At 71.6% G+C, this 93,513-nt stretch carries 79 protein-coding genes and 1 pseudogene; 53 read left to right on the forward strand and 27 right to left on the reverse strand.

Going from position 1 to position 93,513, the window contains the following annotated elements; translation table 11 throughout:
• Window positions 1-56 precede the first annotated feature (56 nt).
• The 3 genes from mtnB to ACFWJX_RS37185 are packed head-to-tail and all read right to left on the reverse strand — an operon-like array spanning window position 57 to window position 1,995.
• Window positions 57-665 (reverse strand): methylthioribulose 1-phosphate dehydratase, encoded by a 609-nt coding sequence (gene mtnB, locus ACFWJX_RS37175; RefSeq protein ID WP_383250984.1) that lies wholly within the window; start codon window positions 663-665, stop codon window positions 57-59.
• Window positions 662-1,393, reverse strand: coding sequence for an acireductone synthase (mtnC, locus tag ACFWJX_RS37180; RefSeq protein ID WP_383251111.1), 732 nt, complete (start codon window positions 1,391-1,393; stop codon window positions 662-664). The genes mtnB and mtnC overlap by 4 nt, the downstream gene beginning before the upstream one ends.
• A gap of 2 nt (window positions 1,394-1,395) precedes the next feature.
• Window positions 1,396-1,995: an acireductone dioxygenase gene (locus tag ACFWJX_RS37185; RefSeq protein ID WP_383250986.1), complete on the reverse strand. Its 600-nt coding sequence runs from the start codon at window positions 1,993-1,995 to the stop codon at window positions 1,396-1,398.
• A 424-nt stretch (window positions 1,996-2,419) separates the two neighbouring features.
• Between ACFWJX_RS37185 and ACFWJX_RS37190 the strand changes: the two genes are divergently transcribed.
• Genes ACFWJX_RS37190 through mtnK form a run of 4 tightly spaced genes read left to right on the forward strand, consistent with a single transcriptional unit; the run spans window position 2,420 to window position 7,302 of the window.
• Entirely contained in the window at window positions 2,420-3,517 is a 1,098-nt protein-coding gene (locus ACFWJX_RS37190; RefSeq protein ID WP_383250988.1) for a substrate-binding domain-containing protein, read from the forward strand.
• Window positions 3,504-5,033, forward strand: coding sequence for a sugar ABC transporter ATP-binding protein (locus ACFWJX_RS37195; RefSeq protein WP_383250990.1), 1,530 nt, complete (start codon window positions 3,504-3,506; stop codon window positions 5,031-5,033). Before ACFWJX_RS37190 ends, ACFWJX_RS37195 begins: the two co-directional genes overlap by 14 nt.
• Window positions 5,034-5,071: 38 nt before the next feature.
• On the forward strand, window positions 5,072-6,118 hold the full coding sequence (locus ACFWJX_RS37200; RefSeq protein WP_383250992.1) for an ABC transporter permease: 1,047 nt from the start codon (window positions 5,072-5,074) through the stop codon (window positions 6,116-6,118).
• An 11-nt stretch (window positions 6,119-6,129) separates the two neighbouring features.
• Window positions 6,130-7,302 carry an S-methyl-5-thioribose kinase gene (mtnK, locus tag ACFWJX_RS37205; protein WP_383250994.1) on the forward strand — a complete coding sequence of 391 codons (1,173 nt, stop codon included), beginning with the start codon at window positions 6,130-6,132 and terminating at the stop codon, window positions 7,300-7,302.
• A 287-nt stretch (window positions 7,303-7,589) separates the two neighbouring features.
• Here the strand turns inward: mtnK and ACFWJX_RS37210 are convergent, their stop codons facing one another.
• From ACFWJX_RS37210 to ACFWJX_RS37230, 5 genes are all read right to left on the reverse strand, one after another.
• The gene (locus ACFWJX_RS37210; RefSeq protein WP_383250996.1) at window positions 7,590-7,766 is read right to left on the reverse strand and encodes a hypothetical protein; all 177 of its coding nucleotides are present in this window, start codon (window positions 7,764-7,766) and stop codon (window positions 7,590-7,592) included.
• 112 nt (window positions 7,767-7,878) lie between these two features.
• Window positions 7,879-9,495 (reverse strand): FAD-dependent oxidoreductase, encoded by a 1,617-nt coding sequence (locus ACFWJX_RS37215; protein ID WP_383250998.1) that lies wholly within the window; start codon window positions 9,493-9,495, stop codon window positions 7,879-7,881.
• A gap of 18 nt (window positions 9,496-9,513) precedes the next feature.
• A complete protein-coding gene (gene glpK / locus ACFWJX_RS37220) occupies window positions 9,514-11,052 on the reverse strand; it encodes a glycerol kinase GlpK (protein WP_383251000.1) in 1,539 nt (512 codons plus the stop codon).
• Between the two features lie 92 nt (window positions 11,053-11,144).
• The gene (locus ACFWJX_RS37225; protein WP_383251002.1) at window positions 11,145-11,939 is read right to left on the reverse strand and encodes an MIP/aquaporin family protein; all 795 of its coding nucleotides are present in this window, start codon (window positions 11,937-11,939) and stop codon (window positions 11,145-11,147) included.
• A gap of 438 nt (window positions 11,940-12,377) precedes the next feature.
• Window positions 12,378-13,142: an IclR family transcriptional regulator gene (locus ACFWJX_RS37230; protein WP_094103296.1), complete on the reverse strand. Its 765-nt coding sequence runs from the start codon at window positions 13,140-13,142 to the stop codon at window positions 12,378-12,380.
• Between the two features lie 318 nt (window positions 13,143-13,460).
• Here ACFWJX_RS37230 and metH point away from each other — a divergent pair, with 318 nt between their 5' ends.
• From metH to ACFWJX_RS37250, 4 genes are all read left to right on the forward strand, one after another.
• Entirely contained in the window at window positions 13,461-16,982 is a 3,522-nt protein-coding gene (gene metH, locus ACFWJX_RS37235; RefSeq protein ID WP_383251004.1) for a methionine synthase, read from the forward strand.
• 126 nt (window positions 16,983-17,108) lie between these two features.
• Window positions 17,109-17,807, forward strand: coding sequence for an HAD family hydrolase (locus tag ACFWJX_RS37240; RefSeq protein ID WP_383251006.1), 699 nt, complete (start codon window positions 17,109-17,111; stop codon window positions 17,805-17,807).
• 477 nt (window positions 17,808-18,284) lie between these two features.
• A complete protein-coding gene (locus ACFWJX_RS37245) occupies window positions 18,285-19,892 on the forward strand; it encodes an ABC transporter substrate-binding protein (RefSeq protein WP_383251007.1) in 1,608 nt (535 codons plus the stop codon).
• Between the two features lie 69 nt (window positions 19,893-19,961).
• Window positions 19,962-21,542, forward strand: a complete 1,581-nt coding sequence (locus ACFWJX_RS37250; protein ID WP_383251009.1) for an ABC transporter substrate-binding protein — start codon at window positions 19,962-19,964, stop codon at window positions 21,540-21,542.
• A 78-nt stretch (window positions 21,543-21,620) separates the two neighbouring features.
• On the opposite strand, the gene ACFWJX_RS37255 is transcribed toward ACFWJX_RS37250, so the two are convergent.
• Together ACFWJX_RS37255 and ACFWJX_RS37260 are read right to left on the reverse strand one after the other, a co-directional pair.
• Complete coding sequence (locus ACFWJX_RS37255) at window positions 21,621-22,292, reverse strand: response regulator transcription factor (protein WP_030606450.1); 672 nt, start codon at window positions 22,290-22,292, stop codon at window positions 21,621-21,623.
• A pseudogene (locus ACFWJX_RS37260) lies at window positions 22,232-23,312 on the reverse strand (RecB family exonuclease). The gene ACFWJX_RS37255 and the pseudogene ACFWJX_RS37260 overlap by 61 nt, the downstream one beginning before the upstream one ends.
• Window positions 23,313-23,487: 175 nt before the next feature.
• On the opposite strand from ACFWJX_RS37260, the gene ACFWJX_RS37265 reads away from it, so the two are divergent.
• The 3 genes from ACFWJX_RS37265 to ACFWJX_RS37275 all read left to right on the forward strand — a co-directional run bounded on the left by ACFWJX_RS37265 (window position 23,488) and on the right by ACFWJX_RS37275 (window position 26,777).
• On the forward strand, window positions 23,488-25,005 hold the full coding sequence (locus ACFWJX_RS37265) for a site-2 protease family protein (protein ID WP_383251011.1): 1,518 nt from the start codon (window positions 23,488-23,490) through the stop codon (window positions 25,003-25,005).
• A 50-nt stretch (window positions 25,006-25,055) separates the two neighbouring features.
• Complete coding sequence (locus ACFWJX_RS37270) at window positions 25,056-25,955, forward strand: tRNA (adenine-N1)-methyltransferase (protein ID WP_086772234.1); 900 nt, start codon at window positions 25,056-25,058, stop codon at window positions 25,953-25,955.
• A 243-nt stretch (window positions 25,956-26,198) separates the two neighbouring features.
• Window positions 26,199-26,777: a hypothetical protein gene (locus ACFWJX_RS37275; protein WP_383251013.1), complete on the forward strand. Its 579-nt coding sequence runs from the start codon at window positions 26,199-26,201 to the stop codon at window positions 26,775-26,777.
• Window positions 26,778-26,848: 71 nt separating this feature from the next.
• On the opposite strand, the gene ACFWJX_RS37280 is transcribed toward ACFWJX_RS37275, so the two are convergent.
• Window positions 26,849-27,154 (reverse strand): ferredoxin, encoded by a 306-nt coding sequence (locus ACFWJX_RS37280; protein ID WP_383251016.1) that lies wholly within the window; start codon window positions 27,152-27,154, stop codon window positions 26,849-26,851.
• 244 nt (window positions 27,155-27,398) lie between these two features.
• On the opposite strand from ACFWJX_RS37280, the gene arc reads away from it, so the two are divergent.
• The 5 genes from arc (at window position 27,399) to prcA (ending at window position 33,186) form a co-directional block, all read left to right on the forward strand.
• The gene (gene arc, locus ACFWJX_RS37285; RefSeq protein ID WP_383251018.1) at window positions 27,399-29,165 is read left to right on the forward strand and encodes a proteasome ATPase; all 1,767 of its coding nucleotides are present in this window, start codon (window positions 27,399-27,401) and stop codon (window positions 29,163-29,165) included.
• Window positions 29,166-29,394: 229 nt separating this feature from the next.
• The gene (gene dop / locus ACFWJX_RS37290) at window positions 29,395-30,906 is read left to right on the forward strand and encodes a depupylase/deamidase Dop (protein ID WP_383251020.1); all 1,512 of its coding nucleotides are present in this window, start codon (window positions 29,395-29,397) and stop codon (window positions 30,904-30,906) included.
• A 188-nt stretch (window positions 30,907-31,094) separates the two neighbouring features.
• Window positions 31,095-31,313, forward strand: a complete 219-nt coding sequence (locus tag ACFWJX_RS37295; RefSeq protein ID WP_019757212.1) for a ubiquitin-like protein Pup — start codon at window positions 31,095-31,097, stop codon at window positions 31,311-31,313.
• A gap of 222 nt (window positions 31,314-31,535) precedes the next feature.
• The gene (prcB, locus tag ACFWJX_RS37300; RefSeq protein WP_383251022.1) at window positions 31,536-32,381 is read left to right on the forward strand and encodes a proteasome subunit beta; all 846 of its coding nucleotides are present in this window, start codon (window positions 31,536-31,538) and stop codon (window positions 32,379-32,381) included.
• Window positions 32,382-32,439: 58 nt separating this feature from the next.
• Window positions 32,440-33,186 carry a proteasome subunit alpha gene (gene prcA, locus ACFWJX_RS37305; protein ID WP_383251024.1) on the forward strand — a complete coding sequence of 249 codons (747 nt, stop codon included), beginning with the start codon at window positions 32,440-32,442 and terminating at the stop codon, window positions 33,184-33,186.
• Window positions 33,187-33,243: 57 nt separating this feature from the next.
• On the opposite strand, the gene ACFWJX_RS37310 is transcribed toward prcA, so the two are convergent.
• Window positions 33,244-34,257, reverse strand: coding sequence for a LacI family DNA-binding transcriptional regulator (locus ACFWJX_RS37310; RefSeq protein WP_383251026.1), 1,014 nt, complete (start codon window positions 34,255-34,257; stop codon window positions 33,244-33,246).
• A 120-nt stretch (window positions 34,258-34,377) separates the two neighbouring features.
• On the opposite strand from ACFWJX_RS37310, the gene ACFWJX_RS37315 reads away from it, so the two are divergent.
• From ACFWJX_RS37315 to ACFWJX_RS37365, 11 genes are all read left to right on the forward strand, one after another.
• Window positions 34,378-35,637, forward strand: coding sequence for an MFS transporter (locus tag ACFWJX_RS37315; protein WP_383251028.1), 1,260 nt, complete (start codon window positions 34,378-34,380; stop codon window positions 35,635-35,637).
• Window positions 35,638-35,646: 9 nt separating this feature from the next.
• Window positions 35,647-37,008 carry a Pup--protein ligase gene (gene pafA / locus ACFWJX_RS37320; RefSeq protein WP_252553349.1) on the forward strand — a complete coding sequence of 454 codons (1,362 nt, stop codon included), beginning with the start codon at window positions 35,647-35,649 and terminating at the stop codon, window positions 37,006-37,008.
• A 132-nt stretch (window positions 37,009-37,140) separates the two neighbouring features.
• The gene (locus ACFWJX_RS37325) at window positions 37,141-38,151 is read left to right on the forward strand and encodes an FKBP-type peptidyl-prolyl cis-trans isomerase (RefSeq protein WP_383251030.1); all 1,011 of its coding nucleotides are present in this window, start codon (window positions 37,141-37,143) and stop codon (window positions 38,149-38,151) included.
• Between the two features lie 59 nt (window positions 38,152-38,210).
• Complete coding sequence (locus ACFWJX_RS37330; RefSeq protein WP_073495330.1) at window positions 38,211-38,582, forward strand: FKBP-type peptidyl-prolyl cis-trans isomerase; 372 nt, start codon at window positions 38,211-38,213, stop codon at window positions 38,580-38,582.
• 129 nt (window positions 38,583-38,711) lie between these two features.
• Window positions 38,712-39,689, forward strand: a complete 978-nt coding sequence (locus tag ACFWJX_RS37335) for a helix-turn-helix transcriptional regulator (protein WP_383251032.1) — start codon at window positions 38,712-38,714, stop codon at window positions 39,687-39,689.
• Window positions 39,690-39,707: 18 nt separating this feature from the next.
• Window positions 39,708-40,793 carry a helix-turn-helix transcriptional regulator gene (locus tag ACFWJX_RS37340; protein ID WP_383251033.1) on the forward strand — a complete coding sequence of 362 codons (1,086 nt, stop codon included), beginning with the start codon at window positions 39,708-39,710 and terminating at the stop codon, window positions 40,791-40,793.
• Window positions 40,790-41,083: a hypothetical protein gene (locus ACFWJX_RS37345; RefSeq protein ID WP_383251035.1), complete on the forward strand. Its 294-nt coding sequence runs from the start codon at window positions 40,790-40,792 to the stop codon at window positions 41,081-41,083. The genes ACFWJX_RS37340 and ACFWJX_RS37345 overlap by 4 nt, the downstream gene beginning before the upstream one ends.
• Window positions 41,084-41,103: 20 nt before the next feature.
• Window positions 41,104-41,298, forward strand: coding sequence for a hypothetical protein (locus ACFWJX_RS37350; RefSeq protein ID WP_383251037.1), 195 nt, complete (start codon window positions 41,104-41,106; stop codon window positions 41,296-41,298).
• A 260-nt stretch (window positions 41,299-41,558) separates the two neighbouring features.
• Window positions 41,559-41,846 carry a Sec-independent protein translocase subunit TatA gene (gene tatA / locus ACFWJX_RS37355; RefSeq protein ID WP_356563334.1) on the forward strand — a complete coding sequence of 96 codons (288 nt, stop codon included), beginning with the start codon at window positions 41,559-41,561 and terminating at the stop codon, window positions 41,844-41,846.
• A gap of 47 nt (window positions 41,847-41,893) precedes the next feature.
• Window positions 41,894-42,838, forward strand: a complete 945-nt coding sequence (gene tatC / locus ACFWJX_RS37360; RefSeq protein WP_383251040.1) for a twin-arginine translocase subunit TatC — start codon at window positions 41,894-41,896, stop codon at window positions 42,836-42,838.
• A gap of 134 nt (window positions 42,839-42,972) precedes the next feature.
• Window positions 42,973-45,825: a DEAD/DEAH box helicase gene (locus ACFWJX_RS37365; RefSeq protein ID WP_383251042.1), complete on the forward strand. Its 2,853-nt coding sequence runs from the start codon at window positions 42,973-42,975 to the stop codon at window positions 45,823-45,825.
• A gap of 198 nt (window positions 45,826-46,023) precedes the next feature.
• Here ACFWJX_RS37365 and atzF read toward each other — a convergent pair whose 3' ends face one another.
• The 4 genes from atzF to ACFWJX_RS37385 are packed head-to-tail and all read right to left on the reverse strand — an operon-like array spanning window position 46,024 to window position 52,722.
• Window positions 46,024-47,667, reverse strand: coding sequence for an allophanate hydrolase (gene atzF / locus ACFWJX_RS37370; protein ID WP_383251044.1), 1,644 nt, complete (start codon window positions 47,665-47,667; stop codon window positions 46,024-46,026).
• A 14-nt stretch (window positions 47,668-47,681) separates the two neighbouring features.
• Window positions 47,682-51,224 carry a 5-oxoprolinase/urea amidolyase family protein gene (locus ACFWJX_RS37375; protein ID WP_383251045.1) on the reverse strand — a complete coding sequence of 1,181 codons (3,543 nt, stop codon included), beginning with the start codon at window positions 51,222-51,224 and terminating at the stop codon, window positions 47,682-47,684.
• Window positions 51,221-51,901: an urea amidolyase associated protein UAAP2 gene (locus tag ACFWJX_RS37380; RefSeq protein WP_383251047.1), complete on the reverse strand. Its 681-nt coding sequence runs from the start codon at window positions 51,899-51,901 to the stop codon at window positions 51,221-51,223. The genes ACFWJX_RS37375 and ACFWJX_RS37380 overlap by 4 nt, the downstream gene beginning before the upstream one ends.
• Window positions 51,898-52,722, reverse strand: a complete 825-nt coding sequence (locus ACFWJX_RS37385; protein WP_383251049.1) for an urea amidolyase associated protein UAAP1 — start codon at window positions 52,720-52,722, stop codon at window positions 51,898-51,900. Before ACFWJX_RS37385 ends, ACFWJX_RS37380 begins: the two co-directional genes overlap by 4 nt.
• A 709-nt stretch (window positions 52,723-53,431) precedes the next feature.
• On the opposite strand from ACFWJX_RS37385, the gene ACFWJX_RS37390 reads away from it, so the two are divergent.
• The 6 genes from ACFWJX_RS37390 (at window position 53,432) to ACFWJX_RS37415 (ending at window position 59,005) form a co-directional block, all read left to right on the forward strand.
• Window positions 53,432-54,058: a TetR/AcrR family transcriptional regulator gene (locus ACFWJX_RS37390; RefSeq protein ID WP_383251051.1), complete on the forward strand. Its 627-nt coding sequence runs from the start codon at window positions 53,432-53,434 to the stop codon at window positions 54,056-54,058.
• Between the two features lie 271 nt (window positions 54,059-54,329).
• The gene (locus tag ACFWJX_RS37395) at window positions 54,330-55,958 is read left to right on the forward strand and encodes a sensor histidine kinase (RefSeq protein ID WP_383251053.1); all 1,629 of its coding nucleotides are present in this window, start codon (window positions 54,330-54,332) and stop codon (window positions 55,956-55,958) included.
• Complete coding sequence (locus tag ACFWJX_RS37400; RefSeq protein WP_356563317.1) at window positions 55,955-56,362, forward strand: roadblock/LC7 domain-containing protein; 408 nt, start codon at window positions 55,955-55,957, stop codon at window positions 56,360-56,362. Before ACFWJX_RS37395 ends, ACFWJX_RS37400 begins: the two co-directional genes overlap by 4 nt.
• Window positions 56,359-56,754: a DUF742 domain-containing protein gene (locus tag ACFWJX_RS37405; protein ID WP_383251055.1), complete on the forward strand. Its 396-nt coding sequence runs from the start codon at window positions 56,359-56,361 to the stop codon at window positions 56,752-56,754. The genes ACFWJX_RS37400 and ACFWJX_RS37405 overlap by 4 nt, the downstream gene beginning before the upstream one ends.
• Window positions 56,735-57,355: an ATP/GTP-binding protein gene (locus tag ACFWJX_RS37410; protein ID WP_383251057.1), complete on the forward strand. Its 621-nt coding sequence runs from the start codon at window positions 56,735-56,737 to the stop codon at window positions 57,353-57,355. Before ACFWJX_RS37405 ends, ACFWJX_RS37410 begins: the two co-directional genes overlap by 20 nt.
• 111 nt (window positions 57,356-57,466) lie before the next feature.
• Window positions 57,467-59,005, forward strand: coding sequence for a cytochrome P450 (locus tag ACFWJX_RS37415; protein WP_383251059.1), 1,539 nt, complete (start codon window positions 57,467-57,469; stop codon window positions 59,003-59,005).
• On the opposite strand, the gene ACFWJX_RS37420 is transcribed toward ACFWJX_RS37415, so the two are convergent.
• A complete protein-coding gene (locus ACFWJX_RS37420) occupies window positions 58,999-59,964 on the reverse strand; it encodes an RluA family pseudouridine synthase (RefSeq protein WP_383251061.1) in 966 nt (321 codons plus the stop codon). The two genes, ACFWJX_RS37415 and ACFWJX_RS37420, sit on opposite strands and share 7 nt — an antisense overlap.
• Before the next feature lie 69 nt (window positions 59,965-60,033).
• On the opposite strand from ACFWJX_RS37420, the gene ACFWJX_RS37425 reads away from it, so the two are divergent.
• Window positions 60,034-60,615: a GNAT family N-acetyltransferase gene (locus tag ACFWJX_RS37425; protein ID WP_383251063.1), complete on the forward strand. Its 582-nt coding sequence runs from the start codon at window positions 60,034-60,036 to the stop codon at window positions 60,613-60,615.
• 246 nt (window positions 60,616-60,861) lie between these two features.
• On the opposite strand, the gene ACFWJX_RS37430 is transcribed toward ACFWJX_RS37425, so the two are convergent.
• From ACFWJX_RS37430 to ACFWJX_RS37445, 4 genes are all read right to left on the reverse strand, one after another.
• A complete protein-coding gene (locus ACFWJX_RS37430) occupies window positions 60,862-62,430 on the reverse strand; it encodes an amino acid permease (protein WP_383251064.1) in 1,569 nt (522 codons plus the stop codon).
• 439 nt (window positions 62,431-62,869) lie between these two features.
• Window positions 62,870-63,097, reverse strand: a complete 228-nt coding sequence (locus tag ACFWJX_RS37435; protein ID WP_383251066.1) for a hypothetical protein — start codon at window positions 63,095-63,097, stop codon at window positions 62,870-62,872.
• Window positions 63,098-63,139: 42 nt separating this feature from the next.
• Window positions 63,140-63,985, reverse strand: a complete 846-nt coding sequence (locus ACFWJX_RS37440) for a siderophore-interacting protein (RefSeq protein ID WP_383251068.1) — start codon at window positions 63,983-63,985, stop codon at window positions 63,140-63,142.
• 97 nt (window positions 63,986-64,082) lie between these two features.
• Entirely contained in the window at window positions 64,083-65,012 is a 930-nt protein-coding gene (locus ACFWJX_RS37445) for a 5'-3' exonuclease H3TH domain-containing protein (protein ID WP_383251112.1), read from the reverse strand.
• Between the two features lie 218 nt (window positions 65,013-65,230).
• Here ACFWJX_RS37445 and ACFWJX_RS37450 point away from each other — a divergent pair, with 218 nt between their 5' ends.
• The 4 genes from ACFWJX_RS37450 to ACFWJX_RS37465 all read left to right on the forward strand — a co-directional run bounded on the left by ACFWJX_RS37450 (window position 65,231) and on the right by ACFWJX_RS37465 (window position 69,843).
• A complete protein-coding gene (locus tag ACFWJX_RS37450; RefSeq protein WP_383251070.1) occupies window positions 65,231-66,313 on the forward strand; it encodes a glycine betaine/L-proline ABC transporter ATP-binding protein in 1,083 nt (360 codons plus the stop codon).
• Complete coding sequence (locus ACFWJX_RS37455) at window positions 66,306-68,117, forward strand: ABC transporter permease/substrate binding protein (protein ID WP_383251072.1); 1,812 nt, start codon at window positions 66,306-66,308, stop codon at window positions 68,115-68,117. The genes ACFWJX_RS37450 and ACFWJX_RS37455 overlap by 8 nt, the downstream gene beginning before the upstream one ends.
• A gap of 440 nt (window positions 68,118-68,557) precedes the next feature.
• Window positions 68,558-69,124: a helix-turn-helix domain-containing protein gene (locus ACFWJX_RS37460; RefSeq protein ID WP_383251074.1), complete on the forward strand. Its 567-nt coding sequence runs from the start codon at window positions 68,558-68,560 to the stop codon at window positions 69,122-69,124.
• Complete coding sequence (locus ACFWJX_RS37465; RefSeq protein WP_383251075.1) at window positions 69,124-69,843, forward strand: helical backbone metal receptor; 720 nt, start codon at window positions 69,124-69,126, stop codon at window positions 69,841-69,843. Before ACFWJX_RS37460 ends, ACFWJX_RS37465 begins: the two co-directional genes overlap by 1 nt.
• Here the strand turns inward: ACFWJX_RS37465 and ACFWJX_RS37470 are convergent.
• Window positions 69,755-70,933: a TDT family transporter gene (locus ACFWJX_RS37470; RefSeq protein ID WP_383251077.1), complete on the reverse strand. Its 1,179-nt coding sequence runs from the start codon at window positions 70,931-70,933 to the stop codon at window positions 69,755-69,757. The genes ACFWJX_RS37465 and ACFWJX_RS37470 overlap by 89 nt on opposite strands.
• Window positions 70,934-71,003: 70 nt before the next feature.
• Between ACFWJX_RS37470 and ACFWJX_RS37475 the strand changes: the two genes are divergently transcribed.
• The gene (locus tag ACFWJX_RS37475; protein ID WP_383251079.1) at window positions 71,004-71,942 is read left to right on the forward strand and encodes a LysR family transcriptional regulator; all 939 of its coding nucleotides are present in this window, start codon (window positions 71,004-71,006) and stop codon (window positions 71,940-71,942) included.
• Between the two features lie 111 nt (window positions 71,943-72,053).
• Here the strand turns inward: ACFWJX_RS37475 and ACFWJX_RS37480 are convergent, their stop codons facing one another.
• Window positions 72,054-72,758, reverse strand: coding sequence for a gamma-glutamyl-gamma-aminobutyrate hydrolase family protein (locus ACFWJX_RS37480; RefSeq protein WP_383251081.1), 705 nt, complete (start codon window positions 72,756-72,758; stop codon window positions 72,054-72,056).
• A gap of 130 nt (window positions 72,759-72,888) precedes the next feature.
• On the reverse strand, window positions 72,889-73,623 hold the full coding sequence (locus tag ACFWJX_RS37485) for a FadR/GntR family transcriptional regulator (protein WP_383251083.1): 735 nt from the start codon (window positions 73,621-73,623) through the stop codon (window positions 72,889-72,891).
• Window positions 73,624-73,726: 103 nt separating this feature from the next.
• Here ACFWJX_RS37485 and ACFWJX_RS37490 point away from each other — a divergent pair, with 103 nt between their 5' ends.
• The 4 genes from ACFWJX_RS37490 to ACFWJX_RS37505 are packed head-to-tail and all read left to right on the forward strand — an operon-like array spanning window position 73,727 to window position 78,320.
• Complete coding sequence (locus ACFWJX_RS37490) at window positions 73,727-75,085, forward strand: glutamine synthetase family protein (RefSeq protein ID WP_383251085.1); 1,359 nt, start codon at window positions 73,727-73,729, stop codon at window positions 75,083-75,085.
• 8 nt (window positions 75,086-75,093) lie between these two features.
• Entirely contained in the window at window positions 75,094-76,497 is a 1,404-nt protein-coding gene (locus ACFWJX_RS37495) for an aldehyde dehydrogenase family protein (RefSeq protein WP_383251086.1), read from the forward strand.
• A complete protein-coding gene (locus ACFWJX_RS37500) occupies window positions 76,494-77,276 on the forward strand; it encodes a 3-oxoacyl-ACP reductase (RefSeq protein ID WP_383251088.1) in 783 nt (260 codons plus the stop codon). The genes ACFWJX_RS37495 and ACFWJX_RS37500 overlap by 4 nt, the downstream gene beginning before the upstream one ends.
• 27 nt (window positions 77,277-77,303) lie before the next feature.
• Window positions 77,304-78,320, forward strand: a complete 1,017-nt coding sequence (locus ACFWJX_RS37505) for a DUF2510 domain-containing protein (RefSeq protein ID WP_383251114.1) — start codon at window positions 77,304-77,306, stop codon at window positions 78,318-78,320.
• Window positions 78,321-78,367: 47 nt separating this feature from the next.
• Here the strand turns inward: ACFWJX_RS37505 and ACFWJX_RS37510 are convergent, their stop codons facing one another.
• Complete coding sequence (locus ACFWJX_RS37510) at window positions 78,368-79,570, reverse strand: amino acid deaminase/aldolase (RefSeq protein WP_383251090.1); 1,203 nt, start codon at window positions 79,568-79,570, stop codon at window positions 78,368-78,370.
• A 582-nt stretch (window positions 79,571-80,152) separates the two neighbouring features.
• On the opposite strand from ACFWJX_RS37510, the gene ACFWJX_RS37515 reads away from it, so the two are divergent.
• Both ACFWJX_RS37515 and mycP read left to right on the forward strand, forming a co-directional pair.
• A complete protein-coding gene (locus ACFWJX_RS37515; RefSeq protein ID WP_383251092.1) occupies window positions 80,153-82,156 on the forward strand; it encodes a hypothetical protein in 2,004 nt (667 codons plus the stop codon).
• Window positions 82,153-83,355: a type VII secretion-associated serine protease mycosin gene (gene mycP, locus ACFWJX_RS37520; RefSeq protein ID WP_383251094.1), complete on the forward strand. Its 1,203-nt coding sequence runs from the start codon at window positions 82,153-82,155 to the stop codon at window positions 83,353-83,355. Before ACFWJX_RS37515 ends, mycP begins: the two co-directional genes overlap by 4 nt.
• 23 nt (window positions 83,356-83,378) lie before the next feature.
• Here the strand turns inward: mycP and ACFWJX_RS37525 are convergent, their stop codons facing one another.
• On the reverse strand, window positions 83,379-84,371 hold the full coding sequence (locus ACFWJX_RS37525) for a serine hydrolase (protein WP_383251096.1): 993 nt from the start codon (window positions 84,369-84,371) through the stop codon (window positions 83,379-83,381).
• Window positions 84,372-84,521: 150 nt separating this feature from the next.
• Between ACFWJX_RS37525 and ACFWJX_RS37530 the strand changes: the two genes are divergently transcribed.
• A complete protein-coding gene (locus ACFWJX_RS37530) occupies window positions 84,522-85,253 on the forward strand; it encodes an SseB family protein (protein ID WP_383251098.1) in 732 nt (243 codons plus the stop codon).
• Window positions 85,254-85,268: 15 nt separating this feature from the next.
• Here ACFWJX_RS37530 and ACFWJX_RS37535 read toward each other — a convergent pair whose 3' ends face one another.
• Complete coding sequence (locus tag ACFWJX_RS37535) at window positions 85,269-85,646, reverse strand: DUF1844 domain-containing protein (RefSeq protein WP_073499624.1); 378 nt, start codon at window positions 85,644-85,646, stop codon at window positions 85,269-85,271.
• A gap of 383 nt (window positions 85,647-86,029) precedes the next feature.
• Here ACFWJX_RS37535 and infC point away from each other — a divergent pair, with 383 nt between their 5' ends.
• The 7 genes from infC to pheT all read left to right on the forward strand — a co-directional run bounded on the left by infC (window position 86,030) and on the right by pheT (window position 93,479).
• Window positions 86,030-86,749: a translation initiation factor IF-3 gene (gene infC / locus ACFWJX_RS37540; protein ID WP_383251101.1), complete on the forward strand. Its 720-nt coding sequence runs from the start codon at window positions 86,030-86,032 to the stop codon at window positions 86,747-86,749.
• A gap of 109 nt (window positions 86,750-86,858) precedes the next feature.
• The gene (gene rpmI, locus ACFWJX_RS37545; protein WP_073499621.1) at window positions 86,859-87,053 is read left to right on the forward strand and encodes a 50S ribosomal protein L35; all 195 of its coding nucleotides are present in this window, start codon (window positions 86,859-86,861) and stop codon (window positions 87,051-87,053) included.
• 98 nt (window positions 87,054-87,151) lie between these two features.
• Complete coding sequence (gene rplT, locus ACFWJX_RS37550) at window positions 87,152-87,535, forward strand: 50S ribosomal protein L20 (protein WP_073499619.1); 384 nt, start codon at window positions 87,152-87,154, stop codon at window positions 87,533-87,535.
• A 148-nt stretch (window positions 87,536-87,683) separates the two neighbouring features.
• On the forward strand, window positions 87,684-88,529 hold the full coding sequence (locus tag ACFWJX_RS37555; RefSeq protein ID WP_383251103.1) for a TrmH family RNA methyltransferase: 846 nt from the start codon (window positions 87,684-87,686) through the stop codon (window positions 88,527-88,529).
• A 47-nt stretch (window positions 88,530-88,576) separates the two neighbouring features.
• Window positions 88,577-89,716, forward strand: coding sequence for an ATP-binding protein (locus tag ACFWJX_RS37560; protein ID WP_383251105.1), 1,140 nt, complete (start codon window positions 88,577-88,579; stop codon window positions 89,714-89,716).
• Between the two features lie 131 nt (window positions 89,717-89,847).
• Entirely contained in the window at window positions 89,848-90,969 is a 1,122-nt protein-coding gene (pheS, locus tag ACFWJX_RS37565) for a phenylalanine--tRNA ligase subunit alpha (protein WP_383251107.1), read from the forward strand.
• A complete protein-coding gene (gene pheT / locus ACFWJX_RS37570; RefSeq protein WP_383251109.1) occupies window positions 90,969-93,479 on the forward strand; it encodes a phenylalanine--tRNA ligase subunit beta in 2,511 nt (836 codons plus the stop codon). The genes pheS and pheT overlap by 1 nt, the downstream gene beginning before the upstream one ends.
• Window positions 93,480-93,513 lie beyond the last annotated feature (34 nt).

The raw sequence follows: 93,513 nt of genomic DNA on the forward strand, positions 1-93,513 counted from the left end.
CATCGCCGATGGGGCCGGGCCGCCAGGCGGCCGGGCCCCTTCGGCGTTCTGCCGGCTCAGCGGCGCGTCAGTTCCAGCTCCAGGAGCCACTCCACGACCTCGGTGTGGTGGCGGGCCCGGCGCGGCGAGTCGCCCCACACGTACAGGCCGTGGCCGGCCACCACCACCGCCGGCATCCGCGGGTCGCGGGCCGCCTCCAGCCGGTCGCCGAGAACCTTCATGTCCTGGCTGTTGGCGATGACCGGCAGCGTCACCTCGACGTCGTGGGCGGGCTGCCCGACGCCCTTGAGCATCTCCACGTCCTTGAAGACGATGCCGCCCGGATGCCGGTGGCCCATCGCCACGGACGCCACCGTGTGCACGTGCACCACGGCGCCCGCGCCGGTCAGCGCGGCCACGCGCGCGTGCAGCTCGGCCTCCGCCGAGGGCTTCCCGCCGTGGACGGCCGCGCCCCGACCGTCCACCAGCACCACGTCCGCCGGAGTCAGTTCACCCTTGTCATGGCCGCTCGCGGTGACCGCGAGGCGCAGCGGGTCACGGGTGAGGACCACCGACAGGTTGCCGGACGTGCCGCGCATCCAGCCGAAGGAGGCGAAGCGGGCCGACTCTGCGGCGAGGACCGCCCCGGCCTCCTCCAGGTCCAGTGCGGTGATCTCGGCGGTCATACGGCGCTCCCGGTGGTGCTGACGGTGATCTCGTCGAACGTCCCCGCCTGCGCGTGGTCGCCGACGCCCTGCTCGAAGTACGGCTCCCCGGGCCGCCGGATGCCGACCGCGTGCCAGCCCGCGGCACGGGCCGCGTCCAGCTCGCCCGGCCGGTCGGACAGGAAGAGAAGCCGGTCCGGGGCCAGTCCGGCCGCCTCCGCGATCCGGCGGTACGACGCCGGTTCCTGCTTGGGGCCCGCGTTCTCGGTGTCGTACAGACCCGACACGAGCGGCATCAGGTCGCCCTGCGGGCTGTGCGTGAACCAGGCCCGCTGCGCCGACACCGACCCGGACGAGTAGACGTACAGCGCGCTGCCCGCCGCGTGCCAGGCCCGCAGCGCCGGTACGACGTCGTCGTAGAAGTGCGAGACGAGGTCGCCGCGCGCGAAGCCCTCGGACCAGACGACGCCCTGGAGTGTCTTCAGCGGGGTCGCCTTGCGGTCCTCGTCGAGCCACGTGTTCAGCGTCTTCTCGATCGCCGCCGCGTCGGCGTCCGGCTCGCCGGACAGCTCCCGCACCTGGGCGACGGCCCGCGCCACCGCCGGCTCGTCGGCCCGCTCGGCGAGCAGTTCGCCGAACCGGGCCCGCGAGTACGGGTAGAGCACGTCCACGACGAAGCCCGTGGCGCTCGTGGTGCCCTCGATGTCGAGCACCACGGCGTCCACGTCGAAGCGCAGCGGGTACCGCACGGTCACGCGGCTGCCCTGTCCGCCGCGTAGCCGGCCGCGATCGTGTCGTAGTCGGGGAAGCGGGAGGCGATGGAGGAGCCGGTGAAGCTGCCGATCCAGCCGTCCTCCTCGTGGAAGAAGCGGATCGCCGTGAACGACGGACTGGTGCCCATGTCGAACCAGTGCGTGGTGCCGCGCGGTACGCCCAGCAGGTCGCCCTTCTCGCAGAGCACCGCGTGCACCTCGCCGTTCACGTGCAGGTAGAAGATGCCCGACCCGGAGACGAAGAAGCGGACCTCGTCATCGTCGTCGTGGGTGTGCTCCTGGAGGAACTTCTCGCGGGCGGCCTTCGCCTTCGCCGGGAACTCCGGGTCGTCGCTGGGGTGCAGACCCAGCACGTCGACGGTGGTGAAGCCCTCCTCGGCGTTGAGCTTGTCGATCTCCGGGCCGTACGCGGCGAACACCGTCTCGCTGTCGGCGTCGGAGGGCACGTCCTCGCGGACCGGCCACTGCTCGTAGCGCACGCCCAGCGGCTTGAGCGCCGCGGCGATCTCGGCGGGGGCGGAGGTGCGGCGGACCAGGGTCTCCGGGCCGGACTCGGACCAGGTCGTCAGCAGCGTCATGGGTCAACTCCAGGAGTCTGGAAGCGGAGTGGGGGAGGGCGGCGGAGGAGGAGCGTCACTCGACCGCGACACGCCAGGGCACGGTGCCGGTTCCGTGATGGTAGCTCCCGATGCCGTGTACACCGACTGTGACATTGTTGTTGTCTCGCATGGCGAGATTCAGTGTCCATTTCTTTGACGGTGGCTGAAAACGTTCTCATGATCTGCGTATGAAGACGCTGCTGCTCGTGCGGCGGCTGTACGTGGACCTGCTCCGGTCGACCACGGCCAGCTGTCGCTGACCCTCCCGGAGCTTTGACGCGCCCCCTGCTCGCGGGGTGTTCCCGCCGCCCACGTGGTGGCCGTTTCCCGTTCGCCGGCTCCGGGCCCGCGCAACCCCTCTGTTCTCCCTCCCCTTTGCGTCCCCCCGTACCTGGAGCCCCTCATGCCCCGTGCCCGCCTGCCTCTTGCCGCGCTCTCGCTGGCCTCCGTCTCCGCCCTCGTGCTGTCCGGCTGCTCGCAGTCCACGGACGCCTCGAAGGACACCGGCACGAGCGCCGCCCCGGCGGCCGCGGCCACCGGGAAGAAGCCCGCCCCGTTCAGTGCGGGTCCGGTCAAGGTCGCGCTGGTCCGGCAGAGCGGCGCCGGTGACTACTTCGAGCAGTGGGGCAACGGGGCGAAGGCCCAGGCCAAGGCCCTCGGTATCGACCTGACCGTGTACGACGCCCAGGCCGACAACGCCAAGCAGGCCACCGACCTTTCCTCGGCCATCAACTCCGGCGCGAAGGCGATCATCATCGACCACGGCTTCCCGGCGACCATCCAGCCGGAGATCGACAAGGCCGTGAAGAAGGGGATCAAGGTCGTCGTCTACGACGTCGAGACCGCCACCGACGGCGTCGTCTCCACCAAGCAGGACGACGCGAGCATGGCCAAGGCCGTGCTCGACGTGATGGCCGAGGACCTCGGCAAGGGCGCCAAGGTCGGCTACGTCAACGTCGCCGGGTACGCCGCCCTCGACAAGCGGGACTCGGTGTGGAAGACGGCGGTCGACTCCAGCGCCTGGAAGCAGGAGTTCAAGGTCGGCAAGGTCACCGACTCCACGGCCACCGACAACGTTCCCCTCGTCTCCGCCGCCCTCACGCAGCACTCCGACGTGGCCGGCGTCTTCGCGCCCTACGACGAACTCGCCAAGGGCACCGTGCTCGCCGTGCAGAACAAGAAGCTCCAGGACAAGGTGAAGGTCTTCGGCGCGGACGTCTCCAACGCCGACATCCAGCAGATGACCGCCGCCGGCAGCCCGTGGGTGGCCACGGCGGGCACCGACCCGTCCGCGGTCGGCGCCGCCGTCGTGCGCACCACGGCGCTGGAGCTGGCCGGTGAACTGAACAAGACCTCAGTCGAGTTCCCGGCCGTCGCCATCACCCAGGACTTCCTGCGCGAGAAGAAGATCGAGAACATGGACCAGCTGCGGGCGGCGCTGCCGGCGCTGAACCTGTCCGAGGTCTCCACCGCGGACTGGATCTCGAATGTCGCCCACTGACGTCGGCGCGGAGGCGGCCGTCAGCCTGCGGGACGTCAGCATGGCCTTCGGCGGCAAGACCGTGCTGGCCTCCGTCTCCCTCGACATCGCCCCCGGCAGCGTGGTCGCGCTGCTCGGGGCGAACGGTGCCGGCAAGTCCACGCTGATCAAGATCCTCTCGGGCGTCCACCGGGACCACGGGGGAGAGGTGCGGGTGGCGGGCCGCACCGTATCCCTCAACTCACCCTCGGCCGCCCGCCGGTTGGGCATCCAGACGGTGCACCAGCGCATCGGCGAGGGCATCGTCCCCGGACTCACGGTCGCCGAGAACCTCGTCTTCGAGGAGCTGGCGCAGAAACGCGGCAACCCATTTCTCAACGGCCGCGCCACACTCGCCCGCGCCCGTGAGATCCAGGCCTCCCTCGGCCTGGGCTGGAACGACGTCGTCCTGAAGCAGGACGTCACCGAACTGGGCATCTCCGACCGCCAGTTGCTCATACTGGCGCGCGCCCTCGCGACCCGTCCCCGGCTGCTCATCCTCGACGAGCCGACCTCCGCCCTGTCCGCCGCCGAGGCGGAACGCCTGTTCGCGCTGGTGGGCAGGATGCGTGAGGACGGCATCGCCGTGCTGTACGTCTCCCACCGGCTCGGCGAGATCGACGCGCTCGCCGACCGGCTGGTCGTCCTGCGGGACGGACACCTCACCGAGGACCAGGAAAGGCCCTTCGACTGGGACGCGGCCCTGCGGGCGATGCTCGCCCAGACCCAGGAGACGACGACCGCCCGGCCCGTGAGGGAAGGCGCCGAGGGCGAGGTCGTCCTCTCCCTGCGCGGGGTCCGCCTGTTCGCCGGCCGGAAACCTCTCGACCTCGACCTGCGCACCGGTGAAGTCACCGGCGTCGTCGGCCTGTTGGGCGCGGGCAAGACCGAGCTGGCCCGAGGCCTGTTCGGCGCGGAGCCCTTCACCACCGGGGCCGTCGAGCTGGACGGCAGGCCCTACGCGCCGCGCCGCCCCTCCGACGCCATCCGGGCCGGCGTCCACCTGGTCCCGGAGGACCGGCACGCCGACGCCCTCGTGCCCGGCTGGTCGGTCGCGCAGAACATCTCGCTGCCGTTCCTCAAGTCCCTGTCCAGGGGCGGCCTGGTGAACCGCTCGCGCGAGGACGCCCTGGGCCGCGACACCATCGACGCCCTCGGCGTCGTCACCCGCGACGAGCACAGCACCGTGGAGCAGCTCTCCGGCGGCAACCAGCAGAAGGTCGTCGTCGGCCGCTGGCTCGCAGAGACCCCCCGTGTCCTCATCCTGGACGAGCCGTTCCGAGGCGTGGACATCGGTGCCCGCCGCGACATCGGGCGCCGCGCCCGCGCCCTGGCCGCCGACGGCTCGGCCGTGCTCGTCCTGTCCGCCGACGTCGACGAGGTCCTGGAGATCGCCGACCGGGTCGTCGTGCTCGCGGCCGGTGAGATCCACCTCGACGCGTACGGCGAGGACGCGGAGCGCGACCGCGTCATCCGTACCATCGCCGTCTCCGTCTGAGCCCCTCCGACACCGGCCGCCGAAGGAAGCAGCAGCACATGACCACCACACACAGCACCGAGGTCCCCGCCAAGGCGGCGATCACGCCCGCGGCCTCCACCGCCGTGCGCGTCCAGAACGCCGTCATCAAGTACGGCTTCATCTTCGTCACGGTCGTCCTGTTCCTGTACTTCGCGCTGAGCGAGGGCTCCTTCCGAGAGTCGGCGACCCTCCTCGACACCCTCCGCTATGTCTCCGTCGCCGCGATCCTCGGCCTCGGCGTCACCTTCACCATGGCCGTCGGCGGGATGGACATGTCGGTGGGCGCGGTGGCCGGCCTCGGCGTCTCGGTCGCCGCCCAGGCGATGGTGGTCCACAACCAGGTCGGCGCGGTGGCGATCCTCGCGGTCCTCGCGGCGGGCGCCCTGGCGGGTCTGCTCAACGCGCTGCTGATCGTCGTACTCAAGATCCCCGACATGCTGGCCACCCTCGGCACCATGTTCGTCATCCAGGGCGGCAAGCTCATCCTGGTCGACGGCCAGTCCATCACCCCCGGCATGACGATGTCCGACGGGTCGACCGCGCCCGGCCGGTTCACCGACGGCTTCCTGCGCATCGACCGCGGCACGGTCCTCGGCGTCCCCGTCTCCGTGCTGATCTTCGGCGGGCTGACCGTCGTCGCCTGGGTCTTCCTGGCCCGCACCCGCTGGGGCCGGGTCCTGTACGCCATCGGCGCCAACCCGGAGGCCTCCCGCCTGTCCGGTATCCGCGTCGGCGCGTACCGGGCGCTGGCGTACGTCATCTCCGGCGTCCTCGCCTCCGTCGGCGGCCTCATCCTGGCGTCCCGTATCGGGCAGGGCGACGTGTCGGCCGGGACCTCGCAGCTGCTGGAGGCGGTGGCGGTGGCACTGGTCGGCACCTCGGTCCTCGGCAGGGGCCGCCCGAACGTCTGGGGCACGGCCCTGGGCGCGGTGCTCATCGGCATCATCACCACCGGCCTGACCATCAAGGGCCTGCCCTACTACACACAGGACGTCGTCGAGGGCGCGGTGCTGATCCTCGCACTGGTCTTCAGCTTCACCCTGTCCAAGCGCCGTACGTCTTGAGGAGACCGACGATGGGCTACCGCATCCTGGAAACCGACGACATCCCCGGCTACCTGCGCGAGCGGGGCCACTGGGAGGACGTGGACGACATCCACGTGCGCGAGGTCTCGGACGGCAACATGAACCGCGTCTTCCTCGCCCGCTCCACCGACGGCACCCGCAGCCTCGCCGTCAAGCAGGCCCTGCCCTGGGTCCGCGTCGCCGGCCCGTCCTGGCCGATGAGCCCCGACCGCGCGGACGCCGAGGCCCGCGCCTACCAGCAGGTCGCCAAGGTCGCCCCCGACAAGATCCCGGCGATCCTCGGCTACGACCCCGAGAACCACGCCCTCGTCATGGAGGACATGTCCGACCTGGAGGTCCTGCGCACCCTCCTCAACGAGGGCGCGCCCTACGGTCCGCACACCTCGGCCCGGATCGGCGAACTGGTCGCCCAGCTGTCCTTCACCACCAGCGACTTCGGTATGCCCTCCGCCGACCGCAAGGCCCTGATCGCCGCCTCCGTCAGCCCCGAGCTGTGCAAGATCACCGAGGACGTGGTCCTCTCCGAGCCGTACGTCGCACACGAGCACAACCACTGGCACCCGGCGCTCGACGACCTGGCGGCGGCGTTCCGCGCGGACCCGGCGCTGCGCACCGAGGTCGCCGACCTCCGGCACACCTTCATGACGAGCGCCCAGGCCCTGCTCCACGGGGACCTGCACACCGGCAGCGTCATGGTCGGCACCCGCGAAGGCACCCCCGTGGTGCGGGTCTTCGACCCCGAGTTCTCCTTCGTCGGCCCGATCGGCTACGACCTCGGCCTGTACTGGGCCAACGCGCTGGTCTCCGAGGAACGAGCCCGTGCGCTCGGCACCCTCGCCGACCACGCGGACCAACTCCGCCTGTCCTGGGACGCGTTCGAGACCGAATTCCGCCGCCTGTGGCCGACCCGCGTCGACACCTTCTTCGACGACGCCTACCTCGACCGCTTCCTGCACCGCGTCTGGACGGACGCGGTCGGCTACGCCGGCACGGAGATCGTCCGCCGCGTCATCGGCTTCGCCCACCTCACCGACCTGACCAGCCTCCCGGACCCGGTCCCGGCCTCCCGTCGAGCGTTGCTCCTGGGCCGCGAACTGATCCTGCGGCGGGCGGAGCTGACGGAGGTCGAGGCGGTACGGGCGGTCGTGGAGCCGGCCGTCTGACCGGAGGGACGCCCGCTCACTCGGTGTCGAACCACTCGTCGCCCTCAGACCAGTGCCGCACCCAGCCGGCGAAGCCGGAACGGGCGGTCGTGGAGCCGAACTCGGCGCCGTGCGGAAGGGCACCCTCGCCGGTGACGAGCCAGAGGTGACCCCCGGCACGGACCCGTCACGACCAGATGCCAGTCCATGCCACAGCCGTCCGTGCCCAGCACCGGTGAACCGTGGCGGGCGACCTGCTCGATGACGGCCTCCGGGTCGTCGTACGGCCCCTCGTCCTCCTCCCACAGCTATGCCCGGGTGAGCGGGAAGGGCTGGGCCGGCTGCTGGTTCTTCGCCGCTTCGGCCAGTCCCACTAGCCCGTGGACCGGCGGTCCGCGGAACCGGGCAGGATCACCGCCGTCGTCCACGGCGAAGGCCTCCCGCAGGGCCGCCGACTCGGCGGGATCCGCCTGATCGGTGTCCATACGCCCATGGAAGCACCCGGCACCGACAACGGATCCGCGAGGCGAGCCGGGTGCGCGAAGGGACGGCCCCTCCCCGAGGAGCCGTCCCTTTGGCGTCGTCCCGTCGTCCCGCCTACTTCTTGTCGAGCAGGTCCTGCACCTTCGCGCGGACCTCGTCCGTGGCCAGGCCGCGGATCGTCAGCGTCGTACGGCGGCGCAGGACGTCGTCCTGCGTCTCGGCCCACTCGGTGTCGCGGGCGTAGACGACCTGCGCCCAGATCTCCGGAGCGTCGGGGTGGACCCGCTCGCTCAGCTCCGGGTTCTCGTTCGCCAGGCGGGCGATGTCGAAGGCCAGCGAACCGTAGTGCGTGGCCAGGTGCCTGGCGGTGTCGGCCGCCATGCGCGGACCCGGCGCCGGGTGGTCGACGAGCAGCCGGTGGGCGACCGCGCGCGGGTTGGCGAAACCCGGCAGCGGCATCTTCTTCGGCAGCGAGGAGATCGGCTCGAAGTCGTCACCGAGCGGGTGGCCCGGCAGCGCCTCCAGCTTCTGCATGACCGTCCGCCCGATGTGCCGGAAGGTCGTCCACTTGCCGCCCGCGACCGACAGCATCCCGCCCTTGCCCTCGGTCACCACGGTCTCCCGCTTCGCCTTGGCCGTGTCGCCGGGACCGCCCGGCAGCACCCGCAGACCGGCGAACGCGTACGTGATCAGATCACGGTCGAGCTGCTGGTCACGGATGGAGAACGCGGCCTCGTCGAGTATCTGGGCGGTGTCCTTCTCGGTGACCGAGACGTCCGCCGGGTCGCCCTCGTAGGCCTCGTCGGTCGTGCCGAGGAGCAGCATGTCCTCCCAGGGAAGGGCGAAGGTGATCCGGTACTTGTCGATCGGGGTCGCCAGCGCGGCCTTCCACGGAGACGTCCGCTTCAGGACCAGGTGCGCGCCCTTCGACAGCCGGATCGACGGCGCGGCATTGGGGTCCTCCATCCGGCGCAGGTGGTCCACCCACGGCCCGGTCGCGTTGAGCACGAGCCGGGCGCTGACGCCGAACTCGTCACCGGAGAGACGGTCGCGCAGCTCGGCGCCCGTCACCCGGCCCTTGGTGAAGCGCAGTCCGGTCACCTCGGCGTGGTTGAGCACCACGGCGCCCGCCTCGACCGCCGCGCGGACCGTCATCAGCGCCATCCGGGCGTCGTTCATCTGGTCGTCGCCGTACACGGCGACGGCCTTGAGGTTCTCGGTGCGCAGCTCGGGCACGTCCTGCTGGGCCTTGCCCGGCGACAGCAGGTGGCCCACGCCGTCGCCGAAGGCCGACAGCGCGGAGTAGGCGAAGACGCCCGCTCCGAGCTTCGCCGCGCCGTGCGGCCCGCCCTTGTACACGGGGAGGTAGAAGGTGAGCGGGTTCGCCAGGTGGGGGGCCACCTGGCGGGACACCGCACGGCGCTCGAAGTGGTTCTCCGCCACCAGCTTCACCGCGCCGGTCTGCAGGTAGCGCAGACCGCCGTGGAGCAGCTTGGAGGAGGCGGAGGACGTGGCGCCGGCGAAGTCGCCGGCGTCGACCACTGCCACCCTGAGGCCGGACTGCGCGGCATGCCAGGCGGTGGAGATGCCCAGGATGCCGCCGCCGATCACGAGGAGGTCGTACGACGCCTTGGCGAGCTGTTCCCGGGTCTCGGCACGGCTCGGGTTCGAGCCGAAGGCCGGGTGCGTACCGAGGGCAGGCACGGACTTCAGGGTGGACTCAGTGGTCATTGCGGTTCTTACTCCTCGTCAGTCTTCGTCGGCGATCCAGCCCATGGTCCGCTCGACGGCCTTGAGCCAGCTCTTGTACTCACGGTCGCGGGTCTCCGCGTCCATGCGGGGGGTCCACTCGGCGGCCCGCCGCCAGTTGGCGCGCAGGTCGTCGGTGCTGGTCCAGAAGCCGACGGCGAGGCCGGCGGCGTAGGCGGCACCGAGGCAGGTCGTCTCGGCGACCATCGGACGCACGACCGGCGCGTCCAGGAAGTCCGAGAGGGTCTGCATCAGCAGGTTGTTGGAGGTCATGCCGCCGTCGACCTTGAGGGCCGCCAGCTCGACGCCGGAGTCCTTGGTCATGGCGTCGCTGATCTCGCGGGTCTGCCAGGCGGTCGCCTCCAGGACGGCGCGCGCGAGGTGCGCCTTGGTGACGTACCGGGTGAGGCCGGCGATGACACCGCGGGCGTCCGGACGCCAGTAGGGGGCGAACAGTCCGGAGAAGGCCGGCACGAAGTACGCGCCGCCGTTGTCCTCGACCGACAGCGCGAGCGTCTCGATCTCGGCGGCCGTGGAGATCAGGCCCATCTGGTCGCGCATCCACTGCACCAGCGAACCGGTGACGGCGATGGAGCCCTCGAGGGCGTAGACCGGCTTGTTCTCACCGATGCGGTAGCCGACGGTGGTCAGCAGCCCGGAGTACGAGTTGATGATCTTGTCGCCGGTGTTCATCAGCATGAACGTGCCGGTGCCGTACGTCGACTTGGCCTCGCCCTCCGCGAAACAGGTCTGGCCGAACAGGGCCGCCTGCTGGTCGCCGAGCGCGGAGGCGACCGGGATGCCGCCGAGCAGATCGCCCAGCTTGCCGCCGGTGATCTCGCCGTAGACCTCGGCGGAGGAGCGGATCTCCGGGAGCATCGCCAGCGGAACGCCGATGGACTCGGCGATCTTCGGGTCCCACTCCAGGGTGTGCAGGTTCATCAACATGGTGCGCGAGGCGTTGGTGACGTCGGTGACGTGCCGTCCGCCGTCGACGCCGCCGGTCAGGTTCCAGATGACCCAGCTGTCCATGGTCCCGAACAGGATGTCCCCGGCCTCGGCGCGCTCGCGCAGGCCCTCGACGTTGTCGAGCAGCCAGCGGGCCTTCGGGCCGGCGAAGTAGGAGGCCAGCGGCAGGCCCGTCTCGCGGCGGAAGCGGTCCTGGCCGACGTTGCGGCCGAGTTCCCGGCAGAGGGCGTCGGTGCGGGTGTCCTGCCAGACGATGGCGTTGTGGACGGGCTCACCGGTGTTCTTGTCCCAGAGGAGAGTGGTCTCGCGCTGGTTGGTGATGCCGATGGCCTTGATGTCGTCGCGGGTGATGCCGGCCTTCGCGATGGCGGAGGCGACGACCTCCTCGACGTTCGTCCAGATCTCGGTCGCGTCGTGCTCGACCCAGCCCGGCTTCGGGAAGATCTGCTCGTGCTCCTTCTGGTCGACGGAGACGATCCGGCCGTCGCGGTCGAAGACGATGCAGCGCGAGGAGGTGGTGCCCTGGTCGATCGCGGCGATGAACGGGCCGGCGGTGTGGGCGTCGGTCACAGTGTGCTCCCGGAGGTTCCGTGGTTGAAGGGCTTTACGTACGGCGCGTGCGCGGTGTGCGACGTGAGGCTCATGTTCCTGAACTCATGTTCCTAGGCGAACGCGACGTTGTAGATGCCTGCCGCGATCGCTCCACCGATCAGCGGACCGACCACCGGGATCCAGGCGTAGCCCCAGTCGGAGCCACCCTTGTTGGGCAGGGGCAGAAGGGCGTGCACGATGCGCGGACCGAGGTCACGGGCCGGGTTGATCGCGTAGCCGGTCGGGCCGCCGAGGGAGAGGCCGATCGAGACGACCACCAGCGCGGTGATCAGCGCGCCCAGGGTGCCGAGGCCGTTGCCCTTGTCGTTGAGGCCCTGCGTGAGGATGGCGAGCACCAGCACGACGGTGCCGATGATCTCCGTGGCGAGGTTCTGCACCGCGTTGCGGATCTCCGGGCCGGTGGAGAAGATGCCGAGCACCGGGCCGGCGCCCTTCTCCTGGGCCTCCACGGCCTTGGCGGTCGTGGCCTGCGCACCCGGACCGCCGACGATCTCCCTGTCGGTCAGGTGCGCCTGGAACTGGCCGTAGTAGGCGACCCACACCAGGGCCGCGCCGATGGCGGCACCGACCATCTGCCCGGCCCAGTAGACCGGGACGTTCTTCCAGTCGCCGTCCTTGATCGCGAGCGCGAGGGTCACGGCCGGGTTCAGATGGGCGCCCGACAGGGGCGCCGAGGTGTAGACCGCCGTGAGTACGGCGAAGCCCCACCCGAAGGTGATGGCGAGCCAGCCGGCGTTACGGGCCTTGGAGGCCTTCAGCGTGACGGCGGCGCACACTCCGCCGCCGAGCAGGATGAGTATGGCGGTACCTATGGTCTCGCCGATGAAGATGTCGGAGCTGGACACCCGCGACTCCTTTGTCCTTCGTCCAGGGGACCGAACCCCGGGTCCCTCCGGGAGTTCGAGCTGCTCTCGGAATGAGAGCGATGCCGGCCCTTGGCGTTGTCACACTCTAGCGCGTATTGCCGGTAGGTGTTCGACAATGCCGACCGATGGACGGGAGTCTTGCTCCGGCGTCACGGGTGCGTCAAGAGTCCTGTTATCGAAAGCACGATCGTTATTGATCGCTCTTGCCGATCGGTCCGGGCGGGCGGATCCCCGCGGGCGTCAGCGAGCGTCGCCGTCTCGAACGTCCATGTCAGGGCGCGCCGGGAGCCGTGACGGACACGGCGGCGAAAGCCGAGGCGTGCGCGACGAGAGCCCGGAAGGGGCATGCCGAGAGCCGGAACGCCGTCCCGACGTCCCGGTGTGTTTCCGCGTGGGTCTTGGAACCGCCCGGCGCTCTCAGAACCGCCCGGCGCCCAGATCGCGCGACACCGCGCGGGCGCAGTCGCGGACGGCGGCGATCAGTTCGGGGCGCACCTCGCCGTCCCGGCACAGGCGTTCCACGGCGCCGGTGATGCCGACGGCCCCCACCGGCATGCGCCGCCGGTCGTGGATGGGCGCGGCGACGGAGGAGACGCCCTCCCAGGTCTCCTCGACGTCAGCCGCGTACCCCCGCGCGCGCGTGAGATCGAGGAGATGCTCGAAGTCCTCCAGCTCGCACACCGTGCGTTCGGTGAAGGGCTTGCGGTCGGCCTCCATGGCCTCGCTGTGCGCGACCGGGTCGTACGCCGACAGCACCTTGCCCAGGGCCGTCGAGTGCAGCGGCTGCATGGCCCCGATCTCCAGGACCTGCCGGCTGTCGTCTGGCCGGAACACGTGGTGCACGATCAGCACGCCCTGCTGGTGCAGCACGCCCAGATGGACGCTCTCGCCGCTGGAGCGGGCCAGGTCGTCCGTCCACACCAGGGCACGCGCGCGCAGCTCGTGCACGTCCAGATAGGTGGTGCCCAGGCGCAGCAGCTCCGCGCCGAGCTGGTAGCGGCCGGAGGCGTCGTCCTGTTCGACGAAGCCCTCCTGCTGGAGGGTGCGCAGAATGCCGTGGGCCGTGCCCTTGGCCAGGCCCAGGGCCGAGGCGATGTCCGAGAGGCCCAGCCGCCGCTCGCCGCCCGCGAGCAGTCGCAGCATCGCGGCCGCCCGTTCGAGCGACTGGATGTTCCGTGCCATCGCCGTTCTGCCTCCGTCCCCTCGGCCGTCCACGCGCAGCCAGTGCTGCCGTTGTTCGGCATTGTCGAACACTACCGGTCCATGCCGACCTCCCGCTAATGGTCGGTCAATACGCGTCATGCCATTCGCCCCCGCAGGTGACGCGCAGACTTTCCCGGTCCGTCCCGTGGACGCCCTGACCATAAGCCCCCGGTCCCGGCTACCCTGGCGGCGAGCGCCCTCCATGGGGAAGCTCCATGACCGATCCCACGGGACGGTCCGGGAGCGACCGGAGGGCGCCCTGAAGCCGACAGCCGTCGCACCCGAGGGAGCCCTTTCATGGCCTCTGTGCCGCCGACCCCTTCCGCCGACAGCCGGACCCGTGTGTCCGAGCTCCGTGAGGCCCTCGCCACCCGAGTGGTGGTGGCCGACGGAGCGATGGGCACGATGCTCCAGGCCCAGGACCCCACGCTCGAGGACTTCCAGAACCTCGAGGGCTGCAACGAGATCCTGAACGTCACCCGGCCCGACATCGTGCGCTCGGTGCACGAGGAGTACTTCGCCGCCGGAGTGGACTGCGTCGAGACGAACACCTTCGGCGCGAACTTCGCCGCCATGGCCGAGTACGACATTCCGGAGCGGGTCCACGAACTGTCCGAGGCGGGCGCCCGCATCGCCCGCGAGACGGCGGACTCCTTCGCGGCACGCGACGGCCGCACCCGCTGGGTGCTCGGCTCGATCGGCCCCGGCACCAAGCTGCCCACCCTCGGTCACGTCGCCTACACCACCCTGCGCGACGCCTACCAGGACAACGCCGAGGGCCTCATCGCCGGCGGCGCCGACGCGCTGATCGTCGAGACCACCCAGGACCTGCTCCAGACCAAGGCCGCCGTGCTCGGCGCCCAGCGCGCCCGCCGCAACGCGGGCCTGGACGTGCCGCTGATCGTCTCCGTGACGGTCGAGACCACCGGCACCATGCTGCTCGGCTCCGAGATCGGTGCCGCCCTGACGGCCCTGGAGCCGCTCGGCATCGACATGATCGGCATGAACTGCGCCACCGGCCCCGCCGAGATGAGCGAGCACCTGCGCTACCTGGCCCGCAACGCCCGCATCCCGCTGGCCTGCATGCCGAACGCGGGCCTGCCGGTGCTCGGCAAGGACGGCGCCAGCTACCCGCTGACGGCCCCCGAGCTGGCGGACGCCCAGGAGAACTTCGTCCGCGACTACGGCCTCTCCCTGATCGGCGGCTGCTGCGGCACCACCCCCGAGCACCTGCGCCAGGTCGTCGAGCGCGTCCGCGGCCTCGCCCCCGCCGCGCGCGACCCGCGCCCCGAGGCGGGCGCCGCCTCGCTCTACCAGAACGTCCCGTTCCGCCAGGACACCGCGTACATGGCGATCGGTGAGCGGACGAACGCCAACGGCTCCAAGAAGTTCCGCGAGGCCATGCTCCAGGGCCGCTGGGACGACTGTGTGGAGATCGCCCGCGAGCAGATCCGCGAAGGCGCCCACATGCTCGACCTGTGCGTGGACTACGTCGGCCGCGACGGCGTCGCCGACATGGAGGAACTCGCCGGCCGCTTCGCCACCGCCTCCACCCTGCCGATCGTCCTGGACTCCACCGAGGTCGACGTCCTGCGGGCCGGCCTGGAGAAGCTGGGCGGCCGCGCGGTCATCAACTCCGTCAACTACGAGGACGGCGACGGCCCCGAGTCCCGCTTCGCCAAGGTCACCCGGCTGGCCCAGGAACACGGCGCCGCGCTGATCGCCCTCACCATCGACGAGGAGGGCCAGGCCCGCACCCCGGAGCACAAGGTCGCGATCGCCGAGCGGCTGATCACCGACCTCACGGGGAACTGGGGCATCCGCGAGGAGGACATCCTCATCGACACCCTGACCTTCACCATCTGTACCGGCCAGGAGGAGTCCCGCAAGGACGGCATCGCCACCATCGAGGCGATCCGCGAGCTGAAGCGCCGCCACCCCGACGTCCAGACCACGCTGGGCCTGTCGAACATCTCCTTCGGCCTCAACCCGGCCGCCCGCGTCCTGCTCAACTCCGTCTTCCTCGACGAGTGCGTCAAGGCGGGCCTGGACTCGGCGATCGTGCACGCGTCGAAGATCCTCCCGATCGCCCGTTTCACCGAGGAAGAGGTCGGCACGGCCCTCGACCTCATCTACGACCGCCGCGGCGAGGGCTACGACCCCCTCCAGAAGCTCATGGCCCTGTTCGAGGGCGCCACCACCAAGTCCCTCAAGGCGGGCCGCGCCGAGGAACTGGCCGCCCTGCCCCTGGACGAGCGCCTCAAGCGCCGCATCATCGACGGCGAGAAGAACGGCCTGGAGGCCGACCTGGACGCGGCGCTCCAGGCCCGCCCCGCCCTGGAGATCGTCAACGAGACCCTCCTGGACGGCATGAAGGTCGTCGGCGAGCTGTTCGGCTCCGGCCAGATGCAGCTGCCGTTCGTCCTCCAGTCCGCCGAGGTCATGAAGACCGCGGTCGCCTACCTCGAGCCCCACATGGAGAAGGTCGAGGGCGAGGAGGGCAAGGGCACCATCGTGCTGGCCACCGTCCGCGGCGACGTCCACGACATCGGCAAGAACCTCGTCGACATCATCCTGACCAACAACGGCTACAACGTCGTCAACCTCGGCATCAAGCAGCCGGTCTCCGCGATCCTCGAGGCGGCCGAGGAGCACCGCGCCGACGTCATCGGCATGTCCGGTCTCCTGGTCAAGTCCACGGTGATCATGAAGGAGAACCTCCAGGAGCTGAATCAGCGCGGCCTGGCGGCGGACTACCCGGTCATCCTCGGCGGCGCCGCCCTGACCCGCGCCTACGTCGAGCAGGACCTGCACGAGGTCTACGAGGGCGAGGTCCGCTACGCCCGCGACGCCTTCGAGGGTCTGCGCCTGATGGACGCCCTCATCGGCGTCAAGCGGGGCGTGCCCGGCGCGGCGCTGCCCGAGCTGAAGCAGCGCCGGGTCCGCGCGAGCGCCACCGCCGTCGAGGTCGAGGAACGTCCGGAGGAGGGCCACGTCCGCTCCGACGTCGCCACCGACAACCCCGTCCCCGAGCCGCCGTTCTGGGACACCCGCGTCATCAAGGGCATCCAGCTCAAGGAGTACGCCTCCTGGCTGGACGAGGGCGCCCTCTTCAAGGGCCAGTGGGGCCTCAAGCAGGCCCGCACCGGCGACGGACCGACGTACGAGGAACTGGTCGAGACGGAGGGCCGGCCGAGGCTGCGCGGGCTCCTGGACAAGCTCCAGACCGACAACCTGCTCGAGGCCGCCGTCGTCTACGGCTACTTCCCCTGTGTGTCCAAGGACGACGACCTGATCATCCTGGACGAGCAGGGCAACGAGCGGACCCGCTTCACCTTCCCCCGCCAGCGCCGCGGCCGCCGCCTGTGCCTGGCCGACTTCTTCCGCCCGGAGGAGTCGGGGGAGACCGACGTGGTCGGCCTCCAGGTCGTCACCGTCGGCTCCCGCATCGGCGAGGAGACCGCCAAGCTCTTCGAGGCCAACGCCTACCGCGACTACCTCGAACTGCACGGACTGTCCGTCCAGCTGGCGGAGGCCCTCGCCGAGTACTGGCACGGGCGCGTGCGTTCGGAGCTGGGATACGCCGGCGAGGACCCCGCGGACATCGAGGAGATGTTCGCCCTCAAGTACCGCGGCGCCCGCTTCTCCCTCGGCTACGGCGCCTGCCCCAACCTGGAGGACCGCGCCAAGATCGCCGACCTGCTGCGGCCCGAGCGGATCGGCGTCCACCTCTCCGAGGAGTTCCAGCTGCACCCCGAGCAGTCCACGGACGCCATCGTCATCCACCACCCGGAGGCGAAGTACTTCAACGCACGGTGAAGCCCCGCACACGGCGCGGTGCGACACATCCGGCACACTGATCGGACAGGTCGTACACTGGTCGGTCCACTGAAGGCCGGTTCCCCCACGGGAACCGGCCTGCTCGTCCCTCAAGGAGGTACGTGGATGACCAGCACGGTCCCCGCGCTAGGAACCCGGACGGCCGAAGGCTCGGCCCTGCAGGCGGTGCTCCTCGACATGGACGGCACCCTGGTGGACACCGAGGGCTTCTGGTGGGACGTCGAGGCCGAGGTCTTCGCCGGGCTCGGCCACACCCTCGACGACTCCTGGCGCCATGTCGTGGTCGGCGGCCCCATGAGCCGCAGCGCCGGGTTCCTGATCGAGGCGACCGGCGCCGACATCACCCTCTCCGAACTCAGCGTCCTGCTCAACCAGGGTTTCGAGGAGCGCATCGGACACGGCCTGCCCCTGATGCCGGGAGCCGCCCGGCTGCTCGCCGAGCTGGCGGCGCACCGGATCCCGACGGCCCTCGTCTCCGCCTCGCACCGGCGCATCATCGACCGCGTCCTCACCTCGCTGGGCCCCCAGCACTTCGCGCTGACGGTGGCCGGCGACGAGGTGTCGCGCACCAAGCCGCACCCCGACCCCTATCTGTTCGCCGCCGCCGGCCTGGGTGTGGATCCGGCCAGATGTGCCGTCGTCGAGGACACCGCGACCGGGGTCGCCGCGGCCGAGGCGGCGGGCTGCCAGGTCGTCGCCGTACCGTCCGTGGCGCCCATCGCACCGGCGCCCCGGCGGACCGTCGTGCCCTCGCTGGAACAGGTCGACCTGACATTCCTGCGTGGTCTGATGGCGCTCGGATGATCGCGGCGTAGATCAACCGTGATCTCCGTGATCTTCGGATGACAGAAATGCGAGCGCTGTTCACCCAGCGTGCACCGCCGTTAGCAAGGGAATTCGGCGCGTGTGCGCGCAGTGAATTCGCCCCGGCGCTGACGGCCGAATTCCGCTCCGCGCGACCCGTGGCGCATCTGTGACCTTCGCCACGCCGGAGGGCCTCGACAGGGGCCGCGCGATGTGCCGTTCACCCCCGTTCGGGGGGTGCTGGCGTGCCCTTGTGTCCTGATTCATGGGACGCTGCACGAATCATTCCACTGTCGGGTTTTCGGTGCGTCCACACCCGGTTTCACTGCGTGATGGGCTTTCAACTCCGGTGGCTGCGAACCCTCGTGCCGGTGCGGACTAATCTCGTCGCGAGAACATCGCCCTTACCCCCGTGATCGGCCGCGACACCCCTGCATGCCGGGTACACGGACCTGACAGCTCTGGAGAAACTCGAGCATGAACCGCAAGACTTTGGTGCTGCCGGCCGTGGCAGGTCTGCTCGCGCCCGTGCTCGCCGCCTGTGGCGGGTCCGACAGCGGCAGCGGCAGCGGCGACGCCATCGTCGTGGGCACCACCGACCGGTTCACCGCCACCAAGGACGCCCCGGCGCCCCTCGACCCGGCGTACGCCTACGACGTCGGCAGCTGGAACATCCTGCGCCAGACCGTGCAGACCCTGATGATCCAGCCCAAGGGTGAGGGCGACCCCGTCCCCGAGGCGGCCGAGAGCTGTGGCTTCACCGACACCGGCAACGAGCGCTACGCCTGCAAGCTCCGCAAGGACCTGAAGTTCGCCAACGGCGACGCCATCACCGCCGAGGACGTCAAGTTCTCCATCGACCGGGCCCGCGCCCTCAAGGCCGACTCCGGCGTCTTCGCCCTGCTGTCGACGGTCGACACCGTCGAGGCCAAGGGTGACAACGAAGTCATCTTCCATCTCAACACCGCCGACGCCACCTTCCCGTTCAAGCTGTCGACCCCGGTCGCCGGCATCGTCAACCCCGACGACTACGAGAAGGGCAAGCTGCGCGACGGCTTCGCGGTCGACGGCTCCGGCCCGTACACCCTCGAGGCCAAGACCGACGGTGACGAGATGACCAGCGCCGTCTTCACCAAGAACCCCAACTACAAGGGGGCCCTCGATGTGAAGAACGACAAGGTCGAGATGGTCTCCTTCGCGGACGCCGACGAGATGGGCACCGCCATCGACAAGGGGGACATCGACGTGATGACCCGCACGATGTCGCCCGAGCAGATCGAGAAGCTCTCCGATTCCTCCACCGACGACAGCGTCGACATCGTCGAGCTGGCCGGCCTCGAGATCCGCTACCTCGCCTTCAACACCGAGGCCCCGACCGTGAAGGACAAGGCGGTCCGCCAGGCGATGGCCCAGGTCATCAACCGCGGCGAGCTGGTCACCGACGTGTACGGCTCCCAGGCCGAGCCGCTGTACTCGCTGGTCCCGGCCTCGGTCACCGGCCACTCCAACTCGTTCTTCAACAAGTACGGCGACGCCAACGTCGGCAAGGCCAAGAACCTGCTGACCAAGGCCGACATCACCACCCCGGTGAAGCTGACGCTGCACTACACGACCGACCACTACGGTCCGGCCACGAAGAAGGAGTTCGAGCTGATCCAGAAGCAGCTCAACGCCAGCGGCCTGTTCGACGTCTCCATCGAGGGCACCCCCTGGGACGCCTTCGTCCCGGCCGAGCGCAAGGGCGAGTACGACGTCTGGGGCATGGGCTGGTTCCCCGACTTCGCCGACGGCGACAGCTACATCGCGCCGTTCCTCGACAAGGACAACTTCCTGAAGTCGCCGTACCAGAACCCCGAGATCATCGACAAGCTCATCCCGGAGTCCCGCCGCGAGGCCGACCGCCTGTCCGCCGGCAAGACGCTGACGGAGATTCAGGACATCGTCGCCGAGGACGTTCCGGTCCTGCCCCTCTGGCAGGGCAAGCAGTACGTCGCCTCCCGCGACGACGTCACGGGCACCGCCTACGTGCTGAACTCCTCCGCCACCCTCCAGCTGTGGGAGCTGTCCCGCGGCGTCAGCGGCTGACGGACCGTCCGACCCGGGGCCGTGGACGGCGGCCCCGGGAGCACGAGAACGACGACAAGGCACACGCACGTGAACATGCGCAACCAGTGGCCGGTCCTGCCCATCGTGGCGGGGCTGGCCTCCGGCCTGTTGACCGGCTGCGGCTCGCAGACGGCAGGCTCCGGCGGCGACGGCTCCGCCGTGGTCATGGGGATGTCCGACGACGTCCTGGCCACCGACCCGGCGTCCGGCTACGACCCCGGTTCCTGGCTGTTGTTCAACAACGTCTTCCAGTCGCTGCTGAGCTTCCCCAAGGGCGGCACCGAACCCGAGCCGGACGCCGCGAAGGACTGCGGCTTCAGCGACACACAGACCAAGGTCTACGAGTGCACGCTGAAGGACGGCCTGAAGTTCAGCAACGGTGACGCCCTCACCTCCGAGGACGTCAAGTTCTCCTTCGACCGCATGCTGGACATCGACGACGACGCCGGCCCCGCGATCATGTTCCCCATGCTCGACAAGGTCGAGACGCCGGACGAGAAGACCGTCGTCTTCAGACTGAAGGTCCCCGACGCCACCTTCCCCAGCAAGATCGCCTCGGGCGCCGGCTCCATCGTCGACCACCGGCAGTACGACGCCGACGGCCTGCGCGAGGACGGCGAGGCCGTCGGCTCCGGCCCCTACAAGCTGGACTCCTTCGGCGAGGACGAGGCCGTCTTCTCCGCCAACGAGCACTACAAGGGCACCGCCGAGGTCAAGAACACCGGCGTGACCCTCAAGTTCTTCCACGGCGACCAGAGCGGCCTCAGGAAGGCCCTCCTCGACGGCCAGGTCGACATCGCCTACCGAGGCCTCACCGCCGCCGACATCGCCGACATCGAGGCCGGTGACGACAGTTCGGGCGTCGAGGTCGTCGAGGGCAGCAGCGCCGAGGTCCAGCACCTCGTCTTCAACATGGACGACCCCGTCGCCGGGAAGCTCGGCGTCCGCCGCGCCATCGCCCACCTGATCGACCGCGAGGCCCTCGTCGCGGACGTCTACCAGGGCACCGCCGACCCGCTGTACTCGATCATCCCGGCCGGTATAGCCGGCCACAACACGGCCTTCTTCGACCGCTACGGCGCCAGCCCCTCCCGGACCGAGGCCGCCGCCGCCCTCGAGGAAGACGGCGTCACCGGCAAGGTCGAACTCACCCTCTGGTCCACCCCCTCGCGCTACGGCCCCGCCACCGACCAGGAACTGAAGGCGATCGCCGCCCAGCTCAACGCCAGCGGCCTATTCGACGCCGACGTGAAGTCGGTGGCGTACCAGCAGTACGAGAAGGACATCGCCGACGGCAAGTACGGCGTCTACGTCAAGGGCTGGGTGCCCGACTACCCGGACCCCGACAACTTCACCGCGCCCTTCTTCGGTGAGGGCAACGTCCTGGGCAACAACTACGCCGACAGCACGATCACCGGCACGCTCATCCCGCGCACCGCCGCCCAGAGCGACCGCGCCGCCACCGGCGACGACTACGGCCGCCTCCAGGACATCGTGGCCGAGCAGGTGCCCGTTCTCCCGATCTGGCAGGCCAAGCAGTACGCCGTCGTCCACGAGGACGTCTACGGCCTGGAGAGCTGCCTCGACGCCTCCACCGTCTTCCGCTTCTGGGAGCTGGACAAGGGCTGAGAGGCCCGCACGAACGCGGAGGGCGCCCCTTGTCAGGAAGAGGCGCCCTCCGTGCCGTTCACGCGGTGCGTTCCGCCGCTACTGCGCTCCGGGACGGACCAGCCCGCTCTCGTAGGCGTACACCGCGGCCTGCACCCGGTCCCGCAGTCCCAGCTTGGTCAGCACATGCCCGACATGCGTCTTCACGGTCGTCTCGCTGACGAACAGGTCGGCGGCGATCTCCGCGTTCGACAGGCCACGCGCCACCAGCTTCAGCACCTCGACCTCACGGTCGGTGAGCGTGTGCAGGGTGTCCGGCACGGGTTCGTCGCCCGAAGGCAGATGCGTGGCGTACTTGTCGAGCAGCCGCCGGGTGATGCTCGGCGCGAGCATCGCCTCACCGGCGGCCACCACCCGGATCGCCTGCACCAGCTCGTTGGCGGGCGCGTCCTTGAGCAGGAACCCGCTCGCCCCGGCGCGCAGCGCCTCCACCACGTACTCGTCGAGGTCGAAGGTCGTCAGCACCAGCACCTTCGCCGGACCGTCCCGGCCCGGCCCGGTGATCTGCCGCGTCGCCTCCACCCCGTCCATGCGGGGCATACGGATGTCCATCAGAACAACATCGGGCTGGAGGGCCCGCACCTGGTCGAGGGCCTGGAGGCCGTCGCCGGCCTCACCGACCACCGCGAGGTCCTGCTCCGCCTCCAGAATCATCCGGAAGCCGGTACGCAGCAGCGGCTGGTCATCGACCAGTAGGACGCGGATGGCCACGTAAGTCTCCTTCGGTAGTCCGGCCCCATTCTGCCCTGCGCGACCGCGCCGGACTCGGCCGCCCTACCCGCGGACCGTCCCCTCGGCCGGTCGCACCGGCAGCGGATACGGCGGGGGAGTGCCGCCGAACTCCGGACAGTGCGCCTGGTGGTCGCACCAGCCGCACAGCTTCGTCGGACGGGGCCGCCACTCACCCGTCTCCGTCGCCAGCCGGATCGCGTCCCACAACGCGAGCAGCTTGCGCTCGACCCGCTCCAGATCGGCGAGCACCGGGTCGTACGTCAGCACGTCACCGCTGCCCAGGTAGACCAGCTGGAGCCGCCGGGGGATCACGTTCTTCAGTCGCCAGACGACGAGCGCGTAGAACTTCATCTGGAACAGCGCGCTCTCGGCGTACTCCGGCCGGGGCGCCTTGCCCGTCTTGTAGTCGACGATCCGCACCTCACCGGTGGGGGCCACGTCGACCCGGTCGATGATCCCGCGCAGTCGCAGTCCCGACTCCAGCTCGGTCTCCACGAACAGCTCCCGCTCGGCGGGCTCCAACCGTGTCGGGTCCTCCAGCGTGAACCACCGCTCGACCAGCTGCTCGGCCTCGGCCAGCCAGCCGGACAGCCGCTCACCCTCGGGATCGTCGGCGAACAGCTCCACGACCTCCGGCCGGGACTCGCGCAGCCGGTCCCACTGACCGGGGACCAGCGACCTGGCCCGCGGCGCGGTCCGCTCGGCGGCCGGCGCGTCGAAGAGACGCTCGAGCACCGCGTGCACCAGCGTGCCCCGGGTGGCCGCCGCGCTCGGCTTCTCCGGCAACCGGTCGATCACCCGGAACCGGTACAGCAACGGGCACTGCATGAAGTCGCCGGCGCGCGAGGGCGAGAGCGAGGCGGGCGCTATCGCGGTGACGGCCTTCTCACCGGCGGCCTCCACCGCCGCCACGACCGTCTCCTCGACCGCCACCTGCGGCGGGCTCCCCACGCCGTCCTCATCGCCGGACCGGGCGACACCCTCGCTGCTGCTCTCCATGCCCACAGACCTTACGGCCCGCCACCGACAGTGAGCCCACTCCGCCCACGACAGGGGGCGAGGCCGTGAAAACACAGGGGGTGCCGGGGCGGAACGCGTCCCGACGGACGCATACCATCGGTCCCAGACCCTTCCGCCCGGCAGGAGCGGGAGTTGCAACGAACGAGGGGACACCGTGGTGGAAAGCGGCGGGAGCGGGCGGCCGCGGCCGGACAGCGAAGAGTCGGCCGAGCGCCACGCGACACCCGCGCCCCCGCCGGCCGCACCCGAGGAGACCCCGGCCGGGGTCCCCGACACCTCCGCGGAGAAGCCGGCCGGTCCCTCGGAAGAGACGGTGAACGAGACGGCGAGAGAGACGGCGGAAGGGCCGCAGCGGGAGGAGAAGCAGAGGCAGGAGCCGGAAACGGACAGCGCCCCGGACCCGGCCGAGCGGACCCCGGACCCCTCCGACCTCCACCCCGACCGCCCCCTCGCCCACAGCACCCCCGCCCTCGGCGAATCCCCCACCCCCGCCAAGGGCCGCCGCCCCCCGCGCCCCCCGGAGTCCCGCGGCGGCCTGCTGATGGGGCGCCCCTTCGGCGTCCCCGTCTACGTCGCCCCCAGCTGGTTCCTCGTCGCCGCCCTGATCACCTGGGTGTTCGGCGGCCAGCTCGACCGCGTGCTGCCCGAGCTGGGCGCGGCCCGCTACCTCGTCGCCCTCTTCTTCGCGGTCGCCTTCTACGCGTCCGTGCTCGTCCACGAGCTGGCGCACACCATCGCCGCCCTCCGTTTCAAGCTCCCGGTCCGCCGCATCCAGCTCCAGTTCTTCGGCGGCGTCTCCGAGATCGAGAAGGAGGCCGAGACCCCCGGCCGCGAGTTCGTGCTGGCCTTCGTCGGCCCGCTGCTCTCCCTCGTGCTGGCCGGCCTCTTCTATCTCGCCATGCAGACCGTCGATCCCGGTACCGTGCCCGGTGTCCTGCTGGCCGGGCTCATGGTCTCCAACCTCATCGTGGCGATCTTCAACCTTCTGCCGGGACTCCCGCTCGACGGCGGCCGTATGCTCCGCGCCGTCGTCTGGAAGATCACCGGCAGGCCCATGACCGGCACCATCGCCGCAGCCTGGGTCGGCCGCGCCCTCGCGGTCTCCGTCCTGATCGGCCTGCCACTGCTCACCCAGTCCGGGGCGCTCGGCTCCGAGGCCGAGGACAGCGTCGGCATGGACACCGTCCTGGACGCCCTGCTCGCCGCCATCCTCGCCGCGATCATCTGGACCGGCGCCGGGAACAGCCTGCGCATGGCCCGCCTGCGCGAGCACCTCCCCGAACTGCGCGCCCGCAACCTCACCCGCCGCGCGGTCCCGGTCGAGACGAACACCCCGCTCTCCGAGGCACTGCGCCGCGCCAACGACGCCGGCGCCCGCGCGCTGGTCGTCGTCGACGCCCACGGCGAACCCGTCTCCCTGGTCCGCGAGGCCGCCATCGTCGGCGTACCCGAACACCGCCGTCCCTGGGTCGCCGTCAGCGGCCTCGCCCAGGACCTCACCGAGGGCATGCGGGTCTCCGCCGAACTCGCCGGCGAGGACCTCCTGGACGCCCTGCGCGCCACCCCCGCCACCGAGTACCTGGTGGTCGAGGAGACCGGCGAGATCTACGGCGTCCTCTCCGCGGCCGACGTCGAGCGCGCCTTCGTGAAGGCCATGGCCAGGCCCTCGTAGGCGTCGCCCCGGTGGTCGGCGCCCCTCACAAACCCCGGTAGGCTGGTCACATGTCCGAACCGACCGGTGCCGCCCGCAGGCGCGGGCCCTTCAAGGTCGGGGACCAGGTTCAGCTGACCGACCCCAAGGGCCGCCACTACACGTTCACGCTCGAGGCCGGGAAGAACTTCCACACCCACAAGGGTTCCTTCCCGCACGACGAACTGATCGGTGCTCCCGAGGGCAGCGTTGTCCGCACCACCGGGAACGTCGCCTACCTCGCGCTGCGCCCCCTGCTCCCCGACTACGTCCTGTCCATGCCCCGCGGCGCCGCCGTGGTCTACCCCAAGGACGCGGGGCAGATCCTGGCCTTCGCCGACATCTTCCCCGGCGCGCGCGTCGTGGAGGCGGGCGTCGGCTCCGGCTCGCTCAGCAGCTTCCTGCTCCGCGCCATCGGCGACCAGGGCATGCTGCACAGTTACGAGCGCCGCGAGGACTTCGCGGAGATCGCCCAGCAGAACGTGGAGCGCTACTTCGGCGGCCCGCACCCCGCCTGGCAGCTCACCGTCGGCGACCTCCAGGACAACCTGAGCGACACCGACGTCGACCGCGTCATCCTCGACATGCTCGCCCCCTGGGAGTGCCTGGAGGCCGTCTCCAAGGCGCTCGTCCCCGGCGGCATCCTCTGCTGCTACGTGGCGACCACCACCCAGCTCGCGCGGACCGTCGAGTCCATCCGCGAGATCGGCTCCTTCAACGAGCCGACCTCCTGGGAGTCGATGATCCGCAACTGGCACGTCGAGGGCCTGGCCGTCCGCCCGGACCACCGGATGATCGGCCACACCGGCTTCCTCCTCACCGCCCGCCGCCTCGCGGACGGCGTCGAGCCGCCCATGCGCCGCCGCCGCCCCGCCAAGGGCGCCTACGGCGAGGACTACACCGGCCCCAACGCCGACGGCGGCAACCGCTAGGCCTCTCGTCCACAGGCCCTGCCTCCGGCGGCTCCGTGCCGCATGAACGAACCGACGCCGTGGCCGAGTTCCCGTGACACCCAGGGAACTCGGCCACGGCGTCGTCGTGTTGGGCCTGCCTCTCCGGGCCGCTGTTCGGGATCCCGGACCCCCCTGTTCCCCCACACTGTGACGTGTGGCACGATGCAGGCCACCCCCACCGGCGCAGCCCCACCGGCACAGCCCTCACAGGAGACGCTCCTCGTGCAGCAATCCGCCGTCCCGGAACTGGCACACACTCACACCCGGCCGATCCACTGGGTCGCGACGGCCACCGCCGTGGCCGGTGTCGTGGCCCTGTCCTCGGTGCTCCAGCCCGGTCCGGCGACCGCCGCCCAGGCGAGCGGGCCGGGCGCGCCACCCGCACCCGTGACCGTCGCCGCCCCCGCCACCACCGGTGTCGACTTCCCGATCGAGTGCGGCCCGATGAAGGCGCTCGTGATGAGGAAGGCCTCGGGAGACCTGGACGGCGACGGCAGGCCGGAAACAGTCGCCGTGGTCCACTGCGACGCCCCCATGGGCACCCCGCCCGACGGCGTCTACGTCCTCACCCGGGCCGCCGACGCGACGAGTCCGCGGGTCGTGGCCACCCTGATCGAGCCCAAGGAACGCCGGACCGTCACCGCCCTCTCGGTCGACGACGGCGCCGTCCTCGCCGACTACCTGGGCTACTCCTCGGCCGGTGTGCCCAGTTGCTGCCCGGACGTGAAGGAGAGCGCCAAGTGGCAGTGGAAGGACGACGCGTTCATCCGCTCCGCACCCGCCGGCGCCCACAGCGTCTGAGCCGGACCACCCGAGCCGGACCGCCGGCGCTGTGAGAAATCAGACAGCCGTCACAGCGCGTACGTACCGGCTCACTCGGCGTCCGGGCCGTAGACCTCGACCCTGTCCGAAACCCTTCGCACATGGATGCAGTCGCCCGGGCACTCCCGCGCCGAGTCCACCACGTCGGTCAGCAGCGGCAGCGGGACCGGTGTCGTGGCGCCCTTGCCCTGGAGAAGCTCGTCATCAGGGGTCTTGACGTACGCCAGACCGTCGATGTCCAGCTCGAACACCTCCGGCGCGTACTGCGCGCAGATGCCGTCGCCGGTACAGAGGTCCTGGTCGATCCAGACCTCCAGTGCCTCGCCGCCGACACCGGCTTCCTGCTGTACGCCCATATCTCCTGCCGAATGTTTGCCGAGCCGTACGGGAACGATGCAGGCTCTGACGGGTGTTGAACACTTCGACCCTACCCCCGGCAGCTTTCCAATCATGTTCGGTGGGTATTCCCCTGGCGTGAGGGAGAGCGCAAGGGTGAAGATCGGACACACCCCGACAGTCTTTGTGATCTAGGGGTTTCAATCGACACCCACCCAGGTAGGGTCTGGAAGCGTCCAGCTCCCCTTGGAGGAGGTGAGGACCGTGGCAGCCCACGACGACGACATGAACCGCGGCATCCGCCCGGGACGAGGGTCCGACGACCCCGCCGGGCAGATTGCCTACCTTGAGCAGGAGATCGCCGTCCTGCGACGTAAGCTCGCCGACTCTCCGCGACACACGAGGATTCTCGAAGAGCGGATCGTCGAGCTGCAGACCAATCTGGCCGGCGTGTCCGCCCAGAACGAGCGATTGGCCAACACGCTCCGTGAGGCCCGTGACCAGATCGTGGCCCTCAAGGAGGAGGTCGACCGGCTCGCACAGCCGCCGGCCGGCTTCGGTGTCTTCCTTCAGGCGAACGAGGACGGCACCGCAGACATCTTCACCGGGGGCCGCAAACTCCGGGTGAACGTCAGCCCCAGCGTCGAGCTGGAAGAGCTGCGGCGCGGCCAGGAACTGATGCTCAACGAAGCACTCAACGTGGTCGAGGCCATGGAGTACGAGAGCGTCGGCGACATCGTCACCCTCAAGGAGATCCTCGAGGACGGCGAGCGCGCCCTGGTGGTGGGGCACACCGACGAGGAGCGTGTGGTGCGGCTCGCCGAGCCGCTGCTGGACGTCGTCATCCGCCCCGGCGACGCCCTGCTGCTCGAACCCCGCTCGGGCTACGTCTACGAGGTGGTCCCCAAGAGCGAGGTCGAGGAACTCGTCCTCGAAGAGGTCCCGGACATCGGTTACGAGCAGATCGGCGGTCTCGGCGGCCAGATCGAGGCCATCCGCGACGCGGTCGAGCTGCCGTACCTCTACCCCGACCTGTTCAAGGAGCACGAGCTGCGGCCGCCCAAGGGCGTGCTGCTGTACGGGCCCCCGGGATGCGGCAAGACGCTGATCGCCAAGGCCGTCGCCAACTCGCTGGCCAAGAAGGTCGCCGAGGTGACCGGACAGGCCACCGGCAAGAGCTTCTTCCTCAACATCAAGGGTCCCGAGCTGCTGAACAAGTACGTCGGTGAGACCGAGCGGCAGATCCGCCTGGTCTTCCAGCGTGCTCGTGAGAAGGCCAGCGAGGGCACCCCCGTCATCGTCTTCTTCGACGAGATGGAGTCCCTGTTCCGCACCCGTGGATCCGGTGTCAGCTCGGACGTGGAGAACACCATCGTGCCGCAGCTGCTCGCCGAGATCGACGGCGTGGAGGGCCTCCAGAACGTGGTCGTGATCGGTGCCTCCAACCGTGAGGACATGATCGACCCGGCCATCCTGCGACCCGGCCGGCTCGACGTGAAGATCAAGATCGAGCGTCCGGACGCCGAAGCGGCCAAGGACATCTTCGGCAAGTACCTCACCGAGCGTCTGCCGCTCCACTCCGACGACGTCGGCGAGCACGGCGGCGACCGGACCACCACCGTCCAGAGCATGATCCAGACGGCCGTGGAACACATGTACGCCGAATCCGAGGAAAACCGCTTCCTGGAAGTCACCTACGCCAATGGCGACAAGGAAGTCCTCTACTTCAAGGACTTCAACTCCGGCGCCATGATCGAGAACATCGTGGGCCGGGCCAAGAAAATGGCGATCAAGGACTTCCTGGAGAAGAACCAGAAGGGCCTTCGCGTCTCCCATCTCCTCCAGGCCTGCGTGGACGAGTTCAAGGAGAACGAGGACCTGCCGAACACCACCAACCCGGACGACTGGGCCCGGATCTCCGGAAAGAAGGGCGAGCGGATCGTGTACATCCGCACCCTGATCACCGGAAAGCAGGGTTCCGACACCGGACGCTCCATCGACACGGTGGCGAACACCGGACAGTACCTGTAAAACCAGGGCGGCTGCGGGTCCCCTTTCCGGGTACCCGCAGCCGACTGTTTTTCGGGCCACGGCTGGAGCAGGCAATGACGCAAATGATCTCCCCACCAGCGCAGAGGCGTTCTAGGCTCTTGCGTACCGCCGGGCGCAGTGCGGGGACGGGCACCGCACACGCACCGGAGCACCCGCGGTACTTGAGCGGCGCCCACGACCGAGGGTGCCGCCGGGCAAGGAGGGCCGCATGACCGTACGGCGAGTAATGGGCATCGAGACGGAGTACGGGATCTCCGTCCCCGGTCACCCGAACGCCAATGCCATGCTCACCTCGTCCCAGATCGTCAACGCCTACGCGGCGGCGATGCACCGGGCCCGCCGGGCCCGCTGGGACTTCGAGGAGGAGAACCCGCTGCGCGACGCGCGAGGCTTCGACCTCGCCCGCGAGGTCGCCGACTCCAGCCAGCTCACCGACGAGGACATCGGCCTCGCCAACGTGATCCTCACCAATGGGGCCCGCCTCTACGTCGACCACGCGCACCCCGAGTACAGCTCGCCCGAGGTCACCAACCCGCGCGACGCCGTCCTGTGGGACAAGGCGGGCGAGCGGATCATGGCCGAGGCGGCCGAGCGCGCCGCGGCGCTCCCGGGCGCACAGCCGATCCACCTTTACAAGAACAACACCGACAACAAGGGCGCCTCCTACGGCACGCACGAGAACTACCTGATGAAGCGGGAAACCGCCTTCTCGGACATCGTGCGCCACCTCACGCCGTTCTTCGTCTCCCGTCAGGTCTTCACGGGGGCGGGCCGGGTCGGCATCGGCCAGGACGGGCACGAGCACGGCTTCCAGCTCAGCCAGCGCGCGGACTACTTCGAGGTCGAGGTCGGCCTGGAGACCACGCTCAAGCGCCCGATCATCAACACCCGCGACGAGCCGCACGCCGATGCCGAGAAGTACCGCCGCCTCCACGTGATCATCGGCGACGCCAACCTGTCGGAGATCTCCACCTACCTCAAGCTCGGCACCACGGCCCTGGTGCTGTCGATGATCGAGGACGGCTTCATCGCCGTCGACCTGGCGGTGGACCAGCCCGTCCGCACCCTCCACCAGGTCTCGCACGACCCCACCCTGAAGCGTCTGGTCACGCTGCGCAGCGGCCGCACGCTCACCGCGGTCCAGTTGCAGATGGAGTACTTCGAGCTGGCGCGCAAGTACGTGGAGGAGCGTTACGGCGCCGACGCGGACGACCAGACCAAGGACGTCCTGGCGCGCTGGGAGGACACCCTCACGCGCCTGGAGAGCGACCCCATGAGCCTGGCCGGCGAGCTGGACTGGGTGGCCAAGCGCGAGCTGATGGAGGGCTACCGGCGCCGCGACAGCCTGGACTGGGACGCCGCCCGCCTCCACCTGGTCGACCTCCAGTACGCCGACGTACGGCCGGACAAGGGCCTGTACAACCGCCTGGTGGCCCGTGGGCGCGTGAAGCGGCTCCTGGACGAGGCGGAGGTCGAGCGGGCCGTGGGCAAGCCCCCGGAGGACACGCGCGCGTACTTCCGCGGCCGGTGTCTCGAGCAGTACGCCGACGACGTCGCGGCGGCCTCCTGGGACTCGGTCATCTTCGATCTGCCGGGCCGCGACAGCCTCCAGCGCGTTCCAACCCTGGAACCGCTTCGCGGAACGCGAAATCACGTCAAGGCGCTGCTGGACCGCTGCCGCACGGCGGAAGACCTGGTCAGGGTCTTGTCGGGTGGCTGAGCGGGTACTCGGCCGCACCTGGGCGCCCGGGGTGGAAATCCGCGTGTCCGGGAATCATCGAGGTGGCCCCCGCACGTTGTAGGAACTGCGGGGCCGATGTCGGACCCGGCTTGTAGGGTCTGATCATCACCGATCGGCAGGATGCCGACCTGTCGACCATGTCGGGCGAACTGAGCGGGGTGAGGGTTATGGCGACCAAGGACACCGGCGGCGGCCAGCAGAAGGCGACGCGCTCCACCGAGGAGGTCGAGGAGCAGGCGGCCGAGACGCAGGCTTCGGAGGACCTCAAGGAGCGTCAGGAGAAGCTGAGCGACGACGTGGACTCCGTGCTGGACGAGATCGACGACGTCCTCGAGGAGAATGCCGAGGACTTCGTGCGAAGCTTCGTGCAAAAGGGCGGGCAGTAAGCCGCCTTTGCCTTCGAAGTGAAGGTTCAAGCGTGCGGGGGTGTGAGTGACCGGTAAGCCCGCCACCTGTCTCGGGTTCACCGGTCCTCGCACTCCGACGGGGGTGTCGCGAGATCCGCGAGATGTGTTCCGCGGGACATGTGGATCACCGCCGCGGGCCGGGTAGGGTCCCTGGCATACCGATGTTTCACCTGTGAATTCGGCCTATCCGGAAGGAACCTCGTGGAAGCCAACTCCCTTGGCATCGGGCGTCTGCCAGCAGCCTTCCTGACGCCCGGATCCGCCTCTTTCATGGACTTCCTGTCCGACCACCAGCCGGACCTGTTGCCCGGCAACCGGCAGCTCCCCCCGACGCAGGGCGTGATCGAGGCGCCGCACGGTACGACGATCGTGGCCGTGACCTTCCCCGGTGGTGTGGTGCTCGCCGGTGACCGTCGCGCCACCATGGGCAACGTCATCGCGCAGCGCGACATCGAGAAGGTCTTCCCGGCGGACGAGTACTCGGCCGTCGGGATCGCCGGCACCGCCGGTCTGGCCGTCGAGATGGTCAAGCTCTTCCAGCTGGAGCTGGAGCACTTCGAGAAGGTCGAGGGTGCCCAGCTGTCGCTGGAGGGCAAGGCGAACCGGCTGTCGACGATGATCCGTTCCAACCTGGGCATGGCCATGCAGGGCCTGGCCGTGGTCCCGCTGTTCGCCGGGTTCGACGTGGACCGCGACAGGGGCCGGATCTTCTCCTACGACGTCACCGGCGGCCGCTCTGAGGAGCACAACTTCGCGGCGACCGGCTCGGGCTCCGTCTTCGCGCGCGGCGCCATGAAGAAGCTCTACCGCCGCGATCTGAGCGAGGAGGAGGCCACGACGCTCGTGGTCCAGGCCCTCTACGACGCGGCGGACGACGACTCGGCGACCGGTGGTCCCGATGTCGCCCGCCGGATCTACCCCATCGTCACCGTGATCACCGACGACGGTTTCCGCCGGCTCACCGACGACGAGTCCTCCGAGATCGCCCGCTCGGTGCTGGCGCGCCGTCTCGAGCAGCCGGACGGTCCCCGGGCCGCGCTGCTGTAGCCGGCCGCCCCCTTGGCAAGGTGATCGAGTGACTTCCACAGAAAGGGACGGATAGCCGGTGTCGACGCCGTTCTATGTCTCACCCCAGCAGGCGATGGCCGACCGCGCGGAGTACGCGCGCAAGGGCATCGCCCGCGGTCGCAGCCTGGTCGTGCTCCAGTACGCCGACGGCATCGTGTTCGTCGGCGAGAACCCGTCCCGCGCGCTGCACAAGTTCAGCGAGATCTACGACCGGATCGGCTTCGCCGCCGCCGGCAAGTACAACGAGTACGAGAACCTGCGGATCGGCGGCGTTCGCTACGCCGATCTCCGCGGCTACACCTACGACCGTGACGACGTGACCGCCCGCGGCCTCGCCAACGTCTACGCCCAGACGCTGGGCACCATCTTCTCCTCGGCCGGCGAGAAGCCCTACGAGGTGGAGCTGGTGGTGGCCGAGGTCGGTGAGACGCCGGACGGAGACCAGATCTACCGGCTGCCGCACGACGGGTCGATCGTGGACGAGCACGGCTCGGTCGCGGTCGGTGGCAACGCCGAGCAGATCAGCAGCTACCTGGACCAGCGCCACCAGGACGGCATGAGCCTCGCGGAGGCCCTGAGCCTCGCCGTCCAGGCCCTGTCCCGCGACACCAACGGCACGCAGCGGGAGATCCCCGCGGAGCGCCTGGAGGTCGCGGTGCTGGACCGTACGCGGCCGCAGTCGCGGAAGTTCAAGCGGATCGTCGGCCGGCAGCTGGGACGGCTTCTGGAGACCGACGGCGCGTCGACCGAGGCGGAGAGCGCCGAGGAGCCCGACGAGAAGTAGCCCGACGCGCTCCTGCTGTGCCCCGGCCGGTTCCACGGCCGGGGCACAGGCGTCTCCTCAGGCCCTCGGCGGGGCCGTGGAGCCCCGGACGACCAGCTCGACCGGGATCTCCCCCTCTTCGGGGGTGCGGCCCTCCAGGACGGCCAGCAGGGCCCGCATGCCCCGTTCCCCGAAGAGTTCGGCGTCCAGTCGTACGGTCGTCAGCTCGGGGTCGAGGGCGGCGGCCAGCGCGATGTCGTCCACGCCGGTGACGGAGACGTCGTCGGGGACCCGCAGTCCGCGTCGCCGTACGGCCTTGTAGACGCCGGCGGCGAGTTTGTCGTCGTCGCAGACGACGGCGGTGGGAGGGGGGCCTGGGACGTCCAGGGCGGCCTCCGTGGCTGTGAGGGCGCCTTCGATGGTCATCGGGGTGGGGGCGGTCCGCAGCGAGGTGCCGGGCACGGTGGCCAGGCGGGCGGCCAGTTCACGCGCGCGTACCTCGAAGGTCCAGGACGGCACGTCCGCGGCCAGGTGCAGGAAGTGCCGGTGGCCGAGGTCCAGCAGGTGGTCGGCGACCTGTCGGGCGCCGTCGGCGATGTCCAGGTTGACGGTGGCGGAGCCGAGGCTGCCGGCCGGGTCGCTGTCGAGCATGACGAGGGGCAGCTGGTCGCCGCGGATGGCGGTGAGGGCGTCGGCGGCCATGGAGGAGGCCAGGACGCCGTCCAGGGCGGCCGGGGCGGAGGCGAAGGGGTCCGGGGCCGGGCCGATGCCCTCGGGGGAGGGGTAGAGCACCACGCCGAAGCCGTGGGCGGCGGCGAGGCGGGCGGCGCCGGTGTAGACGCCGGCGAAGAACTCGGTGGTCAGTTCCGGGACGACGAGGAGGACCGTGCGGGTGCGGCCCAGGCGCAGGTTGCGGGCGGCCAGGTTGGGCCGGTAGCCGAGGTCGCGGGCGGCCTGCCGTACCCGCTCCGCGGTGGCCTCGGAGACCCGGCCGCGCCACTTGTCGCCGAGGACGAGCGAGACGGCGGCCTGGGACACCCCCGCGGCCTGGGCGACGTCACGGCTCGTGGGGCGCGTGCTGGCTCGTGCCACCGTGGGCCTGCTCTTTCGTATGGACGGGTGAACAGCGCACATGGTACGTATGACCGAGACACGTTATACGTAAAACCTGAGCGGCACGGACCGCCTCGGGTCAGCCGACGGAGGCGGGACATGGCCGCGCGATACCTGGAGATCCTCAGGGCGAGACACGCGGCCCGGCTGCTCGCCGGCACCCTCGTGGGGCGGCTGCCCAGCGCCACGGCCGCCATTGCGATCGTCCTCTTCGTCCGCGCCGAGGACGGCAGCTACACCCTCGCCGGCGCCCTGGCGGCCGTCTACGGCCTCGCCAACGCCGTCGGCCAGCCCCTGCTCGGCCGCCTCGTCGACCTGCGTGGCCAGCCGCGCGTGCAGTTGCCCGCCGCGGTCGCCGCGGCCCTGGCCATGGCCGTCTTCGCCTTCACCGGCACCGACCCGCTGGCGCTCGCGTACGTCTCCGTCGCGGCCGCCGGGCTGTTCACCCCTCCCCTGGAGGGCGGCCTGCGGGCGCTGTGGCCGTCGGTGTTGCGCCGGGAGGACCAGGTGCACACGGCGTACGCCATGGACGCGGTGGCGCAGGAGGTGATGTTCGCCGTCGGACCGCTGCTGGTGACGCTGTGCACCTCGCTCTGGTCGGCGCAGGCCGCGCTGCTGGTGATCAACGCGCTCGGCGTGCTCGGCGCCCTGACCGTGGTCCTCTCGCCGCCCTCGCGCGCGTGGCGCTCCGCCCCGCGCGAGGCGCACTGGCTCGGCGCGCTGCGCTCGCCCGGCCTGCTGGTACTGCTGGGCGCCTTCCTGTTCGTCGGCATCGCGCTGGGCTCCATCACGGTGGCCGCCGTGCCGTACGCCGACGACCACGGGGGTGACGTGGTGTACGGCTGGCTGATGGCCGCCGTCGGGATCGGCGCGCTCGTCGGCGGTGTGGCGTACGGGGCGCGGCAGTGGACGGGGGTGCCGGAGCGGCGACTGCGGGTCCTGGTGGCCTTTCTGGCGCTGTGTTATCTGCCGCTCATGCTGATGCCGGGCGCGGTCGCCATGGTGGCGCTCACGGTGCTCGCCGGTGTGTTCCTCGCGCCCGTCCTCGCCTGCGCCTTCGTCATCATCGACCGGCACGCGCCGCGCGGCACGGTCACCGAGGCGTTCTCCTGGCTGGTGACGACTTTCACGGTCGGCCACTCGCTCGGAACGGCCGTGGCGGGGCCGGTCGTCGAGGCGGGCGGCGCCCAGTGGGGCTTCGTCGTACCGGGTGCGGCGGGCGCTGTGGCACTGGTGGTTTTGCTGGCCACAGGGCGGGTACTCGCACTTCCCGCCGGAAGTGGGGTTGTTGCGGCTTCATCGGAAAATGATCCAAACCGTGCTGCCGAACCCCGTTTCAGTTCAGGGGATCGGGCGTAATGTTCACTCATGGACCGCCGCATTTTCGGGCTGGAGAACGAGTACGGCGTCACGTGCACGTTCAGGGGACAGCGCCGCCTGTCGCCTGACGAGGTGGCGCGATACCTCTTCCGCCGTGTCGTGTCATGGGGCCGAAGCAGCAATGTCTTTCTGCGGAACGGCGCCCGCCTCTATCTCGACGTGGGATCGCATCCGGAATACGCGACACCCGAATGTGACAATGTGACCGAACTGGTCACCCACGACAAGGCCGGCGAGCGCATTCTCGAAGGACTCCTGGTGGACGCGGAACGACGCCTGCACGAGGAAGGAATCGCGGGCGACGTCTACCTCTTCAAGAACAACACCGACTCGGCGGGCAACTCCTACGGTTGCCACGAGAACTACCTGGTGGCCCGGCACGGGGAGTTCTCCCGGCTCGCGGACATCCTCATTCCCTTCCTGGTGACCCGGCAGCTGCTGTGCGGCGCCGGCAAGGTGCTCCAGACGCCCCGCGGGGCCGTCTTCTGCGTCAGTCAGCGGGCCGAGCACATCTGGGAGGGCGTCTCCTCGGCGACGACCCGCTCGCGGCCCATCATCAACACCCGCGACGAACCGCACGCCGACGCCGAGCGCTACCGTCGGCTGCACGTCATCGTGGGCGACTCGAACATGTCCGAGACGACCATGCTGCTCAAGGTCGGCGCGACCGACTTGGTGCTGCGCATGATCGAGGCGGGCACCGTCATGCGTGACCTCACCCTGGAGAACCCGATCCGGGCGATCCGCGAGGTCAGCCACGACATCACCGGGCGGCGCAAGGTGCGCCTGGCCAGTGGCCGCGAGGCTTCCGCCCTCGAGGTGCAGCGCGAGTACTACGAGAAGGCCGTCGACTTCGTCGAGCGCCGCGGCATCCGCACCGGCACCGTCGACCAGGTCCTGGAGCTGTGGGGCCGCACGCTCGACGCGATCGAGGCCGAGGACCTCGACCGCATCGGCACCGAGATCGACTGGGTCATGAAGTACAAGCTCATCGAGCGGTACCGGGCCAAGCACAACATGACCATGTCGAACCCGCGCGTGGCGCAGATAGACCTCGCCTACCACGACATCCACCGCCGTCGTGGCCTCTACTACCTGCTGGAACGCAAGGGCCAAGCCGCCCGGATCTGCAACGACTTGAAGATCTTCGAAGGCAAGTCGGTTCCGCCGCAGACCACTCGGGCGCGGTTGCGCGGTGACTTCATTCGCCGGGCGCAGGAACAGCGGCGGGACTTCACCGTCGACTGGGTCCATCTCAAGCTCAACGACCAGGCACAACGCACGGTGTTGTGCAAGGACCCGTTCCGTTCGGTGGACGACCGGGTCGAGAAGCTGATCGCCGGAATGTGACCGGGCAACGCGTTCCCCGGTAATGCCGGAACGCCACACGGGCGCCGTACGTTACGCGTACGGCGCCCTTCTCACGTCGTAGAGTTGCGCGCACGCCATCAGCCAAGATCAACCGATTACGAGGCCCCCACCGTGCGCCGACGCTCACTCATTCTCGCCGCCGTGCCCGCAGGACTGGTCACACTCGCCGGATGCGGGGACGACGACAAGTCCGATTCGTCGAGTGCGGTCGACAGCAGTGCGTCGCCCTCCGCCTCGGCCCCCTCCGCCGTGCCCGCCCCCAAGATCGTCGACGGACCTCTGCCGGCCATCACCGCGGGCACGAAGTTCGGGGAGAAGCCGACGGTCGCCAAGGGCAGTGGCGAGCCCTCCGACCAGCTCGCCGTCAAGACGGTCATCGCGGGCGGTGGCCGGACCGTCGCGGAGGGCGACTACATCCAGGCCCACTACCTCGGCCAGATCTGGGACACCGGGAAGGTCCTGGACAACTCCTACGAGCGCAAGGCGCCCCTGCTCGCCCAGATCGCGCAGGGCAGCACCATGGAGGGCTGGCGGTACGCCCTCACCGGTAAGAAGACCGGCAGCCGTGTGGAGTTCGCCGTCCCGCCCACCTGGGGCTTCGGCAAGGAGGGCAACGCGGAGGCGGGCATCAAGGGCACCGACACGCTGGTGTTCGTGTTCGACATCCAGGACACCTTCAACGCCAAGAGCTCGGCCAAGGGCAAGAACGTTCCGCAGGACGCCGCCGCCGTCCCGGTGGTCGGCACCAACACCGACGGCAAGGCCCCCTCCGTCAAGATCCCCAAGACCGATCCGCCGAAGAAGCTCGTGGCGGAATACGTCATCGAGGGCGACGGTGACGTGGTCGCGGCCGACAACACCGTCCTGGTGCAGTACAAGGGCGTCGTCTGGGACACCGGCAAGGAGTTCGACTCGACGTACAAGAACTCCGCGCTGACCTCCTTCTCGCTCCAGCAGGTCGTCAAGGGCTGGGGTCAGGGCCTGACCGGCAGGAAGGTCGGCAGCCGCGTCGTCATCGTCATCCCGCCCGACCTGGGGTACGGCGACCAGCCGCCGGCCGGCAGCGGCATCGAGAAGGACTCCACGATGGTCTTCACGGTGGACATCCTCGCGAAGATGTGACGCCGCCGTGATGTAAGACTGTGCTGTTGCCTTTCCGCGAACAAGCAGGAGCGTAAGACGTGAGCATCGAGAAGCCCGAGATCGACTTCCCGGGCGGCGAGCCCCCGGCGGACCTCGAGATCAAGGACATCTGGGAGGGCGACGGTGAGGTGGCGCAGGCGGGCCAGACCGTCTCCGTGCACTACGTCGGTGTCGCCTTCAGCACCGGCGAGGAGTTCGACGCCAGCTGGAACCGCGGCACCCCGTTCCGCTTCCCGCTGGGCGGCGGCAGGGTCATCAAGGGCTGGGACCAGGGCGTGCAGGGCATGAAGGTCGGCGGCCGTCGCCAGCTGACCATCCCGGCCCACCTCGCCTACGGCAACCAGAGCCCGACCCCGGCGATCAAGCCCGGCGAGACGCTGATCTTCGTGGTCGACCTGCTCGGGGTCTGATCGTCGTACGACCGGTCTCGACCACCTGGGGCCCATGCCTGTCCGGGCATGGGCCCTCGGCTTTGCCCGGGCACCGCGGAGCGGTACGGTCATCCGTCGGAAGCACCATAAGAAAGGCGAAGGGCGTCGATGGCCATTGCCAAGGCAGAGCGGCTGATGAACCTGGCGCTGTGTCTGCTCGGGACGCGGCGGCCGCTCAGCAAGCGCGAGCTGCGTGACTCCATCGAGGCCTACGTCGAGGCGTTCGGTCCGGGCAGGGGCGCGGCCGGCTCGGACGATTCCTTCAACCGGATGTTCGAGCGGGACAAGGACGACCTGCGCGAGCTGGGCCTGGTCATCGAGACCGTCGAGAGCCTGGACGGCGAGGTCGGCTACCTCGCCCGCCGTGACAGCAACCGGCTGCCGCCCATCACCCTCGACGCCGAGGAGGCCGCCGCCCTGGGCCTGGCCGCCAAGGTGTGGCAGCAGGCCAGACTCGCCGGCGCGGCCAGCGGCGCTCTCCAGAAGCTGCGCGCGGCCGGACTGCCCGAGGACGTCGACCCGTACGAGCCGCACAGTGCTCTGGAACCGCGCATCCCCGTCCACGAGGCCGCGTTCGAGCCGCTGATGCTGGCCTGCCGCGACCGGCGCCCCGTCCTCTTCGACTACCGCAAGGCCACCGCCGCCCGCCCCGAGCCCCGGCACGTCGAGCCGTGGGCGCTGGAGTGCTGGCGCGGCCACTGGTACCTCGCGGGCTGGGACCGCGACCGGGGCGCCGAACGCGTCTTCCGGCTGTCCCGGATCACCGGCAAGGTGCGCTCGCGCGGTACGGCCTTCACCACGCCCGTGCCCGACGTCGTCACCGTCCGTGAGACCGTCGCGAGCTGGGCGGGGGAGACCGCCGACCGCAGTGCGCTGATCCGGCTGCGCGGCGGCTCCGGGTACCCCTTGCGGGCGAGGGCCACGGCGGTGCGGGAACTCGGTGACGGCTGGGACGAGTTGGAGATTCCGTACGGGCACGGGCTGGACGCCTGGCTGGTGGAGTTCGGGCCGGACGTGGTGGTGCTGGAGCCCGCGGAGCTGCGGGCCGACGTGGTGGACCGGCTGCGCGCCGTGGCCAAGGGCTGAGGGGGAGCGAGCAACACAGTGGCAGGCAAACCGGTCAGGCCGGCGAACGCGATCGACCAGACCCGGCGGATGCTCTCCCTGGTGACGTATCTGCGGGAGCGCCCCGGAGCGCGCATCGAGGACGTGGCACGGGCCTTCGGGATCACCGAGGACGAGCTGGTCTCCGACCTCGACGTGCTGCCCATGTGCGGCACCAGCTTCCGCGGCGGTGACTTGCTCGACATCGACACCGACGGCGAGCGCATCTGGTGGCACAACCCGGCCGCCCTCGGCGCGGACGCCGCCGAGCCGCTGCGGCTGGCCGCAGACGAGGCGACCGCGCTGCTGGTGGCCGCCCGCGCGGTGGCGACCCTGCCGGGGCTGCGCGAGAGCGACCGCCAGGCGCTGCTGCGGGCCACCGCCAAGGTGGAGACCGCGGCCGGGGAGGCGGCGGGCGCCAGCTCGCGCCTGTCGGTGACCTTCGAGGCCGAGGGCGGTGTCTTCGCCGACGTCGACCGGGCGATCTCCGAGCGCCGCCGGCTGTGGATCCGCTACTACTCGCCGGCCCGCGACGAGGTCACCGAGCGCGAGATCGACCCCATCCGCCTGGTCAGCGTCGGGCACACGTACGTCGAGGCCTGGTGCCGCCGCTCCGAGGCGCGCCGCACCTTCCGGCTCGACCGGGTGGCCGAGATCAAGATCCTCGACGAGCCCTCGGCGCCGCCCGAGGTCGAGCTGCGGGACCTGTCGGAGGGGCTGGTCCAGCCCGCCGCCGAGGACCCGGAGGTCGTCGTCGAGGTGGGGCCCGGCGGGCGCTGGGTCGCCGAGTACTACCCGCACGACAGCGCCGATGAGCTGCCCGACGGCGGACTGCGAATCACTCTGCGCACGCCCGAGCCGGCCTCCCTGCGGCGCCTGGCACTGCGGCTCGGCCGCGACGGCCGGATCGTCTCGCCGCAGGACCTCGCCGACAGCGCCCGCCGCGCCGCGCGCGAGGCACTGGCGGCGTACGACGGGATGGAGGCCGCGGGCGTCGAGGCGTACGGCGGCACGGCGGACACGGCCGGTGGAAATACCGGGCAGCGGGTGCGGGGGCGGATCGACGGGCGGGAGCAGCAGCTGTGAGCGAGTCGGTGACGACGTCCGGTGTGCGGGACATCTCGGTGGCCTCGGCGTTCTCGGGGATGAGAAGCGTGGCCCCGGTGGTCTTCCGGGCCGGCTGCCCGGACTGCCGCGGCCGTTTCGAACTTGCCGCGGGGGCGCTGCGCCTGGCCATCGGCGGCTCCAGCCGCACCACGTTCTACTCCTTCACCTGCCCGGACTGCGGCGCCGCCGTGCGCAAGCCGGCCGGTGAGCGGGTCGTCGAGCTGCTCACCGGGGGCGGGGTCAGGACCCTGCGGCTGCAGGTGCCGTAGCAAGGTCTAGGCTCGGCGTCATGTTCTGGCCGATGTTCGCCGTAGCCGTGGGTTTTCTGGGTCTCGCCGTTCTCGCGGTGTGCGCCGTCCGGGTCTTCCTGGAGGCGCAGCGCCTCGGCCGGCAGGTCTCGGATTCCGCGCAGCGCATCAACCGGGCCGCCGAGGAGCTGGAGCGGGCGTCCCTGAGCGCGGCTCGGGCTGTGGACACCGTGTGAGTACCGCTGTGACCGTCCTGTGAGTCCCGCGCGGAACGCGTTTTGGGTCACTTCGCCCTCCCGCCGCGGCGGTTCGGACAGGTACGCTGCTGGTCGCGGTCCGGAGAACGAGGCCCGGAACGCGGACGGGAGTACGCACGGGGATTGCCTCACGTTTACCCCTGAGCGTTACGATCGCTGTCAGCACGATCGTTCGGACACATGTCCGACCGGTCGGACGGCAGTCCCACCCAGCCGCCTCGGTGAGAAGGTAAAGACTTATGTTCGGAAGGCTCGGCGCCCCCGAGATCATTCTCATCCTCGTCGTCATCATCCTGCTGTTCGGCGCGAAGAAGCTTCCGGACATGGCGCGCTCGCTCGGCAAGTCCGCGCGCATCCTCAAGAGCGAGGCCAAGGCGATGAAGGACGAGGGCAGCAGCACGGCCACCCCGGCCGGCCCGCCCAACGACGGCGAGCAGCCCCCCGCTCAGCGCACGATCCAGGCCTCCCCCGGTGACGTGACCAGCTCGCGCCCGGTCAGCGAGCCCACGGATTCGACCAAGCGCTGACGCAGGGCCGGTGATCTCCGGCCCGCCGCACGAGATGGGAACGTGGGTTGCTCAAGTCTGCCCGCAAGAAGGAGAAGGACCCGGAGGGGCGGATGCCCCTCGCGGAACACCTTCGTGAGCTGCGCAACCGGCTCGCGAAGGCGCTGTTGGCCATCGTCGTCGTGACGATCGTCGCCGCCTTCTTCTACAAGGACATCATCGAGTTCTTCACGAACCCGATCCTGACCGCGGTGGGGTGCGATTCGACCTTCTCGGAGCTGGCGCAGCAGAGCAGCGGCAACTGCGCCCGCATCGTTCTGAACGGTCTGCTCACCCCGTTCACGCTCGCCCTGAAGGTGTCCCTGATGGCGGGTGTGATCTTCGCGTCGCCGGTCTGGCTCTACCAGTTGTGGGGCTTCGTCGCGCCGGGACTGCACAAGCACGAGCGCAAGTACGCCTACGCCTTCGTCGGCACCGGCGTACCCCTGTTCCTCGGAGGCGCCTTCTTCGCGTACAAGACGCTGCCGACGATGGCGAAGGTGCTCCTCGAGTTCTCCCCGGCGGATCTGGACAACCAGCTGCCGCTGGACGATCTGCTCGACCTCATCGTCCGCATGGTGCTCGTCTTCGGCCTCTCCTTCGAGCTGCCCCTCCTGCTGGTCATGCTCAACCTGACCGGGGCGCTGACCGGCCGGCGCATGATGAGCTGGTGGCGCGGCATGATCATGGGCATCACGGTCTTCGCGGCGGTGGCCACGCCCAGCACCGACCCGCTGACCATGCTGGCGCTCGCCGGGCCGATCTGGATCCTCTACTTCTTCGCGACCGGCTTCTCCCTGCTGAACGACCGCCGCAGGCGTCGCCGGGACGCCCTGGCCCCCGCCGACGACGAGGCCTCCGAGCTGGATCTCACCCCCGAGGCCATCGGCGAGGTCGAGGCGGTGGCCCCGAGCCGGGCGCTGCCCGAGCAGGCGACCGCCGAGCGCGTCAACGGCTACGACGACGTGACCTGAGCACCGGAACGGATCTCCCGCGCGGCCGGGGCGCCCACGTGGCGCCCCGGCCGCGCGCCACTGTGCCCACGCAGGCACGCATCGTGAGGCCCTGAACTGCGCGGACGCGGGTTTCCCGGCAGCGGATCCGGATAATGATCGTCCTGTTGTCAGTGCGGCCCGGTACGCTCGAAAGCACGATGACAGAGGACCTCTCACCGGCCGAGCGGTACGCGGCAGCCCGTAAGCGTGCTGTCGAGCAGGCCACCGCGCTCGCCTCCTTCCGCGAGATGTACGACTTCGGTCTCGACCCCTTCCAGATCGAGGCCTGCCAGGCGCTCGAGTCGGGCAAGGGCGTCCTGGTGGCCGCCCCGACCGGCTCGGGCAAGACGATCGTCGGCGAGTTCGCCGTCCACCTCGCCCTCCAGCAGGGCAAGAAGTGCTTCTACACGACACCCATCAAGGCGCTGTCCAACCAGAAGTACTCCGACCTGTGCCGTCGCTACGGCGCCGACAAGGTCGGCCTGCTCACCGGCGACAACAGCGTCAACTCCGATGCCCCGGTGATCGTGATGACCACCGAGGTCCTGCGGAACATGCTGTACGCCGGTTCGCAGACCCTCCTCGGCCTCGGGTACGTGGTGATGGACGAGGTGCACTACCTCTCCGACCGCTTCCGGGGTGCCGTATGGGAGGAAGTGATCATCCACCTCCCCGAGTCGGTCACCCTGATCTCCCTCTCGGCGACCGTGTCCAACGCCGAGGAGTTCGGCGACTGGCTCGACACCGTGCGCGGCGACACCGAGGTGATCGTCTCCGAGCACCGGCCCGTGCCGCTGTTCCAGCACGTGCTCGCCGGGCGGCGGATGTACGACCTGTTCGAGGAGGGCGAGGGCCACCGCAAGGCCGTCAACCCCGACCTCTCGCGGCTGGCCCGTATGGAGGCCAGCCGGCCGTCGTACCAGGACCGCAAGCGCGGCCGGAACATCCGCGAGGCCGACCGGGAGCGCGAGCGCAGGCAGCGGTCGAGGGTGTGGACCCCCGGACGGCCGGAGGTCATCGAGCGGCTCGACGCCGAAGGCCTGCTGCCCGCGATCACGTTCATCTTCAGCCGTGCCGCCTGCGAGGCCGCCGTCCAGCAGTGCCTGTACGCGGGGCTGCGGCTCAACGACGAGGACGCGCGCGAACGGGTCCGCGCCCTGGTGGAGGAGCGCACCGCCGCCATCCCCGACGAGGACCTGCACGTCCTCGGCTACTACGAGTGGCTGGAGGGCCTGGAGCGGGGCATCGCCGCCCACCACGCGGGCATGCTGCCGACCTTCAAGGAGGTGGTCGAGGAGCTGTTCGTGCGCGGGCTGGTCAAAGCCGTCTTCGCCACCGAGACCCTCGCGCTCGGCATCAACATGCCCGCCCGCTCGGTGGTGCTGGAGAAGCTCGTCAAGTGGAACGGCGAGCAGCACGCCGACATCACCCCCGGCGAGTACACGCAGCTCACCGGCCGGGCCGGCCGACGCGGCATCGATGTCGAGGGACACGCCGTCGTGCTGTGGCAGCGCGCCATGAACCCCGACCACCTGGCCGGTCTGGCGGGCACCCGTACGTACCCGCTGCGCTCCAGCTTCAAGCCGTCGTACAACATGGCGGTCAACCTGGTCCAGCAGTTCGGGCGGCATCGCTCGCGCGAGCTGCTGGAGACCTCCTTCGCACAGTTCCAGGCCGACCGGTCGGTCGTCGGGATCTCGCGGCAGGTGCAGCGCAACGAGGAGGGGCTGGAGGGCTACAAGGCCTCCATGACCTGCCACCTCGGCGACTTCGAGGAGTACGCGCGACTGCGCCGCGAACTCAAGGACCGCGAGACGGAGCTGGCCAAGCAGGGCGCGGCCCAGCGGCGGGCCGAGGCGGCGGTGGCGCTGGAGAAGCTGAAGCCGGGCGACGTCATCCACGTGCCCACCGGCAAGTACGCCGGGCTGGCGCTGGTCCTCGACCCGGGCCTGCCCGCCGGACGGGCCAACGGCCATCGCGGCTTCGAGCACCAGGACGGTCCGCGCCCGCTCGTCCTGACCGCCGAGCGGCAGGTCAAGCGGCTGGCCTCGATGGACTTTCCGGTGCCGGTCGAGGCGCTGGAGCGGATGCGCATCCCGAAGTCGTTCAATCCGCGCTCGCCGCAGTCCCGCCGGGACCTCGCGTCCGCGCTGCGCACCAAGGCCGGGCACATCGAGCCGGAGCGCTCCCGCAGGGGCCGGTCCCAGGCCGCCGACGACCGGGAGATCGCCCGTCTGCGCGCCGCGCTGCGCGCCCATCCCTGCCACGGCTGCTCCGACCGGGAGGACCACGCACGCTGGGCCGAGCGCTACTACCGGCTGCTGCGCGACACCTCGCAGCTGGAGCGCCGGATCGAGGGCCGGACGAACACCATCGCCCGGACCTTCGACCGGATCGTGGCCCTGCTGACCGAGCTGGACTACCTGCGGGGCAACGAGGTCACCGAGCACGGCAAGCGGCTGGCCCGGCTGTACGGCGAGCTGGACCTGCTGGCGAGCGAGTGCCTGCGGGCCGGGGTGTGGGAGGGTCTGACCCCCGCCGAACTCGCCGCCTGCGTCTCGGCGCTGGTGTTCGAGGCCAGGACCAGCGACGACGCGATGGCGCCGAAGCTGCCCTCGGGCAAGGCCAAGGCCGCGCTCGGCGAGATGGTGCGGATCTGGGGCCGGCTGGACGCTCTGGAGGAGGACTTCCGGATCAGCCAGACCGAGGGCGTCGGGCAGCGCGAGCCCGACCTCGGCTTCGCCTGGGCCGCCCACATGTGGGCCTCGGGCAAGGGCCTCGACGAGGTCCTGCGCGAGGTCGAGATGCCGGCCGGGGACTTCGTGCGGTGGTGCAAGCAGGTCATCGACGTCCTCGGGCAGATCGCGGCAGCCGCGCCCCCGGAGAGTTCGTCGGTGGCGAAGAACGCCCGCAAGGCCGTCGACGCCCTGCTGCGGGGCGTCGTGGCGTACTCGTCGGTGGGCTGAGGAGGCGTAGGCGGGCGGCCTGGACCGTTGGAGCGGAACAGGGTCGCCCGTTCGCCTCGACGGGTCAGGTGTGCCTGCCAGCCCGGTACTTCTTGGTGTTCTGCGGGTCTGTCGGAGTCGATGGTCTTGTCGGGGGTCGAGGCGGTGTAGGTGGTGGGCGGGCTGGACCGGTCGGGGGAACAGGGCCGTCCGTTCGCCTCAGCGGGTCAGGTACGCCCGCCAGCCTCCGTACTCCGTGATGTCCTCCGCGTCCGTCAGTGCGGAGGGTTCGCAGAGAAAGCCCGGGAGTTGTGTGCCGTCGGTGAGGGTGACGCGTCCCAGGGCCATCGGGCGGGGGAGGGCGGCCAGCAGGCCGCCCAGGCCCGCTGCCGGGAGGCGCCAGACCTCCACCTCGACCGGGGCGCCGCCCTCGCCCACGTGGACGAGGCCCGGCTTCGGCGGGGTCGTCCGCAGGGCGTGCAGGCGGTACACGGGGGCCGTCGTCGTCGTACGGTCCAGTACGGCGCCCAGGGACAGGAGCTGGGAGTTCAGCGGCTGGCCGGTCAGATGTGCGCCCGCGACGGCGACGTAGGTGTCGGGCCGGAGCAGGTGCGCGACGCGGGTGAGCCGTTCCTCCGTGAAGGCCCGGCCGATCAGCATCACGCCGAACGGCAGGCCCCTCACCTCGCCCGCCGGGACGGCCACCGCGGACAGGTCGAAGAGGTTCGTGGAGTTGGTGAAGCGGCCCAGGCGGGCGTTGGCGCCCAGCGGGTCGGCCGCGACCTCGGCGAGGGTGGGATGGCCGGGGGCGGTGGGGAGCAGCAGGGCGTCGGCGTCGGCGAGCGCGGTCAGCGCCCGTGCGCGCAGGGCGGCCAGGCGGTCGGTGTCGGCGTGGAGCCGGTGGGCCGGGATGTCCCGGGCGCGGGTGATGATGCCGGCGACGGTGGGGTCGAGGCCCGCACCGCCCTCCGCCAGCAACTTGTCGACAAAGGTACCCACCGCGGTGTAGCGCTCGGCGACGAACGCGCCCTCGTAGAGCATCGCCGCAGCCTCGGTGAACGGGGCGAGGTCGATCGTGCGGATCTCGGCCCCGGCGGACCGGACCTGCCGTACCGCCGCCTCGTACGCCTCGGCCCAGCCCGGGTCCAGTTCGCCGAGCTGGTCGAGGGGCGGCACCGCGATCCGCCAGGGGCCCGGTGCGCGGGCCGGCAGCGGATGGCCGGGTGCGGACGTCATGTGGGCCAGGGCCTGTTCCGCCTCCGGCAGGGTCCGGGCGAACACCGTCACGCAGTCCAGGGACGCGCAGGCCGGGACCACACCCTGGGTGGACACCAGGCCGCGGGTCGGTTTCAGGCCGACGATGCCGTTGAAGGCGGCCGGGACGCGGCCCGAGCCCGCCGTGTCCGTGCCGAGCGCGAGGTCGACGATGCCGAGGGCCACCGCGACCGCCGAGCCGGAGCTGGACCCGCCGCTGATCCGCTCCGGGTCGCGGGCGCCCCGTACGGCGCCGTAGGGCGAGCGGGTGCCGACCAGGCCCGTCGCGAACTGGTCCAGGTTCGTCGTGCCGAGGACGAGCGCGCCCGCCGCGCGCAACCGGGCGACCACCGGGGCGTCGGCCTCGGGCTCGTAGGCGTACGCCGGGCAGCCCGCCGTGGTGGGCAGGCCCGCCACGTCGATGTTGCCCTTGACGGCGAGCAGCCGGCCGGCGAGCGGCAGGTGCTCGCCCGCCGCCACCCGGGCGTCCAGGGCGCGGGCCTCCGTCTCGACGGCCGCCGAGGGACGCAGGCCGATCCAGATCTCGGGGCGGTCGACGGCCTCGATGCGGGCGTGGGCGGCACGGACACGGGCGAGCGTGGTGGACATGTCTGGTTCCTCTTTCACTGTGCGGCGGCGGGGGCGGGGACCGCGGGGGCCAGGACGAGCAGGGCCGTTCCCGCCTCCACCTGGTCGCCCGGCCTGGCCAGGACCTGTGCCACCACACCGTCGACCGGCGCGTGCACCCTGGACTCCATCTTCATCGCCTCCAGGGCGAGCAGCGGCTGCCCCGCCGCCACCTCGTCACCGGCGCTGACGTTCAACTGCCAGACGGACGCGGCGAACTCCGCCTCGACCAGGCGGCCGCCGGGCGGCACGGTCACCTCGGCCGGTGCGGCCGGGGGCGCCGTCGCGGCATCCGCGCGGGCGAACTCGCCCGCCGCCTCCCAGGCGTCCCGTTCCGCGCCGAACGCCGTCTGCTGCCGGTTTCTGAACTCGGCCACGGAGTCGGCGTGTTCGACGAGGAACGCCTCGTACTCGGCGAGTGAGAAGGTGCCCTCCTCGATGCGCGGCACGAAGCGTCCCGAGATGATGTCGGCCCGCAGCTCCAGGAGTTCGTCCGCGTCGACCGGGTACCAGCGGATGCGGTCGAAGAACCGCAGCAGCCACGGCCGTCCGGGCTCGAACGCGCCGCGCTGCCGCCAGGGCGACCACACCTGCGTCGTACGGCCCACGAACTGGTAGCCGCCGGGGCCCTCCATGCCGTAGACGCACAGGTAGGCGCCGCCGATACCGACCGAGTTCTCGGCCGTCCAGGTGCGGGCCGGGTTGTACTTCGTCGTGACCAGGCGGTGGCGTGGATCGAGCGGGGTGGCGACCGGCGCGCCCAGGTAGACGTCACCGAGGCCGAGGACCAGGTACTCCGCGGCGAAGACCGTGTCGTAGACGTCCGCCACCGAGTCGAGGCCGTTGACGCGGCGGATGAACTCGATGTTCCACGGGCACCAGGGGGCGTCGTCGCGCACGCCCGCCATGTAACGGGCGATCGCCTCGCGGGTCGCCGGGTCGTCCCAGGACAGGGGGAGATGGACCGTACGGGAGGGCACCACCAGCTGGTCCGTCGGCGGGAGGGAGGCGGTCATCTCCCTTACGACGGCGAGGAGTTCGCTCTGCGGCAGCCGATCCGGGTCCGTGCGGATCTGGAGGGAACGGATGCCCGGCGTGAGGTCGGTGACGCCGTCCAGGCAGGCGTCGGACACCGCCTCCATCAGCGCGTGGACGCGCATCCGCAGCGCCAGGTCCAGTTGCATCGGACCGAACTCGACGAGCAGGTTGTCGTCGCCGCTGCGCCGGTACGTCACGTCCCCGTCCCGCGCCAGGACGCCGCCGTCGACGATCACGGGCCGGAGACCGCCGTCCACGTCGGCCGGCACGAACCGCACGGTGTCGCCGGGGCGGAGCTGGCCCAGCTTCCAGCGCTCGCCGCTCAGGATCGTCGCCGGGCACACGAACCCGCCCAGGGACGGGCCGTCCGGGCCGAGCAGCACCGGCATGTCGCCCGTGTAGTCGACGGCACCGACGGAGTACGGCGTGTCGTGGATGTTGGACGGGTGCAGCCCCGCCTCCCCGCCGTCGGTCCGCGCCCAGCGCGGCTTGGGGCCGACCAGCCGGACGCCGGTACGGGCCGAGTTGAAGTGGACCTTCCAGTCGGCCGCGTAGAAGTCGCGGATGTCGTCCTCGGTGAAGAACTCCGGGGCCGCGTGCGGGCCTTCGGCGGCGCTGATGTGCCAGACGGAGGTGAAGGCGGGGCGGTCCACGACGGGGGTGGTGTCGCCCCCGGCGGCCGTCCCGGCGGCCGTCCCGGTGTGCAGGACGTCCCCGGTCCGCAGGGCCCGGCCGCCGTGACCGCCGAACCGGCCCAGCGTGAAGGTGCTCGCGCTGCCCAGGAAGGCGGGCACGTCCAGGCCGCCGGCGAGGAGGACGTAGGTCCGCAGGCCGTGCTCGACGGGAGCGCCGACCTCCAGCAGGGCACCGGCCGGTACGGTCACCGGCTCCCACTGGGCGACCGGCGTGCCGTCGACGGTGACCGCCGCGGGCGCGCCCGTGACGCACACGGTCGTCGGACGGCTGAAGCGCAGGGCCGGTCCCTGGAGCGTGCACTCCAGGCCGGGGGCGCCCTCGTGGTTGCCCAGGGCCCGGTTGCCGAGGCGGAAGGAGCGGTCGTCCATCGGGCCGGACGGTGGCACGCCGACCTGCCAGTGCCCGGTGCGGCCGGGCCAGTCCTGCACGGTGGTGAGCGTGCCGCCGGAGACGACCTCGATGCGCGGGGTCGGGTCTTGCACCTCGGCGAGCGTGGCCGTCGAATGGGCCGCCGCCACGAACCGGGGGTCCGCCAGCGCCGCCCGCACCAGGCCCAGGTTGGTCTCGATGCCGTCGATCCGGGTCCTGGCCAGCGCCTCGTCGAGGCGGGCCAGCGCGTGAACCCGGTCGGAGCCGTACGCGATCACCTTGGCGAGCATCGGGTCGTACGCCGGGCTCACCTCGGTGCCGGTCTCCACCCAGCCGTCCACGCGCACCCCGGCCGGAAACTCGACCCGCGTCAACAGGCCGGCGCCGGGCCGGTGTTCGCGGCTCGGGTCCTCCGCGTACAGGCGGGCTTCGACGGCGTGACCGCGCGGCGGGCCGGGCTCGTGGACGACGTCCCGCTCACCGCGGGCCAGGCGCAGCATCCAGGCGACCAGATCGACGCCGTAGATCTCCTCGGTGACCGGATGTTCCACCTGGAGGCGGGTGTTGACCTCGAGGAAGTAGGCCTCCTCGCGGGCCGCGTCGTAGACGAACTCGACGGTGCCGGCGGAGCGGTAGCCGACCGAGGCGCACAACTCGCGGGCGCTGGTGGCCAGCTGCTGTCTGATGCGGTCGGGGAGTCCCGGTGCCGGTGCCTCCTCGACCACCTTCTGGTTGCGGCGCTGGAGGGAGCAGTCACGGTCGCCGAAGGTGACGACCCGGCCCTCGCCGTCGCCGAAGACCTGCACCTCGACATGGCGGGCGTCCTCGACGAGGCGCTCCAGGAAGACACCGGCGGAGGAGAAGGCGGCGGCCGCCACGCGCTGCACGCGCTCCCAGGCGTCCGTCAGTTCGTCGGCGGAGCGACATGCCGACATTCCGATGCCGCCGCCACCGCCGGTCGCCTTGAGCATGACCGGGTAGCCGATGCCGGCCGCCGCGGACAGCGCCTCGTCCACGGAGGGCAGCAGTCCCGTCCCCGGCGCCAGCGGTACGCCCGCCGCCTCGGCCGCCGCGCGGGCGGTGTGCTTGGCGCCGAACAGCTCCAGGTGCTCGGGCGTCGGGCCCACGAACACGATCCCGGCGTCCGCGCAGCGGCGCGCGAAGGCCGCGTCCTCCGAGAGGAAGCCGTAGCCGGGGTGGATCGCGCCCGCGCCGGTGTCCTTGGCCGCCTTCAGGACCAGGTCGCCGTCGAGGTACGACTCCTTCGGCGGCGCCGGGCCCAGCCGCACCGCCTCGTCGGCGAGCCGGACGTGCGGGGCGCAGCGGTCGGGGTCGGAGTACACGGCGACCGTGCGCAGGCCCAGTTCGCGGGCCGTGCGGATGACGCGGACGGCTATCTCGCCACGGTTGGCGACCAGCAGCGTGTCGAAGCTCATGCGCTCGCTCCGTCGGTCGTCGCTCCGCCGGCAGTCGCCCGGTCGGTCGTGGCCTGGTCGGTCGTGGCCCCCTCGGGCGTCGTCGCGCCGGTGATCGTCATCTCCACGGCCGTCGGCTGGAAGCCGTTGCAGGGGTTGTTGATCTGGGGGCAGTTGGAGACGAGGACGAGCACGTCGCGTTCGGCGCGCAGGGCGACCGTCAGGCCCGGCGCGGACAGGCCGTCGACGATGCCGAGGGTGCCGTCCTTCTCGACGGGCACGTTCATGTACCAGTTGATGTTGGACACCAGGTCCCGCTTGCCGAGGCCGTGCCTGGCGCCCTCGGCCAAAAAGTTGTCCACGCACGCGTGCTGCGCCCAGGTGTGGTGGCCGTAACGCAGGGTGTTGGACTCCTTGGAGCAGGCGCCGCCGACCGTGTCGTGCCGGCCCACGTCGTCCCCGACGACCGTCATCAGAGCGGTGTGCTCGTTCGACAGCAGCACGCTGCCCGTGGTGAGGAAGATGCCGCCCTGGGCGTGGATCGTGTCGGGGGCGCTGTAGCGCACCGACGTGTCGTGGGCGTCGTACACGAGGCAGTCGACGGCCTGGTTGCCGTGCAGGTCGGTGATGGTGAGCGTCTCGCCGGCCCGGACGACGGACGACCAGGCGGCACGGGCGGGAACGACGGTCGTGCTCATGCGAGCCCCCTCGCGGTGAGGAATTCGACGGTGTTGAGGAAGGCGCGGCGGCCCTCGGGAGTGGCCTCCCACAGGGGGTCGCCGGGCCGGGTGGGCGCGGCCCGCCAGGCGAGGACCTCCAGTGGGGTGCTGACGTACTCCGCGCGCGGGTCGGCCGGGTGCGGCACGTTGGCGATCAGCACGGTCACGTCCTGCTCGGCGCGCAGGGTGATGTCCCCGCCGGGGCCGGCCGAGCCGGTGAAGTCGAGGGTGCCGTCGCCCCGGACCTCCACGCCCTGGAAGAAGGAGAGCGAGGGTGGCAGGTCACGGGGTTCGAGGCCGTTCTTCGCGGCGGCCAGTTTGAACAGTTCGCGGCCGGCGGGGGAGGGGGACTGCGGGGTGCCGTCGCCGTACCGCGCGGTGTTGCGGACGAGGGTGGAGGTGCCGCACAGGGCGTCGTGCCGGCCCGAGGTGTCGGCGACGACCGAGGCCAGCACCCGCCCCTGGTCGGAGAGGAGCAGTACGCCCTCGCCGAGGTAGGCGTTCCACTGGACCTTGACCGTGTCGGCGGCGTTGAGCCGCTCCCAGGGGCGGTCGGCGGCGTACAGCAGCAGGTGCGCGCAGGCGTCGCCGCGTAGGTCGGTCAGGCGCAGCTCGGTGCCGCGGGCCAGGACCCGGTGCGTGTAGTTGCCGCCCGCCACCGTCTCGGCCCACACCAGGTGGCCCGCCTCGCAGGGCGGGGCCGGCCAGTCCGCGGCCGGGACGATGGGCATCGTCTCGGTACGCGTGCCCTCCTGGGCGCGCGCATGGGCACGGGCCCCGTACGTGGTCGCTGTCGCCATCAGGTCCTCCGGCTGGGGCTGGGGTGAGTTCGGTCGTCTCTAATTTCTGTCGCCCGACAGAAATTAGGGGCGGGTCGGGTCACCGCCGTTGCCGCCGGGTTGCCGCGCTGTTACCGGCCGCTCACGACTGTTGTCGGGAGCGGCGCGGGGGGCGTTGGCGGGCGTTTCGCGAAGGCCGCCGAGGGCTGTCCGGGTCGGCGTGCTCTGCGGTGAGGTGGCCGCGCCGGGTGAGGTGGTCGCACGTGTGGAGGCGGCCGCGTTCGGTGAGGTGGCCGCGCCTCGCGTGGAGGCAGCCGCGTTCGGGGCGGGATCGCCGCGTTCGGCGGGAAGTCGGCGTCCGGCGATTCGTCGAGGCCGCCGTGTGTGTCGTGGGGTGGGGCGTGCAGGGTGTGGGGGTGGGCGTGCCCGTCGTGGGGTAGGGCGTGCAGGGTGTCGGGGTGGGCGTGCCCGTCGTGGGGTGGGGTGTGCTGGGTGTGGGGGTGGGCGTGTGTCGTGGGGTGGGGCGTGCAGGGTGTCGGGGCGGGCGTGCCCGTCGTGGCGCGTGGCCTCCTGGGTGTGGAGGCCGCCGTGTCCGTCGCGGAGGCGGGCCCTGATCGGGGCCGAGAGCGCTGTGCCCTGCTCGGAGCCGAAGGCGCCGTGCCCTTCGCTGCGGTCGCCGTCCGGTCTCTCGCCAGGTCGCCGTCCGGTGCCGTGTGCGAGGATCGAACGCATGGGGACGACCAGTGGGCGCCGAGTCGGCCGGCCGCGCGCCGCGCAGCGGCCCGACAGCGGGCTGGAACCGCGAGCCGAACTGCTCTCGGCCGCAGCGGAGTTGTTCACCACCCGCGGCTACGCGGCCACCACCACCCGGGCCGTCGCCGAGCGGGCCGGCATGCGCCAGGCCTCCATGTACCACTACGTCTCCGGCAAGGAGGAACTCCTCGCTGCCCTGCTGGAGTCCACGGTCACGCCGTCCCTGACGTACGCCCGTGAGCTGCTCGCGGACGACACGCGGTCGGCCGCGGACCGGCTGTGGGAGCTGTGCCGCACCGACGTGGAGCTGCTCTGCGGCGGCCCGCACAACCTCGGCGGGCTGTATCTGCTTCCGGAGGTGCGTACCGAGCGGTTCGCCGGGTTCCATGCCGTGCGCGCGGAACTGAAGGACTGCTACCGGCAGTTGCTCGCCGCGACCCCGGCGGGCGGCACCCTCGCCAAGAGCGAGCTGGATCTGCGGACCGATCTCGTCTTCGGGCTCATCGAGGGCGTCATCCTCGTCCACCGCTCCGACCCGGAGCGCCCCGTCTCGGACTTCGCCCGCGCCACGGCCGACGCGGCGCTGCGCATCGTCGGCGCCTGACGGCGGCCTCGCACCCGCTGATTCACCCGTCCTGGTGAAGGTTTTCGCACGCCCGCACATCGTTACGCACGGTGTGCGAACGAACTCCGTACGTGTAAAACGCCCGAGGTTACTCCAGGTGCTGCCGTGGTTTCAGGCGGTTGCCGAATATGACACGGCGATGATCCGGTCGGACTAAGCTCGCCCGCGGCGCACCGAGTTGAGGCGTATTCGTGCGCTTGTTCCCCAATACCCCGAAGATACCGACAGATCCCCTACAGAGGGTGCCCACATGGTGAGTGTTCAGTCCCCACCCGGTCGGCGAGAACTGGCCTACGCGCGCTTGGTGTTGCTGCCGGCGATACTGATGGCCGCGGCGACCGGCGCGGCCGTCGCCCTGGTGGCGGCGCCGGCCCAGACCGCCGTCGGCGCCTGCGGAGCCGTCGCCACTCTCCTGGTGATCGCCGCCGGGGCCGAGTCGGTCCGCCGCGGCCGTCAACTGAAGGAACTGCGCGCGGAGAAGGAACGCCGGATCGCGTACCTGGAGCGCCGGGTCGCCGCCCAGGGGGAGCAGAACCTCCGGCTCGCCGACTACTTCGTCCCGCAGGCGGTGGCCTGGCTGCGCGCCGGGAACTCGCCCCGCGAGGTGATGCTCCACTTCGCCGACGTGGACGCCGACTACCGCGACCTCGACAAGGGCCAGCAGAAGGTGGTCAAGGGGATCCTCGAGATCGTCGACCACGAGGAGGCCCTGCGCGACTCCGCCCAGCGCTCGTTCGTCAGCGTCGCCCGGCGCGTCCAGGCCATCGTCCACCAACAGGCCGCGGAACTCCGGGAGATGGAGGAGGACCACGGCCGTAACCCCGAGGTCTTCGACGACCTCCTGCGCATCGACCACGGCACCGCCCTGATCGGCCGTCTCGCCGACTCCATCGGCGTGCTCGGCGGCGGCCGCCCCGGCCGCAACTGGCCCCAGCCGGTCCCGCTGTACAGCGTGCTGCGCGGCGCCATGTCCCGCATCCTGGAGTACCGCCGCATCCAGCTCGACTCCATCGCCAAGGTCAACATCCGCGGCCTGTCCGTCGAACCGCTGATCCACGCGCTCGCCGAACTCCTCGACAACTCCACCCGCTACTCGCCGCCCACCAGCAAGGTGCACGTCAACGCGGTCGAGGTGCAGACCGGCATCGCGATCGAGATCGAGGACGCCGGCGTCAGCCTCAGCGAGGAGGCCCGCGCCAAGGCCGAGCGCATGCTGGAACAGGCCATGGCCGGTGTCGACATCCAGGACGTCGGGGGCACCCCGCGCCTCGGCCTCGCGGTCGTCGGCCGGCTCTGCACCGCGTTCGACATGCAGGTGTCGCTGCGCACTTCGGCCTACGGCGGCGTCCGCGCCGTACTGATCGCGCCGAGCGAGATGGTCACCTCCGACCCGGCACCCGGCTTCGCCCACGGCATCGGCGCCACCGCCGTACCGCAGATCGACCTGGGCAACATCGAGGTCGAGAGCCCGAAGCGGCCCCCGAAGAAGCGCCGTCCCACCAACCCGAGGATCCCGGCGGGCGTCTCCCTGGACGACGACGAGGTGCCCGAGGTCACCGAGTGGACCGACAAGGGCCTGCCGCAGCGCCGCAGCAAGACGACGATCCCGATCAGCCAGCGCTACCGCGAGGCGTACGCCGCCCAGGCCGCCGAACTCGCCGGTGAGCCCGATCCGTTCGCGCAGCCGAAGCCGGAACCCGATCCCGACATGAAGCGGCAGGAGCCCGGCGTGGCCTTCGAGGCCTTCTGGGAGGGCCTGAAGAAGGAGGCCCCTCCGGGGCACCACCCGACCGACTTCACCCGCAATCCCACCGCCTACCTGCACCTGCTCAAGGACAAGGCCAAGTCCGAGGCCGACGACGAAGGGGACCTCACGTGATCCAGCAGCGCCAAAACTTCGACTGGCTGCTCAAGGAGCTCTACGACGGCGTTCCGGGCATCGAGATGATCGTCGTGCTCTCGGCCGACGGGCTGCGCATCGCCCGCTACGCCGGTGACCCCGACGCCGCCGACCGCGTCGCCGCCGCCTGCGCAGGCCTCCAGAGTCTGGCCAACGCCGTCGCCCAGGAGATCCACTCCAGCGACGGCGAGATGAACCTGGTCATGATCGAGCTGAACGGCGGTTACTTCTACATGATGTCCGCCGGAGCCAACGCCTACCTCGCGGTCCTCGCCGACGTGCGCTGCGAGGCCGGCCGGATGAGTGCCATGATGCGCGACCTCGTGGTCCGGATCGGCGCCCATCTGACCAGTCCGCCCCGCCGCAACGGGCAGAGCGTATGACGCCTCCGCAACGCCGGCGGCGCGAACCCGACCCGGAACCGTTCCCGCAGCCGCCGAAGGAGGGGGAGGGCAAGAACCCCGAGCGGCTGTACATCATCACGGGCCCGGACGGCGAACGCGCGCCCCTCGACCTCGTCACGTTAATCGTGGCGCGCGCAGAACCGCCCTCCTCCGCCACCCCTGAGCAGTCGGCCGTGCTGCGGATGTGCCGGGCCCCGCTGGCGGTGGCCGAGGTGTCGGCCTACCTCAGCCTGCCGTTCAGCGTGGTGACGGTGCTGCTCACCGAGATGCTGGCGGCCGAACTCGTCCATGCGCGCGCCCCGATCGTCCGGCAGCACCTTCCCGACCGTTCCCTCCTCGAAGCGGTGATGAATGGACTTCAACGGCTCTGACACCATCCCCGGCCCACGCGCCGAGGATCATCTGCCGCACACGACCACGGCGGCGGCCAAGATCGTCATCGTGGGCGGCTTCGGTGTCGGCAAGACGACCATGGTCGGGTCGGTCAGCGAGATCAAGCCGCTGACCACCGAGGAGACCATGACGCAGGCGGGTATCGGCGTCGACGACAACTACGGCTCCGACACCAAGACCGCCACCACCGTGGCGATGGACTTCGGCCGGATCCGCATCACGGACCAGGTCGTGCTCTACCTCTTCGGCACACCGGGCCAGGAGCGGTTCTGGTTCCTGTGGAACGGCCTGTTCGAGGGCGCCCTCGGCGCGGTCGTCCTGGTCGACACCCGCCGCCTGGAGGTCAGCTTCGAGGTCATGGGCCGGCTCGAGGAGCGCGGTGTGCCCTTCGTGGTCGCCGTCAACACCTTCCCCGACGGGCCCCGGTACCCGCTCGACGACCTGCGGGGCGCCCTCGACCTGCCGCCCGAGATCCCGATCATGGAGTGCGACGTGCGCCGCCGGGCCTCCAGCCGCGACGTGCTGATGACGCTGACGCGCTTCCTCCACGACCTCGCGCTGGCCGGCAACCTCACCTGACACCCGCCGCCCCCCCCGACCCTCCTCGGACTTCCCGGACTTCCCGGACTTCCCGGACCACCGACCCTCCCGACCCTCCCGGATCTACCCGGACCCTTTCGGAGCGACCCAGTGACGCCTGACCACCCCACGACGACCGGTCCGCAGGACCTCGCCCTCGACCCGCCGCCCGGCTGCCCCGCGCACGGCCGTGGCCCCGGCGGACTGCGCCGGCTCTACGGGCCCGGCGCGGAGGACCTGGGCGACCTCTACGAGCAACTGCGCGAAGAGCACGGCCCGGTGGCGCCCGTGCTCCTCCACGACGACGTGCCGATGTGGGTGGTCCTCGGCCACGCCGAGAACATGCACCTGGTGCGCACGCCCTCCCAGTACAGCCGCGACAGCCGCATCTGGACGCCGCTGCTGGAGGGCGCGGTCAAGCCCGACCACCCACTCATGCCGCACATCGCGTGGCAGCCCATCTGCTCCCACGCCGAGGCCGACGAGCACAAGAGGCTGCGCGGCGCGGTCACGGCGGCCATGGCGACCATCGACGACCGCAGCGTGCGCCGGTACATCTACCGATCCACCCAGCGCCTGGTCAACCGCTTCTGCGAGCGCGGCCGCGCCGAGCTGGTGAGCCAGTTCGCCGAGCACCTCCCGATGGCCGTGATGTGCCACGTCATCGGCATGCCCGAGGAGTACGACGACCGGATGGTCCAGGCCGCCCGGGACGCGCTCAAGGGCACCGAGACCGCGATCGCCAGCCACACCTACGTCATGGAGGCGCTGAGCCGGCTCACCGCCCGCCGCCGCGCCGACCCCCAGGACGACTTCACCAGCCATCTCATCCGGGACCCGGCGGGACTGACCGACGACGAGGTCCGGGAGCATCTGCGCCTGGTCCTCTTCGCCGCCTACGAGGCCACGGTCAACCTGCTCTCCAACGCCCTGCGCATGGTCCTCACCGACCCGCGGTTCCTCGCCCAGCTCAACGGCGGGCAGATGACGGTGCCGGAGGCAGTCGAGCAGTCGCTGTGGGACGAGCCGCCGTTCAGCACCGTCTTCGCCTACTTCGCCAAGCAGGACACGGAGTTGGGCGGGCAGCGCATCCGCCGGGGCGACGGCCTCCTCTTCGCACCCGCGCCGGGCAACGTGGACCCGCGGGTCCGCCCCGACCTCGCCGCCAACATGCAGGGCAACCGCGCCCACCTCGCCTTCGGCGGTGGCCCGCACGAGTGCCCCGGCCAGGACATCGGCCGTGCCATCGCCGACGTCGGCGTCGACGCCCTGCTGACGCGCCTGCCGGACGTGCAGCTCGCCTGCGCCGAGGAGGACCTGCGCTGGACCACGTCGATCGCCTCGCGACACCTCGTGGAACTGCCGGTCCGCTTCGAGCCGAAGGACCAGCAGGACGTCATGGTCAGGCCGACCCACGGCGCGATCCCGCCGCCGCGCCCGGTCATCCCGGTCACCCTCGACATCAAGCCGGCGCCCACCGCCGCACCGGCCGCTCCGCCCCTGGCCACCCGCATGCCGCCGCCCGGCGCACCCCGGCCCGCGGCGACGGTCCCGCGGCCCGCGCCCGCCCCCGAACCGGCCCCCGCACCCGAACCGGCCCGCCGGCCGAACGCCTGGCGCCGCTTCCTGGCCTGGTGGCGCGGCTACTGACCGACGTCGCGCCCGCCGCCCCAGGCGTCGTACGACGACCAGGCGGCCAGCGTCCGCCGGCTCCGCAGCCGGTGCTCCGCCCCGGTGACCGGGTCGGTGAACTCCAGCTCCCGCGCCAGCAGTTGCAGCGGGCGCCGGAAGTCACCGGCCGGTCCGGGGGCGGTCACCTCGGGGTAGAGCGGGTCGCCGAGGATGGGCACGCCCAGCGCGGCCATGTGCACCCGCAGCTGATGGGTCTGCCCGGTCTCCGGGGTCAGCCGGTAGCGGGCGAGCCCGTCCGGCCGGTGTCCGGCCGGCTCCACCCGGCTGACCGCGTTGGGCTCACCCGGCACCTCGCGGGCGGTCAGTGTCCCGCGCTCCTTCACGATCCGGCTGCGCACGGTCACCGGCAGGGCGAGCCCCGGATCGTACGGCGCGACCGCCTCGTACACCTTGCGGACCAGGCGGTCGCGGAACAGGGTCTGGTAGGCGCCGCGCTCCTCGGGGCGCACGGTGAACAGCACCAGCCCGGCGGTGAGCCGGTCGAGGCGGTGGGCGGCGCCCAGCGCGGGCAGGTCCAGCTCCCGCCGCAGCCGGGCCAGCGCGGTCTCGGTGACATGGCTGCCGCGCGGGGTGGTGGCGAGGAAGTGCGGCTTGTCGGCGACGACGACGTGTTCGTCGCGGTACACGATCTCCAGGGGGAACGGCACCGGCTCCTCGGCGGGCAGGTCCCGGTGGAACCACACGAACATCCCCGGCACGTACGCCGCGTCCGCCGGCACCGCCCGCCCGTCGGCTCCGACGATCCGCCCCGCCGCGAACATCGCGTCCACGGCCTCGGCCCGCGCCGCACCGTACCGCTCGGCCAGGTGCTCCCCCACGGTCGCCCAGTGGCCCTCGCCCGGCAGCCGGACGCGGACCGGATCGACCCCTTGGCGCTGCGGGAGGGGGGAGGGCGGGGGAGGGGAGCGGCGTCTCATCGGGACCCACCCTACGGCGGCCGCGAAATCCGGTTGGCACGCTCCGGTCCGGTGGGGAGGATGCGGGTCATGCCCTTTCTGACCGATCCCGTCCTGCCCGCCGGCACGCTCGCCGAGTCTCCCCAGCCGGTGATCCCCACCGGCGACGGCCTCGTCCTGCGGCCCTGGCGGGACACGGACGCGCCCGCCGTCCACGCGGCCTTCCAGGACCCGCTGATGCACCGGTGGCACGTCCGGGCCGCCGACTCGATGGCGGAGGTCACCGGCTGGGTCGAGGAGTGGGTGACCGCCTGGGCCGAGGAGAAGGCCGTCCAGTGGGCGGTCGTCGACGCGGACACCGACGAGCTGCGCGGACGCGTGGCGCTGCGAGGCATCGAGCTGGTCGACGGCATGGCCGAGGTCGCCTACTGGACCACGGCGGCCGCCCGCGGCCAGGGCGTCGCCGCCCGCGCCACGACCGCCCTGTCCCGCTGGGCCCTCGACGACATCGGCTTCCACCGCCTCGAACTCCTGCACGCCACATCCAACGAGGCCTCCTGCCGCGTGGCAGCCAAGACCGGCTTCACCCTGGAAGGCACCAAGCGCAGCTCCGTCCTCCACCAGGACGGCTGGCACGACATGCACCTGCATGCGCGGGTGCGGGGCGACTGATCGGAAGGCGCACACGCGGCGTACGTGCGGCCGTCCCCGATCCCCAGGTGCGGGCCGCCCGACCGGGCGGCCCGGCGCGCGTGCGCCGCTCGGTCCGGGCCCGGGGTAGGCGCGCGTGCCGGCTGACGGGCCGAGGGCCGGGAGCGGCGCGCGGGGCGTGCAAGGGGCACCGGGCCCGGCCCAGGCGGCGCGCGTGCGGGACGGCGAGCGGCTGGGGCACCGCCGATCGCGCGTGGGGACGCCGGCTCAGCCGGTCGCCGGCTCCGGCACCGCTTCCGGGGCCGTCTCCGGGACCGTCGTCGTCCCGGCCCGGTACGTCCGGTAGGCGAGGCCCGCCCCGACCGTGACGGCGAGGAACAGCACCGTGAACCACTGGAAGTACCAGTGCCCGCCCGCCGGGTCGTACACCGCCGCTCGCGGCCAGGCCAGGTTGACGGTCATGAAGAGGCCGTAGAGGAGGGCGAGGGCGTTCACGGGGATGCCCCAGCGACCCAGGGAGAACAGGGGCGCGCCCGTCTCGTCCGTGCCGGCCGACGAGAACTGTCCGCGCAGTCGGCGGACCAGCAGGGGGCCGGTGACCATGGCGTAGGCCAGGTACAGCATCACGATGCAGGTCGTGCCGATGGCGAGGAACGCCTCCGGGGAGGCGAAGTTCAGCAGCAGCAGCGCCGCCGCCAGGACGCCGACGACCAGGGCCGGGGCGCTCGGCATGCCCGTGCGCGCGTTGACGCGGGCGAGGCGGCCGGAGAACGGCAGCTGTCCGTCGCGGGCCATGGAGAACAGCATCCGGCAGGCCGCCGTCTGGATGGCGAGGGTGGCCACGGTGATCGCCACCACGACGTCCGCCAGCAGCGCCTTGCCGACGCCGTCCCCGAGGCTGCTGGTGAGGACGTAACTGAGCCCGTCCACGCCCAGGCGGCCGTCGGTGAGGCTGGGCGCGGCGAGCAGGCCGCCCAGCACGATCAGCCCGCCGAGCAGGCCCGCCGCGCCGAGCGCGGTGAGGATCGTGCGGGGCGCGGTACGGCGAGGGTGGTGCGTCTCCTCGCTCATCTCGCCGGCGCTGTCGAAGCCGATCATCACGTAGGCGGCCGCGAAGGACCCCACCAGCAGCGCCCCCAGCAGGCCCTCCTGCGCGGCGCCCTCGGTGTGGAAGGTGATGCTCGGGGACCGCTCGGAGTGGGTGAGCAGCAGGACGACGATGAGCACCGCGCCGATGATCTCGGCGGTCACGCCGACCCGGTTGACGACGGACATCACCCGGTTGTCGAGGACGTTCACCAGCGTGGTGAGCGCCAGCAGGAGCACGCCGAGCAGCGCCGCGTTGGCCGCGCCGTCCGGTGAGGTGGGTGCCGGGTCGGTGCCGATCAGCTGGAAGCCCGACCAGATCGCCGGCAGCACCATCTGGAGCGCCAGCGCGGCCGCCGCGACCACGACGACCTGGCCGATCACCATGATCCAGCCGGCGAACCAGCCGAAGGACGGTGTCGACAGCCGGGACGACCACTGGTAGATCGCGCCCGAGATCGGGTAGCGCGCCGCCAGTTCCGCGAAGCACGCGGCGACCAGCAGCTGCCCGGCCAGCACCGCCGGCCAGGCCCAGAAGAAGACCGGGCCACCGAAGGCGTACCCGAAGGCGAAGAACTGGAAGACGGTCGTCAGGACGGAGATGAAGGAGAAGCCGGCGGCGAACGACGCGTACCGGCCCAGGCTGCGGTGCAGCTCCTGGCGGTAGCCGAAGGCTTCGAGGGACCCGTCGTCGGGTCCGGGGGAGTGCGGCGGGTCGGGGCGTACGTCGGAGCGGGTCGTGGTGGTCACGGCGGAACCTGCCTTCGGCTGCCTTGGGCGCGTGCCCCTGCGTAATTCCTGTCGGGCGACAGAAATTAGGGAGTGGCTGTTTCCACCGCGTCACGCGAGCATGTCCGCGCCGGGCCCAAGTCCTCACGTTCTCGCCGGCGGCCCGCAGTCGCGATATGTCGCGACCGGTCGACCGGCTCGCCCAGGGTGTCGCCGTCGTCGACCGGGGCCGGGTCCGCGTCCCGGCCGTGCCCGAGGAACTCAAGGGCGAACTGTGCGGCGACGCCGTCCACTTGGAGCTGTGCACGCCCCTCGCCCGACACCGGCCGCACTCTGCTCGACCCAGTCCTCGGCGGACTGCCCGGCGTACAAGGCGTGGTGGCGGAGGGGCGCCGGATCACCGTTCTTCGGCGGCCTGATCGAGGAGGTCGTCGGACTCGGTGGCTTCGGCACCACGTTCTCACCTGACTGCCTGGTGCGGGTCGTCCCGCTCGGCCGGGCGACGGCGGCGGGCCGCTCGGCAGCTGTCCGCCGACCCCGACCGGGGCGCGGTCCTCGTCCGCCGCGGCGGTCTGCCGGCGCTCGCCGCGGCGCCGGTGCGGCTGCCGATCCGGACGTCCAGGTCGTACCGGCGGCCGGTGCGGCGGGCGTACGCGCCGCGGGTGCCACCACGGCCGTACGCAGTCACGGCGCGGCCCGCTCCACGGGTGCGGGCCGCTGTCCACGGGCCTCAGACGGCCGGCGCCGTGGCCTCCTGCTCGGCCTCGACGCGCGCGTTCCACTCCCGCTTGGCGGCCTGCCAGCCGTCCTCGTCGTGGCCGAGCCGCCAGTACCCGGAGACCGACAGGTCCTCGCGGGGGACCTGGAGGTCGACCCGCAGCAGCTTGCGCAGCTCCTTCACGAAGACCGCCTCGCCGTGCACGAACGCGTGCAGTCGGCCCTCCGGGAACTCCAGCGCCCGGACGGCCTCCACCAGCCGCTCGCCGACCGGACGCCCGCCGCGGTGCAACCAGACGACCTCCACGTCGGAGTCGATCTTCTGCTCCTCCTCGGGGCCGGAGACCTCGATGAAGGCGTGGGCCACCGCACTGGCGGGAAGCGACTCCAGCGCCGCCGCGATGGCGGGCAGGGCGCTCTCGTCACCGGCCAGCAGATGCCAGTCGGCGGCCGGGTCGGGGGCGTAGGCGCCGCCGGGGCCCATGAAACGGACGGTCTCACCCGGCTGGACGCGGGCCGCCCACGGACCGGCGAGGCCCTCGTCGCCGTGCAGGACGAAGTCCAGGGTCAGCTCGCGGTGCTCGGTGTCCCAGTGGCGCACGGTGTACGTCCGGGTCACGGGCCACTGCTCGCGGGGGAACTCCGCGCGGATCCGCTCCAGGTCGAAGGGCTCCGGGTAGGTCACGCCCTCGGGCCCGAACAGCAGTTTCACGTAGTGGTCGGTGCAGGTGGCGGCGGTGAACTCGGCCAGTCCCTCCCCGCCGAGAACGACACGCTGCATGTGTGGGGTGAGCCGTTCGGTGCGGACGACCTGCGCGGAGTGGGGCTTCCGCGGCTTCCGTGCCGGACGTTCTGCCATGACGGCCTCCCAAGCCTTCGTTGGTTAGGTTTACCTAAGTTAGCACCCCGTCCCCCTGTGGCGCCTCAGGCCGCGAGCTTGCTCCCGGGACCAAGGCTCACGCGCCGAGTGTCGTCAGCAGCCGTTGCAGTGACCCGCCGAGCCCCCAGCGCTCCGCCAGCTCCTCCAGCGCCGCCGGTTCCCGCGGTGTCCGGGGGAGCCCCGTCGACACCTCCGGCAGCGGCACGTCGTCGGCGACCTTGACCACCGTCGGCGCGACGGCGAGGTACGGCCGGGCCTCGTCGAGCCGCTTGCGCTGCGAGGGCGTGAGCTTCGCCTTCGGGTCGTCGACGGCAGCCAGGATCCCGGCCAGGTCGCCGAACTCGGTCAGCAGCTTGGCCGCCGTCTTCTCGCCGATGCCGGGCACGCCGGGCAGGCCGTCGCTCGGGTCGCCGCGCAGCAGCGCCAGATCCGCGTACCCCCGCCCGTCGACGCCATACTTCTCGCGCAGCCACGCCTCGTCCGTCGTCTGGAGCGTGCCGACGCCCTTGAGCGGGTACAGCACCCGCACCCCGCGCGCGTCGTCCACCAGCTGGTACAGGTCGCGGTCGCCGGTGACGATGTCGACCGGGCCCTTCGCGCGGGCCGTGAAGGTGCCGATCACGTCGTCCGCCTCGTAGCCCGCGACGCCCACGCGCGCGATGCCGAGCGCGTCCAGGACCGCCTCGATCACCGGCACCTGCGGCGAGAGCGTGTCCGGCACCTCTTCCTCGTCCGGGCCGACCTCGTGCTCCTCGGCGACCCGGTGCGCCTTGTAGGAGGGGATGAGGTCGACCCGCCACTGCGGCCGCCAGTCGGCGTCCATGCAGGCGACCAGTTCGTCGGGCCGGTGGTCCTTGACCAGGCGGTCGATGAAGTCCAGCAGCCCGCGCACGGCGTTCACCGGCGTGCCGTCCGGGGCCTTCACGGAGTCCGGGACGCCGAAGTAGGCGCGGAAGTAGAGCGAGGCGGTGTCGAGGAGCATCAGTCGTCCGGTCACGCCACGCATCATGCCGCACCGGTCCGACACCGACCCGCCGGTATTCACTCCGGTGGCAGGTGTGAAGGGCCTGTGAACTGGCCCACTTGTGCGTTTGCCCCCGCCGGGCCAGGGCAGGCGCCGCCTCGGAGCGGTGCCGGTTGCATTTTCAACTGTGAACGACGCTCGGCGGCCACCCCTGGCCCCGTCGCCCCTCCCGCCCTTGCCCCCGATCCGAGAAGGTATGTGTGTCCTCCAGGCTAGAAGCCGATCATCTGTACAAGGTGTTCGGCAGACGACAGGACGAGGCAGTCGAGCGGCTCCGCCGCGGCGCCGACCGGGAGGAGCTGAGGGCCGACGGCACCACCGCCGCCGTGATCGACGCCTCCTTCACCGTGGACCCCGGCCAGATCTTCGTCGTCATGGGCCTGTCCGGCTCCGGGAAGTCCACCCTGCTGCGCATGCTCAACGGACTGCTGGAGCCCACCGCGGGACGCGTCCTCTTCGACGGCGAGGACCTGACCGCGCTCGGCGACCGCGAACTGCGCGAGGTCCGTGCCAGGAAGATCAGCATGGTCTTCCAGCACTTCGCGCTCTTCCCGCACCGCAGCGTCCTCGACAACGCCGGCTACGGCCTCGCCGTGCAGGGGGTGCCGCGCGCCGAGCGCGAACAGCGCGCCACCGAGGCCCTGCGGCTGTGCGGCCTGGCCGGCTGGGAGAAGTCCTGGCCCGACGAGCTGTCCGGCGGCATGCAGCAGCGCGTGGGCCTCGCCCGCGCCCTCGCCACCGACGCCGACCTGCTCCTCATGGACGAGTCCTTCAGCGCGTTGGACCCGCTGATCCGCCGCGACATGCAGGACCAGCTCCTCACGCTCCAGAAGACCCTGAAGAAGACGATCGTCTTCATCACCCACGACCTCAACGAGGCCATGCGCCTGGGCGACCGCATCGCCGTCATGCGCGACGGCCGCATCGTGCAGAACGGCACCGCCGAGGACATCCTCGTCCGCCCGGCCGACGACTACGTCGCCTCCTTCATCAAGGACGTCGACCGCTCCCGCGTGCTGACCGCGTCCGCCGTCATGGACACCGACCTCCGCGGCGACGAGGCCGACTGCGACTGCGCCACCGCGAACCCGGACACCCCGTTCACCGAGCTGTGCGCGATCAGCGCCCGCCTGACCCACCCGGTCGCCGTCCTGGACGCGCAGCGCGAACTCGTCGGAGTCGTTCCCCGCCGGCGCCTCGTCGGCTTCCTCGGCGACGAACACGGGGAGCCCACCGCCTGCGGCGACCCGCGCGACGGGGGGAAGGTGACCGCCCGTGCCTAGGCTGCACCTCGGCGACTGGGTCGACTCCGGCGTCGACTGGCTCGTCACCCACATGTCCTGGCTGTTCGACGCCGTCAAGGCGGTCGTCGAAGGCATGTACGACGGCATCGACGCCGTCCTCACCGCCCCCGAGCCCCTGCTCCTCGCCGGCATCTTCGCCGTGCTCGCCTGGTGGCTGCGCGGCCTGGTCGCGGGTGTCCTCGGCTTCGCCGGGTTCGCACTCATCGACTCCCTCGACCTGTGGGAGGAGGCGATGTCCACACTGTCCCTGGTGCTCGTCGCCACCGTGATCGCCCTGGCGGTCTCCGTACCGCTGGGCATCTGGGCGGCCCGTTCCAAGGCCGTCAGCGCCACCCTGCGGCCGGTCCTCGACCTGCTGCAGACCATGCCGTCGATGGTCCTGCTGATCCCCGCGATCCTCTTCTTCGGCATGGGCGTGCCCGCCGGTGTGATCGCCACCCTGATCTTCGCGCTGGCCCCCGGCGTGCGCATGACCGAACTCGGCATCCGCCAGGTCGACCCCGAACTCGTGGAGGCCGCGGAGGCCTTCGGCACGACGCCCCGCGACACCCTCCTGCGCGTCCAGCTGCCCCTCGCCCTGCCGACGATCATGGCGGGCGTCAACCAGGTGATCATGCTCGGCCTGTCGATGGTCGTCATCGCCGGTATGGTCGGCACCGGCGGTCTCGGCGGCTCCGTCAACGAGGCCATCGGCCGGCTCGACATCGGCCTCGGCTTCGAGGCGGGCCTCGGCATCGTCGTCCTCGCCATCTACCTCGACCGCATGACCGGCGCCCTCGGCACCCGCATCTCCCCGCTGGGACGCCGCGCCGCCGCCAAGGTCCGCCCCACCGTGTGGAGCCACCGCCCCCGCCCGGCCGTGGCCGTGGTCGGCGTGGTCGTCCTCGCGCTCGTCGCCGGCGGCATGGGCGTCTTCGGCTCGAACGCCGGCACCGCCGAGGCCTCCGCCACGGACGTCGGCAAGGGCAAGGAGATCACCATCGGCTACATCCCCTGGGACGAGGGCATCGCCTCCACCTACCTGTGGAAGGAACTGCTGGAGGAACGTGGCTTCGAGGTGAAGACCACCCAGTACGCCGTCGCCCCCCTCTACACCGGCCTCGCCACCGGCCAGATCGACTTCCAGACCGACTCCTGGCTGCCCACCACGCACGCCGAGTACTGGAAGAAGTACGGCAAGCAGCTCGACGACCTCGGCAAGTGGTACGGCCCCACCTCCCTGGAGCTGAGCGTCCCCTCGTACATGAAGGACGTGAACACCCTCGCGGACCTCAAGGCCAGGTCGGCCGAGTTCGGCGGGAAGATCACCGGCATCGAGCCCAGCGCCGGAATGATGGGTCTGCTCAAGGACAAGGTCGTCAAGGAGTACGGCCTCGACGGCTACCAGGTCGTCGACGGCTCGACCCCGGCGATGCTCGCCGAGCTGAAGCGGGCGTACGCCAAGAAGGACCCGATCGTCGTCACGCTCTGGTCGCCGCACTGGGCGTACAGCGAGTACGACCTGAAGAAGCTGAAGGACCCCCAGGGCGCCTGGGGCGAGGGCGACGGCGTGCACACCCTGTCCCGCAAGGGCTTCGCCGCCGACAACCCCGAGGTCGGCGCGTGGCTGAAGGACTTCTCCATGACCGAGCGGCAGCTCACCGGTCTGGAGGCGCAGATCCAGAAGGCCGGCAAGGGCAAGGAGCAGGACGCCGTCCGCACCTGGCTGAAGGACAACCCCGGCCTGCTCGACACGTGGGCACCGGTCGACGGAGCGGGGGAGAAGAGCCGGGCGGCCGGGTGACCTGACAGCACCACGACCGCCCTGCGCGGGGCGGGCACCGGCGTACGTGTCTCGTATCGTGCGCCGGGGCCCGCCCCGCGCGCCGTTGCGCACGGCAAGGATCCGGCCAACCACACAGCGCCACCCCCTTACCCCGCCCGGCGCCCCGCCGCCCGGCCGCGCCGGCCGCTCGACCTGCCCGATCGGGCGCCGCAAACGGCACGGGAACACCCGGAGGCCCCTGGGCATTGAACGGGAGAACGCCAGAGACCGGGCCCGCCCGCGGATGATCGACTGGCGCGAACTGTGAGTTCGCGTGTGACGCCCGATGTCCTCGATGTCACGGGCTCGTGAAACGGTTTGCCGAACATGCGTAGGGTGCAGAGAACTCATCAGAGGACGTGCGCCCGCGACGGGGCACTCGGTAGTCGGACCGACGAGCGTAGGAGGGAGCCGGAGCGATGGGCGACCACAAAGAACAGCCCCTTCGGGTGGGCGCGGCCGTCCGGCGGCGGCGCCGGTCTCTGGATCTCACGCTCGCCGTCGTGGCCCAGCGCAGCGGCCTGTCGGTCCCGTTCCTGAGCCAGATCGAGAACGACCGGGCGCGGCCCAGCACCGGCTCCCTGGAGAAGGTCGCCGACGCCCTGCGCACCACGGCCGTCGAACTGCTCGCCGCCGCCGACCCGGCGTGCAGCGTCGACGTCGTGCGCGCCGAGATCGCCGAGGCGGGCCCCGACCCGCGCTCCCGCTCGCTGGTCCGCGGCCACCATCAGATGCACGCCTCGGAGTTCACCGGCGACCACGAGGCCGGCCGCGAGTTCCAGTACCGCAACGACCAGTTGATGTACGTCGCCGACGGCGCGGTGGAGATCGAGGCCGAGGGCCGGGCCTACCGTCTCGGCCGCGGCGACACCCTGTACCTGACCGGCGGTGTCCGCCACCGCTGGCGCGCGACCGTGCCGGACACCCGGATCGTGGTCGTCGCCGTGGCGGAGCACATCGAGGCGGTCCGGGACCGCAAGCGGTAGTGCGGGCCGTCTCCCTGGTGCCCTCGCTGACCGAGGCGGTGGCCGTGTCCCTGCCCGGCGTCCTGGTCGGCGCCACCGACTGGTGCACCCACCCGGCGGACCTCGACATCGCTCGTGTGGGCGGCACCAAGAACCCCGCGACCGACCGGATCGCCGCCCTCGCCCCCGACCTGGTGATCGCCAACGAGGAGGAGAACCGCGAGCCCGACCTCGCCGCCCTCCGGGACGCCGGCATCGAGGTGCTGGTGACCGAGGTGCGCGACGTGCCGCAGGCCTTCCGGGAACTGGCCCGGGTGCTGGTGGCCTGCGGAGCCCCCTCGCGCCCCCGCTGGCTGGACGAGGCCGAGGAGGCCTGGAGCGCCCTGAAGCCGCCCGACCGGCGCCGTACGGCCGTCGTACCCGTCTGGCGCCGCCCGTGGATGGTCCTGGGCCGCGACACCTTCGCCGGGGACGTCCTGTCCCGCCTCGGCGTGGACCACCTGTACGCCGCCCACGAGGACCGCTACCCCAAGATCGCCCTGGGGGAGCTGCGGGCGGCGGCCCCGGACCTGGTCGTCCTCCCCGACGAGCCCTACCGCTTCACCGCCTCGGACGGCCCGGAGGCCTTCCCCGGCCTGCCGTGCGCGCTCGTCAGCGGACGGCACCTGACGTGGTACGGCCCATCGCTGGCCGAGGCGCCACAGGTGCTGGCCGGGGCGCTGCGAGCAGTTCACCGCTGACCAGCCCCCGCACGGTGAGCGCGGCGACGACGGCCCAGGCGGCCACCAGCACGACGTACAGGCCGGTGGCCAGCGCCTCGTACGCGACGAGTCCCGTGTGCCGGGCCAGGGTCTCGGCGCCGGTCACGCAGGTGCCGACCGGGAAGGTGAACGCCCACCACGTCATCGCGAAACCCATCCCGTGCCGACGGGCCCGCACCACATGGGCGACGGCCAGGCACAGCCACAGCAGCGCGAAGCCCATGACCGGCACCCCGTACAGGACGGCGAGGACGGCGAACCCGCGGCTGTCCGGCGCGGGCACCACTGCTGGCGCGACCTCCGCGAACGTGCCCACGGCCGTCGTCGACTGCCCGAGCGGCCCCAGCACCAGGAACAGGGTCGGCGTGAGGGCGAGGGGCAGCGGCCCGCGGGTGACCAGCCGGGCGAACACGACCGGCAGCATCACCAGCGTGGCGAGCAGGCTCAGCCCGAACAGCGCGAAACACGCGAACAGCAGCGTCACGCGGGCCTGCCCGGCCGGCAGATACGGCACCAGGCGCGGCCCCGCCGCCGCCGACACCATCGGCGCGACGAGCGGCAGCAGCCACACCGGCGTGGCCTGCCCCGGCTCGACCCGATGGCGTACGGCCATGAGGTACGGGACGGCGACGGCCGCCACGAGCCCCACCGCCGTACCGGCGCAGAACAGCACGGCGTCGAGGGCGACGGCGGCGTCGGTGCCGATCCAGTCCCGGCCCACGGAGAGCGTCCCCCCGCCGACCGCGACCAGTGCCATCGCCAGGCAGCCGTAGAAGGGGACCGTCGCCGGGTCCAGGACATGGGCGCGGGCCTGGTCGCGGTGGTGACGCCAGTGCAGGGCGCGGGCGGCGAGCAGGGCCGGCAGCAGCGCGAGGGAGAGCGCCCAGACGGCCGCGCAGGCCGGCCGCAGCCCCGGAACGCGGGCGGGCAGGGCCGCGCCCGCCGTCGCCACCACAGCGGTGCCCATGACCGTGGCGTACCAGTTCGGTCCGAGATGACGGACGGCGGCGGCACGCGGGCGCGGCGGCCGCGGGCTCGCGACGTACAAGGGCGGGGCTGCGGTGACCATGACCCCACCGTGCCGCCCCGAGCCGCCCCCGACCAGGGACGATGGCTCTATGGGGGCATAAGCTGACCTTATGACCAGCGACGAGACGACCCACGAACCCCTGGGGGACAGGCCCGGCGGCTCGATCGCGCACCGGGTCCCCGACCTCGGCGCCCTGGAACTGCTGCTGGCCGTCGCCCGGCTCGGCAGCCTCGGGGCGGCCGCCCGGGAACTGGGCATCACCCAGCCCGCCGCGAGCAGCCGCGTCCGTTCCATGGAACGCCAACTGGGCGTGGCCCTCGTGGACCGTTCACCACGCGGCTCCCGGCTCACCGACGCCGGTGCGCTGGTCACCGACTGGGCGCGGCGGATCGTCGAGGCGGCGGCGGCCTTCGACGCGGGCGCGCAGGCGCTGCGCGACCGCCGCGACTCGCGGCTGCGGGTCGCGGCGAGCATGACCATCGCCGAGTACCTGCTGCCCGGCTGGCTCCTCGCCCTGCGCGCGCAACGGCCGGACACCGCGGTGTCACTGCTCGCGGGCAACTCGACCGCGGTCGCCGAACGGTTGCTGTCCGGGGAGGCCGACCTCGGATTCGTCGAGGGGCTCAACGTGCCGGCGGGCCTCGACTCGACGGTCATCGCCCACGACCGGCTGATCGTCGTCGCCGCGCCGGCGCATCCGTGGGCACGGCGCCGGCGGGCCGTGTCCGCACAGGAGCTGGCCTCGACGCCGCTGATCCTCCGGGAGGAGGGCTCCGGCACGCGCCAGGTCCTCGACGCGGCCCTCGGCGGGCTGGCCCGCCCGCTGATCGAGCTGTCCTCGACGACGGCGGTGAAGGCGGCGGCGGTCAGCGGCGCCGGGCCGGCGGTCCTGAGCGAGCTGGCGGTGGGGGAGGAACTGGGCCTACGGCGCCTGGTGTCCGTCCCGGTCGACGGAGTCCGCCTGGCCCGAGATCTCCGAGCGGTCTGGCCCACGGGCCATCGCCCAACGGGCCCGGCCCGCGACCTGCTGTCGCTGACGCGGGGGTAGGGCGGCCCATGCCCGCCCAGCACCCGATGCGGTCGGCTGCATCCAGCCCGTCCGGGGGCGCAGCCCCCGGGGTCGGGACGGGAAGCGGCGGCGCGGACGAGGAAACCCCACCTACCCCGACGCCCCCACCAGCCCCCGCATCACCCGCAGGTCCTCCCCCATCTCCGGATGCCACTGCACCCCCAGCACCCACCCCCCACCCACCCCGGACGGAAGTTCGACAGCCTCCACCGTCCCGTCCCCCGCATACGCACACGCCACCAACCCCACCCCCAACCGCTCCACCGCCTGATGATGGAACGTCGGCACCGACATCTCCTCAGGCACGAGCCCGGCGTACAACGTCCCCGGCACGGGCTTCACCGCATGCCGCCCGAACACCCCGACCACCTCCGCATGCCCGGAGAGATGCTGCACGAGCGTCCCCCCGAGCGCCACGTTCAGCAGCTGCATCCCCCGGCAGATGCCGAGCAGCGGCACCCCCGCCCCCAACGCCGCCTCGATCAGCGCCAGTTCCCAGGCGTCCCGGTCCCGCGCCGGTGGCCCCGTCCGAGGATCCCGCTCGGCCCCGTACCGCCCGGGTTCGACATCGGGCCCACCCGCGATCACCAGCCCGTCCAGCCGGGACACGACGGACGCCGCGTGCTCGGGCGCGTCCGGCGGCAGCATCGCCGCCAGTCCGCCCGCCCGCTGCACGAGCCGCGGATACCCGGCCGGCAGCAGCGCCGCCTCCAGCTCCCACACTCCCCAGCGCGTCCCGGCCTCCAGATACGTACTGACGCCGATCAGCGGCCTGCCGCCCGTCGCGTTCGCCATGCCCCGCCTCCACCCCACCCCGGGGAACCCGAAGGGCCTCGACCCCTGAATAGCTTCGACCTGAATGGCTTCGACCCGAATGGACTTGTCCCGAATGGACTTGACCCGAACCATTGAACACGCCCGCAGGTCAGGCGAGGAAGCCCCGCAGCAGCGCCGCCGTCCCCGCGCAGTGCTCGCGCATCATCTCCCGCGCCCCGTCCGCGTCCCCGTCGAGCACCGCCTCCACCAGGGCCGTGTGCTGGCGCTGTGAGTGCTCCAGGTTGCGCACCAGCAAGGGGATGCAGTCCAGCAGGTCGTTCACCGTCGCCCGGACCGCCGCGTACCGGGCCGTCAGCGACGGCGAACCGCACAGCTCGGCGAGGGTGAGGTGCAGCATCGTGTCGAGACGGCGGTAGTCGGCGAGCGGGGCGTCCTCGGTACGCGCCAGCGCGTCGCGCAACCGCCCCGCCTGCTCCTCGGTCAAGCCGTGCGCCGCACACAGGCCCGCCGCGCCGACCTCCAGCACCTCCCGGAACCGGAGCACGTCCTCTATGTCGACCTCGGCGATCCGCCGCCGCAGCTCGTCCTCGCCGACCACGTCCGTACGCGGCAGCACGAACGTTCCGCCGTACCGGCCGCGGCGGGACTCCACGAGCCCCTGGTCCTGGAGCACCTTCAGCACCTCGCGCAGCGTCACCCGGCTGATCCCGAGCCGTTCCGCCAGGTCCCGTTCGGCCGGGAGGCGTTCCCCGCCGGGCACCAGGCCCAGCCGAACCACCTGGAGGATCTGCTCCAGAGCCTCCTCGAAGCCGTTGCCGGCCCGTACCGGCCGCAGTACCGGCGTGAGCCGGTCCGCCGGTTCTTCCTCAGCGTCCACCGGCATCCGGTCGCGCCCCCTTCCCAAGTAAAGGTTCCCGGCAATACCTTATGGCTCCCGGCCGTCCGACACAGCAGTAGCAGCAGAGGAAGCCTGAGGAGGCCCTCCCGTGGCAGACCGCACACCCCCGCTCGGCGTCGAGGAACTGCACGCCCTCGTCGCCGGCGGTGAGATCGACACTGTCGTCCTCGCCTTCCCCGACATGCAAGGGCGTCTCCAGGGCAAGCGTTTCGCCGCCCGTTTCTTTCTCGACGAGGTCCTCGAACACGGCACCGAGGGCTGCAACTACCTCCTCGCCGTCGACACCGAGATGAACACGGTGGACGGTTACGAGATGTCCTCCTGGGAGCGCGGTTACGGCGACTTCGCCATGCACCCCGACCTGAGCACCCTGCGCCGGCTGCCCTGGCACCCCGGTACGGCGATGCTCGTCGCCGACCTCGCCTGGGCGGACGGCTCGCCCGTCGTCGCCGCACCCCGGCAGATCCTGCGACGCCAGCTGGAGCGCCTCGCCGAGCTGGGCTTCACCGCCCAGGTCGGCACCGAGCTGGAGTTCATCGTCTTCAAGGACACCTACGAGCAGGCCTGGGACGCCCACTACCGGGGACTCACCCCGGCCAACCAGTACAACATCGACTACTCGATCCTCGGCACCGGCCGCATCGAGCCCCTGCTGCGCCGCCTGCGCAACGACATGGCCGGCGCCGGCCTCACCGTCGAGTCCGCCAAGGGCGAGTGCAACCCCGGCCAGCACGAAATCGCTTTCCGGTACGACGAGGCCCTGGTCACCTGCGACCAGCACGCCATCTACAAGACCGGCGCCAAGGAGATCGCCTCCCAGGAAGGTGTTTCCCTCACTTTCATGGCGAAGTACAACGAGCGTGAGGGCAACTCCTGCCACATCCACCTCTCGCTCGCGGACGCCGACGGCGCCAACGCGATGGCCGGGCCGGACGGCATGTCGGAGGTCATGCGGTACTTCCTCGCCGGACAGCTCGCCGCGCTGCGCGACTTCTCCCTGCTCTACGCCCCGCACATCAACTCCTACAAGCGGTTCCAGCCGGGTTCCTTCGCCCCGACCGCCGTCGCCTGGGGCCACGACAACCGCACCTGCTCCCTGCGCGTCGTCGGCCACGGCCGCTCCCTGCGCTTCGAGAACCGGCTGCCCGGCGGCGACGTCAACCCGCACCTCGCGGTCGCCGGACTGGTGGCCGCAGGCCTGTACGGCATCGAGCAGAAGCTGGAGCTGCCCGAGCCCTGCGCCGGCAACGCCTACACCGCCGACTACGCACACGTCCCCACCACCCTGCGCGAGGCCGCCGAACTCTGGGAGAACAGCCCCATCGCGCGGGCCGCCTTCGGCGACGAGGTCGTCGCGCACTACCGCACCATGGCACGCGTCGAGCTGGAGGCCTTCGACGCGGCGGTCACCGACTGGGAGCTGCGTCGCTCCTTCGAACGCATGTGAGGCCCTTCGTGTCCGACCAGCTCACCTCCGACCCGTCCACGTCCGACCGGCTCCAGGTACTCGATCCGGCCACCGAGGAGATCGTCGCCACCGTCCCCGCCGCCACCGAGGCCGACGTCGACGCGGCCGTCGCACGCGCCACCCGCGCCCAGGTCCGGTGGGCCGCCCTGGCGCCCGGCGACCGGGCCCGCCTGCTGCGCCGTTTCGCCGTCCAGGTGGACGAACACCTCGAAGAACTGGCGCAGTTGGAGGTCCGCGAGGCCGGACACACGGTCGGCAACGCCCGCTGGGAGGCGGGCAACGTCCGGGACCTGCTCGACTACGCGGCCGGGGGAGTCGAGCGGCTCACCGGGCGCCAGATCCCGGTACCGGGCGGCCTCGACATCACGATCCTCGAACCGCTGGGTGTCGTCGGCGTCATCGCGCCCTGGAACTTCCCGATGCCGATCGCGGCCTGGGGCACCGCCCCGGCACTCGCCGCCGGCAACGCGGTGATCCTCAAGCCCGCCGAGACGACCCCGCTGACCGCCCTGCGGCTGGCCGAACTCGCCCTGGCGGCGGGCCTGCCGGAGGGTCTCTTCCAGGTGCTGCCCGGCCGCGGTCCCGTCGCGGGCAACGCGCTGGTCGAGCACCCGGGTGTCGCGAAGATCGTCTTCACCGGGTCGACGGCTGTGGGCAAACAGGTGTTGGCGAAGGGTTCCGCCCTGCTCAAGCGCGTCACCCTCGAACTCGGCGGCAAGAGCCCCAACATCGTCTTCGCCGACGCCGACATCGAGGCCGCCGCCGCGGCGGCTCCCATGTCCTTCCTCGACAACTCCGGCCAGGACTGCTGCGCCCGCACCCGCATCCTCGTCCAGCGCTCCGTCCACGACCGCTTCCTGGACCTCCTCGCCCCCGCGGTCGAGTCGGTCGTGGTCGGCGACCCGGCGGACGAGAACACGCACATGGGGCCGCTGATCTCCAAGGCCCAGCTGGACCGCGTGCGTTCGTACGTGACGGACGACCTCGCGGGTATCCGCGGCAAGGCTCCCGAGGGCCCCGGCTTCTGGTTCCCGCCCACCGTCCTGACCGGCGTGGGCCCCGGCGCGCGCGTGGCGGTCGAGGAGGTCTTCGGCCCGGTCGCCGTCGTCCTGCCCTTCGAGGACGAGGCGCAGGCGATCGAACTCGCCAACGCCACCGACTACGGCCTCTCCGGCTCCATCTGGACCCGCGACGTCGGCCGTGCCCTGCGCGTCTCGCAGGCCGTCCGCGCGGGCAACCTGTCCGTCAACTCCCACTCCAGCGTCCGCTACTGGACCCCGTTCGGCGGCTTCAAGCAGTCGGGCATCGGCCGCGAACTCGGCCCGGACGCCCTGACCGCCTTCACCGAGACCAAGAACGTCTTCATCAGCACGGAGGGTCCCGCACAGTGACCAGAGAGATCATCTGCCGCCGGCTCGTCGGCCGCACCGCCGTCATCACCGGGGCCGGCAGCGGCATCGGCCTCGCCACCGCGCGCCGCCTCGCCTCCGAGGGCGCGCACGTCGTCTGCGCCGACATCGACGAGCCCCGCGGCAAGGCCGCCGCCGAGGAGGTCGGAGGCCTCTTCGTGAAGGTCGACGTCACCGACCCGGAGCAGGTCGAGGCGTTGTTCAAGGCTGCGTACGACACCTACGGCAGCGTCGACATCGCCTTCAACAACGCCGGCATCTCACCCCCCGACGACGACTCCATCCTCGACACCGGCCTGGAGGCCTGGAAGCGCGTCCAGGAGGTCAACCTCACCTCCGTCTACCTGTGCTGCAAGGCCGCCATCCCCTACATGCGGCGCCAGGGCAGGGGCTCCATCATCAACACGGCGTCCTTCGTGGCGAGGATGGGCGCCGCCACGTCCCAGATCTCGTACACGGCCTCCAAGGGCGGCGTCCTCGCCATGTCCCGTGAACTGGGCGTGCAGTTCGCACGGGAGGGCATCCGCGTCAACGCGCTCTGCCCCGGACCGGTCAACACCCCGCTGCTCCAGGAACTCTTCGCCAAGGACCCCGAGCGGGCGGCCCGCCGCCTCGTCCACATCCCGGTCGGGCGGTTCGCCGAGGCCGACGAGATCGCCGCCGCCGTCGCCTTCCTGGCCAGCGACGACTCGTCCTTCGTCAACGCCAGCGACTTCCTGGTCGACGGCGGCATCTCGGGGGCGTACGTCACGCCGTTGTAGGCCGCGCCCTACAGTGCCGGGATGAGCATGACGCCCCCGCCCGGCTGGTACGCCGACCCGACGGCCCCCCACCAGGAACGCTGGTGGGACGGCACGACCTGGACCGGCCACCGGCGCACCCCGGAGACCCCGGCGGCGCCGGTGTCGCCGGAGCAGGGCTTCGGACCGCCGGTATCGGCTGTGACACCGGTTTCCGAGGGTTTCGGAGCGCCCGTGACACCGGTTTCCGGCGGTTTCGGGCCGCCCGCGGGTTCCGGCCGTTCCCCGTCCGGCGGTGGCGGCCGCTCCCGGGCCGTAGCCCTGGTGGTCGTCGCCGCCGTCCTCGTCGCGGCGGTCGTGACCGGAGCCGTCCTCCTGCGCGGGAACGACGGCTCCGGCACGGAACCGGGCGCGACCCCGCCGGCCGGCACCCCCTCGGCGCCCGCGACGACCCCGGACGCCTCCACGTCCGCACCCTCCGCCGGCCCGTCGACCGAGCCTTCCGTCGTCGTCGACGAGCTGAACGGCATCACACTCCCGCTGCCCGAGGGCTGGGTCCTCCCCGAGCACGTCGCCGAACCCGATGTCGTCATGACCACCGACGGCACCTACGACTGTCCGGGCGGAGGCCTCTGCCGGCACGGCCGGGTCATCTCCCGCACCGTCACCGACACCAGCGAGACCTCGCCCAGGGCACTGGCCGAGGCGGACATCGCCGACGCGGCCGACGACGCCTACGACCGCGACCTCGTCGGCCGGAGCCCCTTCGGCGGCATCGAGTCCCACAAGAAGGTGGCCGCCGGGCAGGTCGCGGTAGCGGGCCGCGCCGGGTACTACGTCCGCTGGCAGGTGACGACCGCCGAGGGGCCCGGCGGCTACGTCCAGTCCCTGGTCTTCCCGTCCACCGTCGGCACCGAGGCCCCCGTCCTCGTCCGGTACGTCTTCGACGCGGGCGAGGACGGCCCGCCCCTCGCCGACATGGACCGGATCACCAAGGGCATCCGCCCGGTCGGCGACGCGGACACGGGCGGCGGGGTCGGCAGCGGCCTCGGACCGACGCCGTGAGCTGAACGGCGCCGCCAGCTGCCGAGCGAGCCAGAGGAACGAGCGATCTACAGGAACGTCTGCCCCTCGCCCCGGTACGTCGGCACCGTCGCCGTCACCGCGTCCCCCTCGATCAGCCGCAGCACGTCGAACCGCTCGCACAGCTCACCGGCCTTCGCGTGCCGGAACCACACCTTGTCGCCGATCAGCAGATCGTCGGCGGGGGAGCCGAGCAGCGGAGTCTGCACCTCGCCGGGGCCCTCCTGCGGGTCGTAGCGCAGCCCCTCCGGCAGATACGGCACCGGCAGCCGGTCCGGTCCGGCGGCACCGGAGGCGGGGTAGCCGCCGCCGAGGACGGTGACGACGCCGACGCCCGGCCGCCGTACGACGGGCTGGGCGAACAGGGCGGCCGGACGGCCGCTGAAGGACGTGTAGTTGTCGAACAGCCGCGGCACGTACAGTCCCGAGCCCGCCGCGATCTCGGTGACCGCGTCCTCCGCGGCGGTGTGCTGCACACTGCCGGTGCCGCCGCCGTTCACGAACTCCAGGTCCGGCACCACGGCCCGCACCGCACGCACCACCGCGGCACGCCGCTCGACGAGTTCACGGCGGGCGGTGGCCTGCATCAGCCGGATCGCACGGGACCGGAGGGGCCGGCCGGCCAGCGAGTCGCCGACCCCCGCGATGTGCCCCTCGTACGCCATGATCCCCACCAGCCGGAACCCGGGCCGCCGGGCCACCGCCCGTGCCACGTCGGCGACCTGGGCGGGGGAGTGCAGCGGGGAGCGCAGCGCGCCGACCCGCATGCGCCCGCCCAGCAGCTTCAGCGAGGTGTCCAACTCCAGGCAGACCCGCACCACTTCGTGTCCGTCGCCGCGCGCGGAGTCGATGAGGTCGAGCTGGGCGACGTCGTCGACCATCACGGTGACGGCGGCGGCCAGCTTGGGGTCGCCGGCCAGTTCCGCGAAGCCGGAGCGGTCGGCCGAGGGGTAGGCGAGCAGGATGTCGTCGAAGCCGGACCGGGCCAGCCACAGGGATTCGGCCAAGGTGAAGGACATGATGCCCGCGAACCCGTCCTTGGCCAGGACACGTTCCAGCAGGGCCCGGCAGCGGACGGACTTGCTGGCGACCCTGACCGGCTTCCCGCCCGCCCGGCGGACCAGGTCGTCCGCGTTGGCGTCGAATGCCTCCAGGTCCACGATGGCGAGAGGAGCGTCGAGATGGGCGGTGGCCCGGTCGTACCGGGCCCGGTCGGCGGCGCGCGCAGTCATGGACGCAGCCTGCCAGACCCGATTACCGCAGGGTAGGGGGACGTTCCGGGCAGATGCCCCGGGGGTGCGGACTGGTTCCCGTTCGCGCAGGAACAAGCCGTAGAGTGACGCGCACGCACGGAGGACGGCTCCGGCCGGGCACCCGTGTCGGGATGCCGGTCCGCCCGTGCGGGTATGCGTGCCCAGGAAGGACCGGCGTGTCCGTACCGGGGCCGCCAGGGCGAGGAGACCGGCCCGCGCAGGACAACGACCGCGCGGGCACGAGGAAACGGGGGGTGCATGAGCACGGAAGCACGCCGCGCCTCGATCCCTCCGCGCCCGGCGACGCCCCCGCCTCCGTCGACCCCGCCCCGCCCGCCCCACCCACCGACGTCCCCGGACACGGAGACCGGCGGGGACACGGACACCGAGGCGCGTGAGCAGCAGCCGCCCGTGGGCCCGTTCCCCACGTTCCGGACGGCTTCGGAGCCGCTGTCCGCCGCGACCCCGGGCCCGTTCGCGCCCTCGCGCGGGGTTCCTGAGCCGCCGTCCGCCGCGCCGGGTTTCCCGCACCCGCCGCGGCGGGCCCCGCGGACGGACCCGATGCCCCCGCCACCCGCCTCGGCCCGCTTCCCGGACATCCCGCCCCCGAGCGGCCGGCCCGGCGAGGACCCGTCGCAGCCCGGGGCGTACGGGCCCGAGGAAGGCCCCCGGCCGACGGCCGTGGCCGGTGACCGCTCCGCACCCACGCGGGCCGCGCGTCCGGAGGGACCGGGGATCACGCGCCCGGCGCGCCTGGACGGTGCCCGCCCGGCCGGGGTGGACGGCGCCGCCTCCGCAGGAGCGGAGGGTGCTGATCCGGCACGCGCCGGCATCCCACGCCCCGCCCGCCTGGACGCCACCCGCGCCACGGGCACGAACCCCTCCCGCGCCACGGGCACGAACCCCTCCCGCGCCACCGGTCCGGCAGCTCCCCGCCCGGCAGGTCCGGCAGCCCCCCGCCCCGCCCGCCTGGACAACAACCGCCAGACGCGCCCGGACGCCGCGCCTTCGGACCCCCCGCGCCCAACCCAGCCGACCGGCCTCCCCTCGACAGAGCCGAACACCGCCCACCCGACGGAGCCGTACGGTCGACGCCCCACCGACTCGAACGCCGCGCGTCCTGTCCGGGAGACCGGCCCGCATCGGCCCGCTTCCGACTCCCGGCAGTCGCCCGAGACGCACGGCTCACGCCCGGCCGGTCCGGACGTCGTCCACGCGCCCGAGCCGCACGGCACACGCCCGGCCGGTCCGGACGCCGTCCACGCGCCCGAGCCGTACGGTCGGCGCCCGGCCGCCTCCGAGGCCGCCGGCCCGGTCCGTTCCGCCGCCCCCCGGCCCAGCGCCCAGGACGGTGGGGCCGGCGCCGCCGACACGGCACGCGCCGCCACCGGAACCCGCGACTCGGACGGCGCCCCGCCCACCCCCACCCGCCAGGAAACCCGCGGGGCACCGGACACCCCCGTCGCCCCTCGTATCTCCACTCCCGACCACCCCCGTCCCCCCGCCCCCGGCACCGCCTGGACGCCGCTCCCGCGTACCTGGGCGCCCGCGGCCGGGCAGCACCGGGAAGGGCTGTCCACCGCCGTGCCCGGGGGGCACCCGGAGGGGGACGCGCGTCCCGCCTGGAGTCCTGCCACGCCGCTGCGGCATCCGGACTTCGACGCCCCGCCCCCGGCCGCCGAGGCCGGGCCCGATCCGGCGCTGTCGTGGAGTGCCCCGATGACGCCGGGCGGAGCGCCGGGTGCCACACGGCCCGTCGTGACGTTCGCGCGGCCCGAGGGGTACGGCGACACCCCGCGCGCGGGGTGGATGAGGCTGGGCGGGCACACCGTCGCGGCGGCCGCCTGTGTGGTCCTCGGACTCGGCCTCATCGGCGGTGCCGTCACCGGCAGTTGGCTCGTCGGCGATCCCGCGGACGCGGGCGAGCCGGGCGTCTACGCCACCGCGGGCGGCCTGTGGCACAACGTGCCCGTCGACCAGCTGTTCCCGCCCACCGTGGACGGACAGGGCGCGGGCCCCGGCGGCGCCGACCGCACCTGGACACGGATCGCCGTCGCCCCGGACAGTGGCTGCACCGGCGCCTTCGATCCGCTGCTCGCCAAGGCCCTCGCCCCGGTCGGCTGCGCCCGCCTCCTGCGCGCGACCTACACCGACGCCACCCGCAGCTACGTCACCACGGTCGGCATGCTGTTCACCAAGGCCGACGCGGTCGGCATGCGCGCCCTCGACACCAGGTTCGACAAGGAGGGCCTGGCCCGCCGCACCGACCTGATGCCCCGCCCGTACGCCGCGAAGGGCACGGCAGCCGCCGCCTTCGGCGACGGGCAGCGCGCCTCCTGGACGGTCTCCGTCCTCACCGACGCCCCCGTCGTCGTCTACGCCGTCTCCGGCTGGGCCGACGGCCGTACGGTCGCCGCCCCGCAGTCCGCCGTGGAGGCCACCGCGTCCGGGGCCAGCACCGCCGCCGCCCAGGCGGGCCTGGGCAACGAGGCGAAGGGCCTCGCCGACCGCGTCGAGCGCGGCCTGCGCAAGGCCGCCGTGTCGCCCTCGGAGCCACCCTCATGAGCGGCCGCGGACTCTGCCGGGCCGGCGTGCTGAGCTGTCTGCTGGCCGCCGCGGTCGCCCTCGTGCCGCCCACCACCGCGTACGCGGACGGCATCCGGGCCAAGCAGTGGGCCCTGGAGGCCCTGCACACCGAAGAGGCCTGGCAGACCACCAGGGGCAAGGGCGTCACCGTCGCCGTCCTGGACACCGGCGTCGAGTCCGACCACCCCGACCTCGACGGCAATGTCCTGACCGGCAAGGACATGGTCGGCTTCGGCGCCGGACCCGGCGACCGCGCCTGGGCCCGCCACGGCACCGCGATGGCCGGCATCATCGCCGGTCACGGCCATGGCTACGACAACGGCGACGGCGTCATGGGCATCGCCCCGGAAGCGAAGATCCTCCCCGTCCGGGTGATCCTGGAGGACGGCGACCCGTCCCGCACCAAGGCCCGCAACACCCGCGGCAACGCCCTCGCCGAAGGCATCCGCTGGGCCGCCGACCAGGGCGCCGACGTCATCAACCTCTCCCTCGGCGACGACTCCGCCTCGGCCCATCCCGAACCCGCCGAGGACGAGGCCGTCCAGTACGCGCTGAAGAAGGGCTCGGTCGTCGTCGCCTCGGCCGGCAACGGCGGCGAGAAGGGCGACCACATCTCCTACCCGGCGGCCTACCCGGGAGTCATCGCCGCCACCGCCGTCGACCGCTACGGCACCCGCGCCTCCTTCTCCACCCGTCGCTGGTACGCCACGGTCAGCGCCCCGGGGGTCGACGTCGTCATCGCCGACCCGGACCACAAGTACTACGAGGGCTGGGGCACCTCCGCCGCCGCGGCCTTCGTCTCCGGCGCCGTGGCCCTCGTCAGGGCCGCCCACCCGGACCTGACCCCGGCGCAGATCAAGAAGCTGTTGGAGGACACCGCCCGCAACTCCCCCACTGGGGGCCGCGACGACTCCCGCGGCTTCGGCTTCATCGACCCGGCCGCCGCGATCAAGGCCGCCGCCGGCCTCGCACCCGAGGGCCTGCGCTCGGCGGCGTACGGCGAGGAGTACTTCGGCCCCGGCCCGGACGAGGAGAAGGCCGCCGCCGACACCTCGGGCTGGGCCGGCCCGCTCGCGGGCGGCACCGGGGGAGTGCTGCTGGTGTCCGCCGTGGTCCTGTGGCGGGGCCGCCGCACCCGCGACCGCGAGGACCGGCAGCAGACGTACGACGCCTTCTGAGCCCCGGGACGTTCCGGCCCCGGTCAGGCGTCCGTGAACGCCGACATCGCCGCCTTTGCCGCCGCCTCCACCAGCGCGATGCCCTTCGCCTGCGTCGCGTTGCCGTCGGACAGCACGGCCACCAGATAGTCGTGCCCGCCGGACGTCACCCGCCCGATGCTGTTGACGTCCCACAGCCCCGTCGCCGTACGCGGCAGCCAGCCGTTCTTCAGTGCCCACGCGGCCCCGTCGGCGACCGCCGAGACACCCCAGTGCTGGCCCGACGCGATCTGCCCCATCAGCCCCTGGAGGTACGTGCGCGAGGCCTCGCTCAGTTCCGGGTCGGTCGAGTCGGTGCCGAAGACCTGCCGCAGCAGCGTCAGCTGGTCGGCGGCCGTGGTCCGGGTCAGTCCCCACAGCAAGCCGTCGCCGCCCTCGGTGCCGGTCAGCCCGAACCGCTCGTTCGCCGCGTCGAGGCCAGCCGCACCGCCGACGGAGTTCCACAGGGCCGTCGCGGAGTCGTTGTCGCTGTTCTCGATCATCGCGGTCGCGTACGCCTTCTCCTGCGCCGTGAGGTGCCGGCCGGCGTCCTGCGCCTGGAGCAGCAGCGCCGCCAGGATGTCCACCTTGACGATGCTCGCCGTGTCGAAGGCACCCGTGCCGAAGACGGCGCTCAGCCCGGAGTCCACGTCGAGCACGGCCACGGACACCCGCGCCGCGTCCGGCACGGTCACCGACGCCATCGCCTTCGCCAGCAGGGCGTCGCGGTCCACCACGGACACCGCCGCCTCCGACCGGGACTCCGACTCCGCCCGGGTCACGGGCGCCACCGACACCTCCCCGCTCGCCGACGCGGAGGGCGTCGGCGCCGCCGACGACACGGCGCCCGGACCCGAGTGCGCCTGCGCCTTCACGTACACGGTCCCGGCCGCCGAGGCGCCCAGCACGGCCACCGAGGCGAGCGCGCAGCAGAGAAGGGGACGACGGTGCCCGGACGGACGAGCGCGGCTGCCGCGGCGTGCTCTGGAGGACTCCATGTCCGTGATGCTGGAGGCACCGACTGTGCGTCCCGTTAGACGCAGGTTAGATGTACGTCAGCGATGTCTGAGGAACCTGTGAAAGCGGTCACTGCTGTGTTTCCGGCCCCGCACAACCCCAGCAGTTTCCCCCCGATAGGGTCGGTGACCGTGGCGAACAAGAACATTCCCGACCCCGGCTTCTCCGACGACGACGGCTCCGCCGACCCGGGGCTGAGCGCGGCGCTCGCCGCCTGGGCCGAGGACCGCACCGCCGTGGGACCCGTGCTGGAGGCGCTCAAGGGCGCCCGGCTGCTCGTCCCGGTCGTCGCGGTGCTCGGGGAGGTCGAGGAGGACGAGCACGGGCTGCGCCGGGAGAAGACCAGCGACATGGCCGTACCGACCCTGAAGGCCGGTCACCGCACGGCCCTGCCGGCCTTCACCTCCACCGCGTCCCTCGCCCGCTGGGACCCACAGGCCCGCCCGGTCGCCGTACCCCTGCACCAGGCCCTCCAGGCGGCCGCCCACGAGAAGGCCGACACGGTCGTCCTCGACCTGGCCGGGCCGGTCGCCTTCGAACTGACGGGGTCCGCCCTGCTGGCGCTCGCCGAGGGCCGCACCACGACCGACCCGCTGGCCGACCCGGCGGTCGTCGAGGCGGTACGGGCCGCGGTGGCCGCGGAACCAGCCGTCCTGCGCGCCCACCTGCTGCCCGGCCGGGCCGACGGCACCCTCGCCCTCGTCCTCGCCCCGGACGCCGCTCCCGCCGGGGCCGCGCAGGCCGTGGCGGGGCGCATCGCCGCCGACGAAACACTGAGGGCCCGCCTGGTGCGCGGCCTCGACCTGGCACTCCTGCCGGCCGGAACCACCCCTCCGGGCGAGCCCCTCTACGTACGCGACTGATCCGGGCGGAAGTCCCTAGCCGTAGACCGGCCCGGTGTACTTCTCGCCCGGACCCTGGCCCGGCTCGTCCGGGACGAGCGACGCCTCGCGGAAGGCCAGCTGGAGCGACTTCAGACCGTCGCGCAGCGGTGCCGCGTGGAAGGAGCTGATCTCCGTCGTGCTCGCGTCCAGCAGGCCGGCGAGGGCGGTGACCAGCTTGCGGGCCTCGTCCAGGTCCTTGTACTTGTCGCCCTCGTCGGTCAGGCCGAGCTTCACGGCGGCCGCGCTCATCAGGTTGACGGCGACCGTCACGATCACCTCGACCGCCGGGACCTCGGCGATGTCGCGGGTCATCTCGTCGAAACCGGCGGTGCCGGAGGGCTCGGGGCTGTCCGAGGGGGAGGTCTCACTCATGCCCCACACGATAGGGCCCGCCGTACGCCCTCTTGACAGCAGGAGGCGGGAGACACCGGATTCGCGCACGCATGAGCAAGCTGCTAATCTCGTGTAACGACCGGTCGGACACGCGTGCCCTTCAAGCAGGCGGATCCGGCCCACAAGTGGAGGCTCCGAACTCCCACCCGACCACCCTCCGGGGCGGCGGGTCACCCCGGTCAGGCGGCCCCCATCGTTCCGTACGGACGATGGAGTCGCCCGGTAGTGCGCCCCGCGATCCTCGCGGCGGTGCTCCGGTAGTGCTTGGAGCCCCGCGTGTGATCGTTGGGGCATTTTTTGTGCTTCGGCGTGGTTGTGAACCAATCGAACACAGACGTTACGCGGCCGTTCGCCAGACTGCCGTGTGGTGCTACCGAGGAGGATCCATCAGCGCCGAGCCCCGCATCAACGACCGGATTCGCGTTCCAGAGGTGCGACTTGTCGGTCCCAGTGGCGAGCAGGTCGGCATCGTGCCGCTCGCGAAGGCACTGGAGCTTGCCCAGGAGTACGACCTGGACCTGGTCGAGGTGGCGGCAACCGCCCGCCCCCCCGTGTGCAAGCTCATGGACTACGGGAAGTTCAAGTACGAGTCGGCCATGAAGGCCCGTGAGGCGCGCAAGAACCAGGCGCACACGGTCATCAAGGAGATGAAGCTCCGGCCGAAGATCGACCCGCACGACTACGACACCAAAAAGGGTCACGTCGTCCGGTTCCTCAAGCAGGGCGACAAGGTCAAGATCACGATCATGTTCCGCGGTCGTGAGCAGTCCCGCCCCGAACTGGGCTACCGACTGCTGCAGCGCCTGGCGGAGGACGTCCAGGACCTCGGGTTCATCGAGTCGAACCCGAAGCAGGACGGCCGAAACATGATCATGGTTCTCGGTCCGCACAAGAAGAAGACCGAGGCGATGGCCGAGGCTCGTCAGGCTCAGGAAGCCCGCAAGGCCGAAGCGAAGGCCAACCCGGGCCGCTCGCAGAACTCCGCGGACTCCGACGCCGTCAACGCCGAGGAGTCAGAGGGGTCCGAGGGTTCCGTGGAGTCCATGGAGTCCGAGTCCGCCGAGGCCTCCGCCGAGGCGTGACCCCCCAGGGCGTCAGTCCCAGGACGTAACCGATACAAGCGACGCTCCACCTGTGCCCGGTTTTCACGACCGGGCACCGGAGCGCCACCGACGAGGAGAGAACGGCGCTATGCCGAAGAACAAGTCGCACAGCGGTGCCAGCAAGCGCTTCAAGATCACCGGCTCCGGCAAGGTGCTCCGTGAGCGCGCCGGCAAGCGCCACCTGCTCGAGCACAAGTCGTCGCGCGTGACGCGTCGCCTCACCGGCACTGCCGAGATGGCCCCGGGCGACGCCAAGAAGATCAAGAAGCTTCTCGGCAAGTGACGTACGGGCGCCTTGCCGCCGTACGTACGTCTGAACCGGGACCCAATCGTTTCCGGGCCGTGTGAGTCCAACCACGGCCCCGCTACAAGGAGTTAAAAGTGGCACGCGTCAAGCGGGCAGTCAACGCCCACAAGAAGCGCCGGGCGATCCTCGAGGCGGCCTCCGGCTACCGCGGTCAGCGTTCGCGCCTGTACCGCAAGGCCAAGGAGCAGGTCACCCACTCGCTGGTCTACAACTACAACGACCGCAAGAAGCGCAAGGGTGACTTCCGTCGGCTGTGGATCCAGCGCATCAACGCCGCTGCCCGCGCCAACGGCATCACGTACAACCGCTTCATCCAGGGTCTGAACGCCGCGAGCATCGAGGTCGACCGCAAGATCCTGGCGGAGCTGGCCGTCAACGACCCGACCGCGTTCGCCGCGCTCGTCGAGGTCGCTCAGAAGGCGCTGCCGTCGGACGTGAACGCGCCGAAGGCTGCGTGACGCTGCGCCGGCTGAGCCGGAAGTGACATGACTCGGACCCGCAGGCGAACCCCGCCTGCGGGTCCGAGTGCGTCCGGCCCGAGTACCTCTCGCGGGGGCGAGGAGAACGGGCCCCGCCCCGACCCCCGCCAACCCACCGAAGGTGAAGATGCCCGCCACCCCCGACCTCATCTCCCCCCGCTCCCCCCGCGTCTCCGCCGCCAGGCGCCTCGCGCGGCGGAACTTCCGGGGGAAGGAGCGGCTGTTCCTCGCGGAGGGCCCGCAGGCCGTACGGGAGGCGGCCGCGCACCCGGACACCCTCGTGGAACTGTTCGCCACCCCCGAGGCCGCGGAGCGCCACGCCGACATCATCGGCGAGGCCCGGGACGCCGGCGCCCGCATCCACCTCGCCGACAGTGAGGTCATCGAGGACATCTCCACCACCGTCACCCCGCAGGGCCTCGTGGGCGTGTGCCGCTTCATCGACACCCCCTTCGACGACATCCTCGCCGCGCGCCCGAAGCTCGTCGCCGTCCTGGCGCACGTCCGCGACCCCGGCAACGCCGGCACAGTCCTGCGCTGCGCCGACGCGGCCGGCGCCGACGCCGTCGTCCTCACCGACGCCTCCGTCGACCTGTACAACCCCAAGGCCGTACGGGCCTCGGTCGGCTCGCTGTTCCATCTGCCGGTCGCCGTCGGCGTCCCCGTCGAGCGGGCCGTCGCCGGCCTCAAGGACGCCGGGGTGCGCATCCTCGCCGCCGACGGCGCGGGCGAGGACGACCTCGACGACGAGCTGGACAAGGGCACCATGGGCGGGGCGACGGCGTGGGTATTCGGCAACGAGGCCTGGGGGCTGCCGGAGGAGACCAGGGCCCTCGCCGACGCCGTCGTGCGCGTCCCGATCCACGGGAAGGCCGAGAGTCTGAACCTCGCGACCGCCGCGGCCGTATGTCTCTACGCGTCGGCCCGTGCACAGCGCGCCTCCGGAGGGTGCCGCTCCGTCACCGAGAGCTAGTAGGGTGACCAGCTCGGGGGTCCTCGTCTGGGAGGTGGGGTACGGGGATGAGTGTCGGCACGAGCAGGGCGCCGGGAGCCAGTGAACCGGAGCGCCCGCCCGCGGCCCGACCGGCCGGTGACCTCGCCGGACTCGGCATCGACCCCGACGACCTGCCCGACGGGCTGGTCGTCGCCGACGAGCACGGGTACGTCGTCTGCTTCAACGCCGCCGCCGAGCGCATCACCGCCGTCCCTGCCGCCGAAGCCCTCGGGCAGCGGCTCGACAAGGCCCTGCCGCTGGAGGACCTCGAAGGCCGCCGCTGGTGGCAGCTGACCGACCCGTACAGCGGCCTCGCCATCCGGGTGGGCCAGCCCGAACGGAATCTGCTGCTGCCCGGCGGGCGTGAGGTCCTCGCCTCCGCCCGGTACGTGCGCAGCGAGCCCACCGGCCCCGTCCGCCGCGTCGTCGTCTCCCTCCGCGACACCGAGGCCCGTCGCCGCACCGAGCGCAGCCACGCCGAGCTGATCGCCACCGTCGCCCACGAGCTGCGCTCCCCCCTCACCTCCGTGAAGGGCTTCACCGCCACCCTCCTCGCCAAGTGGACGCGGTTCACCGACGACCAGAAGCGGCTGATGCTGGAGACGGTCGACGCCGACGCCGACCGCGTCACCCGGCTCATCGCCGAACTGCTCGACATCTCCCGGATCGACTCCGGGCGGCTCGAGCTGCGCCGCCAGCCCGTCGACATGGGCGCCGCCGTCGGCCGGCACATCCAGGCCTACGTCGCCGCCGGTCAGCCCGCCGACCGGTTCCTGCTGCGCATCGAACAGCCGCTGCCGGCCCTGTGGGCCGACCCGGACAAGGTCGACCAGGTGCTCAGCAACCTCATCGAAAATGCGGTGCGGCACGGCGAGGGAACCGTCACCATTGACGTCACGCCCGCCCGGTCGCCCCGCGAAGGGGAGGACACCGGCACGTCGGTCATCGTGAGCGACGAGGGCACCGGCATCCCGGAGGAGTCCATGAACCGCGTCTTCACCCGCTTCTGGCGGGGCAGCAAGCGCGGCGGGACGGGCCTCGGGCTGTACATCGTCAAGGGCATCGTCGAAGCCCACGGCGGTGTCATCACGGTCGGCCGCGCCCCCGGCGGCGGCGCCGAGTTCCGATTTACGTTGCCCGTGGCGGTCCCGGCCTGTCTGGCCTAGCCCCCGCGGGCGCATCCGTACGTCCTCACCCCGTTAGACTCGGCCTTTGGCACCTTTGTGTCCCATGGACGGCCCTCCGAGTGAGTCGGTGACGGGGACCTTCAGCCAGCCAATCGGAAGCACGGGAAGAGATGTCGGCACCGAATAAGTCGTACGACCCTGTAGAGGTCGAGGCCTTGAAACCGGAAGAGATCGAGCGCATGCGGGACGAGGCGCTCGCCGCCTTCGCCGCCGCGGACTCCCTCGACGCACTCCAGGAGGCCAAGGTCGCCCACACCGGCGGCGCCTCCCCGCTGGCCCTCGCCAACCGCGAGATCGGCGCACTGCCCCCGCACGCGAAGGCCGCCGCCGGCAAGCTCGTCGGCCAGGCCCGCGGCGCGGTGAACAAGGGCCTCGCCGCCCGGCAGGTGGAACTGGAGGCCGAGCGCGACGCGCGCGTCCTGGTCGAGGAGGCGGTGGACGTCACGCTGCCCTACGACCGCGTGCCGGCCGGCGCCCGCCATCCGCTCACCACGCTCTCGGAGCGCATCGAGGACGTCTTCGTCGCCATGGGCTACGAGGTCGCCGAGGGCCCGCAGGTCGAGGCCGAGTGGTTCAACTTCGACGCCCTGAACATCGGCCCGGACCACCCGGCCCGCGGCGAGGCCGACACGTTCTTCGTGCAGGGCCCCGACGGCGGCACCGAGTCCGGTGTCGTGCTGCGCACCCACACCTCGCCCGTGCAGATCCGCTCGCTGCTGAGCCGTGAGCTGCCGGTGTACGTGATCTGCCCCGGCCGCGTCTACCGCACCGACGAGCTGGACGCCACGCACACTCCCGTCTTCCACCAGGTCGAGCTGCTCGCCGTGGACGAGGGCCTGACCATGGCCGACCTCAAGGGCACCCTGGACCACATGGTCCAGTCCCTGTTCGGCGAGGGCATGAAGACCCGGCTGCGCCCGAACTTCTTCCCCTTCACCGAGCCGTCCGCCGAGATGGACATGGTGTGCTACGTCTGCCGCGGCGAGTCCGTCGGCAACCCCGACCGGCCCTGCCGTACCTGCTCCAGCGAGGGCTGGATCGAGCTGGGCGGCTGCGGCATGGTCAACCCCAAGGTGCTGACCGCCTGCGGCGTCGACCCGGAGAAGTACAGCGGGTTCGCCTTCGGGTTCGGCATCGAGCGGATGCTGATGTTCCGCCACAACGTCGAAGACATGCGAGACATGGTCGAGGGTGACGTCCGGTTCACCCGGCCGTTCGGGATGGAGATCTGATGCGGGTCCCGCTTTCCTGGCTGCGGGAGTACGTCGACCTGCCGGCCACCGAGACCGGCCGTGACGTCCAGGCCAAGCTCATTTCGGCCGGCCTCGAGGTCGAGACCGTCGAGCAGCTCGGCCACGACCTCAAGGGCCCCCTCGTCGTCGGCCAGGTGCTGACCATCGAGGAGCTGGAGGGCTTCAAGAAGCCGATCCGCTTCTGCACGGTCGACGTCGGTCAGGCCAACGGCACGGGCGAGCCGCAGGAGATCGTCTGCGGCGCCCGCAACTTCGCCGTCGGCGACAAGGTCGTGGTCGTGCTTCCGGGCGCGGTCCTCCCCGGCAACTTCGCGATCGCCGCCCGCAAGACCTACGGCAAGACGTCCCACGGCATGATCTGCTCCGGCGACGAGCTGGGCATGGGTGACGACGGCAGCCACGGCATCATCGTGCTGCCGCCGGAGACCGAGGTCGGCAAGGACGCCATCGAGCTGCTCGAGCTGGTCGACGAGGTCCTCGACATCGCCGTCACCGCCAACCGCGGCGACTGCCTGTCCATCCGCGGCGTCGCCCGCGAGACCGCCATCGCCTACGGCCTGCCGCTGCGCGACCCGGCCCTCCTCGACGTGCCGGGCCCGAACGCCTTCGGCTACCCGGTGCAGGTCTCCGACCCGGTCGGCTGCGACCGCTTCACCGCGCGCACCGTCACCGGTCTGAGCCCCGAGGCCCGCTCCCCGATCTGGCTCCGGCGCCGGCTCCAGAAGGTCGGCATGCGCCCGATCTCGCTCGCCGTCGACGTCACGAACTACGTGATGATGGAGGTCGGCCAGCCCCTGCACGCCTACGACCGCACCCTGGTCCAGGGCACCATCGGCGTCCGCCGCGCGACCGAGGGCGAGAAGCTCGTCACCCTCGACGGCGTCGAGCGCACGCTGCACGCCGAGGACCTGGTCATCACCGACGAGCGCGGCCCGATCGGTCTCGCCGGTGTCATGGGCGGCGCCAACACCGAGATCGCCGACCACGCGGAATCCGAGGGGACGACCGACGTCGTCATCGAGGCCGCCCACTTCGACGCGGTCTCCGTCGCCCGTACGGCCCGCCGCCACAAGCTGTCCTCCGAGGCGTCCAAGCGCTTCGAGCGCGGTGTCGACCCGCAGGCGTCGTCGGCGGCCGCACAGCGCACGGTCGACCTGCTCATGCTGCTCGCCGGCGGTACCGCCGAGGCCGGTGTCACCGAGGTCATCGCCTCGTCCGCGCCGCACACCATCGCCGTCGCCGCCGACCACCCGGACAAGGTGGCGGGTGTCGTGTACGGCCGGGAGACCGTCGTACGACGACTCCAGGAGATCGGCTGCGACGTGTACGGGCAGGACGAGCTGATCGTCACCGTGCCGTCCTGGCGGCCCGACCTCGGCGAGGGCAACGACCTCGCCGAGGAGGTCATCCGCCTGGAGGGCTACGAGAACCTGCCCTCCACGCTGCCCAAGCCCCCGTCGGGCCGCGGCCTCACGCACCGCCAGCGGCTGCACCGCCGGGTCGGCCGCGCGCTGGCCGGTGCCGGTTACGTCGAGGCGCCGAACTACCCGTTCGTCGGCGAGCAGGTCTTCGACCAGCTCGGCCTCGACGCCGACGACCCGGCCCGCCGCGTCGTCAAGCTCACCAACCCGCTCAACGACGAGGAGCCCGCGCTCCGTACGTCGCTGCTGCCGGGCCTGCTCGCCGCGCTCCGGCGCAACGACGGCCGCGGCTCGCACGACCTGGCCCTCTTCGAGACCGGGCTGGTCTTCCTCCCGCGCGAGGAGCAGCAAGTCGCCGCGCAGCCGCCGGTCGACCGCCGGCCGACCGTCGAGGAGATCGCGGCGATCGACGCCGTGCTGCCCGAGCAGCCGCGCCATGTCGCGGCCGTCCTCGCGGGCGCCCGCGAGCAGGCCGGCTGGTGGGGCAAGGGCCGCCCGGCCGACTGGGCCGACGCCGTCGAGGCGGCGCGGACGGTCGCCGGTGAGGCGGGCGCCGAACTGATCGTGCGCAAGGGCCGGTACGGTCCCTGGCACCCGGGCCGTTGCGCCGAGCTGGTCGTCGTCGCCGATGGCGCCGAGCGGGTCGTCGGCCACGCCGGTGAGCTGCACCCGCGCGTGCTGAAGGCCCTCGGCCTGCCCGCGCGCACCTCGGCCATGGAGCTCGACCTGGACGTCCTGGAGCAGGTCGGCGACGACACGCCCCGGGCGCCGGGCATCTCCACGTTCCCCGTCGCCACGCAGGACGTCGCGCTCGTCGTCGACGCGTACGTCCCGCACGCCGACGTCGAGGCCGCGCTGCGCGAGGGCGCCGGCGAACTCCTCGAGGCGATCCGGCTGTTCGACGTGTACGAGAACGCGGAGCAGCTCGGTGACGGCCGGAAGTCCCTCGCGTACGCGCTGCGCTTCCGGGCGGGGGACCGGACGCTGACGGTCGACGAGGCGTCGGCCGCTCGGGACGCGGCGGTCGCGCTCGCGGGCGAGCGGACGGGTGCGGTGCTGCGCGGCTGAGCTTGTGCGCCCCTGGGGGTGCGGGGGGGGGGGG

Origin of the sequence: Streptomyces sp. NPDC058335 (assembly GCF_042723915.1) — a bacterium.
Taxonomy (GTDB): domain Bacteria; phylum Actinomycetota; class Actinomycetes; order Streptomycetales; family Streptomycetaceae; genus Streptomyces.

Bases quoted from the DNA above. Each gene is read 5' to 3' on its own strand.
- ACFWJX_RS37335 (WP_383251032.1), top strand. From the start codon at position 38,712: ATGGCCATTGCCAAGGCAGAGCGGCTGATGAACCTGGCGCTGTGTCTG.
- ACFWJX_RS37440 (WP_383251068.1), bottom strand. From the start codon at position 63,985: ATGGCAGAACGTCCGGCACGGAAGCCGCGGAAGCCCCACTCCGCGCAG.
- ACFWJX_RS37215 (WP_383250998.1), bottom strand. From the start codon at position 9,495: ATGACCACTGAGTCCACCCTGAAGTCCGTGCCTGCCCTCGGTACGCAC.
- ACFWJX_RS37190 (WP_383250988.1), top strand. From the start codon at position 2,420: ATGCCCCGTGCCCGCCTGCCTCTTGCCGCGCTCTCGCTGGCCTCCGTC.
- ACFWJX_RS37510 (WP_383251090.1), bottom strand. From the start codon at position 79,570: ATGACTGCGCGCGCCGCCGACCGGGCCCGGTACGACCGGGCCACCGCC.
- ACFWJX_RS37245 (WP_383251007.1), top strand. From the start codon at position 18,285: ATGAACCGCAAGACTTTGGTGCTGCCGGCCGTGGCAGGTCTGCTCGCG.
- tatA (WP_356563334.1), top strand. From the start codon at position 41,559: ATGTTCGGAAGGCTCGGCGCCCCCGAGATCATTCTCATCCTCGTCGTC.
- ACFWJX_RS37200 (WP_383250992.1), top strand. From the start codon at position 5,072: ATGACCACCACACACAGCACCGAGGTCCCCGCCAAGGCGGCGATCACG.
- ACFWJX_RS37230 (WP_094103296.1), bottom strand. From the start codon at position 13,142: ATGGCACGGAACATCCAGTCGCTCGAACGGGCGGCCGCGATGCTGCGA.
- ACFWJX_RS37475 (WP_383251079.1), top strand. From the start codon at position 71,004: ATGACCAGCGACGAGACGACCCACGAACCCCTGGGGGACAGGCCCGGC.
- ACFWJX_RS37315 (WP_383251028.1), top strand. From the start codon at position 34,378: ATGGCCGCGCGATACCTGGAGATCCTCAGGGCGAGACACGCGGCCCGG.
- ACFWJX_RS37365 (WP_383251042.1), top strand. From the start codon at position 42,973: ATGATCGTCCTGTTGTCAGTGCGGCCCGGTACGCTCGAAAGCACGATG.
- pheS (WP_383251107.1), top strand. From the start codon at position 89,848: ATGTCGGCACCGAATAAGTCGTACGACCCTGTAGAGGTCGAGGCCTTG.
- rpmI (WP_073499621.1), top strand. From the start codon at position 86,859: ATGCCGAAGAACAAGTCGCACAGCGGTGCCAGCAAGCGCTTCAAGATC.
- ACFWJX_RS37480 (WP_383251081.1), bottom strand. From the start codon at position 72,758: ATGGCGAACGCGACGGGCGGCAGGCCGCTGATCGGCGTCAGTACGTAT.
- metH (WP_383251004.1), top strand. From the start codon at position 13,461: ATGGCCTCTGTGCCGCCGACCCCTTCCGCCGACAGCCGGACCCGTGTG.
- ACFWJX_RS37210 (WP_383250996.1), bottom strand. From the start codon at position 7,766: ATGGACACCGATCAGGCGGATCCCGCCGAGTCGGCGGCCCTGCGGGAG.
- mtnK (WP_383250994.1), top strand. From the start codon at position 6,130: ATGGGCTACCGCATCCTGGAAACCGACGACATCCCCGGCTACCTGCGC.
- ACFWJX_RS37280 (WP_383251016.1), bottom strand. From the start codon at position 27,154: ATGGGCGTACAGCAGGAAGCCGGTGTCGGCGGCGAGGCACTGGAGGTC.
- ACFWJX_RS37380 (WP_383251047.1), bottom strand. From the start codon at position 51,901: ATGAGCACGACCGTCGTTCCCGCCCGTGCCGCCTGGTCGTCCGTCGTC.
- ACFWJX_RS37445 (WP_383251112.1), bottom strand. From the start codon at position 65,012: ATGCGTGGCGTGACCGGACGACTGATGCTCCTCGACACCGCCTCGCTC.
- ACFWJX_RS37485 (WP_383251083.1), bottom strand. From the start codon at position 73,623: ATGCCGGTGGACGCTGAGGAAGAACCGGCGGACCGGCTCACGCCGGTA.
- dop (WP_383251020.1), top strand. From the start codon at position 29,395: ATGACCGTACGGCGAGTAATGGGCATCGAGACGGAGTACGGGATCTCC.
- ACFWJX_RS37395 (WP_383251053.1), top strand. From the start codon at position 54,330: ATGGTGAGTGTTCAGTCCCCACCCGGTCGGCGAGAACTGGCCTACGCG.
- pheT (WP_383251109.1), top strand. From the start codon at position 90,969: ATGCGGGTCCCGCTTTCCTGGCTGCGGGAGTACGTCGACCTGCCGGCC.
- ACFWJX_RS37470 (WP_383251077.1), bottom strand. From the start codon at position 70,933: ATGGTCACCGCAGCCCCGCCCTTGTACGTCGCGAGCCCGCGGCCGCCG.
- ACFWJX_RS37385 (WP_383251049.1), bottom strand. From the start codon at position 52,722: ATGGCGACAGCGACCACGTACGGGGCCCGTGCCCATGCGCGCGCCCAG.
- ACFWJX_RS37525 (WP_383251096.1), bottom strand. From the start codon at position 84,371: ATGGAGTCCTCCAGAGCACGCCGCGGCAGCCGCGCTCGTCCGTCCGGG.
- ACFWJX_RS37460 (WP_383251074.1), top strand. From the start codon at position 68,558: ATGGGCGACCACAAAGAACAGCCCCTTCGGGTGGGCGCGGCCGTCCGG.
- ACFWJX_RS37270 (WP_086772234.1), top strand. From the start codon at position 25,056: ATGTCCGAACCGACCGGTGCCGCCCGCAGGCGCGGGCCCTTCAAGGTC.
- ACFWJX_RS37375 (WP_383251045.1), bottom strand. From the start codon at position 51,224: ATGAGCTTCGACACGCTGCTGGTCGCCAACCGTGGCGAGATAGCCGTC.
- ACFWJX_RS37405 (WP_383251055.1), top strand. From the start codon at position 56,359: ATGACGCCTCCGCAACGCCGGCGGCGCGAACCCGACCCGGAACCGTTC.
- mycP (WP_383251094.1), top strand. From the start codon at position 82,153: ATGAGCGGCCGCGGACTCTGCCGGGCCGGCGTGCTGAGCTGTCTGCTG.
- atzF (WP_383251044.1), bottom strand. From the start codon at position 47,667: ATGTCCACCACGCTCGCCCGTGTCCGTGCCGCCCACGCCCGCATCGAG.
- ACFWJX_RS37555 (WP_383251103.1), top strand. From the start codon at position 87,684: ATGCCCGCCACCCCCGACCTCATCTCCCCCCGCTCCCCCCGCGTCTCC.
- ACFWJX_RS37410 (WP_383251057.1), top strand. From the start codon at position 56,735: ATGGACTTCAACGGCTCTGACACCATCCCCGGCCCACGCGCCGAGGAT.
- mtnB (WP_383250984.1), bottom strand. From the start codon at position 665: ATGACCGCCGAGATCACCGCACTGGACCTGGAGGAGGCCGGGGCGGTC.
- pafA (WP_252553349.1), top strand. From the start codon at position 35,647: ATGGACCGCCGCATTTTCGGGCTGGAGAACGAGTACGGCGTCACGTGC.
- ACFWJX_RS37420 (WP_383251061.1), bottom strand. From the start codon at position 59,964: ATGAGACGCCGCTCCCCTCCCCCGCCCTCCCCCCTCCCGCAGCGCCAA.
- ACFWJX_RS37425 (WP_383251063.1), top strand. From the start codon at position 60,034: ATGCCCTTTCTGACCGATCCCGTCCTGCCCGCCGGCACGCTCGCCGAG.
- ACFWJX_RS37515 (WP_383251092.1), top strand. From the start codon at position 80,153: ATGCCCCCGCCACCCGCCTCGGCCCGCTTCCCGGACATCCCGCCCCCG.
- ACFWJX_RS37560 (WP_383251105.1), top strand. From the start codon at position 88,577: ATGAGTGTCGGCACGAGCAGGGCGCCGGGAGCCAGTGAACCGGAGCGC.
- ACFWJX_RS37195 (WP_383250990.1), top strand. From the start codon at position 3,504: ATGTCGCCCACTGACGTCGGCGCGGAGGCGGCCGTCAGCCTGCGGGAC.
- ACFWJX_RS37535 (WP_073499624.1), bottom strand. From the start codon at position 85,646: ATGAGTGAGACCTCCCCCTCGGACAGCCCCGAGCCCTCCGGCACCGCC.
- ACFWJX_RS37505 (WP_383251114.1), top strand. From the start codon at position 77,304: ATGACGCCCCCGCCCGGCTGGTACGCCGACCCGACGGCCCCCCACCAG.
- ACFWJX_RS37350 (WP_383251037.1), top strand. From the start codon at position 41,104: ATGTTCTGGCCGATGTTCGCCGTAGCCGTGGGTTTTCTGGGTCTCGCC.
- ACFWJX_RS37240 (WP_383251006.1), top strand. From the start codon at position 17,109: ATGACCAGCACGGTCCCCGCGCTAGGAACCCGGACGGCCGAAGGCTCG.
- ACFWJX_RS37185 (WP_383250986.1), bottom strand. From the start codon at position 1,995: ATGACGCTGCTGACGACCTGGTCCGAGTCCGGCCCGGAGACCCTGGTC.
- ACFWJX_RS37295 (WP_019757212.1), top strand. From the start codon at position 31,095: ATGGCGACCAAGGACACCGGCGGCGGCCAGCAGAAGGCGACGCGCTCC.
- ACFWJX_RS37390 (WP_383251051.1), top strand. From the start codon at position 53,432: ATGGGGACGACCAGTGGGCGCCGAGTCGGCCGGCCGCGCGCCGCGCAG.